Raw genomic sequence first — 82,089 nt, 5'->3', positions numbered from 1 at the left:
GGAACGCCGCGACGACATCCACGAGGCCTTCCTCGGCCTCGCCGCCTGCCTGATCACCCACCGACACGTCCAACGCCTTTGTTAGGACCTCTTAGGGGCATCCGGCCGTGTTGCTGGTGTGCCAAGTCACCTGAAGTCATCTGGGGAGCGACTGTCGGACCGTGTCGCGGTCGGGGTGCTGACGCAGGCGTTCCTCAGTCGCTTGTGGACGAGGCGTTGGCGGAGACGGGCCGGGTGCAGCAGCGGAACCGGCTGTTGCCGCCCGGCTGGTGGTCCGTTTCCTATTGGCGTGAACGACACAGCCGGACGCGCCACCGGCGATGCCGTCCTGACCCTTGCCGCCCGTCGGCTCCAGGCGTCAGGACGGGCGGGAGACACCGTCGCCCGCCTCGGGGGTGACGAGTTCGCCGCTCTCCTGGAATGGGAGGCAGGCACATATCTCTCGAGCGCCTGGGACGTCGCCCACCGGATCCTGTCCCGCTCTGACGATGCCGTACCGGATCGGCAGCACGGACGTGGTGGTCTCGGCCTCCATCGAAATGGCAGCAGCCGCCGGGGAATCACAGCCGAGGAACTCCTGCACCACGTCGACCTGGCCATGTACGCGGCCAAGGCCGCGGGCAAAGGACGCATCCGTATGCATCACCCGCAGACCCCGCACCTGCAACACCTGGCACACCCTCATGACAGCTCACTCAGATTCCGCAGTGCAGTGCCTCAGCAGCACCCGCGGCTCCGCGACATGAAGCGCTCATCCTGCCGTCTCCCTGCCTGCTGAGTTCCCCCCACTCCCCGTTCAGGGAGCGGTTGCTGTACTCGTCGAAGCCAGGCACGTCGTATGGCACGCTGCTGATCTCCTCTGCGGTCGTCGGGGCGCCGGTCGTGGTCGGCTGCGGATACCGCCCCTACCGATGGGCCATGACGAAGTCGGTGAGCGTGGCAATGGACTGCAGACTGTCCAGGCTCAGGTCCAGTGTGGCGACGTCGACGCCGAAGCGGGTGTCGACCGCGCCCAGCAGGGTAACCCCGGCGAGCGAGGTCAGGCCGATCTCCGGGCCGAACAGGTCGGTGTCGGCGGGGAGTTCCGCGACAACGGCGGCGTCCAGACGGGCGGCCTCGGCGATCATCGAACGGAGCTCCCGTTCCACCGTCGAGCGGTCCGTGGGGGAGGGGGTGCGGGCGTCCGTCACGCTTCGGTGTCCTTTCGGGGGGATACGTGCAGCCAGGCGGGTGGTCTCGGCAGGTCGCCCCGGAGGGAGCGGGCCAGGACCGCCGACCCGGTGGTGTCCATGGCGTTCTCGGCGTCCCCGGCGTTCTCGGCGTCCTCCGTACGACGCAGGCCCGCCTGGCGCAGCAGGATCCGCATCTCCAGGTTGGCGTCGGTCGGGCGCAGGGTCACCCGGAACTCCTCGGCGCCGGCCTCGCGGGACCGCTCCATCAGCCAGAAGAGGAAGGCCGCGGCGGCGCCCCGGCCGGCGACCCGGCAGGAGAGCGCGAGCAGCGGAACGGACCAGGTGCCCGCGGCGCTCCGGTCGACCAGCGCGGCCCCGATGATCCCGTACTCGCCGAAACGGTCGGCCATCCGGGCGGTGTACAGCTCGTGCCCGTCCGAGGCGGCCAGCGCGCGCAGTCGCTCCGGGCTCAGGCCGGAGGAGTTCAGACGGTGGGTGCGGGCGGCGAGTTCCAGGGCGCGGGGGACCTCCTGCGGTCCGGCCGCGCCGACGGTGAGCCGCATTTCGCACCAGCGCAGGAACTCCTCCCGCGTGCCCTGGAAACGCTCGCCCTCGGCCCGGCGGGTCTCCTCGGTGCGGTAGCGGCGCACCCGTTCCCGCGACTCCGGGGTGACCTCCCGGCCCTCGAACGCCGCCAGCAGCGCGGGCACGTCCCGCGGGTCGAGCGTGCGCACGCCCGGCAGCAGGGCCTCCACCTCGGCACGCTCGTACGGCGAGTCGTCGACCAGGAGCAGCGCCTCCACGGCGATCCCGAGGTCCTTGGCGATCCTGCGCAGGGACTCGCTCTTGTCCTGCCACGACACCTGCGGCGCGAGGAAGCGCTCGCGCAGCTCCGGTACGGCGTTCAGCCGGTCCAGGACCGCGGGGGCGCTGCGGCTCGCGAGGCTGCTGAGCACACCGCGGGCCGCCAGCGCGTCGATCGCGGCCAGCATCTCGGGACGGGGGGTGGGCAACTCGTCGGTGGGCGCCTCCACCGCGATCTCGTCCCACAGCGTGCCGTCCAGGTCCCAGACGACGCACTTGATCCGGTCGGGCTCGTGGCCGGGCGTCCCGGTCGCCCCGTTCATCCCGGTCGCGGCGGTCGCGGCGGTTGGATCGGTGGCGCCGGTCGCCCCGGTGGCTCCGGTCATCGGGTGCCCTCCTCCGGGAGGCGCAGCTTCATCGTCAGGGTGGCCGGGTCGAAGCCGAACTTGCGGTAGACCGTGCGCATCGGGACGTTGCCGACGTGGACGCGGCCGACCACCTCCGTGATCCCGTTCGCCAGACAGAACTCCAGGCCCGCGGTGAGGAGCAGCTCGGCGACGTCGCTGCGGTTGTCCAGCGGGGCGACGGCGAGGGAGCGGAAGTTGGCGTAGCGGTCGCCCGTCATCTGGTTCTGGTTGATGCTCACCCAGAGCCAGCCGGCCGCCTCCTCACCCGGACGGTGGGCGACGATCATGCCCTCCTTCGACTTCTCCATGGCACGGCCCACCCGGGACGCGTGCCGGGCGGGGTCGTCGACGGCGTCCTCACCGAAGGAGATGCGGGCGATCTCGGCCTCGAACTCGCCGATGGCCGTCAGGTCGCCTTCGTCGGCCTGGCGGGTGACGTAGGGCTCCGCCCGCCGCTCCAGAGCCGCCCGGTCGTCGGGGGTCGGGGGGTGCCAGCCGGGAGATGCAGGGGCCGGTGATGTGACCGCGGAGGGGGTGGGGACCGGGGTGGCCGGGGCTGTGGTCGCGGGGGGCGAAGGGGGTGCCGCTGCCGGGGTGGTCGCCGAGGTGGCGGTGGGGTGGACGGGCGCCGGAGGGATCGGAGAGGTGGCGGTGGCGGTGGTAGTGGTGGTCTGGGTCGGGGGTGCCTCCTCCGCGACCAGGCGGCCCGGGCGGAAGGGGCCCTTCCCACAGTGGGGGCAGCCGTCGGCGCGCAGGGCGGCGACCGAGGTCCAGCGGGCGCCGGGGCCGACGCGGACCTGGGCGCCGCAGGCCACGCACTCGTACTCGCGCTGCCGGGTGCGCTTGTCGCCGGTGTAGAGGGGACCGCCGTAGTCGCCCTGCCGGGAGGCGGTCGAGCTGCTGGTGAGGAGGTGCTGGAAGAAGCCGACCCCGCCGAGGATGCCGCTGCCCTCGTACTCGTTGAAGTTGCGGATGTAGCCGTTGGTGACCAGGCCGAGGGCCATGATCTCGCGCTGGACCTCGAGCATCTCGTCGGGGCTCTTGCCGCCGAAGGAGAAGAAGATGCTGTGCGCGGGGCCGGGGCGCAGGCCCTCCACGGCGCGCGACAGGAACAGCCGGGCGCCCTCCGGGGTGTAGGGCGGGTCCGTCATCGCCACGTCGAAGCCGCTGTGCAGCTCGGCGGGCAGCGGCTGGCGCAGGTCGTGCTCGACCGTCTCGACGCGGGTGCCGAGGCCGGCCGACACCTTCCTGATGTAGGCGAGGATCTCGGGGGAGATGTCCACGACGGTCACCCGCTCGACGATCGGGGAGCCGAGGACGTCGCCCACGACGGCGACGGCCAGGGAGATCAGATCGTCGTCGCCGATCAGCAGCAGCGAGCCGCCCGGCAGCGCGCCCGCCGTGAGCAGTGCCAGGACCCGGCGCACCTTGGTCTCGGGCGTGCAGTGGGACTGGTCGATCGCCATGTCGGCGGCGGGGCCGGACTCCATGACGGCGCGCAGCCGCCGTACGGCCTCGTCCAGCACGGACGGGATGACCAGCTCGCGGCCGTCGCAGGTGGTGCAGGTGGCGTCGAGGGTGAGGTCCATGCCGAGCCGGGCCACGAGGTCCTGTCCGGCCGGGGTCAGCCGGGAGGGGCGCTCCTTGGTGAGCAGGTCCCGGCGGCGCAGCTCGTTCCCCACGGCGGCCACGATGGGGACGGGCAGCCCGGTGGCACGGCTGATGTCCTTCGTGGAGGCGGGAGCCAGGCGGCGCAGGGCGCGAAGGACGGACCGCACTCCCGGCGGGCCCTCCTGGAGCCGGACGGCGTCCGCGACTTCCGTGAGCACTTGATCGGGGGTGGTACTCCGACGGTGTCGAGGCGCGTTTTTCACAATGCTGCTCCGGGCGGGCTGTATGGAATCCAGGACTATCGAGTATACGGGCTGACGGGGTGTCGACCCGACCCGGTGCGGGCGCGAGGAATTCGGAAGAGCAGAAGGGGAAATAGTGGAAAGGTTTTCGCGAGGTTTACCAGAATTCTCGCCGGGTGTCCGCCGGAACATTCACGAATTCTCCGGCGGCCTCTTTCCGTGATGTTCGGCGAGGTGTTTCCGGCAGGCCCGGAGGGAGGGGAAGGGGCTGGTCCCGCCCCCCTTGACGCGGGGTGGGGTGCTGTGCGCGCGGGGGCCGTGGAGTGGCCCGGATGCTACGCTGGGCACCACCGAGCGCCGGTTATCGGCCTCGCCACCATCCGCTTCGGCCGCGCGGACCAGCGCAGATCTACGTGAAAGGAGACGGGGGCAGCGGTTCGCGACCCCCGGTTCCCCATGACCAACTCCGCCAGCCTCGCCACCGAGGGCATAAACGTCGACGATTTGTGCTCCTACGCCGTCGACGTGTGGGTAAGTGATCACAGCATCCTGACCGACGAGCAGCGCCTCCTCAAGGTTCTGCGCACGGCTGCCGAAAAGGGCAACGCCCAGATTCTCGGTGAGGCCTCGCACGTTTTCCCCAATGGCGCCGTCACCGCCATTCTGCTGCTTTCCGCCTCGCATCTGAGCATCCACACCTGGCCGGAATTCAGCCTGGCCAACGTCGACCTGCTGGCGTACGGCCGGTTGAACGGCGAGCGGATGATGCAGAGCGTGGAGCTCGGGCTGTCGCCGACGAAAATCAACGTGACGCGCATGCTGCGCGCGGTCCACTGACGCACGCTTCACTGACGCACGGTTCACTGACGCCCGCTTCCGAGACGCGGTCCGCTGACGCGCACCTCACGCAAGCGCGAGTCACCGTTCCGCCGTTCCGTCACAGCCACCCCGACAGGGACTCGACGAACGCGTCGAAACGGTCCCGGTGGATGGCGTGCGGCGCGTCGGGCACCGTGCGCACCTCGAAGCCGCGTCGCACCAGGTCCGCCCTCATCTCCGCGCTGACGAGCATGCTCGGGTCCGACACCTGGACCAGGGACCGCACCAGGGCTCTTTCCGGTGTGTGGTCGACGAGCCGGTGGGAGGAGAGGGCAAGGGCGGTGTTCTCGTCCCAGGAGTCGAGGGCCTGTTGTTCGAACACGACGCGCCTGGTGGCGTGATCGCCGGTCCCTCGGGCGATCACGTGTCGGTCGTTCGCCTGGCGGTCGTTGGCGAGCCCTTCGCCCGTGCGTCGGACGTCGTCCGCGAGGGGGATGGTGTCCGGGAGCCGGAGGTCGTCCGTGAGTCGGATGTCCTCCGTGAGACCGGCGTTGTCGGTGAGCCGGTGGTTGTCGGTGAGCCGGTCGTTCGCCGGCGGGCCGGAGAGGCCGGCCAGGAGTCGGCGAGAGCGCTTGAAGAGGGTGAAGACGGCCGGGTCCAGCGTGCCGTAGGCCCCGGCCAGCCGCCAGGCCGGTTCCGAGTAGACGGCGCGGTCCGGCGCCAGTTCCCCGACCGCGAGGGCCAGGGCCAGCGCGCCCAGCGAATGGCCCAGCGCCAGTTCGGGGCCGCGCGGGAGGGTCTCCAGCAGGTCCTCGGCGAAGAGCTGCGGCGTGTACGCCCCGCGGGCGCTGGCGCCGTGGCCGCGCAGGTCCACGGCGAGGACGCGGTAGCCGCGGTCGGTCAGGACCGGCACCAGGTCGTGCCAGGTGCGATGGTCGGCCATGATGCCGTGAACGAGGACGGCGAGACGCTCACCGGTTCCCCACTCCTGTGTGTGCAGGCGCATCCGGCTGCCTTCTTCTTTCGTCGTGCGGTCGGTCGTCGTGCGGTCGTGCGGTCGGTCGTCATGTGACGGTCGTCGTGCGACGGTCGTCGTGCGGGGCGAGCAGGAGTGTAGGACGTGGGTCGCGGGCCGTGGGGCTTGGGCGATCATCGGATCAGGGTGAGGGCATGTGACTGGGCCGACGGCGGTGCAGGTGTGGTGGGCGCGCCTGGGTGACGGGCACGCGGGACTCCTCGCGCTGCTCGATCCGGTGGAGCGTGCCCGGTACGACGCCACTGTCGACGCCGCCGACCGGGGTCGATTTCTGGTCGGTTGCGCGCTCAGCCGCCTCGCCCTGGGCGAGCTGCTCGGCCTGCCTCCCGCGGACGTCCCCCTGCGCCGCGTGTGCCCTCGCTGCGGTGGCCCCCACGGCAAGGTGGAACTGGCGGTACCGCGCGAGTCCGAGTACGCCGACCTGGACTTCTCCGTCACGCACAGCGGTGGGGTGGTCGGGGTCGCCGTCTGCCGTGGCGCGGCGGTGGGCCTCGACGCCGAGGAGTACGCGGCCGGTCTCGACGTCGGCACGGCGGCGCCGATCGCCCTGAGCGACACCGAACTGGCGGCCCTGCACGCCCTTCGTCCGGCCGCCGGGCGGCAGGCGGCCTTCCTGCGTACGTGGACGCGGAAGGAGGCCGTACTGAAGGCGCTCGGCGTAGGCCTGGGCGTGTCGCCCCGCGCGCTCGTGGTGTCCGCTCCGGATGCGCCGCCGGCCGTCCTCACCTGGCCCGAGCGACTGGGCCCACGGCCCGACCTCGCCCTGGCGGACATGACCGTCGACGGGGCGCATCCGGCGTCGGTCGCGCTGGTGGGGGCGTGCGGAGTGCGGCTCGACCAGCGGGACGCGTCGGCCGCGGTGGCCGCGTACGCCGGGGGCGTGTGACGGCGGCCGAACGAGTGGGAGTGGGTCTGTGCGCCCCCGGCAGGACTCGAACCTGCGGCCAAGCGCTTAGAAGGCGCCTGCTCTATCCACTGAGCTACGGGGGCCGGTGTGGTGGCCTCGTACCTGGTGCCCGGGTGTGGGCTGATCCGCGACGTTGCCGGGGACAAGGATAGGGCTCCCGGTTCCTTGTCCCGAGTGCTTCGCCTCCGTGGCTCAATGTGGAGGTTCAGTGAAGCGGTCCTGATAATCGCAGGCAGGTACGAATCGTGCACCGCTTTTGGCGTCCTGAGCCCCGGGTGTTGTGCACTCGTTATGCCTCGGCTGTGCCCATGTCCCAGTTGTCTCTTCCGTCCCTTGTGTCCTATCGGCGCGCAGGCATGCCTATATGCTTCATAAATCCCCTGAAATTGGGCATTCTTCGCATGTGGTGACCTTGGACGTACGGCCTCAGCTGCTCGACGCACTCTCCGCCCTGCGCGACCGTGTCGCCGCCGCACGCTTCCCGCTGCCTCTGGCGGGGGCTCCACGCGCGCGTGCCAACCGCGACGAACTGCTCGCCCAGCTAGACGACTACTTGGTGCCCCGGCTGCGACAGCCCGAAGCGCCACTGCTGGCCGTCGTGGGCGGGTCCACCGGCGCGGGCAAGTCGACGCTCGTCAACTCCCTCGTGGGGCGGCGCGTCAGCGAGGCGGGTGTGCTGCGGCCGACGACACGGACTCCGGTGCTGGTGTGCCATCCGGAGGACCATCACTGGTTCAGCGGCATGCGGGTGCTGCCCGACCTCACGCGCGTGTGGGTGCCCCACCAGGAGCCCACGGACGAACTGTTGCTGCCCGGCGAGGACGGCAGACGCGTCCTGCGCATCGAAACCGCCGAGACCCTCCCGCCCGGCCTCGCCCTCCTCGACGCGCCCGACGTCGACTCCCTCGTCGCCGACAACCGCGTCCTCGCCGCCGAACTCATCTGCGCCGCCGACATCTGGGTGATGGTCACCACGGCCGCGCGGTACGCCGACGCCGTCCCCTGGCACCTGCTGCGCACCGCCAAGGAGTACGACGCCACCCTCGTGACCGTCCTCGACCGGGTGCCCCACCAGGTCGTCGCCGAGGTGTCCCGGCAGTACGGCGCCCTGCTCACCAAGGCGGGGCTGGGCGACGTACCGCGCTTCACCGTGCCCGAACTGCCCGAGTCCGCCGGGGGCGGCGGGCTGCTGCCGGCGAGCGCCGTGGCACCGCTGTGGAGCTGGCTGCTCCACCACGCCCAGGATCCCGCCGCCCGCCACCGCGCGATGGCCCGTACGGCGCACGGTGTCCTCAACTCCCTCAAGTCCCGCATGCCCGAACTGGCCGGCGCCGCCGCCGCGCAGTACGCGGCCGCACTACGGCTGACCTCGGCCGTCGACCTGGCGTACGACAGCGAGTACGCGCGCGTGCGGGGGCGGTTGCAGAGCGGGGCCGTGCTCGCCGGGGACGCCCTGAAGCGCTGGCGGGCCTTCCCGCTGGACTGCACCGCGAGCGAACTGCTCGACGCCCTCGCCGAGAGCCTGGCCGCGCTCCTGCTGTGCGCGGTCACCGCCGCCGACGAACGCATCGACGAGGCCTGGCGCCGTGAACCGGCCTCGGGCGCCCCGGCCCTCCTGGCCCGCGACCCGTCCCTGGAGACCGCCGAACACCGCATCGGCATGGCCGTACGACGCTGGCGGCGCGAGCTGGAGGAGTACGCCGAGGAGGAGGTGCGCGAGCTGGACCGCGGGCCCGCGCCGGCCCCCGAACAGGTCGCCGCCCTCGTCGCCACCGCCCTGCTGGGCGGCCGCAGGGCGCGTGCGGCGGGCGAGGGGCTCGCCGAGCGGATCGGCGCCCACGGCGCGCTGCGGCTGCGCGACCGGGGCGGACGCCTGCTCACCGAGCACCTGGACCGGGTGATGCACAACGAACGCGAACGCCGGCTCGCACCGCTCGACGAGCTCGACGTCCACGCCGAGCCCCAGGCCGAACTCATCGCCGCGCTGTCCGTACTGCAGAAGGAGAGGTGACCGGTGACCGCCGTCACGAACCAGGACCACACGGAAAACGCCGATCACACCGGCGCCCCGGCCACCACCCCGGCGGCCGAACCCGAGGCGGACGAGGAGGCGAACGGCAGCACCGGGGAGCACACCGTGGAGGGGCCCTCCGGGGAGGCCGAGCCGGAAATCGACGACGCGGCGCCGGGTCAGGAGGACGCGGAGCGGGCGGAGCGGGCGGAGAGGGTCGAGATGGCGGGAGGGGACGGGGAAGGCGAGGCCGGCCGGGATCCGGGGGACCAGCGGGATGCCTGTGACGAGGGTCGCGGGGAGGGGAACCACCCGCGTGTCGGGGACGCCGTCGTCCCCGCGCCCGTGGCGGAACCCGGTGACCCCGCACGGCAAGGGGACGGCGACGGTCGCACGCGCGTGCCGACCGGCCATGAGGACCAGCGCGTGCCGACCGGCCGGGAGCACCCGCGGATGCAGGACGGCCAGGAGCACCCGCACGCGCCGCCCGGCCCTGAGCACCCGCGCGTGCGGAACGGTCACCAGCACGTGCGCGTGGCGAACGGTGAGGAGCGTGTGCGCGTGGAGAACGGTGACCGGCACGCGCGCGTGGAGCACGCCGACGGGCATGCGGGCGTGCGGAAGAACGGCGAGCACGCGCCTGCGCAGAAGCCCGGTGACGAGCACCCGCCGGTGCGGAGAGGTGACGATCGCGCACGCGGCCGGCAGGCCGACGATCGCTCACGTACCCAGCAGGCCGACGATCGCTCACGTACCCAGCAGGCCGACGATCGCTCACGTACCCAGCAGGCCGACGATCGCTCGCGCGCGCGGGTGAGCGACGGTCCCGGGCGTGGGTGGGCAGGCGGGCGTCGCGCGCCTGGGCGTGAGGAGGACGGGCACGCGGGGGTGCGGGAAGAGGACCGTCGCCCACGGGGGCGCGACGGCGGCGGCCACGCCCCCGCCGGGAACCCGGACTCCGCCGAGGCCTGGGACGACGGCCTCATCGCGCGCCGCGTGAACGAGATCTCCGCCGCCGAGCAGGTCGCGGCCACCGCGGAGATCCGTACCAGTGGCCCGCAGACCGTGCCCCCGCTCGCCTACGACGGTCCCCTGCGTTCCCGCCTCGACGCGCTGCGCGAACTCGTCGGGCTCTCCCGCGCCCGGCTCGACAGCAAGACGCTCGCCGAGGCAGGCCGGGTCCTGGACGAGGCCGGGGCGCGACGCCGGCTCTCCGGGCAGCACACCGTCGTCGCCATCGCGGGCGCCACCGGCAGCGGCAAGTCCCAGCTGTTCAACTCGCTCGCCGGGGTGCCCATCTCGGAGACGGGCCTGCGACGGCCGACGACCGCCGCACCCATCGCGTGCAGTTGGAGCGACGGCGCGTCGGGCCTCATCGACCGGCTCGGCATCCCGGGACGTCTGCGCCGGCGACCGGTGCAGAACGCGGAGGCGGAGGCCCAGCTGCGCGGCCTCGTCCTGATCGACCTGCCCGACCACGACTCGGCGGCCGTGCAGCACCGCGAGCAGGTCGACCGCATCCTGGCGCTCGTCGACGCCGTCATCTGGGTCGTCGACCCCGAGAAGTACGCCGACGCCATCCTCCACGAGCGTTATCTGCGGCCCATGGCGGGCCACGCGGAGATCATGTTCGTCGTCCTCAACCAGGTCGACCGGCTGCCCGGCGAGGCCGCCGAGATGGTCCTCGACGACCTGCGGCGGCTGCTCGACGAGGACGGCATCGCCCTCGGCGAGCACGGCGAGCCCGGCGCGACCGTACTCGCGCTGTCCGCGCTCACCGGGGACGGCGTCGGGGAACTGCGCGAGCTGCTCGGCCAGTTCGTCACGGAACGCCGCGCTCCGGCGCGGCGCATCTCGGCCGACGTGGACGCCGCCGCGTGGCAGCTGCGGCCCGTCTACGCCACGGGCCGGCGTACGGGCCTGAGCGAGGAGGCGCGGGACGAGTTCGCCGCCCGGCTCGCGGACGCGGTGGGCGCCACCGCCGCGGGCGAGGCCGCCGAACGCGCCTGGCTGCGCAACGCCAACCGCGCGTGCGGGACGCCGTGGCTGCGGCTGTGGCGGTGGTGCCAGGGCCGGGGTGACTCTCCCACCGGCAGCATCCCGGTCCGTGCGCAGGCCGACGAGGAGGTCACGGCGCGCCAGCGCGTCGAACAGGCGGTGCGGACGGTGTCCGAACGGGCCTCGTCGGGGTTGCCCGTGCCGTGGGCCCAGGCCGTGCGCGAGGCGGCCGTCCGGGGTGCCCAGGGGCTGCCCGAGGCGCTGGACGAGCTGGCCGTACAGGCCGGGCTGCCACCGGGGCGGCCGCCGCGGCCGGGCTGGTGGCCGGTGGCCGTTCTGGCACAGGCGGCGATGACGATCCTTCAGGTGATCGGCGGCCTGTGGCTGGTCGGCCAGATCGCCGGGGTCATGTCACCGAACCTGGGCGTCCCGGTGCTGCTGATGGTGGCCGGCATCGTCGGTGGCCCGCTCGTCGAGTGGAGCTGCCGGATGGCGGCCCGCGGCCCGGCACGGAGATACGGCCAGGACGCGGAACGGCGCCTGCGGGAGGCGGCGGCCGGCTGCGGCCGGGCGAGGGTCCTGGATCCGGTGGCCGCGGAGCTGCTGCGATACCGGGAAGTCCGGGAACAGTACGGGCGGGTGACGGGGGTCGGGGCTGTGGCGAGGTGAGGCCTCGGGGTGGGGCGGGGTGAGGCCTCGGGGTGGGGCGGGGTGAGGTGGCGATCCGCGGTCGGTGCGACGCGGATCCCCTGTCCGGGTGATGGAGTTCTCCACAGGCCCGGGGTTGTCCACAGCGCTCTGCGGGCCCGGCCCGGCGGCGGCAGTCTGACGGCACGGCGATCGCGGCGAACGCGGCGGCCGTCGTGTCGGACGCAGCCGTACGGGACGGGCCCGTACGTGTATCCGCCCGGCCGGAGGGCCGGGCGAGGGAGGGGCTGGCGACGATGAACGAGACAATGGTGTGCGCGGTGGGGAACGTGGCGACGCAGCCGGTGTACCGGGAGCTGTCGGCGGGCGCGTCGGCGAGGTTCCGGCTGGCGGTGACCTCGCGCTACTGGGACCGCGAGAAGAGCACCTGGACCGACGGGCACACCAACTTCTTCACGGTGTGGGCCAACCGCCAGCTCGCGACGAACGCGGCGGCGTCGCTGAACGTGGGCGACCCGGTGATGGTGCAGGGCCGGCTGAAGGTGCGCACCGAGGTGCGGGAGGGACAGAGCTGGACGTCGGCCGACATCGACGCCGTGGCGATCGGCCACGACCTCGCCCGGGGCACGTCGGCCTTCCGTCGCGCGGGCCGCACCGAGCCGACGGCGGCCGGCGCGCCGCCGCAGCCCGAGCCCAGCTGGGAGATGCCGGCCGGGGACTCCCCGCCGCACGACACCCCACAGCGACGCGAGCCGGCGGCGATGACGTGATGTCAGAAGACGCCCCCGTGTGACCGAACAGCGGCTTATCGACGGATCCACCCCGATCAGCCCGGTGGATTTGTCGATAAGCCCAGCTCACGGACGATCTTGGGATAACGATTCCGATTCGGATCGTCCCTCCGAAGAGATGACCGGGAACCGTGGCGCGTCGCGTCTCTAGGATGCCGGACGTGGCTCTCGGGGCTTCTGATTCTGCTGGTGGGACCGTACCCCCCACGTCAACGGGTCCTGCTCGAAGGGGAATTACGTGATTTCTTCGTTCTCCGTGCCGTTCACGCGCAGGCGAGGGGCAGCGCGCCTCGCCGCCGGGACGCTGGTGTCCGGACTCGTCGCCGCCATGGTCGTCGCCACCGCGGGCACGGCCGTCGCCGACGGGACGACGCACCAGGGCGGAGCGACGGCGACCATAGGCGGCCTCAAGACGTACGGCGCCGCCGTGGTCCACGACGACAGCGGGGACCAGGAGGTCTCGGCGGGCCTGTTCGAGATGTCCGTCGAGGGCGGCGGCACCCTGCAGACCTACTGCGTCGACCTGTACAACCCCACGCAGAAGGACGCCCAGTACCACGAGACCCCGTGGAGCGGCACCTCATTGGGCGTCAACAGGGAGGCGGGCAGGATCCGTTGGATCCTGCAGAACTCCTACCCGCAGGTCAACGACCTCGCCAGCCTGGCGAAGAAGGCCGGCGTCGACGGCGGCCTCACCGAGCAGGACGCGGCGGCCGGCACCCAGGTGGCGATCTGGCGGTACTCCGACGGCGCGGACGTCGACGCCGTCGACCCGCAGGCCGAGCAGCTCGCCGACTACCTCCAGAAGGCCGCGCGGGACGTGGCCGAGCCCGAGGCCTCACTCACCCTCGACGGGTCGGCGGTCTCCGGCCGACCCGGCGAACTGCTCGGCCCGGTGACGGTCCGCACCAACGCGAGCGCGGTCACGGTCGCGCCCCCGTTGGACGCCGCCATCAGCGGGGTGCGGATCGTGGGCAAGGACGGCAAGGACGTCACCTCCGCGACGGACGGCAGCCAGCTGTTCTTCGACGTGCCCGCCGACGCCGCCGCCGGATCGGCCCAACTGACCGTCCAGGCATCGACCACCGTCCCCGTCGGCCGCGCCTTCACCTCCGAGAGCCGCAGCCAGACGCAGATCCTGGCCGGCTCCAGCGAGTCGACCGTGTCCGCGACGGCGACCGCGACCTGGGCCGAGAAGGGCGCCCTGCCGGCACTGTCCGCGGCGAAGAACTGCGCCGTGAGCGGAGTGGACATCACCGCGGTCAACCAGGGCGACGAGGACTTCACCTTCGACCTGATGGGCATCCGGCACACCATCCCGGCCGGCACCTCCCGGACGGTGACGATCCCCCTCCAGGAAGACCAGGCCTACGACTTCACGATCAACGGCCCCCAGAGCATCGGAAACCGTTTCACCGGCGTCCTCGACTGCAAGACCCAGGCCGACGAAACCGGCGTCACCACCCAGACCCTCGCCGAACCCAGCCCCGCCACGGTCGGCGGCACCACCCCCACCACCACCAACCTCGCCCAGACGGGCAGCTCCCACGCCACCCCCCTCATCGCCGGTACGGCGATCGGCCTGGTCGTGATCGGCGGAGCGGTGCTGTTGCTGGTGGGGCGGAAGGAGACCGAGGTGCGCGAGTAGGGCTGGGTCCGGGTCCCGGGCGGGTCGGCCGCCCCGACCGGGTCCGGTCCGTCGGCCGCCCGGACGGCCGGCGCGCGGATCAGGGCCGGTTCGGTGGGCCCGAAGCCGGTGCGCCTGCCCGCGACCACCGCGTCGAGCGGCGCCGCGGTACGCGAGTCCGGGAAGCGTGATCCGGCGGCGGCCCCGCCGCGACGGCCCGGGAGCGCCCGTCCGCTTGGGCGAGGCCGCCGACGTGCTCCAGCTGGTGGTCATGGCGCCGCGTGCCACCCTGCCCGGGGCCGGGCCCGTCCAGTGGTGGATTTCCGGGTCGTCCGTGGGCCGTGCGGAGGTGTCCGAGGCCGGTCGACGACGATCGGCAGTGACCGGCGGCCGACCGTCGCCTCCGATGAAGCCCCAGGTCAGAGGCCCCCCATCGCACGGGTTACCACCCAAGGGTGGCGGTCAGGCAAGATGGGGTGTATCTGCCCACTGCCTGATTTCAAGCTGCCGGACGGTTTCTCTTGGCTGAGTACATCTACACCATGCGCAAGGCGCGCAAAGCGCACGGCGACAAGGTGATCCTCGACGATGTCACCCTGAACTTCCTGCCGGGAGCGAAGATCGGCGTCGTCGGTCCGAACGGCGCCGGTAAGTCGACGGTCCTTAAGATCATGGCGGGGCTGGAGCAGCCGTCGAACGGGGACGCGTTCCTGTCGCCGGGGTACACCGTCGGCATCCTGTTGCAGGAGCCTCCGCTGACCGAGGAGAAGTCCGTCCTGGAGAACGTCCAGGAGGGTGTCGCCGAGATCAAGGGCAAGCTCGACCGGTTCAACGAGATCGCCGAGCTGATGGCGACCGACTACTCGGACGCGCTGCTGGAGGAGATGGGCAAGCTCCAGGAGGAGCTCGACCACGCCGAGGCCTGGGACCTGGACGCTCAGCTGGAGCAGGCCATGGACGCGCTCGGGTGCCCGCCCGGCGACTGGCCCGTCACCAACCTCTCCGGTGGTGAGCGCCGCCGCGTGGCGCTGTGCAAGCTGCTGCTGGAGCAGCCCGACCTGCTGCTGCTCGACGAGCCCACCAACCACCTCGACGCCGAGTCCGTGAACTGGCTGGAGCAGCACCTCGCCAAGTACCCGGGCACCGTCGTGGCCGTCACCCACGACCGGTACTTCCTCGACAACGTCGCCGGGTGGATCTGCGAGGTCGACCGCGGCCGTCTCCACGGCTACGAGGGCAACTACTCCAAGTACCTCGAGACCAAGGCCACCCGCCTCAAGGTCGAGGGCCAGAAGGACGCCAAGCGGCAGAAGCGGCTCAAGGACGAGCTGGAGTGGGTGCGCTCCAACGCCAAGGGACGGCAGGCCAAGTCCAAGGCGCGTCTGGCGCGCTACGAGGAGATGGCCGCCGAGGCGGAGAAGATGCGGAAGCTGGACTTCGAGGAGATCCAGATCCCGCCGGGCCCGCGTCTGGGCAGCGTGGTCGTCGAGGTCAACAACCTCAACAAGGCGTTCGGCGACAAGGTCCTCATCGACGACCTCAGCTTCACCCTCCCGCGCAACGGCATCGTCGGCGTGATCGGCCCGAACGGCGCCGGCAAGACGACCCTCTTCAAGATGATCCAGGGTCTGGAGGAGCCGGACTCCGGCAGCATCAAGGTCGGCGAGACCGTCAAGATCTCCTACGTCGACCAGAGCCGCGAGAACATCGACCCCAAGAAGACCCTCTGGGCCGTGGTCAGCGACGAGCTGGACTACATCAACGTGGGCCAGGTCGAGATGCCGTCCCGCGCGTACGTCTCCGCCTTCGGGTTCAAGGGTCCCGACCAGCAGAAGCCGGCCGGCATCCTCTCCGGCGGTGAGCGCAACCGGCTGAACCTGGCACTCACCCTCAAGCAGGGCGGCAACCTGCTGCTGCTCGACGAGCCGACCAACGACCTCGACGTCGAGACGCTGTCGAGCCTGGAGAACGCGCTGCTCGAGTTCCCCGGCTGCGCCGTCGTCGTCTCCCACGACCGGTGGTTCCTCGACCGCGTGGCCACGCACATCCTCGCCTACGAGGGCGACTCCAAGTGGTTCTGGTTCGAGGGCAACTTCGAGTCCTACGAGAAGAACAAGATCGAGCGGCTCGGGCCGGACGCCGCGCGTCCGCACCGCGCCACCTACAAGAAGCTGACCCGGGGCTGATCTTGCGGCACATCTACCGCTGCCCGCTGCGCTGGGCGGACATGGACGCGTACGGCCACGTCAACAACGTGGTCTTCCTCCGCTACCTGGAGGAAGCGCGGATCGACTTCCTGTTCCGCCCGGAGAAGGACTTCAAGCAGGGGTCCGTGGTGGCACGCCACGAGATCGACTACAAACGGCAGCTCGTCCACCGGCACACCCCCGTGGACATCGAGCTGTGGGTCACGGAGGTCAGGGCCGCGTCCTTCACCATCGCCTACGAGGTGAAGGACGGCGACCAGGTCTACGTCCGCGCGTCGACGGTGATAGTGCCGTTCGACTTCGCGGCGCAGCGGCCCCGTCGGATCACCGACGAGGAGCGCGCGTTCCTCGAGGAGTACCGGGACGAGGACGAGGAGGCCGTCGCCGCATGACGGTGCTCCACCTCGCCGACGAGGGGGAGGCGGCGGATTTCTCGGCCTTCCTCTCCCGGCTGCTCCACTACGACCGTGGAGCCGCGGTACGGCTTCAGGCGGCCGGCACCGCGCTGGCCGTCTTCGGACGGCCGCCGTCCTTCGAGGTCCTGGCGATCCGGGCGGTCCGGCTGGCCAAGCCCTACGAGGACGGACTCGACGTCACGCTGGACGTGACCGTGTCCGCCGGTGAACTGCTGGAGCGCGTGGACGAGGCGGCGGCGACGGCCGCCGTGCCCGCAGCGGTGACCGGGCCTCCGTGGACCGGAGTGCTGCCGCCGCGCGTCGGCTGGCGGCCGGAGACGGGACTGCCCGCACCGGACGCGCTGCGCGCGATGGTCGGTGCGGCGGTCGCCGAGTTCCGGCGCCGTACCGAGGAGCTGGCGCCCGAGCGGCGTACGCGGGCCGAACTCGACCGGATCGGGCGGGAGATCTGGTCCCGGACGGTCGGGGACACCGGCCTGCCCGTGCGGGCCGTGCACGCGGCCCAGTCGCTGGGCTTCCTGCGCCCGACGGTCACCGCGCCCCAGGACGCCGGGCTGTTCTCCTGCGGTGCGTGGCTGCGGCTGCGGACGCCGTACGGGTCGATCGCCGTGCGCCGGTCCGGGCTCGGGGGTCTTGATCTCAGCGTGCGCTGAGCGCGCCCGCGCCGCCCGTGGTCAGTCCGCGGTGTTCACCATTGAGGCCGCCGCGTACGTCAGGTAGTTCCACAGCGTCTGCTCGTGCTCTTCCGACAGGCCGAGCTCGTCGACCGCGTCCCGCATGTGCCTCAGCCAGGCGTCGTGCGCCGCGCGGTCCACGACGAAGGGGGCGTGCCGCATCCGCAGCCGGGGGTGGCCGCGGTTCTCGCTGTACGTCGTCGGGCCGCCCCAGTACTGGATGAGGAAGAGCACCAGGCGCTCCTCCGCGGGGCCCAGGTCCTCCTCGGGATACATGGGCCGCAGGACCGGGTCCCCGGCGACTCCCTCGTAGAAACGGTGGACCAGCCGGCGGAAGGTCTCCTCCCCGCCGACCTGCTCGTAGAAGGTCTGCTCCTGAAGCGTGCCGCGCCGAATCTCTTTCACGTCCCCCATGGTCTCAGACGGCGGGACCGAGGACTCAAGGCTTAGGACCTGCGGTCCGGTCCAGGGAGTCCGCCCGGCCGGGGCGCCCCGGATGAGCTGCGGCGCTCGCCTCCCGCAGTGTCCCGCAGCACAGTGGAGGCATGGGCACGCACGAGCTCGACCGGGACGACGACCAGGACCTCGCGGAGCTCGCCGCCTCCGAGCGGGCGGCGCTGGTGCGGGAGATCGAGGCGAGCGGGGCCTTCGCCGCCGATCCGGCGTGGAAGGAGGCCTTCGCCGCCGTCCCGCGCCACCTCTTCGTTCCGTACTACTACGTGGCCGGAGCCGGGGGCTACGAGCGGCGCTGGGGGGAGAGCCCCGACCCGGCCGTCCGGGAGCGCTGGGTGATCGGCGCGTACGAGGACGCGCCGCTGGCGACCCGGCTGCGCGACGGCGAGCTGCTCTCCTCCAGCAGCCAGCCCTCCCTGATGGCCCTCATGCTGGCCGAGCTGCGGGTGCGGGAGGGCGACCGGGTGCTGGAGATCGGCGCCGGCACCGGGTACAACGCGGCCCTGTTGTCGTACCGGCTGGGGGACGAACGGGTCACCACCGTGGACCTCGATCCGGAGATCACCGAGTCGGCCCGCCGGCATCTCGCCGCCGCCGGGTACCACCCCGCCGTCGTCACCGGGGACGGGGCGCGCGGGGTGCCGGAGCGCGCGCCCTTCGACCGGATCATCGCCACCTGCCAGCTGGCGTCCGTCCCGCGTGCCTGGCTCGCCCAGTGCCGTCCGGGCGCCCGCATCCTGACGCCACTGGCCACCGGCCTGGCCGCGCTGACGGTGCGCGACGCCGGGCACGCCGAGGGGAACTTCCTGGAGACCGCGGCCTTCTTCGTGCCGTTGCGCGGGGCGGACCGGCGCGAGCCGGAGCCGGTGGCACTGGGCGGAGTGCCGCAGGAGGCCAGGGGGAGCGACCTGTTCCGGTTCCTGCTCGCCCTGACCCGGGGGATCCTCGACCCGCAGGAGGCGCACGCCCTGTGGGAGCGCGAGGGCAGGCCCGGACGGGAGCGGTACGGCATCACCGTCGGCGGCGAGCACGCGTGGGCGTGGCTGGACGAGCCGGAGGGGCCGTACGCCTGGCCCCTCCCGTGACACCCGGACGTGAGCCGGACATCACACCGGACGTGACGCCTGACGCACGCGACCTAACGCCTGACGGCACGCGCGTCACGCCTGATGCCGGGCAGGACGTGACGCCTGATGCCGGACCGGACGTGACGCCTGATGCCGGACCGGTCGTGACGCCGGACTCAGCCCCGGCGGATCGTGATCGTCGTCCACGCGCCGACGTGCACCCGGTCGCCGTCCCGCAGCGGTACCGGCACGAAGGGCTGGATCGGCTCGTCCGAGCCGTTGACCGTCGTGCCGTTCGTCGAGTTCTGGTCGACGACCGCCCAGCTGCCGTCCGGCTGCTGCACCAGCACCGCGTGCTGGTGCGAGACGCCCGGGTCCTCCGGCGGCACCGACAGGTCGATGTCGGGGGTCTCGCCGGTGGAGTGGCGGCGGCGGCCGATGGTGATCTGGTTGCCGGTGAGCGTGCGTTGCTGCTCCGGCGAGTACGCGGGCAGGTTCAGGCCCGCGGCCTCGGGGCCGGAGCGCTGCATCATCGCCATGAAGTACTCGCGGTCCGGGCCGATCGTCGCCATCCAGGTCGCCGGCTGCTGCGGGAACGCCGGGCCGGGCGGGGGCGGCGCCTGTGTGGCACCGGTCTGCGGATAGCCGTAGCCACCGCCCTGGGCGCCACCGGGGCCGCCCGGACCGCCGGGGGCGGTGTGGGACGGCGGGGAGATCACCCAGTCGTCGTCACCCCCGAAGCCGCCGGAGGGACCGCCCGGCTGGGGGCGGCCGGTCTCCTGCGGGTAGCCGGGCGGGGCGGGGGGACCGGACGGCTGGAAGGCCTGCGGAGCGCCGGGAGCCGTGCCACCGGGACCGCCGGGACCCGAAGGACCGGGGCCGGGCGGGCCGGGAGGACGGCCGCCGGGACCGGAGGGCTCGCGTCCGAAGGGCGCGGAGGGCGGACCGGACGGCTCACGCCGGAAGGGGTCCCCGGACGGGCCCGAGGGCTCCCGCCCGAACGGGTCGCCGGACGGGCCCGAGGACGGACCGCGTCCGAAGGGGTCGCCGGGCGCACCCGACGGCTCACGCCCGAAGACGCCACCGGACGGACCACCACCCGGACCACCCGGACCGCCGGGACCACCCGGACCGCCGCCGGGACCACCCGGACCGCCGCCGGGGCCACCCCGACCCGAAGGCTCACGCCCGAACGGCTGCCCACCGCCCGGACCACCCGGACCGCCGGGACCACCCGGCTCACGCCCGAACGGCTGCTGTCCACCGCCCGGACCCGAAGGCCGCGACGGCTCACCGCCGAAGGGCGGGCCCGGCGGGATCGGCTCGGCGGGACGGTTCACCTGGGACGGACGGGAGCTCTGGTACTCGAAGGAGTCGCTGTTGCCGAACGACGGGGGCGGCGGCTGGAACCGCGCACCGGGACCACCGGGACCACCGGGACCCGGACCGCCGGGACCACCGGGACCCGGACCGCCGGGACCGCCGGGACCGCCGGGACCACCCGGTCCGCCGGGACCCGCCGGCCCCGGCGTGCGCGGGGCGGCCGGGGTGTACGAGGTCGCCGTGTTGGTCAGGAAGTTCCACCGGCACTCCTCGCAGAACGGCGCACCGCCCTCACGGGGCGTACGGCACTGCGGGCACAGCTCCGGCTCGGCGTTCGGCACCGCGGACGGGTGACGGCCGTCGGGACGGCCACCGGGGCCGGGCGGGGGCGGCGGGAAGCCGTACCCGCCGCCGGCCGTCGGCGGGGGAGGGGGCGGCGGTACGGCACCGGCCATGCGGTGACCGCAGACCTCGCACCAGTCGTCGGAACCCGACTGGTGTCCGTTCGGGCAGGTCGGCATGTCGGCGCGTCCCCCTTTCCTTCGGTGTCCCACTAGGGTCCTACTAGGTCACTTCTTTACACGAACAGTCTTGGTGGACCGGGTCTCGAGGGTCATCTCGTCTGCCTCCGCGACCTTGGCCTTCAATCGCACAGTACCTGTCGTGGCATCGACCACGTCCACCACCTTCGCAAGCAGTTTCGCAGTATCCGCGTTTCCCGAGGCGCTCGCGAGCTGAACGGCCCGGCCCAGTTTGGCCGTTGCTCCGTCCATGTCGCCCGCTTTGCGAAGATCCAGCCCCTGTTGGATGACCTGGGCCAGTTCGGCCTGCCCGGTGTAGTGCGCGACCTGCGGATTGATCGAGGTGGAGGCGGTCATGTCGTCGGTCCACACCGCCCGTACGAGCCCCTGGGCGCCCAGGTTCTGGACCGTGCCGTCGGGTTGCGGGATCACCAGCGAGACCCGGGCGGCCAGCATCTCCTGCCCGAGGTGGGCGGCCGGGACCTCCACGCACACGTGGTAGTCGCGGGACTCGTCGCCCCAGGAGCCCGTCGGGTAGTCCCCTGAGCGCGGGCCGGACTCGGTGCGCCGGCTGGTCAACTCCTCCACGGTCGGCGCGACTTGCTTGACGAACTTGATGCCGGTGCCGACCGGGGTCCACAGCCGGAGGGCGACGTCCGCGACCTCCTTGCCCATCGCCGTCTCCATCATCTGCGTGAAGTCGGCGGCGAGGCCGGCCGGGTCGGCGACGATGTCGGCGGTGCCGAGCAGGGCGGAGGCGATCCCTGTGACTTCTTTCACTTCCCAGTCGGTGCCCACGCCGCGGGCGTCACAGGTGAAACGGCCCGCGCAGGAGTCCAGGGCGGCCTTCAGGTCCTGTGGCGACTCGTGCTCGTTGCGGCCGTCGGTGAGCAGGATGCCGTGGCGGATGGCGACGTCGGCGGTGGACAGCAGGCGGTCGGCCAGGCGCAGCCAGGTCCCGATCGCCGTGCCGCCGCCCGCGCTGAGCCGGCGCAGGGCCTGCTTGGCCTGGTCGCGGGTGCCGGCGTCGGCCACCGCTAGGCGCCCGCCGCCCGGGTAGACCTCCTTGGCCACGTGCGTGCCGCCGATCACCGCGAAGTGCACGCCGTCGCGCAGGGTGTCGATGGCGGCGGCCGTGGCGTCACGCGCGTTGCGCATCTTGGTGGGCGGGTAGTCCATCGAGCCCGAACAGTCGACCATGATCGCCACGGCGGCGGACGGGCCCCGGCCCGGCGAGTAGAGGTGCGGTGCCGCGACGGCGCTGCCGATCGTGCCGCCGCCGGTGGCGGTGACCGTCACGATCGCGTTGACCTCGCGGCCGCCTTCCGGCAGGTACTCGTTCTGGTAGACGTCCACCGAGAACTGCGGCACGTTCGACTTCGAGAAATTGGCCATGCCTACTCACATCCCCCTCGGAACCCCACGGTCGTGGGGTGATGACGGTGGACGGACCGGTCCCCTCCGGTCCGCCGCTGCTTCCCCGTGTACGACCCGTGCGAAGTGCGCGGCCTGCGCGACGTGTGCGACGTGTGCGAAGTGACTGCGCCGTGCTGTGCGCGGCCTCAGGCCGATCCTGCCCCCTGCGCGGGGGCGGGGAACGGCAGGACCGCCACTGTTACGTTGTCGTGCCCGCCGCCGTCCAGGGCGTGACCGACGAGCACCCGGGCGCCGTGCAGAGGGCGTACGGAGGCGTCGAGGGGGAGCGCCTCGGCCATCTCCTCGGCCGCCTCGGCGTAGTTCCACAGGCCGTCGGTGCACACGACCACCGCACCGGGGCGGTCCGGCTTGAAGGAGGCGGTGTGCGGCTCCAGTTCGTAGGCGTCGGCGCCGAGCCAGCCGGTGATCGCGTGGGCGCGGTCGTCGGCGTAGGCCTCCGCCTCGCTCATCAGGCCCGCGGCGACCATCTGGGCGGCCCAGGAGTCGTCCTCGGTGAGCCGGGCCGGGGGTGAGTTGCGGTCCGCCGGGACCCAGTAGACGCGGCTGTCGCCGACCCAGCCGACGACCAGCAGGCCGGCGGTGACGACCGCGCCGACGAGGGTGCAGGCGGGGGCGTTCTGGTGCGGGGCGTGTTCCCGAGCCGTGGCCGGCTCCTCGGCGAGGGCATTCACCGCGTGCGAGGCGGCGACGATGGCGTCGTGCATGGCCTGCTGCGGGTGCGTGCCCTGCGGCAGGGCCGTCAGCAGCGACTGGCTCGCCGCCCGGGACGCGGCGAGTGAGGCGTCGTCCGGGCGGGTCGCGGAGGAGACGCCGTCGCAGACGATGGCCACGAGCGCGGGCGAGCCGTCGGGCAGCGCGGTGTGGCCGATGCCGAAGGCGTCCTCGTTGCGGTGGTGGCGCAGGCCGCGGTCGCTGACGGCGGCGAGGGGGCCCGACTCCTGCTCCATGTGGTCGCGTTCGCGCGGCTGGGCGTGCCCGCAGTTCTCGCAGTAGCCGTCGTCGTCGACCCGGCCCGCACGGCAGGCCACGCACACCTTGCCGCTGTCGGTCACCGCGGCGGCCTCGGCGGCCACCCGGGGGTCGGGTGCCTGCAAGGGGTACTCCTCGGGCTCCGCCGGCCGATCGAAACGAACACCGGGCGCTGGGGTGACGGGGGCCGGCGGAGGGACGGCCGGGGGGCCCGGCGGCACGGGGTCGCTGCCGCCCGGAGGCACGGGTTCCCCGGGAGGCACGGGACCACCCGGCGGTACGGGACTGCCGCCCGGCGGCACGGGTCCGCCCGGCGGAACATGGGCCGCGGCGGGCGGTGCGGTCGGGGCCGAAGGGGGGAGGGGCACACCGCTTCCGCCGGGGGCCGGAAGATCCGGCGTACCGCCGAGGTGGGAGCCGGGGGCAGGTGTGCCGCCCATGCCCGCAGCCGAGGACGGCGTACCGCCGAAGTCCGAGCCGTGCACAGGTGTGCCGCCCATGCCGGCGCCCGGGGACGACGCCTCGCCGAAGCCGGAGCCGTGCGCAGGCGCACCACCCCTGCCCACAGCCGGGGACGGCACACCGCCCATGCCCGCAGCCGGCGACGCCGCACCCCTCATGACCGCACCCGGGGACGGCACCCCGCCGAAGCCCGGGCCGGGCGCAGGTGTGCCGCTCGGGCCGGTGCCCGGAGGCGGTGTGGCGCCGATGCCGGGGCCCCACGCGGGGGCGCCCGGAGCCGGCGCGCCCAGCGCTTCCGGGCGCCGAGCCTCCGTGCCCAGCGCTTCGGCGCCCCGCGCCTCCGCGCCCGGCGGCACTCTCGCGGAGCCGTTCATCGTGAGGGTCGGGTTGTCGTGCGGGCGGGGCGGTACGGCGGACAGGTCGTATCCGCACGCTCCGCAGAAGCGGTCACCCGCGTCGAGCGGCTCCGCGCAGCTCGGACACGTCGGCAGGGCGGCCTGCCGGGGCATCTGGGACATCAACTACACCCACGTCCGGGGGCGGTAACGATTGGCACGTTCCACCAGGTCGATCCTCTCCTCACCGCCGGTCGCCAGCCGGGCCAGCGTGCGGTACGAACGCTCCAGTCCGAAGCGGAGCCCCCGCTCGTCCAGGTCGCTGCCGAGCAGCACCCGCCGGGCGCCGGGGCCGGCGCCCTGGCCACCGGAGAGTATCCAGTCCAGGGCGCTGCCGAGGACCTCGGCCGACAACTGCTCGCGCCGCGTCGGGTCCAGCCCGTACGCGTCCAGCGCCTCGACCTGTGCCGCGGCGGCGGTGAGGTCCTCCAGAAAGGGTACGTCGGAGGCGGCCGCCGTCCGCTGCCGGAGCCGGGCGCGGACGGCCGCGACCCGGGCGGCGGTGTAGTGGATGGAGGACTCCGGCACCGACTCCAGCGTCCGTACGGCGCTTCTGCGGTCGCCGGCCGCGAGCTGGACGCGGGCCAGGCCGAACGCGGCGCTCACATAGCTCGGGTCGGTCGACCACACCAGCCGGTAGTACTCGGCGGCGTTGTCCAACTGGCCCAGCATCTCCGCGCACAGACCGAGCGCCAGCTTGGGCGCGGGCTCGCCCGGGAAGGCGTCGTAGATCGCGTCGAAGGCGAGCGCGGCGCCCTCCTGGTCGCCGGTGACCAGTGCGGCCACGCCCCGGTACCACACGACCCGCCAGTCGTCGGGCCGTTCGCCCTCCAGCTTGGTCAGGGACATGAGGGCGGCGTCGCAGTCGCCGTTCTCCAGCCAGGCGCGGACCTGCCGCAGCCGGGTCTCGACCGAGGGCGCGGCCGCGGCCGCGAGGGCGGTGATCAGCTCTGCCGGGGCGGAGGTCAACAGGCCCGCGAGGAACCCGGCGTTGGGGTCGCCCGGGTCGACGTGCGGGACGGGCAGCGCGAGGGCGGCCGCGGGGGCGTTGACCGGCTTGACCAGGCCGGGGGTGACGACCGTCGGCGTGGGCACGCCCGAACCGACCGCCGGCGTGCGCACGCCCGAACCGACCGCCGCCCGGGGCGGGCCGGCCGGCCGGGCTCCCAGCCGCGACACCTCCCCGTCCAGCGTGGGGACCAACTCCGTGTCGGTGACCTTCACCTCGGGCCCGAACAGCGTCGACAGCGCGGGCCGCGCCCGGCCGCTCTGCAGCGAGACGACCTCGCGCAGCACACCCGTCAGCTGCTCCGCCATCTCCTGCGCGGAGGCGAACCTGCGGGCCGGGTCGGGGTCGGTGGCGCGGACCAGGAGCCGGTAGAAGGACTCGTACCGGCGGAAGACCTCGATGCCGTCCGGGTCGGGCAGCGAGTCGGCGTAGACGGTGGTGTAGCCCTGGAAGTCGAAGGTGAGGACGGCGAGGGTGCGGCCCACCGTGTAGAGGTCGCTGGCCACCGACGGGCCGACCTCCGCGACCTCCGGCGCCTGGTAGCCGACCGTGCCGTAGATGGCCGACTCGTCGTCGTCCATCCGGCGCACCGCGCCCATGTCGATCAGCTTGAGCTGGTCCTCGGTCTGGATCGCGTTGTCGACCTTGAAGTCGCAGTACAGCAGGTTGCGGCTGTGCAGATGGCCGAGGGCCTCCAGGGCCTCGATGCCGTACGCGCAGGCCTGCTCCACCGGCAGCGGGTCCCGCTTGCCCTCGGGGGTGCGACGGGAGTTGGCGATCTCCTTCAGGGACTTGCCGCCGACGTACTCCATGACGATGTAGCCGTCGAGTGAGCCGGTGCGCTGGTCGAGGTGTTCGACGAAGTTGTAGATCCGCACGATGTTGGCGTGCTCGATCTCGGCCAGGAAGCGGCGCTCGGAGATCGCCGCGGCCATCGCGTCCTGGTCGCCGGTGTCGAGGAGGCCCTTGAGGACCACCCAGCGGTCGGAGACCGCGCGGTCCACGGCCAGGTAGATCCAGCCGAGACCGCCGTGCGCCAGACAGCCCACGACCTCGTACTGGCCGTGGACGACGTCGCCGGCCTTCAGCTTGGGCACGAAGGAGTACGGATGGCCGCACTTGGTGCAGAAGCCCTCCGTGCGCCCCGGCCGGTCACCGCGGGAACGGCCCACCGGGGCACCGCAGTCCGAGCGCGAGCAGAACCGCTTGCGCTCGGGCACCTCGGGGTTGTCGAGGACCATCGCGCGCGGGTCGGGCTTCGGCACCTGCGGCACCGTGACCAGACCGACGCCCAGCCGGGCGCGCCCGGAGGAGCCGGCCGTCGAGCCGGAGCTGCGCACCGACACCGAGCGGCCGGTCGACGTGCCCGACAGCGACCGGGAGAGGCGTCCCGACACCGAACGGCGCGACTTCGCCGACTGCGAGGACGTCCGCGTGCTGCGGGCGCTGGGACGCGAACTGCCGCTGCCCGCCGAGCCCTTGCCGCCGCCCGTCACCCCGGTGGGGGGTGAGGCGACCAGTCCTCCCCCAGAGGGGGGACCCCCGGCCGAGACGACCGGGGCCAGACCGCAGGTGTCGCAGTACAGCTCGCCGCCGCCCATGTCCTCGTACGCCCCGTCGCAGCCCGGCCGCTGGCACGGCTGCCCTGCCTGACTCATGACCTCGACTCCCCCCTACGGTCCTGGGGTCCGCCCTGCTCCGGCACCCGTGGGACGGTGAGCAGTTCGGCGGCCGCCTGCTGGTAGCGCAGGACGGCCTGTTCGGCGACGCGCAGGTCGCAGGGCGCGCTCCACAGCATGCGGCGGGCCGCGTCGTACCGCTCGACGAGCAGCGGGTCCTCCGCGAGGCCGTGCCGGGCGACCTTCGCCTTGTACGCGTCGAGACGGCCGCGCAGCTCCGCGCGGACCGCCAGCGGCGCGGTGACCGCGGTCAACGACTCGCGGGCGCGCAGCAGTTCGTCCTCCGCCTTCCGCTCCAGGGACTCGAGCAGCGGGGACAGCCGGTGCCACTGGGCCTGCCGGCGGTACTCGGCGGCCGTCGCCAGCTGCTCCTGGAGCGCGGTCGGCGGGCCGCTGACGACCGGCACCTCCGTCGCGGCGATCTTCGCGAGCACCTCGCCGCGCGCGGTCCTGGCCTCGGCGAGCGTACGGTCGGCGCGGCTGAGCACGTCCCGCAGTCTCACCAGCCGCTTCTCCGCATCCTGACGCACCGTCAGAACCGCGTCGATCTCACGGCGAACGTCCTCCAGGGCGCGCGCCTCACGGTCGTAGACCGTGGTGTCGGGGCGGCCTCCGCCGGGCGCCGAACTGCCCTGCGCGGGCACCCAGAACGCCAGCGGGTCGGACACCACCTGCTCGCGCAGCCGGGTCAGCGTGCGCGTGATGCGCTCCAGGTCGTCACCCGCCGGGTGCTCACCCGGGCGTACGCCGACGGAGTGCGCGAGCTGCCGGGTGCGCTGGAGTTCGGCGGCCAGTAAATCGATCCGGGCGGGCAGCGCCGACCACACCGCGTCGGCGGCGACGACCATGTCCAGCGACGAGGCGTACAGCTCGTTCATCCGGTCGACCAGCTCGGTGAGGGACAGGCTCTGGCTGAGCAGGCCCGCGCCGTGCGGTGCGGGCGCGCCCGCGAGCGCCGAGCCGGCGACCGTGACGGACTCGCCGCGCAGCAGTTCCGTCAGCTCCACCAGGTCCTCACGGCTGGACCAGCGGCGCCGCGAGCGGATCTCCCGGGCGGAGCGCAACGCGTCCGTGTACGCGTCGAAGTACGCCCACAGCAGCGTGATCGACGCCTCCGTGTCCGCCCAGCGCGCCTCGGTGACGCCGGTGAGCCGGGCACCCTCGAGGAGTCTGCGGCCCGCGTGGTCCTGGAGGGCCAGCAGCGAGGTCTCGATCGCCTCGTGTTCCTGGCCGAGCCGGGCCAGCGCACGGTCCACCTCGTCCCGGTCCATTACCGGCCCGGGGGGTCCCGTGACGCCCATCGATCACCTCTCGCTGCTGTGTCGGTCTCTCGCTCGGTCCGCCGCCGCCCGCCCGTCGGTCCGTCAACTCGTGCGCAGGTACTGCGGGGCGGGCGGTTTCGAGGTCGCCGCGTCCTCACCCAGTGTCGCCGACAGCCACTTGTCGTACGACGCCTGCCAGCCGTTCGCCCGGTACTGCACCAGGATCTGGTTGACCCGGCGTACCAGATCGTCGGCTTCCTTCTTCATCGCCACCCCGTAGTACTCGGTCGTGAAGGGGTCGCCCTTGAGTTCCACCGTGGGGTCCTGGGCGGCCTGGCTCGCCGCCAGTGCGCCGTCGGTGACGACCGCGTCGGCCTCGCCGAGCTGCAACCGCACCAGGCAGTCGAGCTGGTTGGGCACCGTGGCGGAGATGTCGGTGGTGGCGGGCAGCCTGCCGGTCCTGCGGTCCTCGGTCAGCCGCGTGCTGGCCGTCGAACCGGCCGCCGTGCAGACCCTCTTCTTCGCCAGCGTGTCGTTGTAGCCGGTGATCGTCGAGGACTTGGGCGCGAGGACCGTCTGGCCCGTCCTGAAGTACGGGGCGGAGAAGGCGACGTCCTTGATGCGGTCGCAGGCGATCGTCATCGTGCGCACGACCATGTCGACCCGGCCCTCCTGGATCGCCGGGATGCGCTGGTTGGTCGGAATGGCCTTGAACTGCACCGCGTCGGGGTCGCCGAGGAGGTCCTGGGCGATCCGGCGCACCAGGTCGATGTCGAAGCCCTCCAGGGCGGCACCGGTGGTGTTGGGGTCGCGGTAGCCCCAGCGGTAGCTGTTCTGGTCGACGCCGACGATCAGCTTGCGCTTCTCGCCCTGCCGGGCCTTGATCGCGGCGATCGTCGGGCCGTCCGCGGCCGACGGCGACAGCGTCTGCTTCTCCGGGTCCTCGCACGGCGAGTCGGCCGCCGGGGTGCCGTCGGCCACGCCCGGGCCGCCGACGCCGGTGCTGCCGTCGCCGTGCGACTGGGTCCACGGCAGCAGCAGCGCGAAGGCCAGCGCGAGGGCGCAGACGACCGCCATCGCACCGACTCCGCCCCAGCCCCTCAGGCCGGCCCGTATCCGTCGCGCGAGCATCGTCACACCCCTTCCCACCGGTACGCCCCCTTTCACCGGTACTCCGACAGCCTGCGGCCGATGCCGAGGACCGCGCCCGCCGCGCCCAGGACGGCGAGGACGGCCGCGCCCAGCGGCAGGCCGCCCATCGCGTCCAGGCCGTCGCCGGCCGCCCGCTTGAACTCGTTCTGCTCGTGCGTCAGCGCGCTCGCCAGATTGTCGTCCACGCTGTCGAAGCACTCGCCCGTCGCGCCCTTGCCGCCGATCACCAGGGCCAGCGCCTGCTCGTAGTTGCCGTTGTCGTCCTGGGCGCGGGCCGCGGTGTGGCGCTTGCGCCACTCCGCCATGTTGCTCTCGGCCTTCTCGACGGGCTGCGCGCCGGTGGTGTCGTCGGCGAGCCGCCGCGCCTCGGCGAGGCCCTTGGCGAGGGCGCCCATGTCCGCGGAGAAGTCGTGGTCGTACGCGTCGACCGTCTCGTCTCCGGCCTTCACGGTCTCGGCGCCGCGGGCCACCAGGGTGAGGTTCTCGTTGCCGCGGGCCTTGAGGGAGGCGATGCGGGCGTCGTGCAGGACGTTCAGCGAGCGCACGCCGTGGTCGTAGGAGTCGTGCAGGCCCGCGCGGGCCACGCTGTGGCCGACGACGAGCCAGAGGAGGACGACGGTGGCGGCCGCGGTGGCCGCGACCAGGCCGTGGTTCAGCACCCGGTTCGTACGGCGGTAGGTGCGGTGCTGGGTCCAGGCGAGCGCGGCCAGCGCGAGGACGCCCAGCGCGATCGCCGCCCACGGGTAGGGCGTGGCGTCCGCGTAGTCGTCCCGCAGGCGCTGGTTCTCCTTCTTGTAGAGGTCCTCGGCCGCCGGGAGCATCTCCTGCTGCATCTTCTGGTTGGCGTACCGCAGGTAGGCGCCGCCGACCGGGAAGCCCTGCCGGTTGTACGTACGGGCGCGCTCGACCAGGCCCTTGTACTCGGGCAGCAGCTTGTTCAGCTTCGTGATGGCCGCCGCGGAGGGGGAGCCGGGGTCGGAGTTGTTGGCCGCGGTGACGAGTTTGGCGGCGGCCGTGTCGATGCCGTGCTCGTAGCGCTCGCGGGACTCGGCCGTCTCCTGACCGCCCGCCAGGAAGCCGCTGGAGGCGGCGGTGTTGGCGTCGGCGAGGGAACGGTAGATGTCGGCGGCGGCCGTGCTCAGCGGCTGGCTCTTGTGGAGTACGTCGTCGGCGGCGGCCGCCCGGTCGGTCGTCTGCCAGGCCGTGACGGCGCCGAAGCCGACGACGAGGAGGGCGAGGAGGGCGCCGATGATGCGGAGGCGGCCGGGCTCGGTGGTGGCGGCGGCCCGCACCTGGTCGACGCCCTCGGCGAAGGCCGTCCGGCGGCTGGGCGGTGGTGCGGTACTGGTCGGTGCCGGGTTTGCCACGTTGCTGACCTCCCCCATGGTCATCTGTCGGCGCAAGTATCGCCGGTGGGGGCGGTCCTGCGCACCGGGCTTCACTGGATCTTGATCAGATCGCAGTCGGGCCCTGCTCCTGAACACGTTGTGGGTGTGTGTTCGGTTCCGTGGCGGGGGTGGGGTCGTGGCCGGGTGGGGGCTGCCGCGTGGCTGGTCGGGGCCGCGTGGCGGAGCCGCGTCCGGAGACCGTGCCGCGCCCCTCGGGGTGCGTGGCGCTCACGCCGCGAAAAACGTCCGCGTCCTCTCCTGGGCCTCCCTGGCCGCCCCCACCCGATCCAGCCCCAGCAGCGCCGCCCCCAGCACCGGTCGCTCGCGTACCACCCCCGGCACCGCCTTCGGCGCCCGCGCAGCCAGCAACTCACGGACGCGGTCGTCCAGTTGCTCATGCCGTGCCGTGAGGACACCTCCCCCCAACAGCACCGGCGTCTCCTCCTCCAGCAGCTCCAGCCGGGTCAGGGCGACCACCGCCATCGTCACCACCTCCTCCGCCAGGCGGCCGACGATCGTGCGGGCGACCGGGTCGCCGTCCGTGGCCGTGGCGAGGAGGACGGGGGTCAGTTCGTGGCGGCGGGCGGGCGGGACGTGTCCGAGGTGGAGGGCCTCGATCAGGGCGTCCATGGACGGCAGTCCGAAGTGGGCGGGCAGGGTGCGGGCCAGTGCCGTCGGGCCGCCCCGGCCGTCCTCCGCCCGCGCCGCGTGCCACAGCGCCTCCTCCGCCAGGCCCCAGCCGCCGCCCCAGTCGCCGGAGACGCGGCCGAGGGCGGGGAAGCGGGCGGTGCGCCCGTCGGGGCGCAGGCCGACGCAGTTGATGCCGGCGCCGCAGACGACGGCCACGCCCCGGGGTTCGGCCACGCCCGCCCGCAGGACCGCGAAGGTGTCGTTGCGGACCTCGACGGACGAGCCCCACGCGCGCGCGTGCAGGGCCGCCGCCAGCCGTTCCTCCTCGACCGGCAGGTCGGCGTTGGCCAGGCAGGCCGAGACATGGGCCGCCGAGGTGACGCCGGCGGACGCGTACGCGCGCGTGACGGTGTCGGCCAGGGCGTCCACCGCCGGGCCGACGCCGACCGTGGGCGGGCGGAAGCCGCCGCCGCGGGCGGTGGCGAGGACCTCCCCGCCGGCCGCCACGACCGCGACGTCGGTCTTGCTGTTGCCCGCGTCGATGGCGAGGACGCTCGCGGTCAGGCCCACGCGAGGTGCTCCCGGTTGTGGGCGATCAGCCGGTCGGCGAGGGCGTCGGCGGACGCGTACTGGCCGATCAGGGGGTGGGCGAGCAGGGCCCGGACGACGCGGCCGCGGCCACCGTGCAGGGCCGCCTCCAGGGCCAGGTCCTCGTAGGCCGTCACGTTCGCGATCAGTCCCGCGAACAGCGGATCCGGGGGTGCGACCGGCAGCGGTGACGGGCCCGTCGGGCCCACCGCCGCCTGGACCTCGATCACCGCGTCGTCCGGGAGGAAGGGCAACGTGCCCCGGTTGTGGGTGTTCACCACCTGGCAGGGGCTGCCGGAGCCGGTCAGCAGCGCCGCCGCCAGGTCCACCGCCGCCTCCGAGTAGTAGGCGCCGCCGCGCTCGGCCAGCAACTCCGGCTTCCCGTCCAGCGACGGGTCGCCGTACATCCGCAGCAGGTCCCGCTCCAGCCGCGCCACCTCCGCCGCCCGCGGCGGCTTCGCCTGCAGCTCCTGTACGACCTCGTCGTGCGCGTAGTAGTAGCGCAGGTAGTACGACGGGACCGCGGACAGGCGGTCCAGGAGGGCGCGGGGCAGGTGGAGGCCGGCGGCGATCGTGTCGCCGTGGCCCGAGAGCAGCTTCGGCAGCACGTCCTCTCCCTCGGGGCCGCCGAGGCGCACCCCCGTCTCCCAGGTGAGGTGGTTGAGGCCCAGGTGGTCGAGGTGGACCTCGGCCGGGGGGACGCCCAGCATTCCGGCGAACCTGCGCTGGAAGCCGATCGCCACGTTGCACAGCCCGACCGCCCGGTGGCCGGCGCGGAGCAGGGCGCGGGTGACGATGCCGACCGGGTTGGTGAAGTCGATGATCCAGGCGCGGGGGTTGGCCCGGCGGACCCGTTCGGCGATGTCCAGGACCACAGGGACCGTGCGCAGCGCCTTGGCCAGGCCGCCCGCGCCGGTCGTCTCCTGGCCCACGCAGCCGCACTCCAGGGGCCAGGTCTCGTCCCGCTCGCGGGCCGCCTGGCCGCCGACGCGGAGTTGCAGCAGGACCGCGTCGGCGCCGTCGACGCCCGCGTCCAGGTCGGAGGTGGTGACGATCCGGCCGGGGTGGCCCTGCCGGGCGAGGATGCGCCGGGCCAGGCCGCCGACCAGCTCCAGGCGGTCGGCGGCCGGGTCGACGAGGACCAGTTCCTCGACGGGCAGGGTGTCCCGCAGGCGCGCGAAGCCGTCGACGAGTTCGGGCGTGTAGGTCGAGCCTCCGCCGACCACGGTGAGTTTCATGTCTGCCTCGACCCTTCACTCCGGTCGGGGTGACGCCCCCCACGCACACCCTGGACGCACGCCTCCCGCGCGAGGGCCGTCGGGGCGGTCGGGGCGGTAGCCGTCCCCCGGACGGCTTCGGGTGGGGGTGTGGGCACGACGGGCCTCCTCGCAGGGGCGGGACAGGGCGGTGAGGTGAGGCGAAGGGGAGTCGGCGGGCCGGGTCAGCGGGAGGTGTCGAAGACCTCGTCGCGGGTGGCGGCCAGCGCGCTCTCCAGCGCGCCGCGCAGCACCGGGCGTTCGGTGACCTGGCCGACGACGAGCTTCGGCCGGGAGGCGGCCAGCTCCTCCAGTTCGGCCTGGACGAGGGCGCGCAGTGCCTCGCCGCCGGCGGTCAGGGCGGCGCCGCCGAGGACGACGAGTTCGGGGTCGAGGACGGAGACGAGGGAGGCGAGACCGGTGGCGAGCCGGGTCGCGTAGGTCCGCAGCAGCAGCCCGTGCGGGACGGTGTCCTCAGTGGCGGCCCGCCGGACGAGCGCGGCGGCGGCCTCGGCGTGCGGACCCGAGGGGATGTCCGTGATGCCCAGTTGCCGGGCCAGTCGGGGAATCGCCTGGGAACCGGCCAGTTCCTGGTAGCCGCCACTGTTGGCCCTGGTCACCTGTCGGACGAGGGGCGCGCCCGGAACCGGCAGGAAACCCACCTCCCCCGCGCCTCCGGTCCAGCCGCGGTGCAGCCGGCCGCCGAGGACGAGGGCGGCGCCGAGACCTGCCTCGTTCCACAGCAGCACGAAGTCGTCGTGGCCGCGGGCCGCGCCGAGCCGCTGCTCCGCGACGGCGACCAGGTTGACGTCGTTCTCGTACTCGACCGGCATCGGCAGCGCCGCGGCGAGGTCGTCGAGCAGGGTGGGGGAGTGCCAGCCGGGGAGGTGGGAGGCGTAGCGCAGTCGGCCGGTGCCGGGGTCGAAGGCGCCCGGCGTGGCGACGACCAGCCGTCGCACGTCGTCCCGGGTCAGTCCCGCCGCCTTCACCGCGCCGTCGAGCGCCTCGGTGACCTGCCGTACGACGGCCCCGGTGCCCTTCCTGCCGGGCGTGGGCACCTCGTGCGTGCCCACGGTGCGGCCGGTGACGTCGGCGACGGCGGCGAGGACGCGTTCGGGGGTGACGTCGAGGCCCGCGGCGTGGGCGGCGGCCGGGTTCACCTCGTACAGCTGGGCGTTGGGTCCGGGGCCCCCCTCGGTGGTGCCGGTCGCCAGGACCAGTCCGGCGGCCTCCAGGCGGGCCAGGAGCTGGGAGGCGGTCGGCTTGGAGAGGCCGGTGAGCCTGCCGATCCGGGTGCGGGACAGGGGGCCGTGCGCCAGCAGGAGGTCCAGGGCGGCGCGGTCGTTCATGGCGCGCAGGACGCGCGGGGTGCCCGGCGCACCGGCGGTACCTGCCATGGTCGACCCCTGCCTCTCGGCTGCCCGGCTCCTCGGTGACCCTCGGGGGAAGTCCGTCGAGGGAGACCGTGCCCCATCACTGTAAGGAAGGTTTCCTTTTGGATGCAGGGAAGGTAGGCCCGCCGTGGAGCGACCGTCAAGAGACCACCGCCGAGCGACACGGTCGTCGCCTCGGGCAGCACACGACGAACGGCCGGCGCGTCAGGCGCCGGCCGTTCGTCGTGCGGTGGTCCGGGGGCTCGTCGGCCGCGTCACTTCAGGGGAGCGGTGGGCCCCGCCGGAGTGATCGGCGTCGCCGCCTGGGCCTGCGGGGACGCCGAGTTGGAGTACACCGACGGGGCCGCGACGCCGGCCGTCGGGTCCGCGTCCGGGGCCCCCTCCGCGGGAGCGGTCGCACCGCCGACGATGCGGATGTCGGCGGCGTCGAAGGCGCGCTTGATGCGCCAGCGCAGCTCGCGCTCGACCGTGAGGGCCTTGCCCGGCATCGTCTTCGCGGAGACGCGGACCACCATCGAGTCCAGCAGCACGCTGTCCAGGCCGAGCACCTCGATCGGGCTCCACAGGAGCTCGTTCCAGGGCTCCTCCTTGCCCATCTTGTCGGCGACTTCGTCCAGGGTGGCCTTGACCCTGTCCAGGTCCTCGCTCGCCTTGACGGTGACGTCGACGCCGGCCGTCGCCCAGCCCTGGGAGAGGTTGCCGATCCGCTTGACCTCGCCGTTGCGGACGTACCAGATCTCGCCGTTGTCGCCGCGCAGCTTGGTCACGCGCAGACCGACCTCGATGACCTCGCCGGTGGCGACGCCCGCGTCGATCTGGTCGCCGACGCCGTACTGGTCCTCCAGGATCATGAACACACCGGAGAGGAAGTCCGTGACCAGGTTGCGGGCGCCGAAGCCGATCGCCACGCCCGCGACGCCGGCGGACGCCAGCAGCGGGGCCAGGTTGATCTCGAACGTGCCCAGGATCATCAGCCCGGCCGTGCCGAGGATGACGAAGCTCGCCACCGAGCGCAGCACCGAGCCGATCGCCTGCGAGCGCTGGCGGCGACGCTCGGCGTTGACCAGCAGACCGCCCAGGGCCGTGCCGTCCACCGCCTGCACCGTGCGGGTCATGCGATCGATGAGCTTGGTGATCGCCCGCCGCACCACCATTCTCAGGATCCCGGCGATCACCAGGATCAGCAGGACCCTCAGGCCGATCGCCAGCCACGTCGACCAGTTCTGCTCGACCCAGCTGGCGGCGTTCGTCGCGCTCTCCTGGGCGTCCTGGAGCGTCGGGACCGTCACCGTCGGTGACTCCGAGGGGGTCGGCGACGGTGACGAACCGGCGGCCAGTAGGGCGGCGGACAAGGACACGACAGGTACCTCCACGTGCGGCACTGCTCCGTCCGGTGCGGCGGGCACGGTGTTCAAGGTCACGAAAAGGTCACCGGAGGGGCAGGACAACCACACTAACGGGGCATCGTGTGTGCTTCGGCGGGATACGAGAAGGAGAGACCGTGCTCACCTGCGCTTGAACGGGTTGTCAACCGGGGGATGCTTTTCCTGTGGTCGAAAACACTCCCAGCCCGTTACCGGGACATGGTGGCGCGCCCACCAGGCGAGAGGGGAGACTGACCACAGTTCGTCCCGGCGCGAGCCACGCGCCGCCGACGCCCGAGGAGGCATCCGTGCCGCATGTCCTGGTCCTGAACGCGTCGTACGAGCCACTCGGCGTCGTACCGCTCCGCCGCGCGCTCGTCCTCGTCCTGGAGAACAAGGCCGTCTCCCTCGAGGAATCCGGCGCCTTCCTGCACAGCGCGACCGTCACTGTCCCCGCACCCAGCGTGGTCCGGCTCAAGCGATTCGTCCGGGTTCCCTATCGGGGGCCCGTTCCTCTCACCCGCCGCGCGCTCTTCGCCCGCGACGGCGGCCGGTGCATGTACTGCGGTGGCGTCGCAACCAGCGTCGACCACGTCATCCCGCGCAGCCGCGGGGGCAAGCACGTCTGGGACAACGTGGTGGCGTCCTGCCGCCGCTGCAACCACGTCAAGGCCGACCGGCACCTCGTCGAACTCGGCTGGCGGCTGCGCCACAAACCCGCCCCGCCCACCGGTCTGGCCTGGCGCATCATCGGCACCGGCCATAGGGACCCGCGCTGGCTGCCGTACTTGCAGCCGTACGGCGCGGACGACGCCCTGGCCCGGATCGACGGCATCTCCGCCTGACGGTCCGGGCCTTCGCACGCTCCGTGGCCAGGATCCCGCCGCCCTGGCCACGGGGACTGCCGCCTCCCGGGACGAACGGATCGGCCGGGCCCCTCGGGGCCGGCCCGGCCGAGGCTCCCGCCTCCCGTCGCGGTGGCTCGGCGGCCGGCCCTCGTGGTTCAGTCGCGCGCCCCTTCCGGCCGCGCCCCGCGTACGACGTACAGGGCGGTGCCCAGGGCGAACGCGGCGGCCGCCACGAGCCAGGCGCCCGTCTGGGGACCCGGCTGCATCGGCCAGGCCCACACGGTGACCGCGCGCCCACGCACCCCGCCCGACGCCAGGTACGCCGCGCCGACGTAGCCGAACGCCGGCAGCCAGCTCAGCCGCGCCCCGAGCAGGACGGCCGCGGCCGCCGTGACGCCGACGCAGCCCAGGGTGTTGCGGATCATCGCCGGGGGCCCGAAGGCGAGGGCGTTCCCGAGGACGGCGAGCGGCAGCAGCGCCGCCGCCGACGCGGTCAGGCCCAGCAGCTGGGCCAGCCGCCGCGGCCACCAGGGGCGTACGGCCGTACGGTCCAGCTCGTCGGTCGGGGTGTGCAGGCTCGCCCCGATCACCGCGGCGGCCAGCAGCGGGGCCAGAGCCACGATCGGTACCCGCTGATGCGGATCCAGGTGGGCGTCCAGCCGGCCCGCCGCCCACACCGCGAAGGCGACGGTCCCGGCGAGCGCGGCGACGGTGGCGGGGAGCGTACGGGAGCGGGCGAAGAGGAACGTACCGGTCACAGGTCCGGCACCCCGCTCGGGTCGCAGTCGCCCGCCGACGCGAAGTACGCCGACAGCCACTCCCGGCGTTCGTCCTCGCCCATCGACGCCAGCCGGGCGCGCGCCGCCCGCCGCTCCCCCAGCTCGGCGCGCCGGGCCTCGTCGCCCCCGGCGTCGTGCTCGTCGAAGTCCTCCTGGAGGGGGTTCGGCGCGAGGTAGTGGGTCACCGCGTCGTCCGCCCGGTGCACACGGGCCTGGAGGCGGTCGCAGTCCCCGCGCGCCTGGAGCGCCTGCACCGCCTCCCACGCGTACTGCTCCGGATCGGTCAGCCGACCCCGCACGACCGACCAGCCGAACGGCGTCAGCATCGGCAGCTCGGCCTCGTCCCGCCCCGGGTCCCCCGGACGGTCCTCGAACCGCACGGGCAGGTTCCGTACGCCCTCCAGACGGCCGGTGATCCCCGACAGGGCGTCCGCCACCTGCGGCAGCAGGCGGGCGTTGCGGGCGTTGACACACACCTGGGGCGTGGTCGACGTGTCGCACACCTGGCGGTCCCGGGCCGGGTCGGCGTGCCACAGGCCGTCGTTCCCGGCCCGCACCAGCAGCGCGCCCGCCGTCAGGGCCGCCGCCAGCGGCAGCAGGGCCGCCCAACGGCGCCGGGCCGCGTACGCCAGCACCGCGGCCGCCGCCGCGCCGGACACCCACACCGCCATCGCCACCGGCTGCCACGGGACCGGGACCGTGCCGACGCCGACCGGGAAGGCCGGGTTCAGGAGCCGTCCGGAGCCGCCGCGCGCATCCTCGGCGAGACCCAGGGCGACGAACCCGGCCACCGCGAGCAGCGGAGCCGCCGGCCGCCAGGCCACCAGCCGTCCCACGACCTGCCCCGCGACCGAAGCCGCCGCGAGCGCCACCACGTCGGCCGGCAGCAGGTCCGTGCCGGGCCGGTCACCCGTGGCGTACGGCCAGGTGGCCAGCAGCGCACCGGCCGCGGCGACCGCGTACCCGGCGGCCACCCACAGCGCCACCGGCAGCGCCGACACCAGGAACCGGGCCAGCGGCCCGCGCGCGACCGTCGCCCACAGCTCCTCCGTACGGCGCCGGCGCTCCCGCCCGCCTTGCCGGCAGCCCGCGGCCGCCGCCAGCGGCAGGACGATCAGCAGCGCTTCGTGGGTCCGCGACCGCGTCTCGGCCCACCCGCCCTGCCACTGCTCGGCCGACCCGGCCAGCAGCACGGCCGTCGTCAGCAGGACGGCGACGCCGGCGGCCGGCGCGAAGCCGCGGAGGGTCTCGGCGCGCAGGGGACGGGCCGGGCCGAACGCTCCGCGCCGCGTCCTGGGGACCTCCCGTACGAGGGTCATCGCGTCGCCCCTCTGACGGCCGCCGCCGGGTGCGGCCGGCCGCGATGGGCCCGCAGCGCCGCCGTGTAGCCCCGCTCGATCGGGTTGTCGCCGACGCCGTCCGGGCCGTCGCCCAGTGCCGCCAGCTCGGCCGGTGTACCGCGGTAGGCGACCCGGCCCGCGTCGAGGAGGGTGACCTCCGTGCAGGCGGCGGCCACGTCCTCCACCAGGTGGGTGGAGACGACGACCGTCGCGCAGGCACCCAGCTCGCGCAGCAGCTCGCGGAACTCCACGCGCTGCTCGGGGTCCAGGCCCGCGGTCGGCTCGTCGAGGAGCAGCACGTCGGGGTCGTTGACGATGGCCTGGGCGATGCCGGCGCGGCGGACCATGCCGCCGGACAGCGTGCGCACCTTCGCGTCGATGCGGTCGCCGAGGCCGACCCGGGAGACGGCCCGTTCCACGGCGGCCGGGGTGTCGGCGGAGGGCAGCTCCTTCAGCCAGGCCACGTAGGCGACGAACTCGCGGACCGTGAAGCCCGGGTAGTAGCCGAACTCCTGGGGCAGGTAGCCGAGCCGGCGGCGGACCGGGCCGCGCCGCCGGGGCTCGCCGACGTCCTCGCCGAGGAGTTCGACCCGGCCGTCGTCCGGCTGGGCGGCGGTGGCCAGGACGCGGACGAGGGAGGTCTTGCCGGCGCCGTTCGGGCCGAGCAGGCCGTGCACGCCCGGGCCGAGGCGGAGGTCCACCGCGTCGAGGGCGACGGTTTTGCGGTGCCGGACGCGCAGGCCGGTCACTCGTATCGTGCTCAAGGGGTCTCCGTCGTAGGAAGAGGGGGTCACCGTCGGGCCGCGCGGTCGTAGGCGGAGCGGCGGGCGGCCAGCGCCGCGGCGCACAGCACGGCCGCGGCCGCCCACGCGCCCTGGGCGAGCGGGCCGTCGAGGCAGCTGGACAGGTGTTCGGTCAGCCGGGTGAGCGGGGCGCCGGCGGGCGAGGACAGCGCCGGGACGAGGACCGCGGCCAGCCAGCCCACGCCGGTCACCGCCGTGGCGGCACGGCAGCCGACGTACCCGGCCAGGGCCAGCGAGGCCAGCGTCAGCGCGAGCCCCGGCAGCAGCCAGGCGGCCGCGCCCGGCGCACCGGAGGCGGGCAGCAGCAGGGCGGCGAGGGTGAGCAGCGGCAGGCTGACCGCCAGGACGGCGGCCGTCCGCGTCAGCAGCAGCCGCAGCCCGCCGGAGGGGGTGGCCGCCGTGATCTCGTGCAGCGGGTCGGCGTGCGGCCCGTAGGACAGGGCGACCCCGAGGACGGGGACGACCGGCGCGACGGCCAGCAGCAGCGGACGGGCCGCCTGGACACCGGCCCCGTACGCCAGCCCCACCGCCCCCAGGGCGACGACCAGCACGGCCACCGGCCAGGCACCGCGCACGGCGGGCCCGGCGGCCCACAGGACACGCGCGAGCCGGACGGAGCCGAGAGAGGACCGGAGACGGGCGCGCGCGGAGGGGGAGGGGGAAGGGGAGACGGGGTGAACGGGCGAGGGCAGCGGGAGGGGGGCGGGCGAAGGAGCCGGCGAGGGTCGCGGGGAGGCGACGGGCGAAGGCGCAGGCGGGGTGAGCGGGGTGGCGGCTGCCAGGACCGCCGCCCGCACCTCCCGCAGCACGACGCCCGCCGCTCCTTCGCCGACCGCGTGCGAGACGCGCGAGGCGCACCTCACGCAGTGCTCCAGGTGCTTGTCCAGGGACCAGGCGTCCGCCTCCGCGAGGGAGCCGTCGGCGTACCGGGCGACCAGGTCGTCGGACGCGTGCCAGTCGGTCGGGCTCATGCCGGGCCTCCCGCCGGGGTCGGGCTCAACTGGGCCAGTGCCGCGCGCAGTTCGGCGCGGGCGCGCATCGCGCGGGTCTTGACCGTGCCCTCGGGGATGCCGAGCAGCCGTGCCGTCTCCCGGGTGGTGAGCCCGTCGACGACGGTCGCGCGCAGCACCTCCCGCAGTTCCGGGGAGATGCGCTCGAGGGCGGTGCCGACGTCGCCGAACTCCAGACCGGCCAGCACCCGTTCCTCGGCGGACGGCAGGGCCCCCGCGGGCGCCTGCTCGACGCGGACCGTGTCCATCGGCGCCGTCTCGATCCGCGTGGCCCGCTCCTGCGCCCGTCGCGCGTCGACCAGACGCCGGGCGGCGATGGTCCACAGCCAGCCGCCGGCCTCCCCGCCGCCGTGCCCGGCCGCCGACCGCCACACGGTGACGAAGGTGTCCTGGAGGACCTCGCGCACCACCTCGGGGTCGGCGCAGCGCCGGGTCAGCCGCGCGTGCAGCCAGCCGGCGTGCCGGTCGTACAGCGTGGCCAGGGCGGCCGCGTCCCCGCCTGCGACGGCCCGCAGCAGTGCCGCGTCGGTGTCGCTCTCCCCGTGGCCCCTCATGGGGCGGAACAGTCTCACACCCTGTCTGTCGGCCGGCCCGTCGCCGACGGTTCACCCCCGCACCGCGACGCGGCCGACATGTCGTGATCATCACGTTCTGCAAAGAATGTCCGGGTGAGGGATGTGACGAGATGCGCGTTGCCCGCTCCCCGACGTCTGCGCGCGCGCCCGCTGGGTAGGGCTGCGGTTGACCTGTCAGACGCCGTACCCGACAAGGAGGCCACCGTGGCCGCGTCGACCCACCCCCTGCTGCTGGTCCACTCCAAACGCCCGGCGGAGCCGACCGCCGTCCTCGAAGAGACCCACCTGTGTGTGTTCAGCGCGGAGGGAACTTGCGCCGAGGCCCCGCTGACCAGCGAGCCGCCGCTGCCCGACGCCGAGCCCCTCACCAGCGAGCCGCCGCTCGCCGCCGCGGACTCCGACGTCACGAGGCCCTGATGACCGCACCCCGGCCGGCCGCACCCCCCGACGAGGAGCTGACCCGCCTCGCCGCCCTGCACGGCGTCGCCACCTCCTACAGCCCGTCCCCGGACCGTACGGTCACCGCCTCGGCCGCCGCCGTCACCCGCGTCCTGGCCGCCCTGGGCGTCGACGCGAGCGGCCCGCGGGCGGTCCGTGCCGCGCTCGCCGCCCGGGAACGGGAGCTGGGCGAACGGCTGCTGCCACCGACCGTGGTGTCCTGGAGCGACAACGCCGAGGGCGACGGCGGTGGCGGCAACGGCGATGGCGGCGGCGGTGACACCCCGGCCGCGCTCGCCGCGCTCCCGCGGGGCACCCGGCTGCTGGTCGAGACCGAGCAGGGCGAGACCCGCGCGTCCGTCGAGCGGCTCCCGCCGGGGGTCCACCGGGTGACCGCCACCGCGCCCGACGGCCGCACCGCCCGCGCCCACCTGGTCGTGGCCCCGCCCCGCCTGCCCGCGCCCGGGGGACGCACGTACGGACTCCTCGTCCAGCTCTACTCCCTCCTGTCCGGCCGTTCCTGGGGCATGGGGGACCTGGGTGACCTGGCCGAGCTGGCGGGCTGGGCCGGGCGGACGCTGGGGGCCGGGTTCGTGCAGGTCAACCCGTTGCACGCGGCCGTGCCCGGGGCGCCGACCGACCCCTCCCCGTACCGGCCGTCCTCCCGCCGCTTCCCCGACCCGGTGCATCTGCGGGTGGAGGACGTCCCCGAGTTCGCGTACGTCGCCGACCCCGACCGGGTGCGGGCGCTGGCGGAGCGGGCCGGGCGGCTGCGGGAGACCGTGCTGGACAAGGGGGCGCTGATCGACCGGGACGCGGTGTGGGAGCTGAAGCGGGAGGCCCTGGAACTGGTCGCCGCCGTGCCGCTCGGGCCCGGCCGGCGCGCCGCCCACGGCGACTTCCTCGCCGAGGAGGGCGAGGCGCTGGAGGACCACGCCACGTGGTGCGCGCTCGCCGAGGTGCACGGCTCCGACTGGCACCGGTGGCCGGAGGGCCTGCGGGATCCCCGGTCCGAGGACACCACGCGGGCCCGCCGTGAGCTGAGGGACCGGGTCGACTTCTGGTCGCGTCTCGCCTGGCTCACGGACGCCCAGCTGACCGCCGCCCAGCGGACCGCGCGGGAGGCGGGCATGCCGGTCGGGATCGTGCACGACCTCGCCGTCGGCGTGCACCCCGGCGGCGCCGACGCCTGGGCCCAGCAGGAGTACCTGGCCGCGGGCATGTCGGTCGGCGCGCCGCCGGACGCCTTCAACGCGCGCGGCCAGGACTGGGGCCTGCCACCGTGGCGCCCGGACCGGCTCGCCGAGTCGGGCTACGCGCCGTTCCGGCGGCTGCTGAGGGCGCTGTTCCGTTACGCCGGCGCCCTGCGCATCGACCACGTCATGGGCCTGTTCCGGCTGTGGTGGGTCCCCCAGGGCGAGCCGCCCACCGAGGGCACCTACGTCCGCTACGACGCCGAGGCCATGCTCGCCGTCCTGGTGCTGGAGGGGTCCCGGGCGGGCGCGGTGGTGATCGGCGAGGACCTCGGCACCGTCGAGCCGGGCGTACGGGAGGCCCTGCGCGAGCGCGGGGTGCTCGGCACGTCCGTGCTGTGGTTCGAGCGGGACTGGGAGGGCGACGGACGCCCCCTGCCCCCCGACCGCTGGCGCGCCGGCTGTCTCGCCACCGCCACGACCCACGACCTGCCGTCCACCGCCGCCCGGCTCACCGGCGAACACGTCGACCTCCGCGACCGGCTGGGCCTGCTGACGCGGCCCCTGGAGGAGGAGCGCGCGGAGGCCGCCGCGGACACGGGGGAGTGGCGGGAGCTGCTCGCCCGGCTCGGACTCCTCCTGGGCACCGGCGGGGGCGGCGGCCCGTCCGCGGAGGAGGCCGAGGTCCAGGCCGTCCACCGCTTCCTGCTGCGCACCCCGGCCCGCATGATCGGCGTCTGGCTCCCGGACGGCGTCGGCGACCGCCGCCCCCAGAACCTCCCCGGCACCTGGGACCAGTACCCGAACTGGCGACTGCCGATCGCGGACGCGGAGGGGCGCCCGGTGACGCTGGAGGAGCTGGCGGCGTCCCCGAGACTGCGCGCGCTGATCGACGTCCTGCGCGACACCGGTGCGCCCGGCACGGCCGGGACGCCTCGGACGGGAGCGGGCGCCGACCACCCGTCCGGGTGAGTCTGGGGACGGGCTCGTCCGGGGTCGAGGTGGGGGCTCGGGGGCGGCAGCCCTCGGCAGCCCGGGACACCGGCACCGGGACACCGGCCCCGTACAGCGGGTCCGGTGCCGGCCCCGTACAGCGGTTCCGGACACGGTCCTGTGGACACCGGTCCCGGACACCGGCACGGCGGGGACGCCTCGGACGGGGCGGACACCGACCACCCGTACGGGTGAGTCCGAGGACGAGGCTTGTCCGGGGCCGAAGCGGGGGCTCGGGGGCGGCAGCCCCCGGCAACCCCGGACACCGGCCCGGGACACCGGCCCCCCTGGGCACTGGCCCGGACACCGGCCCCGGCCACCGGCCCTGGGCACTGGCCCGGACACCGGCCTGGACACCGGTCGGACATCGACCCCGGACACCGGCCTGACATCGACCCGGAAACCGTCCTCGGACACCGGCCCCGAGACCCACCCCGCCACCCCGGCACCAGCGCAGGCGGCCCATACGGCACCCCGGCCGCGCGGTGCTCCCCGCCGTTCGCTAACTTGGGCACCGTGGACAAGAAGAACGCCCTGCGCGCCGGCGCCCTGGCCGCCGGTACGACGCTGATGATGCTGCTCATGTCGTCCCCCGCGCTCGCGCTGACCCGCGACGACGGCGACGACCCCGGCACGGGCCTGAGCGTCATCGAGACGCTGGGCCTCTTCGTGGTGGCCCCGATCGCGCTGTTCGTGGTCATCGCCGGCCTGGTGTGGGTCCTCGACAGGTCCAAGGACCGGCAGGACACCACCAGCTCCAACATCACCGTCAAGGACGAGGCGCAGACCAAGGCCAAGGCCAAGGCCTGACGGGGGGCGCTCCGGCGCTCCCGCCCCGCCGGACCCGCACCGGGTCCGCCGCACGCACCGCCGAGGGCGCCGCCCCCGTCGTCGTACGCGTTTCCGCCGTACGACCAGGGGAGCGGCGCTTTCGCGCGTGACGGGAGGAAGGGGACGTCAGGGGAACCCGTCGGGGATGTCAAGGGGCCGTCCGAAACGGGTCGGTGGGGGTGAACGGCCGTGGTTGACTCGTCGGCGTTGGCATCCAGGAGGCCCCATGAACGGCACCCCGCACGGCGCGAGCACCCCCCACCCGCACGCGGTCATCGTCGTGGGCTCCGGGCCCACCGGTCTCCTGCTCGCCGGTGACCTCGCCACCGCCGGCGTCCCCGTCACCGTCCTCGAGAAGCGGCCCCACAGGATCAGCAACCTCTCCCGCGCCTTCGTCCTGCACGCCCGCACCCTCGAACAGCTGGACGCCCGGGGTCTCGCCGACGAGCTGGAGGCCGTCGGCCGCCGCCTCGACCGCCTCCGCCTCTACGAGCGGCTCACCCTCGCGCTGGACACGCTCCCCTCCCGCTTCAACCACCTCCTCGTCATCCCGCAGTACGAGGTGGAGAAGGCGCTGGAGCGGCGCGCGGTCGAGGCCGGGGCGCGGTTCCGCCACGAGACCGAGGTGATCGGCCTCGCCCAGGACGCCGACGGCGTGACCGTCGAGGCCCGTACGGCCACCGGCGCGACGGAGACACTGCACGCCGCCTACGTCGTCGGCGCGGACGGTATGCGCAGCGTCGTGCGGAGCGCCGTCGGCCTGCCCTTTCCCGGCCGTTCCGTGATCCGTTCCGTCGTCCTCGCGGACGTCCGTCTCGCCGAGGAGCCGGAGACGCTGCTCACCGTCGACGCCGTCGGCGACGCCTTCGCCTTCCTCGCCCCCTTCGGCGACGGCTACCACCGGGTGATCGGCTGGGACCGGAGCCGTGACGTGCCCGAGGACGAGCCCCTCGGCCTCGACGAGGTCAGGGAGATCACCCGCCTCGCCCTCGGCCGTGACTTCGGTATGCACGACGCCCGCTGGCTGTCCCGCTTCCACAGCGACGAACGCCAGGCACCCTCCTACCGCGTCGGCCGGGTCTTCCTCGCCGGCGACGCCGCGCACGTGCACACCCCGGCGGGCGGGCAGGGCATGAACACCGGGTTGCAGGACGCGGCCAACCTGAGCTGGAAGCTCGCCCAGGTGATCCACGGCCACGCGGACGACGTCCTCCTCGACACCTACCACGCCGAACGCCACCCCGTCGGCCGGACGGTGCTGCGCAGCAGCGGCGGCATCGTGCGTCTCGCGATGGCCAAGAGCCTCTGGCTGCGCGCGCTGCGCGCCGTGGGGGCGTCCTTCCTGAACGTCGTCGGCCCCGCCCGCCGCCGCGCCCTCGGCCAGGTCACCGGCATCGGCTACCGCTACCCGGCCCCCCGAGGCGCCCATCGCCTCACCGGCCGCCGCGTCCCCGACGTCCCCCTCGCCGACGGCCGCCGCCTGTACGAGGCCCTGCGCGGCGGCCGCTTCGTCCTGATCACCCCGCCGGACGCGTACGACGACCAGGGCGGCGCCCGCAAGGACCGGCTCGCCGTGGAGCACTGGGCGGACGACCGGCGCAGGGCGCTGCTGGTGCGCCCCGACGGGTACGTGGCCTGGGCGGCCGACACCGCCGACCCGGCCGCGATCGAGGGCGCCCTCGCCGCGCACGTCGGCTGAGGCGGCGCGGTCCCTCCGCCCCTTCAGGAGGGTCCCTCCAGGAGGGCCGCTACTTCTCCGTCGCGAGCAGCAACTCCCGCAGCAGGCCGGCCAGCAGGCCGGCCTGCTCGCCGGCCAGGGCGGCGGACAGCGCCTCCGTCTGGACGGCGAGACCCGCGCCGACCGCCTCATCGACCAGGGCCAGCCCCTGCTCGGTGAGCGTCACCCTGAGGCCCCGCCGGTCGTGCGGGTCGGGGGAGCGGCGCAGCAGTCCGGCCCGTTCCAGCTTGTCGAGGCGGCCCGTCATCCCGCCGGTGGTGAGCATGAGCGTCGCCGACAACTGGCGGGGCGAGAGGGCGTACGGCGCGCCGGAGCGGCGCAGGGTGGCCAGCACGTCGAACTCGCCGCGCGAGATCCCGAGCGACGCGTACGCCTTCTCCATGCGGTCGCCGATCGCGCGCGAGAGCCGGTGGATCCGGCCGAACACCTCCATGGCGGTGGTGTCGAGGTCGGGCCGCTCGACCGCCCACTGCTCGATGATCGCGTCGACCGGATCCCTGCGCTGTGCACTCATGCGGGGAGTATCCGGCGGACTCCGGTCACCCGCAAGAAGGTAGCTTGACCGCAAGTTGCTTAGCGCTAAGCTACTTATTGCCAAGCTACTCCCTCGCCTCGGAGAAGGGTGCCGGCCATGCCACGGCCCGCGACCGTCCTGCTCACCGCCCTCGCCCCCGTCTCATGGGGCACCACCTACGCCGTCACCACCGAGCTCCTGCCGGCCGACCGCCCCCTCTTCACCGCCCTGACCCGCGCCCTGCCCGCCGGCCTGCTGCTGCTCGCGATCGCCCGGGTGCTGCCGCGCGGCCTCTGGTGGGGCAGGGCGGCGGTGCTCGGCGCCCTGAACATCGGCGCGTTCTTCCCGCTCCTGTTCCTCTCCGCCTACCGGCTGCCCGGCGGCATGGCGGCCGTCGTCGGCTCGGTCGGACCGCTCCTCGTCGTCGGCCTCTCGGCGCTGATGCTCGGGCAGCGGCCCACCGCCCGGACCCTGCTGACCGGCATCGCGGCCGCGTCCGGCGTCAGCCTGGTCGTCCTGAAGGCGGCCGGGGCGCTGGACGCGCTCGGCGTGCTGGCGGCGCTCGCCTCCACGGCCTCGATGTCGGCCGGCACCGTCCTGACCAAGAAGTGGGGCCGCCCCGAGGGGGTCGGGCCCCTCGCGCTCACCGCCTGGCAGCTCACCGCCGGCGGCCTGCTCATCGCCCCCGTCGCCCTCCTCGTCGAGGGCGCCCCGCCCGCCCTGGACACCGGAGCCGTCGGCGGCTACCTCTACCTGGCCCTGGCGAACACGGCGGTCGCGTACTGGCTCTGGTTCCGCGGGATCGGCCGCCTCACCGCCACCCAGGCCACCTTCCTCGGCCCGCTCTCCCCGCTGACCGCCGCGGTCGTCGGCTGGGCCGCCCTCGGCCAGACGCTGACGGCGCCGCAACTGGCGGGCATGGCGCTGGCGTTCGGCGCGACGGTGGCGGGACAGCTCGGCCCGCGCACCGGCCCGGCGTCGCCCGGTTCACCCGCCGTGCGGGTACGCCGCCCCTACGCGCGGATCTGATCGAGCGGGCGGCGGTGGCGCATGCCGGGGCGTCCGTCGCCAGTCGACGCGGTCTGCTCGTTCGAACGCCGGCAGGGCTTGCGCGGCCGGGTCGTAGCCGCTCCAGCCTGTTCATGCGCGTGAGCTCAGGGAGACGGGCGCGGGCGGGCACGGGCCGGGGGTCGGGGGCTGCCGCCCCGGTGAGGCCCGCGGCGGCGCGAGACGACGGACGGGTGACGGACGAGGGGGCCTCGCGTCGAGGACCGGGTCGTCGCTCAACGCCGGGGTCGCGTGGAAGGATGACGCAACCGACACATAACGAGGAGATGACCGCGTGCCTGGCACAAACCTGACTCGCGAAGAGGCGCAGCAGCGGGCGAAGCTGCTCACCGTTGACTCGTACGAGATCGATCTCGACCTCTCCGGCGCGCAGGAGGGCGGTACCTACCGGTCCGCGACCACGGTGCGTTTCGACGTCGCCGAGGGAGGCGCCGAGTCCTTCATCGACCTGGTGGCGCCGACCGTCCACGAGGTGACGCTCAACGGCGACACCCTGGACCCCGCCGAGGTCTTCGCGGACTCGCGGATCGCCCTGCCCAACCTGCTCGAGGGCCGCAACATCCTGCGGGTCGTCGCCGACTGCGCCTACACCAACACCGGTGAGGGCCTGCACCGGTTCGTCGACCCGGTCGACGAACAGGCCTATCTCTACACGCAGTTCGAGGTGCCGGACGCCCGCCGCGTCTTCGCCTCCTTCGAGCAGCCCGACCTGAAGGCCACCTTCCAGTTCACGGTGAAGGCGCCGAGCGGCTGGACCGTCATCTCCAACTCCCCGACGCCCGAGCCCAAGGACGACGTCTGGGTCTTCGAGCCGACGCCCCGGATCTCGACGTACATCACCGCGCTCATCGTCGGCCCGTACCACTCGGTGCACAGCGTGTACGAGAAGGACGGGCAGTCGGTTCCCCTCGGCATCTACTGCCGTCCCTCGCTCGCCGAGTTCCTCGACTCGGACGCGATCTTCGAGGTCACCCGGCAGGGCTTCGACTGGTTCCAGGAGAAGTTCGACTACCCGTACCCGTTCAAGAAGTACGACCAGTTGTTCGTGCCGGAGTTCAACGCGGGCGCGATGGAGAACGCGGGCGCCGTCACCATCCGCGACCAGTACGTCTTCCGGTCCAAGGTGACCGACGCCGCGTACGAGCTGCGCGCGGAGACCATCCTGCACGAGCTGGCCCACATGTGGTTCGGCGACCTGGTCACCATGGAGTGGTGGAACGACCTGTGGCTGAACGAGTCGTTCGCCACGTACACCTCCATCGCCTGCCAGGCCTACGCCCCCGACAGCCGCTGGCCGCACTCCTGGACCACCTTCGCCAACTCCATGAAGACGTGGGCCTACCGGCAGGACCAGCTGCCGTCCACCCACCCGATCATGGCCGAGATCCGCGACCTGGACGACGTCCTCGTCAACTTCGACGGCATCACCTACGCCAAGGGCGCCAGCGTCCTGAAGCAGCTCGTCGCCTACGTCGGCATGGACGAGTTCTTCAAGGGCGTCCAGGCGTACTTCAAGCGCCACGCCTACGGCAACACCCGCCTCTCCGACCTCCTCGGCGCCCTGGAGGAGACCTCCGGCCGCGATCTGAAGGCCTGGTCGAAGGCGTGGCTGGAGACGGCGGGCATCAACGTCCTCCGTCCCGAGATCGAGACCGACGACGACGGCGTCATCACCTCCTTCGCGATCCGCCAGCAGGCCCCGGCCCTGCCCGCCGGCGCCAAGGGCGAGCCGACCCTGCGTCCGCACCGCATCGCCGTCGGCCTCTACGACCTGGACGGCGACAGCGGCAAGCTGGTGCGCGGGGAGCGCGTCGAGCTGGACGTCGACGGCGAGCTGACGGCCGTACCGCAGCTGGCCGGCAGGCGCCGGCCGGACGTCGTGCTGCTCAACGACGACGACCTGTCGTACGCCAAGGTCCGCCTCGACGAGAAGTCCCTCGCCTTCGTCACCGAGCACCTCGGCGACTTCGAGGCGTCCCTGCCGCGCGCCCTGTGCTGGGCCTCGGCCTGGGACATGACCCGGGACGCCGAACTGCCCACCCGCGACTACCTGTCCCTGGTGCTGTCCGGCATCGGCAAGGAGTCCGACATCGGCGTCGTGCAGTCCCTGCACCGCCAGGTCAAGCTCGCCGTCGACCTGTACGCCGACCCGACCGCCCGCGAGGCCCTGCTGACCCGCTGGACCGACGCGACGCTGGCCCACCTGCGGTCCGCCGACGCGGGCAGCGACCACCAGCTGGCGTGGGCGCGCGCGTTCGCGGCCACGGCCCGCACCCCCGAGCAGCTGGACCTCCTGGAGGCGCTGCTGGACGGCTCGCAGACGATCGAGGGCCTCGTCGTCGACACCGAGCTGCGCTGGGCGTTCGTGCAGCGGCTCGCGGCGGTCGGCCGGTTCGACGAGACGGAGATCGCCGCCGAGTACGAGCGCGACAAGACGGCCGCCGGTGAGCGCCACGCGGCGACCGCCCGCGCCGCCCGCCCGACGCCGGAGGCCAAGGCGGAGGCGTGGGCGCAGGTCGTCGAGTCCGACAAGCTGCCCAACGCCGTCCAGGAGGCCGTGATCAGCGGCTTCGTCCAGACCGACCAGCGTGAGCTGCTCGCGTCGTACACGGACGCGTACTTCGACGTCGTGAAGGACATCTGGGAGTCCCGCTCGCACGAGATCGCCCAGCAGATCGCGGTCGGCCTCTACCCGGCGATCCAGGTCTCCGAGGAGACCCTGCGCAAGACCGACGCCTGGCTGACCTCCGCCGAGCCGAACGCGGCCCTGCGCCGCCTCGTCTCCGAGTCCCGCGCGGGCGTCGAGCGCGCCCTGCGGGCCCAGGCGGCCGACGCACGGTAAGCCGTACGCCGTACGACGACGGGGGCGCCCGGTGTGACACCGGGCGCCCCCGTCGCGCGCGAGCACGAGGTCCGGAAACCGCCGGTGGGGCCGGGGCGCCGCGCGTGAACCTGGGGCCCATGACCGATCTCCGACACCCGACCACGACGTGCTCCGCACGCCCCATCGCGCCGGCCGCCCTGACGGAACTCCGCGTCACCGACGACGCCGGCCGCCCCACCACCCCTTTCACCGACGCCGAGGGCGGCGCCCCGCTGCGCTGCTGCCTGCGCCGCAGCACGCCGGGGGAGCGCATCGCCCTCGTCTCGTACGCGCCGCTGCGCCGCTGGGCGGCCGAGACCGGCACCGACCCCGGCGCCTACGACGAACAGGGCCCCGTCTTCGTCCACGCCGACCCCTGTCCGGGCCCGGCCGGCGCCGCCCCGCCCTTCACCGGCGCGCACCGCACGGTCCGCCGCTACTGCGCCGAGGGCCGCATCCTGGGCGGCCGGCTCGTCGAGGACACCTCGGCCGAGGGCCTCGCGGAGGCCTTCCGGGAAGCGTTCGACGACCCGGCCGTGGCACTCCTCCACGTCCGGGCCGTCGAGTACGGCTGCTTCCTCTACGAGGTCGGGCGGGACTGACCCTTCAGCTCGGCCGCCACCAGCTCCGCGATCTGCACCGCGTTCAGGGCCGCGCCCTTGCGGAGGTTGTCGTTGGAGACGAACAGGGCGAGGCCGTTCTCCACGGTCTCGTCCTCGCGGATGCGGCCCACGTACGACGGGTCCTTGCCGGCCGCCTGGAGCGGGGTCGGGATGTCGGTGAGGACGACGCCCTCGGCGTCCGCGAGCAGCTCCGTCGCGCGCGCGGCGCTGATCGGGCGGGCGAAGCGGGCGTTGACCTGGAGGGAGTGGCCGGAGAAGACCGGGACGCGCACGCAGGTGCCGGAGACCTTCAGCTCGGGGATCTCCAGGATCTTGCGGGACTCGTTGCGGAGCTTCTGCTCCTCGTCCGTCTCGTTCAGACCGTCGTCGACGATCGAGCCCGCGAGCGGCACGACGTTGAAGGCGATGGGCCGCTGGTAGACCTGCGGCTCCGGGTAGTCGACGGCCTCGCCGTCGTGGGTGAGCCGGTCGGCGTCGGCGATCACCTTCTGCGCCTGGCCGTGCAGCTCCGCGACGCCCGCGAGGCCGGAGCCCGACACCGCCTGGTAGGTGGCGACGACGAGGGCTTCCAGGCCCGCCTCCGCGTGCAGCGGCTTCAGCACCGGCATCGCGGCCATCGTCGTGCAGTTCGGGTTGGCGATGATGCCCTTGGGGCGGTTCACGATCGCGTGCGGGTTCACCTCGGAGACGACCAGCGGCACCTCCGGGTCCCGGCGCCAGGCGGAGGAGTTGTCGATCACGACCGCGCCCTGCGAGGCGACCTTCTCGGCCAGCGCCTTCGAGGTCGCGCCGCCCGCGGAGAACAGCACGATGTCCAGGCCGGTGTAGTCGGCGGTCGCCGCGTCCTCCACCGTCACGTCGTCCAGCACGCTCCCCGCGGAGCGGGCCGAGGCGAACAGGCGCAGCTCGGTGACCGGGAAGTTCCGCTCCTTGAGGATCCTGCGCATGACCGTGCCGACCTGACCGGTGGCTCCGACGATTCCGACCCTCACGGCGACTCCTCTGTCTCGTTACGTGCGTATTGCCTGGCCGAGGCTCTTCCATCATGCGGCCGACCCCGGCCCGCCTGTCCAATTCTTTGGGCGCCATGCCCGAGGGCTGGGACGTCGCACCGCGATCAACGGTTGCGGAACTGCCGTTCCCGCCCCCGCTGAGCTGGAGGAATTCGCCCCGGGGCCGCTCCGTGCCGCAAGCTGTGCTGCCCCGCCGAGCGGTGTGACGTACGCCTCGCAGCCCTTTCCCGGATTCGTGTCGAACGTTTCCGTCCGTCCCGGCGTCATAGGGGAAACGCGGGGAGGGGAGGGGTGTCCGTGCTGCGCAGAAAGGCGGCCCGCCGCGCCCAGGGGGACGCACACGGTGATCCTCTGGACGCGGTGCAGGAACGCCGGGTGCGGGCGGTGCTCGCGCTGGGCGGTGTGCCGCAGGCGGACCTGCCGGACGGGGTGCAGCAGGTCCGCCTGCGGTTGCTGGAGCGCGCGGCGAGGGGGCACGAGGCGCCGCGGGACGTCTCCGCGTGGGCGGCGGTCGTCGCCTCCAACCTCGCCATGGACTGGCACCGGGCCAAACGGCGCCAGGAGCGCCTCGGCGAGCGGCTGGCCTCGCTGCGCCAGCACGAGCACCCCTCCGGCGAGGACACCAGCGTGCTCTCCCTCGCCGTCGCCCAGGGCCTGGACGAGCTGCCCGACGCCCAGCGGCAGGTGCTCGTCCTGCGTTTCTACGCCGACCTGCCGGTGCGCTCCATCGCCCAGGAGCTGGGCGTCCCCGAGGGCACGGTGAAGAGCCGCCTGCACACGGCGGTCCGGGCCCTGCGCGCCCGCCTGCACGAGGACGAGGTGGTGTGACGTGCCCGCCGGACACGAACACGAGACGCACGACGGCCGCGACGGCCGCGACAGGCGCGAAGGCCACGACCGGTACGAGGGCAGCGACGGTCATGACAGCCGCGACGGTCATGACAGCCGTGACGGTCATGACAGCCGCGACGGCCACGAGGGCATGGACGCGCTGATGGCCGCCATCCTGGACGCCCCCCTGTCCGAGGAGGCCCGCGCCGATCCCCTCTTCATGGCCGGCCACCGCGCGGCGACGGCCGACGTGGCGCTGCTGCGCGAGCAGCTGGGCGTCATCGCGGACGCCCTCACGGAGCCCGCGCGGCAGCCCCTCCCGCATCCCGCCCGGCCCGCGGCCGTACGGCCGGTCCGCCCGCCCCGGCGTCGTCTGCTGCCCCTCGCCCTGCGCACCGTCGGCGTCGCCGCCGCGGGTGCCCTGGTCGTCGGGGCCGGCTGGCTGATCGTCCGGGCGGGCGGGGGCGCGGCCGACATCGGGGCGTCCAAGAGCGCCGACGACGGCGCGGCGGCCGACGAGAGGGCGGCGGCGTCGGGCGCGGCCGGCGACAGCCCTCTCGGCGATCCCGGCTACCTCGCCTGTGAGGCCCGGCTCGTCGTCGAGGGCGATGTGACGGACGTCGAACGGGTGCCGGGCACCACCCGGGAGCGCGTCACCCTGCGCGTCACCCGCTCGTACAAGCCGGAGCAGCAGGCGGCGCCCGAGGTCGACTTCGTGATGGAGGAGGACATGGACCCGCTCCTCGCCGAGGGCGACCACGTCCTGGTCGGCCTGGCGCAGGGGTCGGCGTCCCCGGACGTCTGGGCCGTCGGCGCGGCCGACATCGCCGCCGAGCGGTCGGCGATCGCCCGGGCGACACCCCAGACGGAGGGTGTCACCTGCGAATGAGCGAGGGGCGGGCGCCCGTACGGACGCCCGCCCCCGATGCTCGGTGAGGTGCTACGGCGTGACCTTCTCGATGGCCACGTTGCCGATGCCCGCGACCGTGCCGCGTGCGTTGACCAGCTGGACCTGGCCGAAGAAGGCGCGGCCCGCCGGCGCGGGGGCCAGGGCGGTGACGGTCGCGGAGACCGACGCCGTGGCGCCCGTGGCCAGCTTCACCGGCGTGGACTCGTCGACCGCGACCGTGCCGAGCCCGGACGAGAAGAACACGTCCAGGTAGTCGTACTCGGTGGAGCCGGCCGGGACCGCGTAGCCCGCGACCTCGATGGTGTAGGTGCCGGCGGCGGGCGACGGGATGGAGACCGCCTCCTCCGAGTCACCGTCGGCCTGCTGCGCGACCTGGTTGCCGGCCGCGTCGTACACCGTCAGGTCCAGGTCGGCGGAGGCGTCCGAGACCCCGCCGATGGAGACGTCCAGCGACGTGGCGCCCGCGGGCACCTCGACCGTGGTCGTCTGGTTCTCGTGGTCCTTGATCGTCGGACGGGCGGTCTTGGACGAGCCGAGCGGGCCGCCCGCCAGCTTGCCGTCGATGGCGGCGAACTCGTTCGTCACCTTCCAGGAGACGGCGGCCGGGGTGCCGACCTTCGCCTCGGGCACGGTCACGGTCGCCGGGTCGAAGGCCGCGCCGTACACGGTGACGTCCAGCTTGTACGGGTTGTCGAGCAGCGGCGAGGTACGCCGCGACTCGACCTCGATCTCCCAGACGCCCGGCTGCGGGTCGGCGTAGGAGCGGGTGTCCGGCTTGCAGCCGTTGCCGTCGAGGTAGTTGTTGTAGCAGTAGATGGTGGCGCTGTCCTCGACGGCGACACCGTACGGGTGGATGGAGATGAACCGGGTCTGGCTCTTGTCCTTCAGCCCGCTCATCGCGACCTCGAGGGACGTGGCGCCCTCGGGCACGGTCACGAAGTAGTGCTGCGAGCTGTTGCGCTGCACGGTGTTCTTCGCGGAGAAGGTGTGCGCCACCGGCGTCGAGACGACGACCGTGTTGAGGATCTGCTTGTCGATGCCCTCGGTCTTCGGGTCGTCGACCTCGAGGATCGCGCTCTTGATGCCCGCGGACTTCGGCGCGGCCTGGACCTTGACGGTCACCGGCTTGTTCAGCGGCAGCTTCACCTCGTCCGAACCGAGGATCCTGAAGGTGCCGGCCGCGTTGTTCTCCAGGTGCAGCTCGTGGCGGACCGCCTTGTCGGCGCCGGACGTACGGGTGATGGTGACGTCGTACGTCTTCTTCTGGCCGGCCTTGAGGCCGCCCTCGCGGTCGTAGACGCCGGTACCGAAGCCCGGGGTCTTCAGCGCGAAGTCGATCGCGGTGTCGACCGGGGCCTTGACCGTGTAGTCGTGGGCGGTGGCGCCGTCCTCGATGGCGTCCCAGGCGTCCACGATGTTGATGGCGCCCGCGCCCTCCTCGTAGGCCTGGAGGCCCTTGATGTGGTCGGCGGTCGAGGTGAGCGCCGTGCGCAGGGTGGCGGGCGTCAGCTCGATGCCCTTCTGCTTGGCGGCACTCAGCAGCAGCGCCGAGGCGCCCGCGGCCTGCGGGGAGGCCATCGAGGTGCCCTGGAGCATCGCGTAGCCGGCCGGCAGCGTGTAGCCCGCCTCGGCGACCGGGGCGCCCGGCAGCCAGGTCTGGATGGTGTTGATCGCGGCGCCCGGGGCGACGAGGGTCGGCGTGAAGCCGCCGTCCTCACGCGGGCCGCGCGAGGAGAAGGGCAGCAGCGCGTACTTCTTCTTCACCTGTGAGCCGTAGTTGGCGGCCCAGGTCTCCTTGGAGATGGCCGCGCCGACCGAGATGACCTTGTCGGCCAGGGCGGGGTCGCCGATGGTGTTGGCGCCGGGGCCCTCGTTGCCCGCGGAGATCACGAGCTGGACGCCGTAGGTGTCGATGAGGCGGGTGTACAGCTCGGCGCGCGCGTTGTTGCCGTCGTTCAGCGCCGGCAGGCCGCCGATCGACATGTTGACGATGTCGACGCCGCGGTTGACGACGAGATCGATCATGCCCTCGGTGAGCGCGACGTTGGTGCAGCCGCCGCTCCAGGTGCAGGCACGGGAGGAGACGACCTTCGCGCCGGGGGCCGCGCCGTTCATCTTCCCGCCGAACAGGCCGTTGGCGGCGGTGATGCCGGCCACGTGGGTGCCGTGCTCGGACTCGATGACGCCGACGTTGACGAAGTCGGCCGTCTTACCGACCCATTCGCCGCCGTACGGGTCGGTCGGCACGTCCTTGCGGATCTCCACGACGAACGGCTGTCGCTCGACGACGTCGGTGGCCGGGTCGTCGGTGCCGAAGTAACCGATCTGGAAACCGTTCTTGTACGGCTTCATCGGCGTGTCGTCGGTGAAGTCGAAGTTGTTGTTCAGGTCCACGCGGACGGTGCCGGCGGCCGGGTCGTACAGCAGACCCCAGACGTCGGTGGTGTCGCCGTCGCGGTTGGCGTCGCCCTTGGCGTCGCCGCCGGCGGTGACCGACTCGCGGAACAGGTTGACCTGGTAGCCGCCCTCGGGCGCCTTCCAGGACGCGCCCCCGAAGGTGAAGGATGGGCCGCTGACCGGGTTGGTCATCCGCCGCCAGGTGCCGTCGCTGTCGACGATCGGGTCGGTCGCCGTCACCCAGTCGACGATCTTGCGCTCGCCGGTGGTGGTCTTCTGCAGCGCCGGGTGACCCAGGTCCACACCCGAGTCGATGACGCCGATGGTGACGCCGCGGCCGTCGGCCTTCGGGTGGTCCTCGACGAAGTCGACGGCACCCGTCTCGAAGGATGGGTTGTACGGGTTCTCGGCGGGCGTCTTCCTGCCGGGAGCCGGGTACGTCGTCGCCGTCGTGGTGGTCCGGGCACCCTTCGCGGTGTCCGCGCTCGGCGTCGGGTCGTCGAGGACGATCTCCTGCCGCAGGTCGATCGCGTGCACGGAGGAGAGCTTCGCCGCGGCGGCGATGGCCGCGTCGGCCTTGGCCGTCGGGACGGTGGCCCGGACGTAGCCGAGCTTGTCGTAGGAGCGGCCCACGGAACCGCCCTTGACCGCGTCCAGCTCGTCGGCGACCTGCTCGGTGCTGCCCGGGGCGGTCGCGACCATCAGCGTGACGTTCTTGTCGCCGGCGGCCTTGGCGTCGGCGAGGAGGTCGGCGTCGTCGGAACCGAGCTTGTCGGCGGAGGACTTCACGCCGGGGTCGGCGGAGGCCGGGGTCTGGTCGGCGGAGAAGGCCATCGGTATCGGCCCGGCCGCGGACAGCGCGGCCACCAGACCCGCGGCCACGGCTATGCGTGCCGCGCGTCTTGCGCCCGATACGGGTTCGCGCTGGGGGGTGTGGGTCATCGGCATCCCTTGTTGGTAAAGGAACGAGCGTTACGCGACCGGGCCGTTCCTGCCCTGATCGCGAGCGTCCGGAATGCGATCCCGGACGACCGCACAGCTTTACCTAAGGGACTGATGTTTGGGGAGAGTTGACCGAATCGATATGCATGTATGGGGAAAACCCGCGATGACTTATGCGGGCAACGGAGTCGAACCGGGCAAGTCGCCCGTTGGGGCCGTACATCCCTCAAATACTCGTCAGGTCGTCCACAGGGCCACCCGGGTCTCCGTGACCTCCCTCCGCGCACCCCCTGCGCCGTCCCGCGCCCCGAATACTCACCTGCCGATCCGGTGCCCGGCCGTTAACGTCCTGCTGTGCGCAAGAACTTGAGGGTGGCGGCCTACGCCGTCTGTGTCCGTGACGGCCGGCTCCTGCTCGCCCGCTCGCCCGCGCCCGACGGCACCCCCGAGTGGGTGCTGCCGGGTGGCGGCATGGAGCACGGCGAGGATCCCCACGACACCGTCGTGCGCGAACTCGAGGAGGAGACCGGCTACCGCATCGAGGTTTCCGGCCTCCTCGGGGTGGACTCCTTCCGCCGCACCTTTCGCCGCGAGGGCCTGCGCGGGCCCCGGGACCATCACGGTGTCCGGATCGTCTACGAGGGGCGGGTCGTCGGCGGTGAACTGCGCAACGAGGTCGACGGCTCCACCGACATGGCCGCCTGGCACGACCTGGACGCCGTGTCCGCTCTGACCCGGGTGCGGCTGGTCGACGTGGCGCTGCGGCTGTGGCGGGAACGGCCGGTGAACGGCCGGGTGTCCGTGCCGCCGGAGTCGTAGGGGGAGCGGGGGAAGGCCGGCAGCGGGCCATCCGCACGGGGAGGGGCCGCCGGATCCGACCCGCGCGGCCCCTCCTCTCCCCTCCTGATGCCGTCCCCGGTTCGTCACTACCGGGGCAGCACCATGACATACGCGGCCGGATCTCGGTCGCCGGAGGCCATCAGCGCCGTACGCACCACCGTCGCCTGCTGTTCCATCGCGTCCCGGAGCTTCTTGGGCGTGATGTACACGACCGTGATGCCGAGCCGCTCCATGTGCTCGCGCTTGCGCGCGTACTCCGACCAGAGGGTGTCGTCGTCCTGACGGGGTGCCCGGGTGTCCAGTTCCACCCCCACCGCCTGCTCCGGCCAGTACGCGTCCAGGCCCCCCAGGTGCGGGCCGCCCGGCAGGCGCAGGTCGACGTTCCACATCGGGTCCGGCAGACCGTACTCGCGGACCATCGTGTACAGGCGGTTCTCGGTGATCGCCCGGCCCTCGGCGAGCAGCGAGTCCACCGCGTCCACCACCTGCGGGCGGCTCAGCAGCTTCGCGTTGTTCAACTCCCGCACCACGGCGGCCGGTTCGCAGTGGCCTCCGCGCACCGCCTCCGACAGCAGCCGCCGTACCGCCCCCGCGTCCGTCATCTGGGCCACCGCGTCGGCCAGCGCGCGCGGCACCGGGGTCACCGGAATCCCCGTCACCTGGTGGGCGGCCGGCAGCGCGGAGGTACGGACGACGTGCGCGCAGCCCGTCGAGCGCAGTCGGCGCAGCCGGGGGACCAGGACGTCGATCCGCTCCAGGGAGAGCAGCGGGGGCGCGGAGGTGAAGCCGTGCAGGGTGAGGGCCGCGAGCCCGGTGATCATCGCCTCCTCGTACACCGGCCGGTGCGGTTCCGCGGCGCCCGGCTGGAGCGGCACCCCGGACGCCGACACCCCGCGCGCCGCGTACAGCAGCACCGCGTGCAGCCGCTCCTCGCTGGTCGGCGGGCCCGGGTGGAGCAGGTACACCCCCGGCAGGATCTGCTGCCAGGGGCCGCCGGGCCGGCACTGCTCGCCGGTCTCGGCGGACGAGACGCCGTGCGAGCGGAGCTGGGCCGCCGTCATCACGCGGCGCTGTACGTCCGAGAGGCGACGCACGGGGCGGGGAGTGGCCGGGGGGAGCGGGGTGTTGTGGTTCATGAACGGCAGATTCCCGCGCCGGATCCGGCCCTTAACCGCTGTTACACATCCGTCGACACATCCGGACAAGCTCGTCCTAAAGGACGGGTGTTCGGATCCCGAGTAGGCGCCGAAAACCCCTGGTCCATCGCATGGGCGCCAGGGGTTACGGGCACGATTGCCCGAATTCCGTAACGGTCACCGTCCGCCGGAGCTCAGGCCAAAGATCTGGGGGTCAGCCGGCGTCGGCCGCCGCGTCGCACGCCTGCCCGCGCAGCCCCCGCGCCAGGTCGTCCCGCGCCTCCAGGACCAGCCGCCGCAGGGCCGGCGGCGCCGACTCGTGCGCCGCGAGCCAGGCGTCCGTGGCCTCCAGCGTCCCGGGGGAGTCCTGGAGGGACGGGAACAGGCCCTTGACCACGCTCATCGCGATCTGGATCGACCGCTGCTCCCAGATCCGCCCGATCACCTCGAAGTACCTCGGCGCGTACGGCGCGAGCAGCTCCCGCTGCGAGGACTGCGCGAAGCCCGCGATCGTCGCCTCGACCAGCGCGTTGGACAGCGCGTCCGACTCGACGAGCTGCGCCCAGGCCTGTGCCTTGACCGCCGCCGAGGGGCGGGCCGCGAGACAGCGCACCTGGTGGCGCTTGCCGGACGCGGTGTCGTCGCGGGCCAGCTCGGCGGCGAGCACGCCCTCGTCCGCCACGCCGTGCGCGGCCAGCGGCTCCAGGAGCGCCCAGCGCAGCTCCTGGTCCACCTCCAGCCCGTCGATCTTCGCGCTCCCCTCCAGCAGCCCCCGCAGCAGCGCGAGGTCCTCCTCGGACGACGCCACCGACGCCAGGAACCGCGCCCACGCCAGCTGGTGCTCGCTGCCCGGCCCGGCCGCCCGCAGCTCCGCCAGCGCGCCCTCCGCCAGCAGCCGCTCACCCACCGGCCGCCACTGCGGCGCCGCGTAGTGCACCAGTGCCGACTGCGCCCACGCGTGCAGCATCTGGAGCACCCCGATGTCGGACTCGCGCCCGGCGAACCGCAGCACCAGGTCCACGAAGTCCCGCGCGGGCAGCAGCGCGTCCCGGGTCAGGTTCCACAGCGCGGACCAGCACAGGGCGCGGGCGAGCGGGTCGGCCACCGAGCCGAGGTGGTCCCGCAGCGTCTCCAGCGAGGTCTCGTCGAAACGGATCTTGCAGTACGTCAGGTCCTCGTCGTTGACCAGGACCAGCTCCGGCGCCTCCGCGCCCGCCAGCTCCGTCACGACCGTGCGCGGCCCGTCGACGTCCGCCTCGGCGCGCGCGTAGCGCACCAGCCGGCCGTCCTCCAGGCGGTACAGCCCGATCGCCACCCGGTGCGGCCGCAGCTCGGGGTGCGACTCCGGCGCCTCCTGGAGCACCGACAGCTCCTCGACCCGGCCCCGCGCGTCCAGCAGCACCTGCGGGGTGAGCGAGTTCACGCCGGCCGTCTGGAGCCAGGACCGCGCCCACGCGCCCATGTCCCGGCCGCTGGTCTCCGCGAGGACGGACAGCAGGTCACCGAGGCGGGTGTTGCCGTAGGCGTGCCGCTTGAAGTAGCGGCGGGCGCCCTCCAGGAACGCGTCCTGCCCGACGTACGCGACCAGCTGCTTCAGGACGGAGGCGCCCTTGGCGTAGGTGATGCCGTCGAAGTTGAGCTTGGCGTCCTGGAGGTCGCGGATGTCGGCGGTGATCGGGTGGGTGGAGGGGAGCTGGTCGGCGCGGTAGGCCCACGCCTTGCGACGGTTGGCGAAGGTGATCCAGCCGTCGGTGAAGCGGGTCGCGCCGACCAGGGAGAAGGTGCCCATGAAGTCCGCGAAGGACTCCTTCAGCCACAGGTCGTCCCACCACTCCATGGTGACCAGGTCGCCGAACCACATGTGCGCCATCTCGTGCAGGATCACGTTGGCCCGCGCCTCGTAGGAGGCCTGTGTCACCTTGCCCCGGAAGATGTACTCCTCCCGGAAGGTCACCAGACCCGGGTTCTCCATCGCGCCCAGGTTGTACTCGGGCACGAACGCCTGGTCGTACTTCCCGAAGGGGTAGGGGTAGTCGACGTGGTCGTGGAAGAAGTCCAGGCCCTGCTTGGTGACCAGGAAGACGTCGTCGGCGTCGAAGTGCGGCGCGAGGCCCTTGCGGCACAGGGCGCCGAGCGGGATCTCCAGCCGCGTCCCGTCCTCGAACACCCGCTCGTAGGAGTCCGTGACGTAGTGGTAGGGCCCCGCCACCACGCACGTGATGTACGTCGGGACCGGCTTCGTCTCGGCGAACCGCCACACCCCGTCCGTCCGCTCGCCGGTGCCGTTGCTCCACACCACCCACTCCTCGGGCGCCCGCACCTCGAAGCGGAACGGGGCCTTGAGGTCGGGCTGCTCGAAGTTGGCGAAGACCCGGCGGGAGTCGGCCGGCTCGTACTGCGTGTAGAGGTAGACCTCGCCGTCCTCGGGGTCGAGGAAGCGGTGCAGGCCCTCGCCCGTGCGGGAGTAGGCGCACTGGGCGTCGACGACCAGCTCGTTCTCGGCGGCGAGGTCCTCCAGCAGGATCCGGGAGCCGTCGAAGACCTCACCGGGGTCCAGATCACGGCCGTTGAGGGTGACGGCGGTCACCGTCGGGGCGATGAGGTCGGCGAAACTGGAGGCGCCCGGCTCGTTGCAGCGGAAGCGGATCGTGGTGACCGAGCGGAAGGTGCGGGGACCGTCCCCGGCCTGGTCGCCCACGGCCGAACGCACGTCGAGCGACACGTCGTACCCGTCGACGGACAGCAGGGCGGCCCGCTCCCGGGCCTCGTCGCGGGACAGGTTCTCACCAGGCACGGGCGGTACTCCCTCAGGGTGTGGCGGATGGCGCCGGACAGGACCGATCCTGCCACGCGCCCCTGACGCCGGACAGCGGGGAATGACCTGCACGGACGGTGGTGTTCACCGGGGAAACGGTTCGCCTTGAGGAGAGACATGTCGGAGAAGACCCCCGTCGACTTCTGGTTCGACCCGCTGTGCCCCTGGGCCTGGATGACGTCCCGTTGGGTGCTGGAGGTGGAGAAGGTCCGTGACATCGAGGTCCGCTGGCATGTGATGAGCCTCGCCGTCCTCAACGAGGACAAGCTCGACGAGCTGCCCGAGGAGTACCGCGACATGCTCGCCACCAAGGCCTGGCAGCCGGTCCGGGTGGTGACCGCCGCCTGGCAGAAGCACGGCGCCGACGTCCTCGGCCCGCTCTACACGGCGCTCGGCACCCGCTTCCACAACAACGGCGAGGGCCCCACCCCGGAGGCGATGGCCGGCGCGCTCGCGGACGTCGGTCTGCCCGCCGACCTCATCGACTACGCCGACCAGGAGGACTTCGAGTTCGACGCCGAGCTGCGCGCCTCCCACAAGGAGGGCATCGAGAAGGTCGGCCAGGACGTCGGCACCCCGGTCATCGCCGTCCCCGGCCCCGACGGCGAGCAGATCGCCTTCTTCGGCCCGGTCGTCACCCCGGCCCCCAAGGGCGAGGAGGCCGCCCGCCTCTGGGACGGCGCCCTCGCGGTCGCCTCGGTCCCGGGCTTCTACGAGATCAAGCGGACCCGCACCAAGGGTCCCGACTTCAGCAACCTGTAAGCCCGACGCGTTCCCCCCGTTCCCGGGCGGGGCGGGACGGCGGGATCACCTCCGGCGCCCCCGCCCCCACGCCGGCGCGGCCCAACCTGTGAAACGTCCGCGACGGTGAGCCGGACCGGCCGGTACGACGTATCCGCCCCTGCGACAGACGGTTGGCCGACATTGGGGGGCGCTGTGAGGACCGTGGGGAACGGCCGGACCGACGTGACCGACGTGACCGACGAGACCGGGGAGCTCGGCGAGACCGACGTGACCGGCGAGACCGGCGAGACCGGGGACGAGCGGTTCGCGGCGACGATCCGTACACGGACGACCCTGCTGCTGGCCCGGCACGGGGAGACCGTGCGGCACGCCGAGAACCGCTACGCGGGACTGACCGACGTGGCCCTCACGGAGCGGGGCCGAGCCCGGGCGGAGGCGCTCGGCCGCTGGGCCGCCGCCCATCCCGTGGACGCGGTCTGGACGTCCACCCTCTCCCGTGCCGTCGCCACCGCCGAGCCCGCCTGCCGGGCCTTCGGCCTCACCGCACGGCGCGAACCCGCCCTGCGGGAGTGCGACTTCGGGGTCGTCGAGGGCCGCACGCTCGCCGAGTTCGCCGTGACGGACCCGCGGCGGGCCGAGGCCTTCCGGGCGGACCCGGTCGGGCACCCCTTCCCGGAGGCGGAGGACCCGCGGACCGCCGCTGCCCGCGGCACCGCCGCCCTGCGCCGGATCGCCGCCGGCCACGAGGGCGGGCGCGTCCTGGTCGTCGGCCACAACACCGTGCTGCGGCCGGCCCTGTGCCGACTGCTGTCGATCCCGTCGAGCACTACCGCCGGGTCTTCCCCCGGCTGCGCAACGCCGCCGTGAGCGAGATCCGTATGGAGGGGTCGAGCACGGCGCTGGTGTCACTGAACGTGCCCTGCGAGCCGTAGGAACATCGGCGCACCCCCTCGCCCCCTCGCCGGCAGCATCCGCTGTCTGGTCGAGCGGGCGGGCGGGCGCCGGTTCCCCGACGCCGGGCGGCCGACCTCGGCGTCGTCGCCCACGTCATCCCCATCCCCGGATCAAGGGAACCGCCGGAGACGGGTCCCGCCCTCGCGAGCCCGCGCGTGCGCTCAGCCGACGGCGGCGCCGAACCACTGGGGCAGCCGGCCGAGCAGATCCTGCTGGTCCTCACCGGCCCACACCACGTGACCGTCCGGCCGCAGCAGCACCGCGGGCACGTCCAGCTCCTCGCTGACGTCGACGACGTGGTCGACCCGGTCCGACCAGCCCGCCACCGACAGCCGGCCGGTCTGGTCGAGCAGCAGCCCGCGGCCGCCGTGCATCAGCGCGTAGAGGCGCCCCCGCTTGAGCCCCACGTCCCGCAACCGCCGGCCGAGCAGCTCGTGACCCTCGCCGACGTCGTAGCGGACCCCGATCCCACTGATCTTCTCGATCAGGTACCGGTTCACCTCCTCGAAGTCCATCAGCTCCGACACCAGCCGGCGCACCGCCCGGGGACCCGGCTCGGGGGACAGCAACTCCATCTGCGCGCGGGTGTTGTCCAGTACGTCGGCGGCCACCGGGTGCCGTTCGGCGTGGTAGCTGTCCAGCAGTCCCTCCGGTGCCCAGCCGCCCACCTCGGCGGCCAGTTTCCAGCCGAGGTTGAACGCGTCCTGGACGCCCAGGTTGAGCCCCTGCCCGCCGGTCGGCGGGTGGATGTGCGCCGCGTCGCCGGCCAGCAGCACCCGGCCGACGCGGTAGCGCTCGGCCAGCCGGGTGGCGTCGCCGAACCGGGAGAGCCGGCGTGGTGAGTGCACGCCGAAGTCGGTGCCGGCCAGCACCCGCAGCCGCTGCTGGAACTCCTCGAAGGTCGGCGGGACCGTGCGGTCCTCGGCCAGCCCCTCCGCGGGCACGATGACGCGGTACACCCCGTCCCCCATGGGCATGGTGCCGAACCGCAGATGCGTCTTGCGGACTTCGGCCACCACGGCGGCCAGCGTCTCCGGCGGCACGGCCACCTCCACCTCGCCCAGCAGCGTCTCGGTCCTGGCGGGCTCGCCGGGGAAGCCGACGCCGAGCAGCTTGCGCACCGTGCTGCGGCCGCCGTCACAGCCCACGAGGTAGCGCGAGCGCAGCCGCGTGCCGTCGGCCAGCCCGGCGGTCACCCCGTGTTCGTCCTGGCTCAGCCCGACCAGTTCGCAGCCGCGCCGGATCTCGGCGCCGAGCTCGGTGGCGTGCTCGGTCAGCAGCCGCTCGGTGACCGCCTGCGGGATGGCGAGGACGTACGAGTGCGCGGTGTCCAGCCGGTCGGGCCACGTCCTGCCGATGCCGGCGAAGAAGCCGCCGGTCGCGAACCGCTGGCCGCGCGCGAGGAACCGCTCCAGCAGACCGCGCTGGTCCATCATCTCGACGCTGCGCGCGTGCAGACCGAGCGCGCGGGAGAGCCCGGTCGGCGCCGTCTCCCTCTCCAGCACGACCACGTGCACGCCGTGCAGCCGCAACTCGCCGGCCAGCATCAACCCCGTCGGTCCACCACCGGCGACAATCACGTCAATCATCAGAACCCCCCATTTCGACACGGTCGCGTTTCGGCCGGCTGCTCCTCGGTTTCGACGCCCGCGGCACCCATACGCCGCGAAAGGCGCACGTATTTCGCGAATCCCTGATTTCCGCAGCTTCCGGCCTCGGTCGGAGATTCTGCAGGAGGACCCCGGTCTTGCCGCAAGGCCCCTGGTGCGCTATACGTTGAGAGTGGCAAGGAGTGGGTGACCTCCTTGCCTTTCTTTTTGCCGAGCGCGGCTTTTCGTTGAACGGGGCTTCCGTCGAGCGCGGCTTTTCGGCGAGCGAGACTTTTCGTCGAGCGGGGTTTTTTCGTCGAGTGGGGCTTTTTGCCGAGCGCGCCCATGGGTACGGCCCCGCGCGTCGGCCCCCCGGAGGGGCACCGCACGCACGGGGCCGTACCGTGCTCGCCCGCCGTCGTGAAGGGTGAGAAGACGATCACGAGGCGGGACGCTTCACGGGGAGTTCAGGGCGCCAGCAGCAGCACGTCCGCACGCGACTTCGCGGCCTCGTAGCGCCGTGCGACGTCCTGCCAGTTGACGACCTCCCACATCGCCTCGACGAAGTCGACCTTCTGGTTGCGGTACTGGAGGTAGAAGGCGTGCTCCCAGGCGTCGAAGACGAGGATCGGGGTGGAACCCTGACCGACGTTGCCCTGGTGGTCGTAGACCTGCTCGACGATCAGGTGGCCGCTGAGCGGCTCGTAGGCGAGGACGCCCCAGCCGGAGCCCTGGGTGGTCGCGGCGGCCTTCGAGAGCTGCGCCTTGAAGTGCGCGAAGGACCCGAAGGACTCGGTGATCGCGTCCGCCAGCTCTCCGACACCGTCCGCCGCGAGGGGCTCGCCGCCGCCCTCGCCGGTCATGTTGTGCCAGTAGATGCTGTGCAGGATGTGCCCGGACAGGTGGAAGGCCAGGTTCTTCTCCAGGCCGTTGACCGACCCCCACTGCTCCTTGTCCCGTGCCTCCGCGAGCTGCTCCAGCGTGTCGTTGGCGCCCTTCACATAGGCCGCGTGGTGCTTGTCGTGGTGCAGCTCGATGATCTCGGGGCTGATCACGGGGGCGAGCGCCGCGTAGTCGTACGGCAGCTCGGGAAGCGTGTAGACGGGCATGGGGGTTCCCCTCCGAACCTCTTATTGCAAAGAGCTTGCAGGTGCAGGCTAGCAACAAGAAGCCGGGTGCGGGCAAGAAGGAGGCCCCCACGTGTGATCACGTGCGGGCCTCGGGCCCGGGCGAACGGAGGCTCAGGCCCTGGTGCGCGCCCTCTGCCAGGCGTATCCGACGACCGCCAGCAACAGCGTCATCCCGCCCGTCGAGTACAACTGCACGCGCGTGTCGGGCTCCCGGGCCATCAGGACGAAGATCGCCGCCATGCCGGCCAGCGCGACCCACGTCAGCACCGGGAACGCCCACATCCGCACGACGAGCTTCCCGGGCGCCTCGCGCTCCAGCCGGCCGCGCAGCCGCAGCTGCGAGACGGCGATGAAGATCCAGACGACCAGGATGACCGCGCCGATCATGTTCAGCAGCCAGGGGAAGACGTCGTCGGGCCGCCAGTAGCTGAGCACCACGCAGACGAAGCCGAAGACGCAGGAGGCGAGGACCGCGATCCTCGGCACCCCGCCCGACACCCGGCCCAGCGCCTTCGGGCCCTGCCCCCGCTCCACCAGGGAGTAGGCGATGCGCGAGGAGCCGTAGATGTTGGCGTTCATCGCGGACAGCAGCGCGGCCAGGACGACCACGTTCATCAGCTGGCCGGCGCCCGGGATGCCGAGCTGGTCGAGGGCGGCGACGTACGGGCCCTTCTCCACGACCGCCTCGGAGTCCCAGGGGACGAGGGTGACGATGACCGCCATCGAGCCGATGTAGAACAGCGCGATGCGCCACATCGCCGTACGGACCGCGCTCGCCACGCCGCGCACCGGGTTCTCCGACTCGGCCGCGGCGATGGTGACGGTCTCCAGGCCGCCGTAGGCGAAGACGGAGGCGAGGAGGCCGACGACCAGGCCCTCGCCGCCGTTCGGGAGGAAGTCGGTGAGGTGCGAGGTGCCCGGGGAGTCCGTGCCGGGCAGGAGCCCGGCGACGGCCAGCACGCCGAGCACCAGGAACAGCGTGATCGCGCCGACCTTCAGGGCCGCGAACCAGAACTCGAACTCGCCGAAGTTCTTCACGGCGGCCAGGTTCGTCGCGCAGAAGACGACCATGAACAGCGCCACCCAGGCCCACTCGGGCGTGCCCGGCAGCCAGCCGGTGACGATCTTCGCGGCGCCGATGCCCTCCAGGCCGACGGCCGTGCAGAGCAGGACCCAGAAGGACCAGCCCGCGGTGAAGCCCGCCCACGGTCCGATGGCGCGCTCGGCGTGCGCGGAGAAGGAGCCCGAGGACGGATACGCGGCCGACATCTCGCCCAGCATCCGCATCACCAGCATCACGAGGAGACCGGAGAGGGCGTAGGCGAGGACGATCGAGGGACCGGCGGCGGCGATGCCCGCGCCGGACCCGACGAAGAGACCCGCGCCGATGACGCCGCCGAGGGCGATCATCGACAGGTGGCGCTGTTTGAGGCCGTGGGACAGGGAGGCGGCGGCGTCCTCGTGGGGCGGCGACTCGACCTGGGTGGTACTGGGCATGGGCGCGGCTCGTCCAATGCGTGAGAGGGCAAAAACGCCCACAGTCTGGACAGCCCTTCCGCGAGGACGGAGAGACTGCCCACCATCCGGACGCGTCCGGCACCCAGCGTCGTCGCCCGGTTACGGCGGCCCGGTCGTCCCGATTGGTGGAACCCTACAGACGCCCGTCACCCCGTCCCCGTATCAGGAACCACGTCACCTCAGTGACCAGTGTCACGCCGTACCGTGTGTAACCACCCTTCTTTGTCGGGAGACCACCAAGCCCGCGAAGGACCGTTTGTCGACCACTGACGGTGATCGTCCCGAGCCCCCTGGGATAGCGTCGCGGTGTCCCGTCCCGCCCCGACCCCGCGGAGTCCCCATGAGCACCGCCGCCGCCACCCCCGTCCGCCCAGGACAGGTCCTCGCCGACCTCCTCCCGGCGTCCCGTGTCCGGGACGTCGCGCTCGTGCTCGGCGGTGCCGCGCTCACCGGCCTCGCCGCCCAGCTCTCGGTGCCCGTTCCCGGCTCCCCGGTGCCGGTGACCGGCCAGACCTTCGCCGCGCTGCTCGTCGGCACGACCCTGGGCGCACAGCGCGGCTTCTTCGCCCTCGCGGTCTACGCCGTGGCGGGCGTCGCGGGCGTCCCGTGGTTCGCGCAGGGCACCTCCGGCGCGACCGCCGTCTCCTTCGGCTACATCCTGGGCATGATCCTCGCCTCCACCGTGGTCGGCGCCCTGGCCCGCCGCGGCGCGGACCGCAGCGTGTGGCGCATGGCGGGCGCGATGCTGGTGGGCGAGGCGATCATCTACGCCGTCGGCGTCCCCTACCTGGCCTACGCCGCCGACATCTCCGCCTCCGCCGCGATCGCGGCCGGCCTCACCCCCTTCCTGATCGGTGACGCGCTCAAGGCGGCCCTGGCGATGGGCCTGCTGCCCACCGCCTGGAAGTTCGCCAACCGCTGATCCCCCGACGCCGGCCGGCACCGAAGAGGTTCGCCGGGGTCGTGTGCACCTCGACCCCGGCGGACCTCTTCCGCGTTTCCGCGTCATGAAGCCGCGCCACGCGGTCGCCCGGCTCCCGGCTTCCCTACTCCCGGTCTCCCGGCTCCCGGTCTCCCGGCTCCCGGTCTCCCGGCTCCCGGTCTCCCGGCTCCCGGCTCCCAATTTCCCGTCCGCCCGATCCTCGCTCGTTGGTCGGCTCGCCCGACTACATGGCTCCCGAGCGCATCTCCGGCCGTCCGCAGGGCCCGCCCTCCGACGTGTGGTCCCTGGGCGCCACCCTCCGCGCGGCCCGGGCCGGCCACTCGCCCTCCTCCCACCACATGACCCTGGCGACCCTGCACGCGGCGCTCTACGAGGAACCCGAACTCCCGCCCGCCCCAGGACCGTTGCGCGCCTGGCCGCCCTCCTGGAGAAGGAGCCGACGGTGCGCGCCTGCCTCACCGACCTGGAGTCGGCCCCGCCCCGTGGCGTTCCCCGCACCCGAAGCGCCGGGACCACGGGACCCGCGCCGCCCGGGATCGCCCCCCCGACCCCACTCCCCGCGGGACCCGCGCCCGCACCGCCCGCCGCACGACCCTGACGGCCGCCGCGGCAGCCGTGGCCCTGGTGGTGGCCGCAGCCGTCGCGATCGTGCTCGCGCCGCGCCCCGGATCCGGCGACGGCGACGACCGGGCGGCCTCCTCGCCCCAGCCGTCCGCCACCGTCCCGACCCCGGACCCGCACAGCGCGTCCCCCACCGTCGAGGACAGGGCGGCAAGTCGTACCGGATCACCACCTGGTGCGCGGCGGAGCCCGAGACGACGGCACCGCGCACGTACGGGACGGTGAAGGACAGCTTCACGGTGCTGCGACGCCGCGACATGGAAGAAGGGACCTGCGAACGCAGGCCCCTTCTTCCGGACTACGGGACTACGGGACTACGGGACTACGGGACTGACGGGACCGCGCCGGGACTACTTGACGGCGTCCTCCAGGACGGCGTCCTGCCCGCTGTCACCCTGCCCCTTCCCCTTCACCATCTCCTTCACGAAGGCGATCACGAGGACGACGGCCGCGACGAGCAGTGACAGCAGCACGGTCTCGCGCCCGTCGTGCTCCGTGTCGGTCAGCATGTAGGCGAGGACGAAGACGATCAGCGCGGCGGTGGCCCAGGTCAGGTACGGGTACAGCCACATCCGCACGACCAGCTTCTCCGGTGCCTCGGCCTGGATGATCTTCCGCATGCGCAGCTGCGAGAAGCAGATGACGAGCCAGACGAACAGGGCGACGGCGCCACTGGAGTTGACCAGGAAGAGGAAGACGGAGTCCGGGAACCTGTAGTTGAAGAAGACGGCGACGAACCCGAACACCACGGAGGCGATGATCGCCGCCATCGGCACGCCACGGGACGTCGTCCGGGCGAACGCCTTCGGCGCGTCCCCGCGCTGCCCCAGCGAGAAGGCCATGCGGGAGGCGGTGTACAGCCCGGAGTTGAGGCAGGACAGCACGGAGGTCAGGACGATGAAGTTCATGATCTGACCGGCGTGCGCGATGCCGAGGGAGTCGAGGGCGGCGACGTAGGAGCCCTTCTCCTTGATGGAGGGGTCGTTCCAGGGCAGCAGCGAGACGACGACGAAGATCGACCCGAGGTAGAAGACGGCGATGCGCCAGATGATGCTGTTGGTCGACTTCGTGACGGCCCGCTGCGGATCCTCCGACTCACCCGCCGCGAGGGTCGCGATCTCACTGCCCATGAAGGAGAAGACGACGAGCAGCACACCGGTGAGGATGGCGCCGGGCCCGTTCGGCAGAAAGCCGCCGTGGTCCACGAGGTTGCCGAGCCCGGCCTTCTCACTGTCGGCGCCGGGCAGCACGCCGAACACGGCGAGCCCGCCCACCACGATGAAGGCACCGATGGCGAAGACCTTGATGCCGGCGAACCAGAACTCGAACTCGCCGTAGGAGCCGACGGAGACGAGGTTGGTGGCGGTCAGCACCACCATCACGATGAGCGCCCAGCCCCACTGCGGAACGGCGGGAATCCAGGACTCGAGGATCGCGGCGCCCGCGGTGGCCTCCACGGCGAGCACGACGACCCAGAAGAACCAGTACAGCCAGCCGATGCTGAACCCGGCCCAGGGGCCGAGCGCGCGGTCGGCGTGCGCGGAGAACGACCCGGAGGTCGGGTTGGCCGCGGACATCTCCCCGAGCATCCGCATCACCAGCACCACGAGCGTGCCGACGAGAGCGTAGGAGAGAAGGATGCCGGGCCCGGCGGTGGCGATGCCGGAGCTGGAACCGACGAACAGTCCGGCTCCGATGACACCGCCAATGGCGATCATCGAGAGATGGCGGTTCTTGAGGCCCGCCTGGAGGCCGGTACCGGGATCGCCGGGACCTCCGGGGCCGTTTTCGGCCTTCGTCAGGGTCGGCTGCGAAGTCATGGAACGGATTTCCTTTGCGCCGCGTGGGGGTGTCTCCCGTACGAGCGGTGTACGGGCTCCACCCGGGGTGTTCGAGCCGGTCCAGTGAATCGGAGGCGTACGAATACAGGAACCTTTGAATCCAGATCGTTACTTGAGGTTTTCCTGAGGTTCTGTAGTGTTGCTCACGCTTTTCAGGCAGGACACCCGGCGCTGCCACCCGGCAACACGCGTGTCACACTCATCCCATGCGCGTGTATCTCGGCTCGGACCATGCAGGTTTCGAACTCAAGAACCACCTCGTCGAATGGCTGAAGGCGGCGGGTCACGACCCGGTCGACTGCGGCCCCCACATCTACGACGCCCAGGACGACTACCCGCCCTTCTGCCTCCGCGCCGCGGAGCGCACGGCCGCGGACTCCGACTCCCTCGGCATCGTGATCGGCGGCTCCGGCAACGGCGAGCAGATCGCCGCGAACAAGGTCAAGGGTGTCCGCGCCGCCCTCGCGTGGAGCGAGGAGACGGCTTCCCTCGGCCGGCAGCACAACAACGCCAACGTCGTCGCCGTCGGCGCCCGCATGCACAGCCAGGACGAGGCGACGAAGTTCGTCGAGACCTTCCTCAACACGCCGTTCTCCGGTGACGAGCGCCACATCCGCCGCATCGACATGCTCTCGGCGTACGAGACGACCGGCGACCTCCCGCCCATCCCGGCGCACCACCCGCAGCAAGGCTGACGCAGAACCCGCCCACCCTGCTCCCACCGGGACGGGTGGGCGGGAGCAGGGCAGGAAAGGACGCCGCACCGTGCCAGAGGGGCACACCATTCACCGGCTGGCCCAGGACTACGCCGCCCGCTTCTCCGGCGGGCCGGCCCTCCTCACCAGCCCGCAGGGCAAGTTCTCCGACGCCGCCGCCCTCCTCGACGGCACGGTCCTGCACACCACCGAGGCCCACGGCAAACACCTCTTCCTGGGCTTCGGCAACGACACCTGGATCCACATCCACCTCGGCCTCTTCGGCAAGGTCACCTTCGGCGACGCGCCCGCACCCCCGCCCACCGACACCGTCCGCCTCCGCCTCGCCAACCCCACCGCCTACGTCGACCTCCGCGGCCCCACCACCTGCGCCCTGATCACGGACGACGAGAAGCGCGCGATACACGGCCGCCTCGGCCCGGACCCGCTCCGCGCCGACGCCGACCCCGAGACCGCGTACCACCGTGTCTCCCGCAGCCGTACGACGATCGCCGCCCTCCTCATGGACCAGAAGGTCGTCGCGGGCGTGGGCAACGTCTACCGCGCCGAGGTCCTCTTCCGTCACCGCATCGACCCGTACCGTCCGGGCAGGGACATCACCCCGGCCGAGTGGAAGGCGATCTGGTCGGACCTCGTCACCCTCATGCGCGAGGGCGTCCGCACCAACCGCATCGACACGGTCCGCCCGGAACACACCCCGGAGGCGATGGGCCGCCCACCCCGCGTCGACGACCACGGCGGCGAGGTCTACGTCTACCGCCGCACCCACCAGCCCTGCCACCTCTGCGGCGACGGAATCCGCACCGCCGACCTCGCCGCCCGCAACCTCTTCTGGTGCCCGACCTGCCAGAAGAACTGACGCCCGGCCGCGAAAACCCGGCGGCCTAGAACCCGTGCGGAAGCCAGGGCGCCACCGCGGTCCCGAACCCCACCGAGGCCTCCGTCAGCGCCCCCGCCCGCAGCTCCCGCACCCGCCCGGCCGCCGCCAACGAGGCAAGGCTCACTCCTCCGAGGTACGCCGCCCCCAACTCCCGTACGGACAGCGCGAGATCGGCCGCGTCCGCGGTGCGCACGCAACTCGCCCCCTTCGTGTCGCCCGACAACCGCCAACGCCCCGCGTTCCACGGGCAGAAGGCGTCCTCCACCTCCAACACCACGTCCACCGGCGCCTGATAGGTCCGTGCCCCCAGCGCGGCCCCCACGTCGACCAGCCGCACGAACAGCGCGTCCCGCACCCGCAGTCGGCACCGCCGTAGGTCGGAGACGAGATACTGCCAGGCCTCGTCGAGCGGCCGTCCCCGCACCTTCAGGGAGGTGGTGAGGTCGATGCCGAACAGGAACCGCCACAGCGCCGCCTCCGCCGCGGGCTCCACCGCGGCCAGATCCTGCACCACCACCTGCCCGTTGTGCCCGGTGTCGGTCCACTCCGGCCTGACCCGGAACCGCACGTACCCGACGGTCTCCCCGCCGCGCTCGGCGACCACGCACTGCAACGGCGACGCCCCGTCCCGCTCGCTCTCCGGATCGAGCACCCCCAACCGCTCCCACCCCGGCCGCTGCGCCAGCATCCCGGGACGCCTCGGCACGGTCCGCGCGTACACCGCCGCACACCGGTCGAGGACGTCGACGGGCGCGGCGTACCGCAGCCGTACGTCGTCCGTCCCGTCCGGGACGGACAGCCGCACCCGGTCGGTGTCGATCTCCGCGCTCACCCCGAAGGTCGCCGCACCGTACCCGAACCGCCCGTAGATCGCGGCCTCGGAGGCGGTGAGCACCGCCAGCGGCTCACCCCAGGCGCGGACGTCGTCCAACTGCCGCCGCATCATGGACGTCAGCACCCCGCGCCGCCGGTGCGTGGCGGTCACGCCGACCATCGTCACGCCCGCGGCCGGCACCGAGGCCCCGCCGGGCACCGTCAGCCGGAAGTCGAACGCCCCGGCCGTCCCCACCAACTCGCCCCCGTCCCAGGCCCCGAGGGAGCGCTCGCACAGGGTGAGCCCTTTCCACAGCGCGCGTTCCTCGTCCGACTCCTCGACCCCGCCGAAGGCGCGCAGCAGGGTGTCGTACCACGTGTCCCAGTCCTCCGGCCGCAGCACCCGCAGCTCGGCCACCGGGGGGCCGGCGCGGCCCGTCGTACCCGTCGCCTCAGTTGTCATGGACCCATGCCTAGCAGCCCATTGCGGGGCGAGCCAGGGAATTTCTCCCTCTGCGCGGCGCGAGCGCTTTCCATGTCGTTCACTGTGAAGTCGAGCCTCGGACGGGGGACAAGTGGGACCTCCCGTGCCAAGCGGTGGGTTGGATGGATAGGGTCCCGAACTAATGGCAGCAGGACGACAGCGGCGCTCGGAAGCCGAGACGTTGACGGCCCGGTTCAAGCACCTGGTGCACCGGGTCCGCACCGGCGTGCGCAGAAGCGCCGTGGACTACTTCCGCGGCGACGGTTCGGACTGGATCGCGCTGGCCGGCCTGCTGCTCACCGTCCCGCTGATCGCGGCCACCACACTCGCCAACTCGGTGTGGTGCTCACCGGCCGCGCTGGTCCTGCCGATCGTGGCCGGCGGCCTGCTGCTGCGCCCGGCGAGCCTGCTCGGCCTGTACGCGGCGGCGGCCACCGCCCTGATCGTGGAGTCGGTGCAGCTCGGCCCCTACACCGAGGGCCCCTCCCGGGTCACCCCGGGCGTGGTCCTGGTCGTGGCGGCCTGCGGTTTCTTCGGTCTCCTCATCGCCCAGTTCCGCAGCCGGGTCGGCGTGCCCTGGCGGCGCGGCGGCACCATGCTCTTCGACCTGCGCGAACGCATCCGGGTACAGAGCAAGCTGCCGAAGCTCCCGCAGGGCTGGCACCGCGAGATGGCGCTGCGGCCCGCCGGGGGCCAGTCGTTCTCCGGTGACTTCGTTGTCGCGGCCCGCACCAACGGCGGCCGCACCCTGGAGGTCGTCCTCACGGACGTCTCCGGCAAGGGCATGGACGCCGGCTCCCGCGCCCTGCTCCTGTCCGGCGCCTTCGGCGGCCTGCTCGGCAGCCTTCCCCCGCACGCCTTCCTGCCCGCCGCCAACGGCTACCTCCTCCGCCAGGACTGGGAGGAGGGCTTCGCGACCTCCATCCACCTCGTCCTCGACCTCGACTCCGGCGACTACGAGCTGTACTCGGCCGGGCATCCGCCGGGCCTCCAGCTCAGCGCGGGCAGCGGCCGCTGGGAGGAGAAGGCCGCGGAGGGTCCGCTGCTCGGGGTGTACGAGGGCGCCCAGTTCGACCCGGTGAAGGGCTCCCTACGCCCCGGTGACGTGCTGATGCTCTTCACCGACGGCCTGGTGGAGACCTCCGACCGCGACATAGTCGAGGGCATCGACCGCCTCACCGGCGAGGCCGACCGCTATGTCGCCGGCGGTTTCCAGGGCGCCGCCTGGCACCTGATCGAGGCGGTCGCCAAGGACGTCAACGATGACCGGGCCCTGCTGCTGATCTGCCGCGAGGGCCCGACGGCCCAGACGGTCCCGGTCCACTGACACCACCCGCGGGAGTCCCATGCTCACCCTGACCGAGGTCGAGGCGCTCGCCCGCGCCGCCCACGAGGGCCGGACCGACAAGGCGGGCCGCCCCTACGCCGAGCACCTCCGGGCGGTCGCGGAGGGCGTACGGTCCCGGGGCGGCGACGCCGACCAGATCGCGGCGGCCTGGCTGCACGACGCCGTCGAGGACGACGCCCTCACCGAGGACCGGCTGCTCGGGGCCGCGCTGAGCGACCGCACGAAGGCCATCGTCCTGGCCGTCACCAAGCGGGCGGGGGAGACGCCGGAGGCGTACGCGGCACGCATCCGCGCCACCCCCGGCGCGCTGCTGGTGAAGGAGGCGGACCTGGCGCACAACGCGGACCCGGCCCGCCTGGCCGTCCTGGACGAACCGACCCGCACCCGGCTGAGCGGGAAGTACGCCCGGATGCGCGCACTCCTCGGCCTCGGCCACGAGCACGCCTAGGCGTTGACCTTCTCGCGCTCGCGCGACGTCTCCTGCGGCTGCCGCTCCCGGGCGAGCTCGGCCGCGTCCCGCTTGAAGGCCCACTCCATCCTCGGTTCCACCACGAACCGGAACACCTGTCGCACTGGCCTGGTGCACAGCAGGGTGACGAACACGGCCACCCCGACGGTGACGGCGATCTCCCCGAGCGGGCGGTGCAGCGCGGGGTGGTCGAACCAGCCGCGGTAGTCGGCGGCCTTGAGCGCCAGGCCGTGCAGCAGATAGCCGTAGAGCGTGCCCGCGCCGAGCGCCGTGAACCACATCGTGCGGCCCGGCACCCAGGAGAGGAAGCAGGCGGTCAGCAGCAGGGAGCAGCCGAACAGGGCGAGCTGCATGACGGGACCGACCCACCAGGGGACGCCCAGTTCCTGCGCGGAGTTGCGGTGGTAGAGCCATCCGCTGTTCATCCGCGGCACCGCCCACCAGCAGAAGGCCAGCGCGAAGGCGAACACCGGCACGGCCGCGATCCGGACCGAGCGCCGGCGCACCAGCCGGAAGTGCTCCGGCTTCAGGTTCAGGCCCAGCACGAAGAACGGCAGGAACTGAAGGACGCGCTGGAGGTCCAGGTCGTCACCGATGTCCGGGGTGACGGACGCCAGCATGGCGATGCCCAGCGCGAGCGGCAGCGGATACCGGACCAGCTTCCAGAAGGGGGTGGTCAGCCGCCAGATGAGCAGCGCGCACAGGAACCAGGTCAGGTAGTAGGGGTCGAGCAGGCTGATGTCCTGGGGGACGCCGTCGACGTACGTCTTCAGGAGCGGGTACGCGGTCTCGAAGACGATGTACGGCACGACGATGCCCGTCACCAGCCGCTTCAGCCTGCCGGGACTCCCGTCGAAACCGCGGGAGAAGAAGCCGGAGATGAGGATGAAGGCCGGCATGTGGAACGCGTACACCAGCACGTACGCCGCCGTGAGCACCCGGCTGTCGCCCTTCAGCGGCTCCCAGGCGTGCCCGACGGCCACCAGCACGATCGCCATGTACTTGGCGTTGTCGAAGAACGCGTCACGCTGCTTTGACCGTCTGTCGGGGGACTGGTGGTGCTGATCTTTCTGGTTCTGGGGGGAGCGCGGACTCGGCACGAGAGACGAAGCGGCGTGGAACATCTGAGGCACCCTAGCGTTGTCTGTGGCAATGCGTAAAACGTGCCACGTCATCGCGATGTCATTCCTCAATTGACCGGGGCGAGGCTCCCCTCGTCGCCCAGGATGTCACGATTCATCCCGACTAAAAGGTGCATAACGCCGGTTGTGGGGGTGTTGTTGGCGCCCCTGTGCTCGTAATTCGAAATACCTGCACGCCCGTTGTGAATTTCCGGAGGAAGAGTGCCGTCGAATTGTTGTGCGGCAGGGCTTCCGGAGGGGTTCGGTGCCGCCCGCGGATGGGGAGTTGCCGTCTCCGATGTCTCACCGGCCGCATAGGGAGGCCGGGTTGGTGGCACGATGGTCTCTGGCGGGGGTGTGCGGGCTGGCACTCCCGGGCCGGGAGAGCGGACCGACCAAGGGTGTGATCAGTTGTGGCCATTTCACTGTCAGTGGTGCTGCTGTTGGCGATCGTCCTGGTCGTACTGATCCGGGGAGGGTCGATCAAGGCGGGCCCCGCCATAGTCGCGATCCTGTTCGGTTTCTTCCTGGCCTCGACCGGCATGGCCCCGTCGATCAACCGCTTCCTCAACTCCCTCGCGGAAACGATCAACTCGATCAGCTTCTGAGGCCTTGATCAGCCCCGGGGTCTCGACCAGTCCGTGAGGCCTTGATCAGCTCCGGGGTCTCGATCAGCCCTCCGGGGTCTCGATCGGCCCGCTGAGGCCTTGATCAGTCCCGAGGTCTTGATCAGCCCCGAGGCCTCGATCGGCCTCCGGGGTGGAGCGGTCCGGTCCGGGAAAACACCAGGGGCCGGACGGAAGGCTGACCTTCCACCCGGCCCCGGGCCGTACAGAGCGGGCGACGGGAATCGAACCCGCGTAGCCAGTTTGGAAGACTGGGGCTCTACCATTGAGCTACGCCCGCACAGGACGCGCCGCTGGTCGGACGACCGCGGCACTGGAGGCATCGTAGCGGGTCGGCCCCCTCGCCCGCACACCCCGTTTCCGGCCCCGCCGCCCCGCGCCCGGAGGGCTCGGCGAATGCGGCGGTCGGGCGGCCTGCGGGCATGTACCCTACGTCTCGCACCAGACGGGGTGTGGCGCAGCTTGGTAGCGCGTCCGCTTTGGGAGCGGAAGGCCGTGGGTTCAAATCCCGCCACCCCGACCACCTGCGCGATCATCCGGGCGCCTCGCCGCTGATCGTCTTTTGGGCCGTTCAGCGGCTGCGGTTACTATGCAAGCTGCGCGCCCGTGTGTCCGGCCTAATCGGCCTACCTCCTCCGGGCGGCGAATCGCCGGACCTGTCTGGCTCCGGCGAAACCCAAGAAGTCAGCCACAAGGAGACCGAACCGTGAAGAGCGCCGTGGAGACCCTGAACCCGACTCGGGTTCGGCTCACTGTCGAGGTGCCCTTCGAGGAGCTCAAGGACAGCCTCGACGCGGCGTACAAGAAGATCAACCAGCAGGTCACGGTGAAGGGCTTCCGCAAGGGCAAGATCCCCGCCCGGGTCATCGACCAGCGCTTCGGCCGTGGTGCCGTGCTGGAGGAGGCCGTCAACGACGCCCTGCCGAAGTTCTACACGGAGGCGGTCAACGAGGCCGAGATCGACGTTCTCGGCCAGCCCGAGGTCGACATCACCGAGCTGAAGGACGGCGAGACGCTGAACTTCACCGCCGAGGTCGACGTCCGTCCCGCCCTGGAGCTCCCCGAGGACTTCTCCTCCATCGAGGTCGAGGTCGACGCCGTCGAGGTGACGGACGAGGACGTCGAGAAGTCGGTGGAGCAGCTCCGTGAGCGCTTCGCCTCGACCTCCCCGGTCGAGCGCGCCGCCCAGGACGGCGACGTCGTCACGGTCGACCTGCAGGCCAAGGTCGACGGCGAGGTCCTCGAGGACGGCGTCGCCAACGGCGTCTCCTACACCATCGGCTCCGGCGAGCTCCTCGAGGGCATCGACGACGCCGTGAAGGGCCTGGAGGCCGGTGGCGAGACCACCTTCACCTCCGAGCTCAAGGGCGGCTCCGGGGCCGGCCGGGAGGCCGAGGTCACCGTCAAGGTCACCCAGGTCGCCGCGCGCGAACTGCCCGAGCTGGACGACGACTTCGCGCAGCTCGCCTCCGAGTTCGACACCCTCGAGGAGCTGAAGGCCGACAGCCGCAAGCGCCTCGCGAACATGAAGCAGTACGACCAGGCCACCCAGGCCCAGGAGCGCGTCCTGGAGAAGCTCCTGGAGCTCGTCGAGGTGCCCGTCCCCGAGAAGCTGCTCGAGGACGAGATCAACACCCGCAAGCACAACCTGGAGCACCACCAGCTCGGCCAGATGGGTCTGACCCTCGACAAGTACCTGGAGATCCAGGACAAGACCGCCGAGGAGTTCGAGACCGAGACCCGCGAGGCCGCGGTCAAGGGCATCAAGACCCAGTTCGTCCTCGACGAGCTGGTCAAGCGCGAGAAGCTCAACGTCAACCAGGAGGAGCTCACCGAGCACCTCATGCGCCGTGCCGCCTCCTCCGGCATGTCGCCCGACCAGTTCGCCCAGGCGGTCGTCGAGGGCGGTCAGGTTCCGCTCCTGGTCGGCGAGGTCGCCCGCGGCAAGGCCCTGGCCCTGGTCGTCGAGTCCGCCACGGTCAAGGACACCAACGGCGAGATCATCGACCTGGACGACGAGGAGGAGGAGTCCGAGGAGGCCGCCGCCGAGGCGAGCACCTCCGAGGCGGACGCCTCCGAGGAGAAGACCGAGGGCTGAGCAGCCTCGCGTCACCTCTGACGTACGGACGACGGGCCCCGGGACTCTCTCTCCCGGGGCCCGTCGGCGTCCCTGAGGGGGCGCGGGCCGTGTCGGTGCGCGGCCCGCGCCGCGCGGGCCCCTCCAGGCGTTCGGGGCGGCGTGGCCGTCGGCCGCGATCTGTCTGACGGCGGCCGCCGCCGGACCGGCCACCTCGCACCCGTGGGCCCGGCGGGTTTCCGCACCGCCGGACCGGCCACCCCGACCGGCGGGCCCGGCGTTTCCCCACCGCCCCGACGAGACCGCACCGCTCACGCGCCGTAGGCCCGCGCTACGCCCCCGGCGAACACCCACCTCTCCGGGATTCCCCGAAGGGACCCGCGCGTTAGGGTCCATGAATACGAGGGCAGGGGAGTCGCCGAACCGCCGGACGGCTCCGCGCCCCGGCAGAACACGTGAGACGGCCCGGCGCCGTCGTAAGACGAGCAGGTGGATACGTGACGAATCTGATGCCCTCCGCCGCCGGCGAGCCTTCCATCGGTGGTGGCCTCGGTGACCAGGTCTACAACCGGCTGCTCAACGAGCGGATCATCTTCCTCGGCCAGCCGGTCGACGACGACATCGCGAACAAGATCACCGCACAGCTGCTGCTCCTTGCCGCCGACCCGGACAAGGACATCTACCTGTACATCAACAGCCCCGGCGGTTCGATCACGGCCGGCATGGCGATCTACGACACCATGCAGTTCATCAAGAACGACGTGGTGACCATCGCCATGGGCCTCGCGGCCTCGATGGGTCAGTTCCTGCTCAGCGCGGGCACCCCCGGCAAGCGCTTCGCGCTGCCGAACGCCGAGATCCTGATCCACCAGCCCTCCGCGGGCCTGGCGGGCTCCGCCTCGGACATCAAGATCCACGCCGAGCGGCTGCTGCACACCAAGAAGCGCATGGCCGAGCTCACCGCCCAGCACACGGGCCAGACGATCGAGCAGATCACCCGCGACTCGGACCGCGACCGCTGGTTCGACGCCTTCGAGGCCAAGGACTACGGCCTCATCGACGACGTGATCCCCACGGCCGCCGGCATGCCGGGCGGCGGCGGTACCGGGGCGGCGTAAGGGCCGGCCACGGCAGCAGGGCCGCGCCGGGGCTCCCCGGGCCTCCAGGGTCCCGCCGGAGCCTCCCGGGCCTCCCGGGACCCGCGCAAGCCCCGCAGGGCCTCCACGGGTCCCTCAGGGCCCCGCGGACCCCGAGCCGTCAGTGCCCCCACCCAGCCCCTCCAGCCCACCGCCCCAGCCCTCTCTCCAGGAGACACCGTGAACGACTTCCCCGGCAGCGGCCGGTACGACCGCGCCAGCGCCGAGTACACCGGCCCGACGGCCGAGTCCCGCTACGTCATCCCGCGCTTCGTCGAGCGCACCTCCCAGGGCATCCGCGAGTACGACCCGTACGCGAAGCTCTTCGAGGAGCGGGTGATCTTCCTGGGCGTCCAGATCGACGACGCCTCCGCCAACGACGTCATGGCGCAGCTGCTGTGCCTGGAGTCGATGGACCCCGACCGGGACATCTCGGTCTACATCAACAGCCCCGGCGGCTCCTTCACGGCGCTGACCGCGATCTACGACACGATGCAGTTCGTGAAGCCGGACATCCAGACGGTCTGCATGGGCCAGGCGGCCTCCGCCGCCGCCATCCTGCTGGCCGCCGGTACGCCCGGCAAGCGCATGGCGCTGCCGAACGCCCGTGTGCTGATCCACCAGCCGTACAGCGAGACCGGCCGCGGCCAGGTCTCCGACCTGGAGATCGCCGCGAACGAGATCCTGCGGATGCGCTCGCAGCTGGAGGAGATGCTGGCCAAGCACTCCACCACGCCGATCGAGAAGATCCGCGAGGACATCGAGCGCGACAAGATCCTCACGGCCGAGGACGCGCTCTCGTACGGCCTGATCGACCAGATCATCTCGACCCGGAAGATGAACAACACCTCGCTGCGCTA

64 protein-coding genes, 3 tRNA genes and 2 pseudogenes (1 of these 69 cut by a window edge) are annotated in these 82,089 nt (G+C 72.8%); 35 read left to right on the top strand and 34 right to left on the bottom strand.

The window, feature by feature from the left end; translation table 11 throughout:
• Positions 1-118: 118 nt before the first annotated feature.
• Positions 119-778 carry a GGDEF domain-containing protein gene (locus ACF1A1_RS33565; protein ID WP_392004995.1) on the top strand — a complete coding sequence of 220 codons (660 nt, stop codon included), beginning with the start codon at positions 119-121 and terminating at the stop codon, positions 776-778.
• A gap of 127 nt (positions 779-905) precedes the next feature.
• Here ACF1A1_RS33565 and ACF1A1_RS33560 read toward each other — a convergent pair whose 3' ends face one another.
• Genes ACF1A1_RS33560 through ACF1A1_RS33550 form a run of 3 tightly spaced genes read right to left on the bottom strand, consistent with a single transcriptional unit; the run spans position 906 to position 4,212 of the window.
• Positions 906-1,190 (bottom strand): acyl carrier protein, encoded by a 285-nt coding sequence (locus ACF1A1_RS33560; protein ID WP_392004993.1) that lies wholly within the window; start codon positions 1,188-1,190, stop codon positions 906-908.
• Positions 1,187-2,362, bottom strand: coding sequence for an HAD-IIIC family phosphatase (locus ACF1A1_RS33555; RefSeq protein WP_392004992.1), 1,176 nt, complete (start codon positions 2,360-2,362; stop codon positions 1,187-1,189). Before ACF1A1_RS33555 ends, ACF1A1_RS33560 begins: the two co-directional genes overlap by 4 nt.
• On the bottom strand, positions 2,359-4,212 hold the full coding sequence (locus ACF1A1_RS33550; RefSeq protein ID WP_392004990.1) for a bis-aminopropyl spermidine synthase family protein: 1,854 nt from the start codon (positions 4,210-4,212) through the stop codon (positions 2,359-2,361). Before ACF1A1_RS33550 ends, ACF1A1_RS33555 begins: the two co-directional genes overlap by 4 nt.
• Before the next feature lie 480 nt (positions 4,213-4,692).
• On the opposite strand from ACF1A1_RS33550, the gene ACF1A1_RS33545 reads away from it, so the two are divergent.
• Complete coding sequence (locus ACF1A1_RS33545) at positions 4,693-5,073, top strand: S-adenosylmethionine decarboxylase family protein (protein ID WP_392004988.1); 381 nt, start codon at positions 4,693-4,695, stop codon at positions 5,071-5,073.
• A gap of 577 nt (positions 5,074-5,650) precedes the next feature.
• Here ACF1A1_RS33545 and ACF1A1_RS33540 read toward each other — a convergent pair.
• A pseudogene (locus ACF1A1_RS33540) lies at positions 5,651-6,061 on the bottom strand (alpha/beta fold hydrolase); the annotation flags it as partial.
• 166 nt (positions 6,062-6,227) lie between these two features.
• Between ACF1A1_RS33540 and ACF1A1_RS33535 the strand changes: the two are divergent.
• The gene (locus ACF1A1_RS33535; protein ID WP_392004986.1) at positions 6,228-6,977 is read left to right on the top strand and encodes a 4'-phosphopantetheinyl transferase family protein; all 750 of its coding nucleotides are present in this window, start codon (positions 6,228-6,230) and stop codon (positions 6,975-6,977) included.
• Between the two features lie 31 nt (positions 6,978-7,008).
• Here the strand turns inward: ACF1A1_RS33535 and ACF1A1_RS33530 are convergent.
• Positions 7,009-7,081 (bottom strand) — tRNA-Arg (locus ACF1A1_RS33530).
• A 320-nt stretch (positions 7,082-7,401) separates the two neighbouring features.
• Between ACF1A1_RS33530 and ACF1A1_RS33525 the strand changes: the two genes are divergently transcribed.
• From ACF1A1_RS33525 to ACF1A1_RS33495, 7 genes are all read left to right on the top strand, one after another.
• Positions 7,402-9,009, top strand: a complete 1,608-nt coding sequence (locus ACF1A1_RS33525; protein WP_392004984.1) for a dynamin family protein — start codon at positions 7,402-7,404, stop codon at positions 9,007-9,009.
• A 453-nt stretch (positions 9,010-9,462) separates the two neighbouring features.
• Entirely contained in the window at positions 9,463-11,676 is a 2,214-nt protein-coding gene (locus ACF1A1_RS33520) for a YfjP family GTPase (protein WP_392005009.1), read from the top strand.
• 275 nt (positions 11,677-11,951) lie between these two features.
• A complete protein-coding gene (locus tag ACF1A1_RS33515) occupies positions 11,952-12,425 on the top strand; it encodes a single-stranded DNA-binding protein (RefSeq protein WP_392004982.1) in 474 nt (157 codons plus the stop codon).
• 259 nt (positions 12,426-12,684) lie between these two features.
• Positions 12,685-14,094: a TQXA domain-containing protein gene (locus tag ACF1A1_RS33510; protein ID WP_392004980.1), complete on the top strand. Its 1,410-nt coding sequence runs from the start codon at positions 12,685-12,687 to the stop codon at positions 14,092-14,094.
• A gap of 500 nt (positions 14,095-14,594) precedes the next feature.
• Positions 14,595-16,259 (top strand): energy-dependent translational throttle protein EttA, encoded by a 1,665-nt coding sequence (gene ettA, locus ACF1A1_RS33505; RefSeq protein WP_392004978.1) that lies wholly within the window; start codon positions 14,595-14,597, stop codon positions 16,257-16,259.
• 2 nt (positions 16,260-16,261) lie between these two features.
• Positions 16,262-16,672 (top strand): acyl-CoA thioesterase, encoded by a 411-nt coding sequence (locus tag ACF1A1_RS33500; RefSeq protein ID WP_392004976.1) that lies wholly within the window; start codon positions 16,262-16,264, stop codon positions 16,670-16,672.
• Complete coding sequence (locus ACF1A1_RS33495) at positions 16,669-17,349, top strand: hypothetical protein (protein ID WP_392004974.1); 681 nt, start codon at positions 16,669-16,671, stop codon at positions 17,347-17,349. The genes ACF1A1_RS33500 and ACF1A1_RS33495 overlap by 4 nt, the downstream gene beginning before the upstream one ends.
• 21 nt (positions 17,350-17,370) lie before the next feature.
• On the opposite strand, the gene ACF1A1_RS33490 is transcribed toward ACF1A1_RS33495, so the two are convergent.
• Positions 17,371-17,784: a globin gene (locus tag ACF1A1_RS33490; protein WP_392004972.1), complete on the bottom strand. Its 414-nt coding sequence runs from the start codon at positions 17,782-17,784 to the stop codon at positions 17,371-17,373.
• 131 nt (positions 17,785-17,915) lie between these two features.
• Here ACF1A1_RS33490 and ACF1A1_RS33485 point away from each other — a divergent pair, with 131 nt between their 5' ends.
• Entirely contained in the window at positions 17,916-18,908 is a 993-nt protein-coding gene (locus tag ACF1A1_RS33485; RefSeq protein ID WP_392004970.1) for a methyltransferase domain-containing protein, read from the top strand.
• Positions 18,909-19,066: 158 nt separating this feature from the next.
• Here ACF1A1_RS33485 and ACF1A1_RS33480 read toward each other — a convergent pair whose 3' ends face one another.
• From ACF1A1_RS33480 to ACF1A1_RS33430, 11 genes are all read right to left on the bottom strand, one after another.
• A complete protein-coding gene (locus ACF1A1_RS33480; protein WP_392004968.1) occupies positions 19,067-20,734 on the bottom strand; it encodes an FHA domain-containing protein in 1,668 nt (555 codons plus the stop codon).
• Between the two features lie 48 nt (positions 20,735-20,782).
• Entirely contained in the window at positions 20,783-22,129 is a 1,347-nt protein-coding gene (locus tag ACF1A1_RS33475; protein ID WP_392004966.1) for a VWA domain-containing protein, read from the bottom strand.
• A gap of 167 nt (positions 22,130-22,296) precedes the next feature.
• Positions 22,297-23,580: a PP2C family protein-serine/threonine phosphatase gene (locus ACF1A1_RS33470; RefSeq protein WP_392005008.1), complete on the bottom strand. Its 1,284-nt coding sequence runs from the start codon at positions 23,578-23,580 to the stop codon at positions 22,297-22,299.
• A gap of 543 nt (positions 23,581-24,123) precedes the next feature.
• Positions 24,124-26,664 (bottom strand): tetratricopeptide repeat protein, encoded by a 2,541-nt coding sequence (locus tag ACF1A1_RS33465; protein WP_392004964.1) that lies wholly within the window; start codon positions 26,662-26,664, stop codon positions 24,124-24,126.
• Entirely contained in the window at positions 26,661-27,986 is a 1,326-nt protein-coding gene (locus ACF1A1_RS33460; RefSeq protein ID WP_392004962.1) for a hypothetical protein, read from the bottom strand. The genes ACF1A1_RS33465 and ACF1A1_RS33460 overlap by 4 nt, the downstream gene beginning before the upstream one ends.
• 63 nt (positions 27,987-28,049) lie before the next feature.
• A complete protein-coding gene (locus ACF1A1_RS33455) occupies positions 28,050-29,078 on the bottom strand; it encodes a glutamate ABC transporter substrate-binding protein (protein WP_392004960.1) in 1,029 nt (342 codons plus the stop codon).
• A 32-nt stretch (positions 29,079-29,110) separates the two neighbouring features.
• Positions 29,111-30,484, bottom strand: a complete 1,374-nt coding sequence (locus ACF1A1_RS33450) for a hypothetical protein (protein WP_392005006.1) — start codon at positions 30,482-30,484, stop codon at positions 29,111-29,113.
• 231 nt (positions 30,485-30,715) lie between these two features.
• Entirely contained in the window at positions 30,716-31,687 is a 972-nt protein-coding gene (locus ACF1A1_RS33445) for an N-acetylglucosamine kinase (protein WP_392004958.1), read from the bottom strand.
• The gene (locus ACF1A1_RS33440) at positions 31,678-32,943 is read right to left on the bottom strand and encodes a 6-phospho-beta-glucosidase (RefSeq protein WP_392004956.1); all 1,266 of its coding nucleotides are present in this window, start codon (positions 32,941-32,943) and stop codon (positions 31,678-31,680) included. Before ACF1A1_RS33440 ends, ACF1A1_RS33445 begins: the two co-directional genes overlap by 10 nt.
• Positions 32,944-33,146: 203 nt before the next feature.
• A complete protein-coding gene (locus ACF1A1_RS33435; protein ID WP_392004954.1) occupies positions 33,147-34,358 on the bottom strand; it encodes an ROK family protein in 1,212 nt (403 codons plus the stop codon).
• Positions 34,359-34,609: 251 nt separating this feature from the next.
• Complete coding sequence (locus ACF1A1_RS33430; RefSeq protein ID WP_392004952.1) at positions 34,610-35,713, bottom strand: mechanosensitive ion channel family protein; 1,104 nt, start codon at positions 35,711-35,713, stop codon at positions 34,610-34,612.
• Between the two features lie 314 nt (positions 35,714-36,027).
• On the opposite strand from ACF1A1_RS33430, the gene ACF1A1_RS33425 reads away from it, so the two are divergent.
• Positions 36,028-36,564, top strand: coding sequence for an HNH endonuclease (locus ACF1A1_RS33425; protein ID WP_018545075.1), 537 nt, complete (start codon positions 36,028-36,030; stop codon positions 36,562-36,564).
• Between the two features lie 158 nt (positions 36,565-36,722).
• Here ACF1A1_RS33425 and ACF1A1_RS33420 read toward each other — a convergent pair whose 3' ends face one another.
• Genes ACF1A1_RS33420 through ACF1A1_RS33400 form a run of 5 tightly spaced genes read right to left on the bottom strand, consistent with a single transcriptional unit; the run spans position 36,723 to position 41,053 of the window.
• Positions 36,723-37,325, bottom strand: coding sequence for a hypothetical protein (locus ACF1A1_RS33420; RefSeq protein WP_392004950.1), 603 nt, complete (start codon positions 37,323-37,325; stop codon positions 36,723-36,725).
• Positions 37,322-38,665: a hypothetical protein gene (locus ACF1A1_RS33415; protein WP_392004948.1), complete on the bottom strand. Its 1,344-nt coding sequence runs from the start codon at positions 38,663-38,665 to the stop codon at positions 37,322-37,324. Before ACF1A1_RS33415 ends, ACF1A1_RS33420 begins: the two co-directional genes overlap by 4 nt.
• Positions 38,662-39,450, bottom strand: coding sequence for an ABC transporter ATP-binding protein (locus ACF1A1_RS33410; RefSeq protein ID WP_392004946.1), 789 nt, complete (start codon positions 39,448-39,450; stop codon positions 38,662-38,664). The genes ACF1A1_RS33415 and ACF1A1_RS33410 overlap by 4 nt, the downstream gene beginning before the upstream one ends.
• Before the next feature lie 26 nt (positions 39,451-39,476).
• A complete protein-coding gene (locus tag ACF1A1_RS33405) occupies positions 39,477-40,460 on the bottom strand; it encodes a zf-HC2 domain-containing protein (protein WP_392004945.1) in 984 nt (327 codons plus the stop codon).
• Positions 40,457-41,053, bottom strand: coding sequence for an RNA polymerase sigma factor (locus ACF1A1_RS33400; RefSeq protein ID WP_392004943.1), 597 nt, complete (start codon positions 41,051-41,053; stop codon positions 40,457-40,459). Before ACF1A1_RS33400 ends, ACF1A1_RS33405 begins: the two co-directional genes overlap by 4 nt.
• 225 nt (positions 41,054-41,278) lie before the next feature.
• Here ACF1A1_RS33400 and ACF1A1_RS33395 point away from each other — a divergent pair, with 225 nt between their 5' ends.
• From ACF1A1_RS33395 to ACF1A1_RS33380, 4 genes are all read left to right on the top strand, one after another.
• Positions 41,279-41,491 carry a hypothetical protein gene (locus tag ACF1A1_RS33395; protein WP_392004941.1) on the top strand — a complete coding sequence of 71 codons (213 nt, stop codon included), beginning with the start codon at positions 41,279-41,281 and terminating at the stop codon, positions 41,489-41,491.
• Entirely contained in the window at positions 41,491-43,677 is a 2,187-nt protein-coding gene (gene malQ / locus ACF1A1_RS33390; protein WP_392004939.1) for a 4-alpha-glucanotransferase, read from the top strand. The genes ACF1A1_RS33395 and malQ overlap by 1 nt, the downstream gene beginning before the upstream one ends.
• A 537-nt stretch (positions 43,678-44,214) precedes the next feature.
• Positions 44,215-44,508: a hypothetical protein gene (locus tag ACF1A1_RS33385; RefSeq protein ID WP_392004938.1), complete on the top strand. Its 294-nt coding sequence runs from the start codon at positions 44,215-44,217 to the stop codon at positions 44,506-44,508.
• A gap of 247 nt (positions 44,509-44,755) precedes the next feature.
• Entirely contained in the window at positions 44,756-46,228 is a 1,473-nt protein-coding gene (locus tag ACF1A1_RS33380) for an FAD-dependent monooxygenase (protein ID WP_392004937.1), read from the top strand.
• A gap of 49 nt (positions 46,229-46,277) precedes the next feature.
• On the opposite strand, the gene ACF1A1_RS33375 is transcribed toward ACF1A1_RS33380, so the two are convergent.
• Positions 46,278-46,781 (bottom strand): MarR family winged helix-turn-helix transcriptional regulator, encoded by a 504-nt coding sequence (locus ACF1A1_RS33375; protein ID WP_392004935.1) that lies wholly within the window; start codon positions 46,779-46,781, stop codon positions 46,278-46,280.
• Between the two features lie 117 nt (positions 46,782-46,898).
• Here ACF1A1_RS33375 and ACF1A1_RS33370 point away from each other — a divergent pair, with 117 nt between their 5' ends.
• The 3 genes from ACF1A1_RS33370 to ACF1A1_RS33360 all read left to right on the top strand — a co-directional run bounded on the left by ACF1A1_RS33370 (position 46,899) and on the right by ACF1A1_RS33360 (position 51,314).
• On the top strand, positions 46,899-47,810 hold the full coding sequence (locus ACF1A1_RS33370) for an EamA family transporter (protein ID WP_392004934.1): 912 nt from the start codon (positions 46,899-46,901) through the stop codon (positions 47,808-47,810).
• 313 nt (positions 47,811-48,123) lie between these two features.
• Entirely contained in the window at positions 48,124-50,691 is a 2,568-nt protein-coding gene (gene pepN, locus ACF1A1_RS33365; RefSeq protein ID WP_392004932.1) for an aminopeptidase N, read from the top strand.
• Positions 50,692-50,810: 119 nt separating this feature from the next.
• Positions 50,811-51,314 carry a DUF1203 domain-containing protein gene (locus ACF1A1_RS33360; protein ID WP_392004930.1) on the top strand — a complete coding sequence of 168 codons (504 nt, stop codon included), beginning with the start codon at positions 50,811-50,813 and terminating at the stop codon, positions 51,312-51,314.
• Here the strand turns inward: ACF1A1_RS33360 and ACF1A1_RS33355 are convergent.
• The gene (locus ACF1A1_RS33355) at positions 51,293-52,327 is read right to left on the bottom strand and encodes an aspartate-semialdehyde dehydrogenase (RefSeq protein ID WP_392004928.1); all 1,035 of its coding nucleotides are present in this window, start codon (positions 52,325-52,327) and stop codon (positions 51,293-51,295) included. The two genes, ACF1A1_RS33360 and ACF1A1_RS33355, sit on opposite strands and share 22 nt — an antisense overlap.
• Positions 52,328-52,645: 318 nt before the next feature.
• Here ACF1A1_RS33355 and ACF1A1_RS33350 point away from each other — a divergent pair, with 318 nt between their 5' ends.
• Positions 52,646-53,176, top strand: coding sequence for a sigma-70 family RNA polymerase sigma factor (locus ACF1A1_RS33350; RefSeq protein ID WP_392004926.1), 531 nt, complete (start codon positions 52,646-52,648; stop codon positions 53,174-53,176).
• Between the two features lies 1 nt (position 53,177).
• A complete protein-coding gene (locus ACF1A1_RS33345) occupies positions 53,178-54,068 on the top strand; it encodes a hypothetical protein (RefSeq protein ID WP_392004925.1) in 891 nt (296 codons plus the stop codon).
• A 51-nt stretch (positions 54,069-54,119) separates the two neighbouring features.
• On the opposite strand, the gene ACF1A1_RS33340 is transcribed toward ACF1A1_RS33345, so the two are convergent.
• Positions 54,120-57,428 (bottom strand): S8 family serine peptidase, encoded by a 3,309-nt coding sequence (locus ACF1A1_RS33340; protein WP_392004923.1) that lies wholly within the window; start codon positions 57,426-57,428, stop codon positions 54,120-54,122.
• Positions 57,429-57,782: 354 nt separating this feature from the next.
• On the opposite strand from ACF1A1_RS33340, the gene ACF1A1_RS33335 reads away from it, so the two are divergent.
• Complete coding sequence (locus tag ACF1A1_RS33335) at positions 57,783-58,247, top strand: NUDIX hydrolase (protein WP_392004921.1); 465 nt, start codon at positions 57,783-57,785, stop codon at positions 58,245-58,247.
• A 107-nt stretch (positions 58,248-58,354) separates the two neighbouring features.
• Here ACF1A1_RS33335 and ACF1A1_RS33330 read toward each other — a convergent pair whose 3' ends face one another.
• Together ACF1A1_RS33330 and pepN (ACF1A1_RS33325) are read right to left on the bottom strand one after the other, a co-directional pair.
• Positions 58,355-59,404: a hypothetical protein gene (locus ACF1A1_RS33330; protein WP_392004919.1), complete on the bottom strand. Its 1,050-nt coding sequence runs from the start codon at positions 59,402-59,404 to the stop codon at positions 58,355-58,357.
• Between the two features lie 214 nt (positions 59,405-59,618).
• Positions 59,619-62,198, bottom strand: coding sequence for an aminopeptidase N (gene pepN, locus ACF1A1_RS33325; RefSeq protein WP_392004917.1), 2,580 nt, complete (start codon positions 62,196-62,198; stop codon positions 59,619-59,621).
• Positions 62,199-62,336: 138 nt separating this feature from the next.
• On the opposite strand from pepN (ACF1A1_RS33325), the gene ACF1A1_RS33320 reads away from it, so the two are divergent.
• Both ACF1A1_RS33320 and ACF1A1_RS33315 read left to right on the top strand, forming a co-directional pair.
• Entirely contained in the window at positions 62,337-62,981 is a 645-nt protein-coding gene (locus ACF1A1_RS33320) for a DsbA family protein (protein ID WP_392004915.1), read from the top strand.
• Positions 62,982-63,278: 297 nt separating this feature from the next.
• Positions 63,279-63,895, top strand: a pseudogene (locus tag ACF1A1_RS33315) (histidine phosphatase family protein).
• A 183-nt stretch (positions 63,896-64,078) separates the two neighbouring features.
• Here the strand turns inward: ACF1A1_RS33315 and rox are convergent.
• The 3 genes from rox to ACF1A1_RS33300 all read right to left on the bottom strand — a co-directional run bounded on the left by rox (position 64,079) and on the right by ACF1A1_RS33300 (position 68,133).
• Positions 64,079-65,506 carry a rifampin monooxygenase gene (gene rox / locus ACF1A1_RS33310; RefSeq protein ID WP_392004913.1) on the bottom strand — a complete coding sequence of 476 codons (1,428 nt, stop codon included), beginning with the start codon at positions 65,504-65,506 and terminating at the stop codon, positions 64,079-64,081.
• Between the two features lie 467 nt (positions 65,507-65,973).
• Positions 65,974-66,615: a superoxide dismutase gene (locus ACF1A1_RS33305; protein WP_392004911.1), complete on the bottom strand. Its 642-nt coding sequence runs from the start codon at positions 66,613-66,615 to the stop codon at positions 65,974-65,976.
• Positions 66,616-66,747: 132 nt separating this feature from the next.
• Positions 66,748-68,133 carry an amino acid permease gene (locus tag ACF1A1_RS33300; protein WP_392004909.1) on the bottom strand — a complete coding sequence of 462 codons (1,386 nt, stop codon included), beginning with the start codon at positions 68,131-68,133 and terminating at the stop codon, positions 66,748-66,750.
• Between the two features lie 361 nt (positions 68,134-68,494).
• Between ACF1A1_RS33300 and ACF1A1_RS33295 the strand changes: the two genes are divergently transcribed.
• Together ACF1A1_RS33295 and ACF1A1_RS33290 are read left to right on the top strand one after the other, a co-directional pair.
• The gene (locus ACF1A1_RS33295) at positions 68,495-69,076 is read left to right on the top strand and encodes a biotin transporter BioY (RefSeq protein ID WP_392004907.1); all 582 of its coding nucleotides are present in this window, start codon (positions 68,495-68,497) and stop codon (positions 69,074-69,076) included.
• Positions 69,077-69,324: 248 nt separating this feature from the next.
• On the top strand, positions 69,325-70,182 hold the full coding sequence (locus ACF1A1_RS33290) for a hypothetical protein (protein WP_392005004.1): 858 nt from the start codon (positions 69,325-69,327) through the stop codon (positions 70,180-70,182).
• Here the strand turns inward: ACF1A1_RS33290 and ACF1A1_RS33285 are convergent.
• Complete coding sequence (locus tag ACF1A1_RS33285; protein WP_392004905.1) at positions 70,069-71,538, bottom strand: amino acid permease; 1,470 nt, start codon at positions 71,536-71,538, stop codon at positions 70,069-70,071. The genes ACF1A1_RS33290 and ACF1A1_RS33285 overlap by 114 nt on opposite strands.
• 227 nt (positions 71,539-71,765) lie before the next feature.
• Between ACF1A1_RS33285 and ACF1A1_RS33280 the strand changes: the two genes are divergently transcribed.
• Together ACF1A1_RS33280 and ACF1A1_RS33275 are read left to right on the top strand one after the other, a co-directional pair.
• Entirely contained in the window at positions 71,766-72,254 is a 489-nt protein-coding gene (locus ACF1A1_RS33280) for a ribose-5-phosphate isomerase (RefSeq protein ID WP_392004903.1), read from the top strand.
• A gap of 70 nt (positions 72,255-72,324) precedes the next feature.
• Positions 72,325-73,134 carry an Fpg/Nei family DNA glycosylase gene (locus tag ACF1A1_RS33275; RefSeq protein ID WP_392004901.1) on the top strand — a complete coding sequence of 270 codons (810 nt, stop codon included), beginning with the start codon at positions 72,325-72,327 and terminating at the stop codon, positions 73,132-73,134.
• A 25-nt stretch (positions 73,135-73,159) separates the two neighbouring features.
• Here ACF1A1_RS33275 and ACF1A1_RS33270 read toward each other — a convergent pair whose 3' ends face one another.
• Positions 73,160-74,431, bottom strand: coding sequence for a GNAT family N-acetyltransferase (locus tag ACF1A1_RS33270; RefSeq protein ID WP_392004899.1), 1,272 nt, complete (start codon positions 74,429-74,431; stop codon positions 73,160-73,162).
• A gap of 163 nt (positions 74,432-74,594) precedes the next feature.
• On the opposite strand from ACF1A1_RS33270, the gene ACF1A1_RS33265 reads away from it, so the two are divergent.
• Complete coding sequence (locus ACF1A1_RS33265) at positions 74,595-75,779, top strand: PP2C family protein-serine/threonine phosphatase (protein ID WP_392004896.1); 1,185 nt, start codon at positions 74,595-74,597, stop codon at positions 75,777-75,779.
• A gap of 19 nt (positions 75,780-75,798) precedes the next feature.
• On the top strand, positions 75,799-76,248 hold the full coding sequence (locus tag ACF1A1_RS33260) for an HD domain-containing protein (protein WP_392004894.1): 450 nt from the start codon (positions 75,799-75,801) through the stop codon (positions 76,246-76,248).
• Here the strand turns inward: ACF1A1_RS33260 and ACF1A1_RS33255 are convergent.
• Entirely contained in the window at positions 76,245-77,393 is a 1,149-nt protein-coding gene (locus ACF1A1_RS33255; RefSeq protein WP_392004892.1) for an acyltransferase family protein, read from the bottom strand. The two genes, ACF1A1_RS33260 and ACF1A1_RS33255, sit on opposite strands and share 4 nt — an antisense overlap.
• Before the next feature lie 410 nt (positions 77,394-77,803).
• Here ACF1A1_RS33255 and ACF1A1_RS33250 point away from each other — a divergent pair, with 410 nt between their 5' ends.
• Positions 77,804-77,998 carry a hypothetical protein gene (locus ACF1A1_RS33250; RefSeq protein ID WP_073491582.1) on the top strand — a complete coding sequence of 65 codons (195 nt, stop codon included), beginning with the start codon at positions 77,804-77,806 and terminating at the stop codon, positions 77,996-77,998.
• A 227-nt stretch (positions 77,999-78,225) separates the two neighbouring features.
• Here ACF1A1_RS33250 and ACF1A1_RS33245 read toward each other — a convergent pair.
• Positions 78,226-78,296, bottom strand: a tRNA-Gly gene (locus tag ACF1A1_RS33245).
• 166 nt (positions 78,297-78,462) lie between these two features.
• On the opposite strand from ACF1A1_RS33245, the gene ACF1A1_RS33240 reads away from it, so the two are divergent.
• The 4 genes from ACF1A1_RS33240 to ACF1A1_RS33225 form a co-directional block, all read left to right on the top strand.
• Positions 78,463-78,539 (top strand) — tRNA-Pro (locus tag ACF1A1_RS33240).
• 183 nt (positions 78,540-78,722) lie between these two features.
• On the top strand, positions 78,723-80,114 hold the full coding sequence (gene tig / locus ACF1A1_RS33235) for a trigger factor (RefSeq protein WP_392004890.1): 1,392 nt from the start codon (positions 78,723-78,725) through the stop codon (positions 80,112-80,114).
• A gap of 488 nt (positions 80,115-80,602) precedes the next feature.
• Positions 80,603-81,211 carry an ATP-dependent Clp protease proteolytic subunit gene (locus ACF1A1_RS33230; protein WP_186281042.1) on the top strand — a complete coding sequence of 203 codons (609 nt, stop codon included), beginning with the start codon at positions 80,603-80,605 and terminating at the stop codon, positions 81,209-81,211.
• Positions 81,212-81,409: 198 nt separating this feature from the next.
• Positions 81,410-82,089 carry the 5' portion of an ATP-dependent Clp protease proteolytic subunit gene (locus ACF1A1_RS33225; RefSeq protein ID WP_392004888.1) on the top strand. Its footprint extends 1 nt past the window's final position, so only the first 680 of its 681 coding nucleotides appear in the window; its start codon is at positions 81,410-81,412; the stop codon is cut by the window's right edge — 2 of its three bases fall inside, at positions 82,088-82,089.

The organism is Streptomyces sp. NPDC014995, assembly GCF_043080745.1.
In the GTDB taxonomy this organism is placed as follows: Bacteria; Actinomycetota; Actinomycetes; order Streptomycetales; family Streptomycetaceae; genus Streptomyces.
Note: the sequence above shows the minus strand (reverse complement) of the source record. Positions and strands in the feature narration are given on the sequence as shown.

Excerpts from the sequence above, each read along its gene's own strand:
- ACF1A1_RS33555 (WP_392004992.1), bottom strand. The coding sequence starts at position 2,362 with ATGACCGGAGCCACCGGGGCGACCGGCGCCACCGATCCAACCGCCGCG.
- ACF1A1_RS33545 (WP_392004988.1), top strand. The coding sequence starts at position 4,693 with ATGACCAACTCCGCCAGCCTCGCCACCGAGGGCATAAACGTCGACGAT.
- ACF1A1_RS33520 (WP_392005009.1), top strand. The coding sequence starts at position 9,463 with ATGCAGGACGGCCAGGAGCACCCGCACGCGCCGCCCGGCCCTGAGCAC.
- ACF1A1_RS33515 (WP_392004982.1), top strand. The coding sequence starts at position 11,952 with ATGAACGAGACAATGGTGTGCGCGGTGGGGAACGTGGCGACGCAGCCG.
- ACF1A1_RS33495 (WP_392004974.1), top strand. The coding sequence starts at position 16,669 with ATGACGGTGCTCCACCTCGCCGACGAGGGGGAGGCGGCGGATTTCTCG.
- ACF1A1_RS33490 (WP_392004972.1), bottom strand. The coding sequence starts at position 17,784 with ATGGGGGACGTGAAAGAGATTCGGCGCGGCACGCTTCAGGAGCAGACC.
- ACF1A1_RS33485 (WP_392004970.1), top strand. The coding sequence starts at position 17,916 with ATGGGCACGCACGAGCTCGACCGGGACGACGACCAGGACCTCGCGGAG.
- ACF1A1_RS33480 (WP_392004968.1), bottom strand. The coding sequence starts at position 20,734 with ATGCCGACCTGCCCGAACGGACACCAGTCGGGTTCCGACGACTGGTGC.
- ACF1A1_RS33475 (WP_392004966.1), bottom strand. The coding sequence starts at position 22,129 with ATGGCCAATTTCTCGAAGTCGAACGTGCCGCAGTTCTCGGTGGACGTC.
- ACF1A1_RS33470 (WP_392005008.1), bottom strand. The coding sequence starts at position 23,580 with ATGGGCGGCACACCTGCCCCCGGCTCCCACCTCGGCGGTACGCCGGAT.
- ACF1A1_RS33465 (WP_392004964.1), bottom strand. The coding sequence starts at position 26,664 with ATGAGTCAGGCAGGGCAGCCGTGCCAGCGGCCGGGCTGCGACGGGGCG.
- ACF1A1_RS33460 (WP_392004962.1), bottom strand. The coding sequence starts at position 27,986 with ATGGGCGTCACGGGACCCCCCGGGCCGGTAATGGACCGGGACGAGGTG.
- ACF1A1_RS33455 (WP_392004960.1), bottom strand. The coding sequence starts at position 29,078 with ATGCTCGCGCGACGGATACGGGCCGGCCTGAGGGGCTGGGGCGGAGTC.
- ACF1A1_RS33450 (WP_392005006.1), bottom strand. The coding sequence starts at position 30,484 with ATGGGGGAGGTCAGCAACGTGGCAAACCCGGCACCGACCAGTACCGCA.
- ACF1A1_RS33440 (WP_392004956.1), bottom strand. The coding sequence starts at position 32,943 with ATGAAACTCACCGTGGTCGGCGGAGGCTCGACCTACACGCCCGAACTC.
- ACF1A1_RS33435 (WP_392004954.1), bottom strand. The coding sequence starts at position 34,358 with ATGGCAGGTACCGCCGGTGCGCCGGGCACCCCGCGCGTCCTGCGCGCC.
- ACF1A1_RS33415 (WP_392004948.1), bottom strand. The coding sequence starts at position 38,665 with ATGACCCTCGTACGGGAGGTCCCCAGGACGCGGCGCGGAGCGTTCGGC.
- ACF1A1_RS33405 (WP_392004945.1), bottom strand. The coding sequence starts at position 40,460 with ATGAGCCCGACCGACTGGCACGCGTCCGACGACCTGGTCGCCCGGTAC.
- ACF1A1_RS33400 (WP_392004943.1), bottom strand. The coding sequence starts at position 41,053 with ATGAGGGGCCACGGGGAGAGCGACACCGACGCGGCACTGCTGCGGGCC.
- malQ (WP_392004939.1), top strand. The coding sequence starts at position 41,491 with ATGACCGCACCCCGGCCGGCCGCACCCCCCGACGAGGAGCTGACCCGC.
- ACF1A1_RS33380 (WP_392004937.1), top strand. The coding sequence starts at position 44,756 with ATGAACGGCACCCCGCACGGCGCGAGCACCCCCCACCCGCACGCGGTC.
- ACF1A1_RS33375 (WP_392004935.1), bottom strand. The coding sequence starts at position 46,781 with ATGAGTGCACAGCGCAGGGATCCGGTCGACGCGATCATCGAGCAGTGG.
- ACF1A1_RS33370 (WP_392004934.1), top strand. The coding sequence starts at position 46,899 with ATGCCACGGCCCGCGACCGTCCTGCTCACCGCCCTCGCCCCCGTCTCA.
- ACF1A1_RS33360 (WP_392004930.1), top strand. The coding sequence starts at position 50,811 with ATGACCGATCTCCGACACCCGACCACGACGTGCTCCGCACGCCCCATC.
- ACF1A1_RS33340 (WP_392004923.1), bottom strand. The coding sequence starts at position 57,428 with ATGACCCACACCCCCCAGCGCGAACCCGTATCGGGCGCAAGACGCGCG.
- ACF1A1_RS33330 (WP_392004919.1), bottom strand. The coding sequence starts at position 59,404 with ATGAACCACAACACCCCGCTCCCCCCGGCCACTCCCCGCCCCGTGCGT.
- ACF1A1_RS33320 (WP_392004915.1), top strand. The coding sequence starts at position 62,337 with ATGTCGGAGAAGACCCCCGTCGACTTCTGGTTCGACCCGCTGTGCCCC.
- rox (WP_392004913.1), bottom strand. The coding sequence starts at position 65,506 with ATGATTGACGTGATTGTCGCCGGTGGTGGACCGACGGGGTTGATGCTG.
- ACF1A1_RS33305 (WP_392004911.1), bottom strand. The coding sequence starts at position 66,615 with ATGCCCGTCTACACGCTTCCCGAGCTGCCGTACGACTACGCGGCGCTC.
- ACF1A1_RS33300 (WP_392004909.1), bottom strand. The coding sequence starts at position 68,133 with ATGCCCAGTACCACCCAGGTCGAGTCGCCGCCCCACGAGGACGCCGCC.
- ACF1A1_RS33295 (WP_392004907.1), top strand. The coding sequence starts at position 68,495 with ATGAGCACCGCCGCCGCCACCCCCGTCCGCCCAGGACAGGTCCTCGCC.
- ACF1A1_RS33290 (WP_392005004.1), top strand. The coding sequence starts at position 69,325 with ATGGCTCCCGAGCGCATCTCCGGCCGTCCGCAGGGCCCGCCCTCCGAC.
- ACF1A1_RS33285 (WP_392004905.1), bottom strand. The coding sequence starts at position 71,538 with ATGACTTCGCAGCCGACCCTGACGAAGGCCGAAAACGGCCCCGGAGGT.
- ACF1A1_RS33280 (WP_392004903.1), top strand. The coding sequence starts at position 71,766 with ATGCGCGTGTATCTCGGCTCGGACCATGCAGGTTTCGAACTCAAGAAC.
- ACF1A1_RS33270 (WP_392004899.1), bottom strand. The coding sequence starts at position 74,431 with ATGACAACTGAGGCGACGGGTACGACGGGCCGCGCCGGCCCCCCGGTG.
- ACF1A1_RS33265 (WP_392004896.1), top strand. The coding sequence starts at position 74,595 with ATGGCAGCAGGACGACAGCGGCGCTCGGAAGCCGAGACGTTGACGGCC.
- ACF1A1_RS33260 (WP_392004894.1), top strand. The coding sequence starts at position 75,799 with ATGCTCACCCTGACCGAGGTCGAGGCGCTCGCCCGCGCCGCCCACGAG.
- ACF1A1_RS33255 (WP_392004892.1), bottom strand. The coding sequence starts at position 77,393 with ATGTTCCACGCCGCTTCGTCTCTCGTGCCGAGTCCGCGCTCCCCCCAG.
- ACF1A1_RS33230 (WP_186281042.1), top strand. The coding sequence starts at position 80,603 with ATGCCCTCCGCCGCCGGCGAGCCTTCCATCGGTGGTGGCCTCGGTGAC.